Annotated in this window: 103 protein-coding genes, 1 tRNA gene and 1 pseudogene (2 of these 105 only partly in view); 52 read left to right on the forward strand and 53 right to left on the reverse strand. The window is 62.3% G+C overall.

The window, feature by feature from the left end; genetic code table 11:
• Together AC1VVK_RS15945 and AC1VVK_RS15950 are read left to right on the forward strand one after the other, a co-directional pair.
• On the forward strand, positions 1–1122 hold the 3' portion of the coding sequence (locus AC1VVK_RS15945; RefSeq protein ID WP_132384953.1) for a potassium transporter Kup. It extends 834 nt beyond the left edge of the window; only the last 1122 of its 1956 coding nucleotides appear in the window; its start codon lies beyond the left edge, outside the window; the stop codon is at positions 1120–1122.
• A gap of 83 nt (positions 1123–1205) precedes the next feature.
• Positions 1206–2330, forward strand: coding sequence for a TonB family protein (locus AC1VVK_RS15950; RefSeq protein ID WP_482903728.1), 1125 nt, complete (start codon positions 1206–1208; stop codon positions 2328–2330).
• 66 nt (positions 2331–2396) lie between these two features.
• Here AC1VVK_RS15950 and AC1VVK_RS15955 read toward each other — a convergent pair whose 3' ends face one another.
• From AC1VVK_RS15955 to AC1VVK_RS15980, 6 genes are all read right to left on the reverse strand, one after another.
• Positions 2397–3050 carry an inner membrane-spanning protein YciB gene (locus tag AC1VVK_RS15955; protein WP_132384955.1) on the reverse strand — a complete coding sequence of 218 codons (654 nt, stop codon included), beginning with the start codon at positions 3048–3050 and terminating at the stop codon, positions 2397–2399.
• Positions 3050–3991, reverse strand: coding sequence for a signal recognition particle-docking protein FtsY (gene ftsY / locus AC1VVK_RS15960; protein ID WP_482903729.1), 942 nt, complete (start codon positions 3989–3991; stop codon positions 3050–3052). Before ftsY ends, AC1VVK_RS15955 begins: the two co-directional genes overlap by 1 nt.
• The gene (locus AC1VVK_RS15965) at positions 3988–5166 is read right to left on the reverse strand and encodes a MiaB/RimO family radical SAM methylthiotransferase (RefSeq protein WP_482903730.1); all 1179 of its coding nucleotides are present in this window, start codon (positions 5164–5166) and stop codon (positions 3988–3990) included. Before AC1VVK_RS15965 ends, ftsY begins: the two co-directional genes overlap by 4 nt.
• Positions 5163–5996, reverse strand: coding sequence for a diaminopimelate epimerase (gene dapF / locus AC1VVK_RS15970; RefSeq protein WP_482903731.1), 834 nt, complete (start codon positions 5994–5996; stop codon positions 5163–5165). The genes AC1VVK_RS15965 and dapF overlap by 4 nt, the downstream gene beginning before the upstream one ends.
• Positions 5997–6221: 225 nt before the next feature.
• Positions 6222–7919, reverse strand: a complete 1698-nt coding sequence (locus AC1VVK_RS15975; RefSeq protein WP_482903732.1) for a putative bifunctional diguanylate cyclase/phosphodiesterase — start codon at positions 7917–7919, stop codon at positions 6222–6224.
• A gap of 149 nt (positions 7920–8068) precedes the next feature.
• Positions 8069–9004, reverse strand: coding sequence for an isopenicillin N synthase family dioxygenase (locus AC1VVK_RS15980; protein ID WP_482903733.1), 936 nt, complete (start codon positions 9002–9004; stop codon positions 8069–8071).
• Between the two features lie 157 nt (positions 9005–9161).
• Here AC1VVK_RS15980 and AC1VVK_RS15985 point away from each other — a divergent pair, with 157 nt between their 5' ends.
• The 3 genes from AC1VVK_RS15985 to AC1VVK_RS15995 all read left to right on the forward strand — a co-directional run bounded on the left by AC1VVK_RS15985 (position 9162) and on the right by AC1VVK_RS15995 (position 10310).
• The gene (locus AC1VVK_RS15985; RefSeq protein WP_482903734.1) at positions 9162–9575 is read left to right on the forward strand and encodes an EVE domain-containing protein; all 414 of its coding nucleotides are present in this window, start codon (positions 9162–9164) and stop codon (positions 9573–9575) included.
• A 122-nt stretch (positions 9576–9697) separates the two neighbouring features.
• The gene (locus tag AC1VVK_RS15990; RefSeq protein WP_132384961.1) at positions 9698–9880 is read left to right on the forward strand and encodes a CsbD family protein; all 183 of its coding nucleotides are present in this window, start codon (positions 9698–9700) and stop codon (positions 9878–9880) included.
• Between the two features lie 211 nt (positions 9881–10091).
• Positions 10092–10310 (forward strand): hypothetical protein, encoded by a 219-nt coding sequence (locus AC1VVK_RS15995; protein WP_243652323.1) that lies wholly within the window; start codon positions 10092–10094, stop codon positions 10308–10310.
• 43 nt (positions 10311–10353) lie between these two features.
• Here AC1VVK_RS15995 and AC1VVK_RS16000 read toward each other — a convergent pair whose 3' ends face one another.
• Entirely contained in the window at positions 10354–11667 is a 1314-nt protein-coding gene (locus AC1VVK_RS16000) for an MFS transporter (protein ID WP_132384963.1), read from the reverse strand.
• 201 nt (positions 11668–11868) lie between these two features.
• On the opposite strand from AC1VVK_RS16000, the gene pgsA reads away from it, so the two are divergent.
• Both pgsA and AC1VVK_RS16010 read left to right on the forward strand, forming a co-directional pair.
• Positions 11869–12462 (forward strand): CDP-diacylglycerol--glycerol-3-phosphate 3-phosphatidyltransferase, encoded by a 594-nt coding sequence (gene pgsA / locus AC1VVK_RS16005; RefSeq protein WP_132385728.1) that lies wholly within the window; start codon positions 11869–11871, stop codon positions 12460–12462.
• Between the two features lie 221 nt (positions 12463–12683).
• Positions 12684–13814 carry an MFS transporter gene (locus AC1VVK_RS16010; RefSeq protein ID WP_482903735.1) on the forward strand — a complete coding sequence of 377 codons (1131 nt, stop codon included), beginning with the start codon at positions 12684–12686 and terminating at the stop codon, positions 13812–13814.
• A 171-nt stretch (positions 13815–13985) separates the two neighbouring features.
• Here AC1VVK_RS16010 and AC1VVK_RS16015 read toward each other — a convergent pair whose 3' ends face one another.
• The 3 genes from AC1VVK_RS16015 to AC1VVK_RS16025 all read right to left on the reverse strand — a co-directional run bounded on the left by AC1VVK_RS16015 (position 13986) and on the right by AC1VVK_RS16025 (position 17649).
• Positions 13986–14882 carry a hydrogen peroxide-inducible genes activator gene (locus AC1VVK_RS16015; RefSeq protein ID WP_132384965.1) on the reverse strand — a complete coding sequence of 299 codons (897 nt, stop codon included), beginning with the start codon at positions 14880–14882 and terminating at the stop codon, positions 13986–13988.
• 160 nt (positions 14883–15042) lie between these two features.
• A complete protein-coding gene (rnd, locus tag AC1VVK_RS16020) occupies positions 15043–16227 on the reverse strand; it encodes a ribonuclease D (RefSeq protein ID WP_132384966.1) in 1185 nt (394 codons plus the stop codon).
• A 93-nt stretch (positions 16228–16320) separates the two neighbouring features.
• Positions 16321–17649 carry a hypothetical protein gene (locus AC1VVK_RS16025; protein ID WP_482903736.1) on the reverse strand — a complete coding sequence of 443 codons (1329 nt, stop codon included), beginning with the start codon at positions 17647–17649 and terminating at the stop codon, positions 16321–16323.
• Between the two features lie 239 nt (positions 17650–17888).
• Between AC1VVK_RS16025 and aspS the strand changes: the two genes are divergently transcribed.
• From aspS to mltG, 4 genes are all read left to right on the forward strand, one after another.
• Positions 17889–19697, forward strand: a complete 1809-nt coding sequence (aspS, locus tag AC1VVK_RS16030) for an aspartate--tRNA ligase (protein WP_482905186.1) — start codon at positions 17889–17891, stop codon at positions 19695–19697.
• 240 nt (positions 19698–19937) lie between these two features.
• Positions 19938–20174 carry an acyl carrier protein gene (locus tag AC1VVK_RS16035; RefSeq protein WP_007013838.1) on the forward strand — a complete coding sequence of 79 codons (237 nt, stop codon included), beginning with the start codon at positions 19938–19940 and terminating at the stop codon, positions 20172–20174.
• 171 nt (positions 20175–20345) lie between these two features.
• Positions 20346–21605 carry a beta-ketoacyl-ACP synthase II gene (gene fabF / locus AC1VVK_RS16040; protein WP_482903737.1) on the forward strand — a complete coding sequence of 420 codons (1260 nt, stop codon included), beginning with the start codon at positions 20346–20348 and terminating at the stop codon, positions 21603–21605.
• Positions 21606–21631: 26 nt separating this feature from the next.
• Positions 21632–22606: an endolytic transglycosylase MltG gene (gene mltG, locus AC1VVK_RS16045; RefSeq protein WP_482903738.1), complete on the forward strand. Its 975-nt coding sequence runs from the start codon at positions 21632–21634 to the stop codon at positions 22604–22606.
• A gap of 34 nt (positions 22607–22640) precedes the next feature.
• Here mltG and AC1VVK_RS16050 read toward each other — a convergent pair whose 3' ends face one another.
• The gene (locus AC1VVK_RS16050) at positions 22641–23051 is read right to left on the reverse strand and encodes a sugar transporter (RefSeq protein WP_482903739.1); all 411 of its coding nucleotides are present in this window, start codon (positions 23049–23051) and stop codon (positions 22641–22643) included.
• A 132-nt stretch (positions 23052–23183) separates the two neighbouring features.
• On the opposite strand from AC1VVK_RS16050, the gene AC1VVK_RS16055 reads away from it, so the two are divergent.
• From AC1VVK_RS16055 to AC1VVK_RS16075, 5 genes are all read left to right on the forward strand, one after another.
• The gene (locus AC1VVK_RS16055; RefSeq protein ID WP_482903740.1) at positions 23184–23726 is read left to right on the forward strand and encodes a 2'-5' RNA ligase family protein; all 543 of its coding nucleotides are present in this window, start codon (positions 23184–23186) and stop codon (positions 23724–23726) included.
• A 108-nt stretch (positions 23727–23834) separates the two neighbouring features.
• Positions 23835–23911, forward strand: a tRNA-Met gene (locus AC1VVK_RS16060).
• Positions 23912–24112: 201 nt separating this feature from the next.
• Positions 24113–25447 (forward strand): tyrosine-type recombinase/integrase, encoded by a 1335-nt coding sequence (locus tag AC1VVK_RS16065; RefSeq protein ID WP_482903741.1) that lies wholly within the window; start codon positions 24113–24115, stop codon positions 25445–25447.
• 331 nt (positions 25448–25778) lie between these two features.
• Complete coding sequence (locus AC1VVK_RS16070) at positions 25779–26102, forward strand: type II toxin-antitoxin system TacA family antitoxin (protein ID WP_482903742.1); 324 nt, start codon at positions 25779–25781, stop codon at positions 26100–26102.
• On the forward strand, positions 26099–26650 hold the full coding sequence (locus tag AC1VVK_RS16075; protein WP_482903743.1) for a GNAT family N-acetyltransferase: 552 nt from the start codon (positions 26099–26101) through the stop codon (positions 26648–26650). Before AC1VVK_RS16070 ends, AC1VVK_RS16075 begins: the two co-directional genes overlap by 4 nt.
• Before the next feature lie 111 nt (positions 26651–26761).
• Here AC1VVK_RS16075 and AC1VVK_RS16080 read toward each other — a convergent pair whose 3' ends face one another.
• The 4 genes from AC1VVK_RS16080 to AC1VVK_RS16095 all read right to left on the reverse strand — a co-directional run bounded on the left by AC1VVK_RS16080 (position 26762) and on the right by AC1VVK_RS16095 (position 30050).
• Entirely contained in the window at positions 26762–27940 is a 1179-nt protein-coding gene (locus AC1VVK_RS16080) for a hypothetical protein (RefSeq protein ID WP_482903744.1), read from the reverse strand.
• A 376-nt stretch (positions 27941–28316) separates the two neighbouring features.
• Positions 28317–29315 carry a hypothetical protein gene (locus AC1VVK_RS16085; RefSeq protein WP_482903745.1) on the reverse strand — a complete coding sequence of 333 codons (999 nt, stop codon included), beginning with the start codon at positions 29313–29315 and terminating at the stop codon, positions 28317–28319.
• Between the two features lie 305 nt (positions 29316–29620).
• Complete coding sequence (locus AC1VVK_RS16090; RefSeq protein WP_482903746.1) at positions 29621–29872, reverse strand: hypothetical protein; 252 nt, start codon at positions 29870–29872, stop codon at positions 29621–29623.
• A gap of 4 nt (positions 29873–29876) precedes the next feature.
• Complete coding sequence (locus AC1VVK_RS16095) at positions 29877–30050, reverse strand: hypothetical protein (RefSeq protein ID WP_482903747.1); 174 nt, start codon at positions 30048–30050, stop codon at positions 29877–29879.
• Positions 30051–30174: 124 nt separating this feature from the next.
• Here AC1VVK_RS16095 and AC1VVK_RS16100 point away from each other — a divergent pair.
• From AC1VVK_RS16100 to AC1VVK_RS16130, 7 genes and pseudogenes are all read left to right on the forward strand, one after another.
• Positions 30175–30951 (forward strand): annotated as a pseudogene (locus tag AC1VVK_RS16100) (IS630 family transposase); the annotation flags it as partial.
• Between the two features lie 333 nt (positions 30952–31284).
• Positions 31285–31659, forward strand: a complete 375-nt coding sequence (locus AC1VVK_RS16105; RefSeq protein WP_482903748.1) for a hypothetical protein — start codon at positions 31285–31287, stop codon at positions 31657–31659.
• A gap of 101 nt (positions 31660–31760) precedes the next feature.
• The gene (gene istA / locus AC1VVK_RS16110) at positions 31761–33011 is read left to right on the forward strand and encodes an IS21 family transposase (RefSeq protein WP_482903749.1); all 1251 of its coding nucleotides are present in this window, start codon (positions 31761–31763) and stop codon (positions 33009–33011) included.
• Complete coding sequence (gene istB / locus AC1VVK_RS16115) at positions 33008–33880, forward strand: IS21-like element helper ATPase IstB (protein ID WP_482903750.1); 873 nt, start codon at positions 33008–33010, stop codon at positions 33878–33880. The genes istA and istB overlap by 4 nt, the downstream gene beginning before the upstream one ends.
• 54 nt (positions 33881–33934) lie before the next feature.
• Positions 33935–34732: a patatin-like phospholipase family protein gene (locus tag AC1VVK_RS16120; RefSeq protein ID WP_482903751.1), complete on the forward strand. Its 798-nt coding sequence runs from the start codon at positions 33935–33937 to the stop codon at positions 34730–34732.
• Between the two features lie 52 nt (positions 34733–34784).
• Positions 34785–35438 carry an N-acetylmuramidase domain-containing protein gene (locus AC1VVK_RS16125; protein ID WP_482903752.1) on the forward strand — a complete coding sequence of 218 codons (654 nt, stop codon included), beginning with the start codon at positions 34785–34787 and terminating at the stop codon, positions 35436–35438.
• A 103-nt stretch (positions 35439–35541) separates the two neighbouring features.
• On the forward strand, positions 35542–36438 hold the full coding sequence (locus AC1VVK_RS16130; protein WP_482903753.1) for a hypothetical protein: 897 nt from the start codon (positions 35542–35544) through the stop codon (positions 36436–36438).
• A 217-nt stretch (positions 36439–36655) separates the two neighbouring features.
• Here the strand turns inward: AC1VVK_RS16130 and AC1VVK_RS16135 are convergent, their stop codons facing one another.
• Positions 36656–37081: a hypothetical protein gene (locus tag AC1VVK_RS16135; RefSeq protein WP_482903754.1), complete on the reverse strand. Its 426-nt coding sequence runs from the start codon at positions 37079–37081 to the stop codon at positions 36656–36658.
• 144 nt (positions 37082–37225) lie between these two features.
• Between AC1VVK_RS16135 and AC1VVK_RS16140 the strand changes: the two genes are divergently transcribed.
• Together AC1VVK_RS16140 and AC1VVK_RS16145 are read left to right on the forward strand one after the other, a co-directional pair.
• Positions 37226–37546, forward strand: coding sequence for a hypothetical protein (locus AC1VVK_RS16140; protein WP_482903755.1), 321 nt, complete (start codon positions 37226–37228; stop codon positions 37544–37546).
• Positions 37547–37958: 412 nt separating this feature from the next.
• Positions 37959–38905, forward strand: a protein-coding gene (locus AC1VVK_RS16145) for an IS630 family transposase (protein WP_482903756.1) whose coding sequence is annotated in 2 segments (ribosomal slippage) — positions 37959–38295 and positions 38295–38905 — 948 coding nt in all. Because the reading frame shifts where the segments join, the coding sequence is not laid out codon by codon here.
• A gap of 12 nt (positions 38906–38917) precedes the next feature.
• Here the strand turns inward: AC1VVK_RS16145 and AC1VVK_RS16150 are convergent.
• The 8 genes from AC1VVK_RS16150 to AC1VVK_RS16185 all read right to left on the reverse strand — a co-directional run bounded on the left by AC1VVK_RS16150 (position 38918) and on the right by AC1VVK_RS16185 (position 50170).
• Complete coding sequence (locus tag AC1VVK_RS16150; protein ID WP_482903757.1) at positions 38918–41293, reverse strand: nSTAND1 domain-containing NTPase; 2376 nt, start codon at positions 41291–41293, stop codon at positions 38918–38920.
• On the reverse strand, positions 41290–42297 hold the full coding sequence (locus AC1VVK_RS16155; RefSeq protein WP_482903758.1) for a hypothetical protein: 1008 nt from the start codon (positions 42295–42297) through the stop codon (positions 41290–41292). The genes AC1VVK_RS16150 and AC1VVK_RS16155 overlap by 4 nt, the downstream gene beginning before the upstream one ends.
• Before the next feature lie 32 nt (positions 42298–42329).
• Positions 42330–43538 (reverse strand): trypsin-like peptidase domain-containing protein, encoded by a 1209-nt coding sequence (locus AC1VVK_RS16160; protein ID WP_482903759.1) that lies wholly within the window; start codon positions 43536–43538, stop codon positions 42330–42332.
• A gap of 8 nt (positions 43539–43546) precedes the next feature.
• Positions 43547–46240 carry a phospholipase D-like domain-containing protein gene (locus tag AC1VVK_RS16165; protein WP_482903760.1) on the reverse strand — a complete coding sequence of 898 codons (2694 nt, stop codon included), beginning with the start codon at positions 46238–46240 and terminating at the stop codon, positions 43547–43549.
• 43 nt (positions 46241–46283) lie between these two features.
• Positions 46284–47390, reverse strand: a complete 1107-nt coding sequence (locus AC1VVK_RS16170; protein ID WP_482903761.1) for a hypothetical protein — start codon at positions 47388–47390, stop codon at positions 46284–46286.
• Between the two features lie 548 nt (positions 47391–47938).
• Positions 47939–48571, reverse strand: coding sequence for an Eco29kI family restriction endonuclease (locus AC1VVK_RS16175; protein WP_482903762.1), 633 nt, complete (start codon positions 48569–48571; stop codon positions 47939–47941).
• Position 48572: 1 nt separating this feature from the next.
• Complete coding sequence (locus AC1VVK_RS16180) at positions 48573–49751, reverse strand: DNA cytosine methyltransferase (protein ID WP_482903763.1); 1179 nt, start codon at positions 49749–49751, stop codon at positions 48573–48575.
• Positions 49748–50170 (reverse strand): very short patch repair endonuclease, encoded by a 423-nt coding sequence (locus AC1VVK_RS16185; protein WP_482903764.1) that lies wholly within the window; start codon positions 50168–50170, stop codon positions 49748–49750. The genes AC1VVK_RS16180 and AC1VVK_RS16185 overlap by 4 nt, the downstream gene beginning before the upstream one ends.
• A gap of 138 nt (positions 50171–50308) precedes the next feature.
• Here AC1VVK_RS16185 and AC1VVK_RS16190 point away from each other — a divergent pair, with 138 nt between their 5' ends.
• Positions 50309–51148: a protein NO VEIN domain-containing protein gene (locus AC1VVK_RS16190; RefSeq protein ID WP_482903765.1), complete on the forward strand. Its 840-nt coding sequence runs from the start codon at positions 50309–50311 to the stop codon at positions 51146–51148.
• A gap of 71 nt (positions 51149–51219) precedes the next feature.
• On the opposite strand, the gene AC1VVK_RS16195 is transcribed toward AC1VVK_RS16190, so the two are convergent.
• Positions 51220–51897 (reverse strand): hypothetical protein, encoded by a 678-nt coding sequence (locus AC1VVK_RS16195; RefSeq protein WP_482903766.1) that lies wholly within the window; start codon positions 51895–51897, stop codon positions 51220–51222.
• A gap of 83 nt (positions 51898–51980) precedes the next feature.
• Entirely contained in the window at positions 51981–52481 is a 501-nt protein-coding gene (locus AC1VVK_RS16200) for a Panacea domain-containing protein (protein WP_482903767.1), read from the reverse strand.
• 533 nt (positions 52482–53014) lie between these two features.
• Here AC1VVK_RS16200 and AC1VVK_RS16205 point away from each other — a divergent pair.
• From AC1VVK_RS16205 to AC1VVK_RS16215, 3 genes are all read left to right on the forward strand, one after another.
• Positions 53015–54817 carry a ParB/RepB/Spo0J family partition protein gene (locus AC1VVK_RS16205; protein WP_482903768.1) on the forward strand — a complete coding sequence of 601 codons (1803 nt, stop codon included), beginning with the start codon at positions 53015–53017 and terminating at the stop codon, positions 54815–54817.
• Positions 54818–54875: 58 nt separating this feature from the next.
• Positions 54876–55103 (forward strand): RNA polymerase sigma factor, encoded by a 228-nt coding sequence (locus AC1VVK_RS16210; protein WP_482903769.1) that lies wholly within the window; start codon positions 54876–54878, stop codon positions 55101–55103.
• Positions 55104–55272: 169 nt separating this feature from the next.
• Positions 55273–56190, forward strand: a complete 918-nt coding sequence (locus AC1VVK_RS16215; protein WP_482903770.1) for a HEPN domain-containing protein — start codon at positions 55273–55275, stop codon at positions 56188–56190.
• Between the two features lie 24 nt (positions 56191–56214).
• On the opposite strand, the gene AC1VVK_RS16220 is transcribed toward AC1VVK_RS16215, so the two are convergent.
• Positions 56215–56577 carry a hypothetical protein gene (locus AC1VVK_RS16220; protein WP_482903771.1) on the reverse strand — a complete coding sequence of 121 codons (363 nt, stop codon included), beginning with the start codon at positions 56575–56577 and terminating at the stop codon, positions 56215–56217.
• Positions 56578–57001: 424 nt separating this feature from the next.
• Between AC1VVK_RS16220 and AC1VVK_RS16225 the strand changes: the two genes are divergently transcribed.
• From AC1VVK_RS16225 to AC1VVK_RS16255, 7 genes are all read left to right on the forward strand, one after another.
• Complete coding sequence (locus tag AC1VVK_RS16225) at positions 57002–59014, forward strand: DUF3363 domain-containing protein (protein ID WP_482903772.1); 2013 nt, start codon at positions 57002–57004, stop codon at positions 59012–59014.
• 259 nt (positions 59015–59273) lie between these two features.
• Positions 59274–59693 (forward strand): hypothetical protein, encoded by a 420-nt coding sequence (locus tag AC1VVK_RS16230; protein ID WP_482903773.1) that lies wholly within the window; start codon positions 59274–59276, stop codon positions 59691–59693.
• Entirely contained in the window at positions 59690–59893 is a 204-nt protein-coding gene (locus tag AC1VVK_RS16235) for a helix-turn-helix transcriptional regulator (protein ID WP_482903774.1), read from the forward strand. The genes AC1VVK_RS16230 and AC1VVK_RS16235 overlap by 4 nt, the downstream gene beginning before the upstream one ends.
• A gap of 197 nt (positions 59894–60090) precedes the next feature.
• Positions 60091–60327 (forward strand): site-specific integrase, encoded by a 237-nt coding sequence (locus tag AC1VVK_RS16240; protein WP_482903775.1) that lies wholly within the window; start codon positions 60091–60093, stop codon positions 60325–60327.
• Positions 60328–60478: 151 nt separating this feature from the next.
• On the forward strand, positions 60479–62761 hold the full coding sequence (locus tag AC1VVK_RS16245; protein ID WP_482903776.1) for an ATP-dependent nuclease: 2283 nt from the start codon (positions 60479–60481) through the stop codon (positions 62759–62761).
• Positions 62758–64635, forward strand: coding sequence for a UvrD-helicase domain-containing protein (locus AC1VVK_RS16250; RefSeq protein ID WP_482903777.1), 1878 nt, complete (start codon positions 62758–62760; stop codon positions 64633–64635). Before AC1VVK_RS16245 ends, AC1VVK_RS16250 begins: the two co-directional genes overlap by 4 nt.
• A gap of 99 nt (positions 64636–64734) precedes the next feature.
• The gene (locus tag AC1VVK_RS16255) at positions 64735–66324 is read left to right on the forward strand and encodes a hypothetical protein (RefSeq protein WP_482903778.1); all 1590 of its coding nucleotides are present in this window, start codon (positions 64735–64737) and stop codon (positions 66322–66324) included.
• Between the two features lie 275 nt (positions 66325–66599).
• Here AC1VVK_RS16255 and AC1VVK_RS16260 read toward each other — a convergent pair whose 3' ends face one another.
• From AC1VVK_RS16260 to AC1VVK_RS16280, 5 genes are all read right to left on the reverse strand, one after another.
• Complete coding sequence (locus AC1VVK_RS16260) at positions 66600–67319, reverse strand: DJ-1/PfpI family protein (RefSeq protein WP_482903779.1); 720 nt, start codon at positions 67317–67319, stop codon at positions 66600–66602.
• A gap of 107 nt (positions 67320–67426) precedes the next feature.
• Complete coding sequence (locus AC1VVK_RS16265) at positions 67427–68179, reverse strand: MBL fold metallo-hydrolase (protein WP_482903780.1); 753 nt, start codon at positions 68177–68179, stop codon at positions 67427–67429.
• Positions 68180–68205: 26 nt separating this feature from the next.
• Positions 68206–69003 carry an alpha/beta fold hydrolase gene (locus AC1VVK_RS16270; RefSeq protein ID WP_482903781.1) on the reverse strand — a complete coding sequence of 266 codons (798 nt, stop codon included), beginning with the start codon at positions 69001–69003 and terminating at the stop codon, positions 68206–68208.
• A 68-nt stretch (positions 69004–69071) separates the two neighbouring features.
• A complete protein-coding gene (locus AC1VVK_RS16275; RefSeq protein WP_482903782.1) occupies positions 69072–69749 on the reverse strand; it encodes an alpha/beta fold hydrolase in 678 nt (225 codons plus the stop codon).
• A 33-nt stretch (positions 69750–69782) separates the two neighbouring features.
• The gene (locus AC1VVK_RS16280) at positions 69783–70445 is read right to left on the reverse strand and encodes an HD domain-containing protein (protein WP_482903783.1); all 663 of its coding nucleotides are present in this window, start codon (positions 70443–70445) and stop codon (positions 69783–69785) included.
• A gap of 275 nt (positions 70446–70720) precedes the next feature.
• Here AC1VVK_RS16280 and AC1VVK_RS16285 point away from each other — a divergent pair, with 275 nt between their 5' ends.
• Positions 70721–71686, forward strand: coding sequence for a GlxA family transcriptional regulator (locus AC1VVK_RS16285; RefSeq protein WP_482903784.1), 966 nt, complete (start codon positions 70721–70723; stop codon positions 71684–71686).
• 280 nt (positions 71687–71966) lie between these two features.
• On the opposite strand, the gene rtcR is transcribed toward AC1VVK_RS16285, so the two are convergent.
• Positions 71967–73556 (reverse strand): RNA repair transcriptional activator RtcR, encoded by a 1590-nt coding sequence (gene rtcR / locus AC1VVK_RS16290; RefSeq protein WP_482903785.1) that lies wholly within the window; start codon positions 73554–73556, stop codon positions 71967–71969.
• Positions 73557–73822: 266 nt separating this feature from the next.
• Here rtcR and AC1VVK_RS16295 point away from each other — a divergent pair, with 266 nt between their 5' ends.
• From AC1VVK_RS16295 to rtcA, 5 genes are all read left to right on the forward strand, one after another.
• Positions 73823–75370 (forward strand): vWA domain-containing protein, encoded by a 1548-nt coding sequence (locus tag AC1VVK_RS16295; protein ID WP_482903786.1) that lies wholly within the window; start codon positions 73823–73825, stop codon positions 75368–75370.
• 618 nt (positions 75371–75988) lie between these two features.
• Complete coding sequence (locus tag AC1VVK_RS16300; RefSeq protein ID WP_482903787.1) at positions 75989–77215, forward strand: RtcB family protein; 1227 nt, start codon at positions 75989–75991, stop codon at positions 77213–77215.
• Between the two features lie 30 nt (positions 77216–77245).
• On the forward strand, positions 77246–77707 hold the full coding sequence (locus tag AC1VVK_RS16305; protein ID WP_482903788.1) for a hypothetical protein: 462 nt from the start codon (positions 77246–77248) through the stop codon (positions 77705–77707).
• 14 nt (positions 77708–77721) lie between these two features.
• Positions 77722–78507 (forward strand): nucleotidyltransferase domain-containing protein, encoded by a 786-nt coding sequence (locus AC1VVK_RS16310; RefSeq protein WP_482903789.1) that lies wholly within the window; start codon positions 77722–77724, stop codon positions 78505–78507.
• Positions 78504–79520 (forward strand): RNA 3'-terminal phosphate cyclase, encoded by a 1017-nt coding sequence (rtcA, locus tag AC1VVK_RS16315; protein ID WP_482903790.1) that lies wholly within the window; start codon positions 78504–78506, stop codon positions 79518–79520. The genes AC1VVK_RS16310 and rtcA overlap by 4 nt, the downstream gene beginning before the upstream one ends.
• Before the next feature lie 1176 nt (positions 79521–80696).
• Here rtcA and AC1VVK_RS16320 read toward each other — a convergent pair.
• Both AC1VVK_RS16320 and trhO read right to left on the reverse strand, forming a co-directional pair.
• Positions 80697–82316 carry an inorganic phosphate transporter gene (locus tag AC1VVK_RS16320; RefSeq protein ID WP_482903791.1) on the reverse strand — a complete coding sequence of 540 codons (1620 nt, stop codon included), beginning with the start codon at positions 82314–82316 and terminating at the stop codon, positions 80697–80699.
• Positions 82317–82491: 175 nt separating this feature from the next.
• On the reverse strand, positions 82492–83469 hold the full coding sequence (trhO, locus tag AC1VVK_RS16325) for an oxygen-dependent tRNA uridine(34) hydroxylase TrhO (RefSeq protein ID WP_482903792.1): 978 nt from the start codon (positions 83467–83469) through the stop codon (positions 82492–82494).
• 236 nt (positions 83470–83705) lie between these two features.
• Here trhO and AC1VVK_RS16330 point away from each other — a divergent pair, with 236 nt between their 5' ends.
• Complete coding sequence (locus AC1VVK_RS16330) at positions 83706–85337, forward strand: Na+/H+ antiporter (protein WP_132384973.1); 1632 nt, start codon at positions 83706–83708, stop codon at positions 85335–85337.
• 92 nt (positions 85338–85429) lie between these two features.
• On the opposite strand, the gene AC1VVK_RS16335 is transcribed toward AC1VVK_RS16330, so the two are convergent.
• Together AC1VVK_RS16335 and AC1VVK_RS16340 are read right to left on the reverse strand one after the other, a co-directional pair.
• Positions 85430–85972 (reverse strand): Ros/MucR family transcriptional regulator, encoded by a 543-nt coding sequence (locus AC1VVK_RS16335; protein ID WP_482903793.1) that lies wholly within the window; start codon positions 85970–85972, stop codon positions 85430–85432.
• A 39-nt stretch (positions 85973–86011) separates the two neighbouring features.
• Positions 86012–86425: a hypothetical protein gene (locus AC1VVK_RS16340; protein ID WP_482903794.1), complete on the reverse strand. Its 414-nt coding sequence runs from the start codon at positions 86423–86425 to the stop codon at positions 86012–86014.
• Between the two features lie 205 nt (positions 86426–86630).
• On the opposite strand from AC1VVK_RS16340, the gene AC1VVK_RS16345 reads away from it, so the two are divergent.
• From AC1VVK_RS16345 to AC1VVK_RS16360, 4 genes are all read left to right on the forward strand, one after another.
• Positions 86631–87728, forward strand: a complete 1098-nt coding sequence (locus AC1VVK_RS16345) for a DUF5694 domain-containing protein (RefSeq protein ID WP_482903795.1) — start codon at positions 86631–86633, stop codon at positions 87726–87728.
• Positions 87729–87975: 247 nt separating this feature from the next.
• A complete protein-coding gene (locus AC1VVK_RS16350; protein WP_482903796.1) occupies positions 87976–89613 on the forward strand; it encodes a sensor histidine kinase in 1638 nt (545 codons plus the stop codon).
• Positions 89610–90245: a response regulator gene (locus tag AC1VVK_RS16355; RefSeq protein WP_132384976.1), complete on the forward strand. Its 636-nt coding sequence runs from the start codon at positions 89610–89612 to the stop codon at positions 90243–90245. The genes AC1VVK_RS16350 and AC1VVK_RS16355 overlap by 4 nt, the downstream gene beginning before the upstream one ends.
• The gene (locus AC1VVK_RS16360; protein ID WP_482903797.1) at positions 90242–91276 is read left to right on the forward strand and encodes a lysylphosphatidylglycerol synthase transmembrane domain-containing protein; all 1035 of its coding nucleotides are present in this window, start codon (positions 90242–90244) and stop codon (positions 91274–91276) included. The genes AC1VVK_RS16355 and AC1VVK_RS16360 overlap by 4 nt, the downstream gene beginning before the upstream one ends.
• Positions 91277–91428: 152 nt before the next feature.
• Here the strand turns inward: AC1VVK_RS16360 and AC1VVK_RS16365 are convergent, their stop codons facing one another.
• The 6 genes from AC1VVK_RS16365 to AC1VVK_RS16390 all read right to left on the reverse strand — a co-directional run bounded on the left by AC1VVK_RS16365 (position 91429) and on the right by AC1VVK_RS16390 (position 96881).
• Entirely contained in the window at positions 91429–92136 is a 708-nt protein-coding gene (locus tag AC1VVK_RS16365; RefSeq protein ID WP_482903798.1) for an HAD family hydrolase, read from the reverse strand.
• Entirely contained in the window at positions 92133–93605 is a 1473-nt protein-coding gene (locus tag AC1VVK_RS16370) for an aspartate aminotransferase family protein (RefSeq protein ID WP_482903799.1), read from the reverse strand. The genes AC1VVK_RS16365 and AC1VVK_RS16370 overlap by 4 nt, the downstream gene beginning before the upstream one ends.
• A gap of 170 nt (positions 93606–93775) precedes the next feature.
• Entirely contained in the window at positions 93776–94759 is a 984-nt protein-coding gene (locus AC1VVK_RS16375; protein ID WP_482903800.1) for an FAD:protein FMN transferase, read from the reverse strand.
• Positions 94760–94769: 10 nt separating this feature from the next.
• Positions 94770–95732 (reverse strand): DUF4198 domain-containing protein, encoded by a 963-nt coding sequence (locus tag AC1VVK_RS16380; RefSeq protein WP_482903801.1) that lies wholly within the window; start codon positions 95730–95732, stop codon positions 94770–94772.
• A gap of 16 nt (positions 95733–95748) precedes the next feature.
• A complete protein-coding gene (locus tag AC1VVK_RS16385; RefSeq protein ID WP_482903802.1) occupies positions 95749–96225 on the reverse strand; it encodes a DUF2271 domain-containing protein in 477 nt (158 codons plus the stop codon).
• A gap of 11 nt (positions 96226–96236) precedes the next feature.
• Positions 96237–96881, reverse strand: coding sequence for a PepSY-associated TM helix domain-containing protein (locus tag AC1VVK_RS16390; RefSeq protein WP_482903803.1), 645 nt, complete (start codon positions 96879–96881; stop codon positions 96237–96239).
• 355 nt (positions 96882–97236) lie between these two features.
• Here AC1VVK_RS16390 and AC1VVK_RS16395 point away from each other — a divergent pair, with 355 nt between their 5' ends.
• Together AC1VVK_RS16395 and AC1VVK_RS16400 are read left to right on the forward strand one after the other, a co-directional pair.
• Positions 97237–98028, forward strand: coding sequence for an energy transducer TonB (locus tag AC1VVK_RS16395; RefSeq protein WP_482903804.1), 792 nt, complete (start codon positions 97237–97239; stop codon positions 98026–98028).
• A gap of 80 nt (positions 98029–98108) precedes the next feature.
• Positions 98109–99179 (forward strand): alpha-hydroxy acid oxidase, encoded by a 1071-nt coding sequence (locus tag AC1VVK_RS16400; RefSeq protein WP_482903805.1) that lies wholly within the window; start codon positions 98109–98111, stop codon positions 99177–99179.
• Between the two features lie 9 nt (positions 99180–99188).
• On the opposite strand, the gene AC1VVK_RS16405 is transcribed toward AC1VVK_RS16400, so the two are convergent.
• The 8 genes from AC1VVK_RS16405 to AC1VVK_RS16440 form a co-directional block, all read right to left on the reverse strand.
• Entirely contained in the window at positions 99189–99623 is a 435-nt protein-coding gene (locus AC1VVK_RS16405) for a GtrA family protein (RefSeq protein WP_482903806.1), read from the reverse strand.
• On the reverse strand, positions 99623–101254 hold the full coding sequence (locus AC1VVK_RS16410) for an NAD(P)/FAD-dependent oxidoreductase (protein WP_482903807.1): 1632 nt from the start codon (positions 101252–101254) through the stop codon (positions 99623–99625). Before AC1VVK_RS16410 ends, AC1VVK_RS16405 begins: the two co-directional genes overlap by 1 nt.
• 151 nt (positions 101255–101405) lie before the next feature.
• Entirely contained in the window at positions 101406–102794 is a 1389-nt protein-coding gene (locus AC1VVK_RS16415) for an amino acid permease (RefSeq protein WP_482903808.1), read from the reverse strand.
• A gap of 131 nt (positions 102795–102925) precedes the next feature.
• Entirely contained in the window at positions 102926–103711 is a 786-nt protein-coding gene (locus AC1VVK_RS16420) for an SDR family oxidoreductase (protein WP_482903809.1), read from the reverse strand.
• Positions 103712–103723: 12 nt separating this feature from the next.
• The gene (locus AC1VVK_RS16425) at positions 103724–104494 is read right to left on the reverse strand and encodes an SDR family NAD(P)-dependent oxidoreductase (RefSeq protein WP_132384986.1); all 771 of its coding nucleotides are present in this window, start codon (positions 104492–104494) and stop codon (positions 103724–103726) included.
• Positions 104491–105312 (reverse strand): NAD(P)-dependent oxidoreductase, encoded by an 822-nt coding sequence (locus AC1VVK_RS16430; protein WP_482903810.1) that lies wholly within the window; start codon positions 105310–105312, stop codon positions 104491–104493. Before AC1VVK_RS16430 ends, AC1VVK_RS16425 begins: the two co-directional genes overlap by 4 nt.
• Positions 105305–106087, reverse strand: a complete 783-nt coding sequence (locus AC1VVK_RS16435; RefSeq protein ID WP_482903811.1) for a carboxymuconolactone decarboxylase family protein — start codon at positions 106085–106087, stop codon at positions 105305–105307. Before AC1VVK_RS16435 ends, AC1VVK_RS16430 begins: the two co-directional genes overlap by 8 nt.
• 10 nt (positions 106088–106097) lie before the next feature.
• Positions 106098–107570 (reverse strand): aldehyde dehydrogenase family protein, encoded by a 1473-nt coding sequence (locus AC1VVK_RS16440; RefSeq protein WP_482903812.1) that lies wholly within the window; start codon positions 107568–107570, stop codon positions 106098–106100.
• Between the two features lie 159 nt (positions 107571–107729).
• On the opposite strand from AC1VVK_RS16440, the gene AC1VVK_RS16445 reads away from it, so the two are divergent.
• Positions 107730–108422, forward strand: a complete 693-nt coding sequence (locus AC1VVK_RS16445) for a FadR/GntR family transcriptional regulator (protein ID WP_482903813.1) — start codon at positions 107730–107732, stop codon at positions 108420–108422.
• A 259-nt stretch (positions 108423–108681) separates the two neighbouring features.
• Positions 108682–108924, forward strand: coding sequence for a hypothetical protein (locus AC1VVK_RS16450; protein ID WP_482903814.1), 243 nt, complete (start codon positions 108682–108684; stop codon positions 108922–108924).
• Positions 108925–109144: 220 nt separating this feature from the next.
• On the opposite strand, the gene ligD is transcribed toward AC1VVK_RS16450, so the two are convergent.
• Positions 109145–111682, reverse strand: coding sequence for a DNA ligase D (gene ligD / locus AC1VVK_RS16455; RefSeq protein ID WP_482903815.1), 2538 nt, complete (start codon positions 111680–111682; stop codon positions 109145–109147).
• 3 nt (positions 111683–111685) lie between these two features.
• Positions 111686–112543: a non-homologous end joining protein Ku gene (gene ku, locus AC1VVK_RS16460; protein ID WP_482903816.1), complete on the reverse strand. Its 858-nt coding sequence runs from the start codon at positions 112541–112543 to the stop codon at positions 111686–111688.
• 283 nt (positions 112544–112826) lie between these two features.
• On the opposite strand from ku, the gene AC1VVK_RS16465 reads away from it, so the two are divergent.
• Positions 112827–113374 carry the 5' portion of a hypothetical protein gene (locus AC1VVK_RS16465; RefSeq protein ID WP_482903817.1) on the forward strand. Its footprint extends 256 nt past the window's final position, so only the first 548 of its 804 coding nucleotides appear in the window; the start codon lies at positions 112827–112829; the stop codon falls past the right edge of the window.

Consider the following 113374-nt stretch of genomic DNA (forward strand, 5'->3'; position numbering starts at 1 on the left):
TGCCTGCTGATCAACTATTTCGGCCAGGCGGCGATGATCCTTGGCCTCAACGACGCGGCTGCGGCCGAGGCGATGGAGAATCCGTTCTTCCACCTCGCGCCTGAGAACCTGCGCCTGCCGTTGGTGATTCTGGCGACCTGCGCCACGTTCATTGCCAGCCAGGCCGTGATTTCCGGCGCGTTCTCGATCACCCATCAGGCGATGCAGCTGGGCTTCATCCCGCGCCTTTCGACCCGCCACACCAGCGAGCACGAAGTCGGCCAGATCTATATCCCCTTCGTCAACTGGGCGCTGATGACCGGCGTGATCGTGCTGGTTCTGGTATTCCAGAACTCGTCGAACCTCGCTTCGGCCTACGGTATCGCGGTGACCGGGGCGATGCTGATCGACACCTGCCTGATGACCGTGCTGCTGATCGTGATCTGGCGCTGGAAGCTGTGGCAGGCGATTCCGGTGATCGTCACCTTCTTCGTGGTCGACGGCGCCTATTTCGCGGCCAATGCCACCAAGATCAAGGACGGCGGCTGGTTCCCGCTGATGATCGGCGGCATCGCCTTCACCCTGCTGACGACGTGGAACAAGGGTCGCCGCCTCATGCGCGAGCGCATGACGGAAGCCGCTCTGCCGCTCAATGTCTTCGCCAAGAGCGCGCACGGCTCGGCCGCGCGCGTGCCAGGCACGGCGATCTTCATGGCCTCCACCAATGCGGGCGTGCCTTCCGCGCTGCTCCACAACATCAAGCACAACAAGGTGTTGCATGAACGCGTGGTTGTGCTGACCGTCGAAGTGCAGGACGTGCCCTACGTGGAGCCGGCCGAGCGCTATTCGATGACCGATCTGGGGCAGGGTTTCTACCGCATGACGCTGCGCTACGGCTTCATGGAGGAGACCGACGTGCCTGCCGCTCTGGCCCACTACGAGGTCTGCGGCGGCCCATTCGAGATGATGAAGACCAGCTTCTTCCTCTCCCGCCAGACGCTGGTTCCCTCGGCCAAGCCGGGCATGGCAATCTGGCGCGAGAAGCTGTTCGCGTGGATGATGCGCAATGCCGCCAGCGCCATGGAGTTCTTCCGCCTGCCAACCAACCGCGTGGTCGAACTGGGCAGCCAGCTCGAGATCTGAGTCGCCGCCAAAGCCGAACGGTTCGACATTGTCCTGTCTTTCTGGCGTGTTAGCTTGCCGCTGATACGATTGGAGAGGCAGGCATGGCGGTTCGGGGTTGGTTGTCGTCTGCGCTGGTGTTGAGCCTGGCCGGGGCCACCTCGTTGGCTCAGGCGACGCCTCTCGCGCCGGTAATCGACGCATCCTCCGGTTCCAGACGCATTTTGGTGACCTGGATGCCTGGTCCGGTCCGTTGCGAAGGCGGTGTGACAGTGACGGGCGGTGCCATGCGCAGGCCGCTGAACGATCTGGCCTGGGGAGAGCGTGTCACCCCGCCTTCCGCTCCGTCTCCAGTGACCCTGCAATTCGACATCGATTCGGCGGGACGCGCGGTTTCGATCAAGGACAAGCACGCGCTCGGAGATTTCGGCCCGGCGCTTGCCGCCAGCAAATTCCCGGCCACGGCGCGGCAGGGCTGCTCGATCACGTATATGGCCAGCGCGCAGCCCGTGGCTTCCGCGTCCGTCGCCGATCTCGTTTCCTACACGATCTCGCCGATCGTCGGAGCGCTACCGCCAGAGGGCTGGGCGCGTATCCGGCTGGAGGGAACCTGCGGGCAATTGCCGCGACCACAGCCGCTGCTTCGGGCATTTCCCGATTTCCGGCATATCGCCGGAGCACCGGGTGTGAAGGACTGGGCCGCTATCGCATATGACACCAATGCCGAGGGCAAGCCGATCCACGTCCGTCTGTTTCAGAGCAACGGGAATGCGGCGCTTGAGGATGCGGCGGTCAAGGCGATAAGCGATTCGCGCTTTTCGGGCGGGGCAAGGACGGGGTGCACGTATCCTTACTGGCGGATGCCGGAGCAGTTGGCTGCACCTGCCATGCCTGACAAGTCCGCTTCCCTCGTATCCGGGACGGCATGCCCGGCGGACCGGAAGTGGGCAACGCCGCCGGTCAAACGATATCCCGGAGCCTATAGCCGCCGCCGGATCGAGGGGTGGGCGATCGTTCGCTACGATATCGCGCCTTGGGGGGTGGTGGGCAACGTAACCGTGCTGGCCGCGCAACCATCGGAGCAGTTCGGCGATGAGGCCGCCCGGAACCTTGAGACAGCGAAATTCGAGCCTTCGCCGCAAGGTGCCAGCGGTTGTGTCGAGCGGATGAAATTCGTGATGCCGGTTGACGGCGGCGCCGACGACCTTGCCGATTTCTCCGCGGATTAGCGGGCCGCACAAGCATCGGCTGTCACGGAAAAATCCCGGCTGCCCCGCAGCCGGGTTCGATGCCGCTCAATCGTGCGGTGGGTTCTCGATCAGCTCTTCCTTCGCGTCCTGACCCATGCCGTGCTTCAGGACCATCGGAAGCTGCGAGAAGGTGAACACGAAGGACAGCACGGTGAAGCCCCAGATCTTGGCCTGAAGCCATGCATTGAAGCTCACGGTGTAGACCAGCAGGGTGTTGAGAGCGGCAAGGAACAGGAAGAACCATGCCCAGTTGCGCGAAAGCTTGAACCAACCTTCCTCGTCCAGCCCCTCGAAGGCGGACTGGAGCAGGTACTTGAGCATAGGTTTGCCCTGCCACAGGCCGTAGAACAGCATGCCCGCGAACATCAGGTAGACGGCGGTGGGCTTGATCTGGATCCAGAAGGCGTCGTGGAACACCACGGTCAGCGCGCCGAAGCCCAGAACCAGCACCGTCGTCAGCCAGAGCATCGGCGAGACGTGGCCAAGCCGCCACTTGGAGATCCCTAGCGCGAAGACGGTCGCCACCATGAAGGCGACGGTGCCCTTGATCACGGCCGTAACGGTTGCCAGCGGCCCGGCGTCCCCCGGCGGCGAGAAGTGCTCGTAGGCGAGGAAGAAGACGAGCAGCGGCCCGAAATCGACGACAAGGTTTACCCAGCTCGACTTCGGCTTTGCGGGAGCCTGTGTTTCAGTGTTCATCACGCGATCCCCGCAATGACGCGGGCCAGCAGGTCCGGGTTGAAGGGACGAAGGTCGTCGATCTTCTCGCCCACGCCGATGGCGTGGATGGGCAGCCTATACTGTTCGGCTGCAGCTACCAGCACGCCGCCGCGCGCGGTGCCGTCCAGCTTGGTCATGATGAGGCCGGAAACGCCCGCCACTTCCTTGAAGATCTCGATCTGCGAGAGCGCGTTCTGGCCGTTGGTGGCATCGAGCACCAGCACCACATCATGCGGCGCCTCGGGATTGAGGCGGCCGAGCACGCGGCGGATCTTGGCCAGTTCGTCCATCAGCTCGCGCTTGTTCTGAAGGCGGCCGGCGGTGTCGACGATCAGGGCGTCGATGCCCTGTTCGGTGGCGGCCTTGACCGCGTCAAACACGATCGAGGCCGGGTCGCCGCCTTCGGGGCCCTTGATGACGGGAATGCCCAAACGATCCGCCCAGACGCCGAGCTGGCCGATGGCAGCCGCACGGAACGTGTCACCAGCGGCAAGCATGACGGAATAGTCCTGCTCCTGGAACAGATGGGCCAGCTTGGCGATCGTGGTGGTCTTGCCCGACCCATTCACGCCGATCACGAGGATCACTTGCGGGCGCGGGAAGGCCACCACGTCCAGCGGCTTGGCGACCGGGCGCAGTATTTCCGCGATCTCGCGCGCTACCACTTCCATGATCGCGCGCTCGTCGGCATCGCGCTCGAAGCGTTCATCGGCAAGGCGCGCGCGAATGCGGGCCGCTGCACGCGGGCCGAGGTCCGACATGATGAGCGCGTCCTCAATGTCGTCGAGCTGCGCATCGTCCAGCGTGGTCTTGCCGACGATGCCGGACAGGTTCTCGGTCAGGCGCTCGGTGGTCTTGCGGAAGCCTCCGAAGAGGCGGTCGGACCAGTCGCGTTCAGCCTGCTGGCCGTCGGTACTCATGCTTCCAATATTCCTTCGACTACCCTTGCGGGCGTGACGCGGACCAGCGTGCCGGCCGGGGTAGACTCGGGCACGCGGACTTTCGCGTAGTTCTGCGCATGGCCGGTGCCGCCTCTTTCGGCAAGCACCGATAGCGGCTGGCCGACGAGCCCGGCAAGCCACCGGGCACGCGTGCCGGCAATTGTTTCGCGTAGCTGTGCGGCGCGGCGGCGGATCGTGTCGCCATCAATCTGGGGCATCCGCGCGGCGGGCGTACCCGGGCGCGGAGAGTAGGGGAAGACGTGGCCGTGGACCACGTCCAGTTCCTCGATGATCGAAAGGTTGGCCGCATGGGCGCCCTCGCTCTCGGTCGGGAAACCGGCGATGAGGTCGGCACCGATGGCGATGTCCGGGCGACGGCCCTTGAGGCCGGTCGCCAACCGCACGGCATCGGCGCGGCTGTGGCGACGCTTCATGCGCTTGAGGACCAGGTCGTCGCCATGCTGGAGCGAGAGGTGGACATGCGGCATGACACGCGCCTCGCCGCAGAGCAGCTCAAACAGTGCCTCGTCCACTTCCGCCCCGTCGATGGATGAGAGGCGCAGGCGGGGCAGGCCGGGGAAGCGGGCGAGGATCGCCTCGCACAACGTGCCGAGACGGGGTGAACCGTCCAGATCGCCGCCCCACGATGTGAGATCGACGCCGGTGAGAACGATTTCCTGCACGCCGCGCGCGGTGTGGACTACGATGTCCTCCAGCACTTCGGCAACCGTGCGCGAGCGGCTGGGGCCGCGTCCTTGCGGGATCACGCAGAACGTGCAGGCGTGGTCGCAGCCGTTCTGCACTTGCACGAAGCCGCGCGTATAGGCGCGCTCTTCGCGTGGTTTCGGCGCGGGTGGCACGTTCCAGGCGCGCGGGTCGAGCTTGGCGGTATTGGCGACGATCCCGTCGACCTCGGGCATCGCGGCGAGCATCGCGCGCTCGACTTCGGCGGCACAGCCGGTGACGATCAGGCGGGCCTCAGGCCGGGCCTTGCGAGCGCGCCGGATCGCCTGCCGGGTCTGGCGCACGGCTTCGGCCGTGACGGCACAGGAATTGACGACGACAAGGTCTTCTGCGCCGCCCAGCAGGCCGCGCAGTGTTTCGCTTTCGGAGATATTGAGGCGGCAGCCGAGTGAGTGGACTTCGAGGGTCAAGCTTCGACCTTGCCCGGGATGACGCCATAGTCGGCCAGATCGAACGAACCACGGAACGATTCGGTCGCCGGGCCGGTCATCACGATCTCGTCGTCCTCACGCCATTCGATCACCAGCGGGCCGCCGGGGAGGGTGACGGTGACCTTGCGGTCGACCAGCCCGCGCCGCATCGCGCCCACGGCGGTTGCACAGGCGCCGGTGCCGCAGGCACGGGTCAGACCGGCCCCGCGCTCCCAGACGCGCAGGGTGATCGCATCGCGCGCGGTGACGGCGGCGACGTTGACGTTGATGCGTTCGGGGAACAGCGGGTCGTTCTCGACCAGCGGGCCAAGGCGGGCCATGTCGATCTTGTAGGGATCCTCGACGAAGAAGATCGCGTGCGGATTGCCGACATTGACAGCGATGGGCGCGACCAGTTCCTCCCAGGCGACAGGCATCTTGTATGTGTCCATCGCGTAGCCGAGCGGGATCTCCTGCCAGCCGAAGCGCGGCTTGCCCATCTCGACCGAGATACCGTTGTCGGTGGGGGTGGTCGATACCATGCCGCCCAGCGTTTCGATGCGGGCAGGGCGGCCGTTGAGCAGGCCCACCGCCCGTGTGGCGTTGCCGCAGGCTTCGACCTCGCTGCCGTCGGCATTGAAGATGCGCATGCGGAAATCGCCCCTGTCGGAGGGGGCGAGCACGATCAACTGGTCGCAGCCGATGCCGGTGTGACGGTCAGCCAGCGCGGCCGCGAGCGTCGTGTCGACCGGCGGGAGCGCGCCCGTCCGGCCATCCAGCACGACGAAATCGTTGCCGAGTCCGTGCATCTTGGTGAATTCGATCCGCATGGGCGCGATGTATGCGCTCCGCGCGTCGAGGTCCAGTGGGATGCGGATGGGGGATAGCGCTCAGCAACCTGGAGCACCGTACGCCAGCTCGGACTTTAAGCCTCGTCGTCCCCGCGAAGGCGGGGCCCCCGCTTGTTCTTGCGAGGTCGGCAGAAGGAAGCGGGCCCCCCGCCTGCGCGGGGGCGACGGGACTTATAGAGTGTCGCGTTCGATGACGATTTGGTTTTACCCGAGGCCTGCCTTGTGCGCGCCGGGCTCCTGGCTTGCAGGCATGCCAAGCCCCTGCGTCACCGAAAGCATCTCCTGTGCCACTTCGCTGTTGGCGACAAGGCCGATCCTGCCCAGCCACTCGGCCAGTTCGCCAGCCGGGCGCGGGCGGCCGTAAAGATAGCCCTGACCTTTGATCTTGTCGTACTTGAGCAGCTGTTCCAGCACGTCGCCGGTCTCGATCCCCTCGGCGGTGATCGGCAGGTCCATGCCCTTGCCGAGCATGGCGATGGCGTGGACGATGGCGGCGCTGTCCTTGTTCTCGGCAATGCTGGAGACGAACGAGCGGTCGATCTTGATCCGGTCGAACGGCAGGCTGCGCAGCTGCGCAAGCGAGCTGTAGCCGGTGCCGAAATCGTCCAGGCTGATCGTGATGCCCTGGTTCTTGAGGCTGGTGATCAGCGAGCGAACTTGCGCCATGTTCTGGTGCAGGCACGATTCGGTGATCTCGATCTCCAGCCGGTGCGGCGGGAAATTGGCGGCCAGCAGGATCTTGAGCAGCTTCTGGGCGAACCACGGATCGCGCAGCTGGAGCGGTGAGATGTTCACCGCCAGCGTCAGCGCCGGATCCCAGGCCTTGGCATCTTCAAGGGCCTGGGTGATCACGCTTTCCGAAAGCTCGGCAATGACGCCGATTTCCTCTGCAATCGGGATGAAGATATCGGGTGAGACGATGCCGAATTGGGGCGAATCCCAGCGGGCGAGCATCTCGAAACCGGTCAGTCCGCCGGTCTGGAGGTCGATCTGCTGTTCGTAGAACGGCACGAATTCGCCGCGCGCAACGCCCTTGCGGATGCCGTATTCCAGCTCGTTGCGGAAGCGCATCTCGTCGGCCATCGGCGCTTCGAACCAGAAGTAGCTGTTCCGGCCCTGACGCTTGGAATGGTACATCGCGATGTCGGCCATTTCGAGCAGCGCGCGGGCATCGGGCGGCGTGCCGCCCTTGGCGTGGCTGTCGCTGCGGGCGAGGCCGATCGAGGCCGTGACCTCGATGCTGATGGTGTTGATCGTCGCGCTTTGGGCGATGGCTTCCACGAGTGAGGCGGCGATGCCGTCGATCCGGTCAGGACGGCCGCGATCGAATTCGACCGCAACCGCGAACTCGTCGCCGCCGATGCGGCTGACCAGCGATTGCGAGGGCAGGCAGGCGGTGATGCGCTTGGCGCATTCCTGAAGCAGCCGGTCGCCAGTGTTGTGGCCGTTGAAATCGTTGACCTGCTTGAAGTTGTCGAGGTCGATCATGATCAGCGTGACGGCGCGGTCGTTGCTCGCGGCGGCGTCGTGGATCATCATGTTGACCGCGTCGTTGAAGCTGCGGCGATTGAGGAAGCCCGTCAGCGGATCGGTCTCGGCAAGGCGGCGGGCCTGATGCTCGGCCTTCTTGCGCAGCTGGATTTCCTCGCAGAGCTGGCGATAGCGGCTCCAGCCGAAGATGATGATCGCGACGTTCAGCAGGAAGGCGTTGAGGATGAAGTTGTCCGGCCCGGGGCCGTGCCCGAGCAGAGACCGGACCACGTCCGGGCCGACTTCGCTGCCGGTGGCGATGAAAAGAAGAATCGCGGCGGTGACGATGCCAAGCGCAATGATGTCGATCTGGCGGTCGCCATCGAATTCATCGCCGGAATTCTCCGACTGTGCGACCAAAGCAATCTTCACGGGATAAGTCCCCCCAGAACGGCAACCCTTGAGTGGGAAATAGACGGGGGGGCTGAAATTTTGGTTAAGTTTTTCAACCCGGCGCGATCAGACTAAAGTCTTAAAGACTGTCGCGCCGGGTTCGGAATTTCGCAAAAACGTGCGTACAATCAGGCCTTGAGGCCGATTTCGCGCAGACGTTCCTGAAGATAGTCGTCGGCGGTGATGCTCTCCGGGTAGCGATCCGGGTTTTCCGCCGAGATGCACTGTTCCAGCGTCCTGAACGGGAAGTCGCTGCGAAGATGCAGGAAGAACGGCATCGAATAGCGGCTGTGGGCAGCGCGCTCGCCTTCCGGATTGCGCACGCGGTGCGTGGTCGAGGGCAGGACGTGGTTGGTCAGGCGTTGCAGCATGTCGCCGATGTTGACGACCACGGCGCCTTCCGGCGGGGCGACCGTCAGCCATTCACCGTTCTTGCCGAGCAGTTCGAGCCCGGCTTCCTGCGCGCCGAGCAGCAGGGTGATGAGGTTGATATCCTCATGAGCGCCGGCGCGGATGGCGCCGCCGGCACCTTCGCCGACGGGCGGGTAATGCAGCAGGCGCATGACCGAATTGCCGTCCTCGATGGCCGGATCGAACCAGCGCGCGTGGAGGCCGAGATCGACCGCGATGGCGGAAAGGATCTCGGCGCCCGCCTTGTCGAACTGGGCGTAGAGTTCGGTGAAGGTTTCCTTGAAGCCTTCGATCTCGCTGGGCCAGACATTGGGCGGCATCGAGGCGGCGAGCGGGGAACCGGCGGGCAGGTCGCGGCCGACGTGCCAGAATTCCTTGAGGTCTTTCTCGGTCGCGCCCTTGGCGACCTCGGTGCGGAACGGCGTGTAGCCGCGCGCGCCGCCCTGACCGGCGATGAAGTACTGGCGTTTTACCGCGTCGGGCAGGGCGAAGAATTGCGCGGTGAGTTCCCAGGCGTGGTCGATCAGGGCCTGATCGATGCCGTGGTCGCGGACCATGGCGAAGCCGAAGGTACGGAAGCTCTCGCCGATGCGTGCGGCGAACTCGGCGCGGTCGGATTCGAGGCTGAGGACGGGGATCTGGGCAAGGTTCATCGTGGTCTTCCAAACAAAATCGGGCAAACAGGATCGGGGGCGGTGGCCCGGCGGCCCTGGAATGGACGCCGAATCACCGATATTGTTTCCACCGATTGAATCGCTATGCCGCCCCCATAGAAGTTTCCGTCCCAAATCGAAATTCGAAAGGCGATTCATGGCAAAGCGCTACTGGCTGCTGAAGTCCGAACCGGATGCGTACAGCTGGGACGATCTCGTCGCGGAGGGCGAGGGCACCTGGGACGGTGTGCGTAACCACCGCGCGGCCAACAACTTACGTGCGATGCAGGTGGGGGACGAGGCGTTCTTCTACCATTCGAACATCGGCAAGGAGATCGTCGGCATCGCCACGATCAGCCAGTCGGGTCTCACCGATCCCAGCGATCTCGAGGGCAAGTGGGCGGCGGTAAAGGTGAAGGCGGTGCGCAAGCTTGCCCGTCCCGTCACGCTCAAGCAGATCAAGGCCGATCCCAAGCTGGCCGAGACGGAACTCGTCAAGTTCTCGCGCCTGTCGGTGGCGGTGGTGACGCCTGAGGAGTGGGATTACATCCTGTCGCTGGCGAAGGGCTGATCTTTCCCCGCGTCGTTTCCGGCGCACGGCTCGGCGCAGGGGCGGAACCTTGGGGCGGTACGGCCGGTTTGCTTGTCGTGAACGCAGCGCAATGGCGCGGCGAACCGCCAAGGAGAACGATCATGGGTCAGCTCAAGGACACCGCCAAAGGCCTCGGCAATGAGATTGCCGGTAACGCCAAGCAGGTTGCGGGCAAGGCACGCAACGACCCTGTGCAGCAGGCCGAAGGCAAGGCACAGGAAAAGAAGGGCGAACTCCAGCAGGGAATCGGCAAGGTCAAGGGCGCACTGGGCGACCGGATCTGAGGCTTACCCGAAAGAGACGTCAGGCCTGCGCCAGTTAGTGGCACAGGTATCGCGAAGGGCCGCCTCGGGGCGGCCCTTTTCGCAGGGTTTTCTCACGTTGTTAAAGGTTTGAAAGGCGAGGCGGTGGCGGACCCGTCCCGTTTTGGGATGTACCGATTCGGGCATCTGGCCGGAGAGTAAACAAAACCTTAACCTCGCGCTCATGAAGAACATGAAACGTCGAGCGCTCGTCCTTTCCAGCGAGGCCGCCGGACATCCGTTCCGGCGCTCGCTCCCACCCCATGTCCTCGCGGCGCCGTTCCCGGCCGACGTGGAGGCCGCCGAGAATGCCGAGGCACGCCGGACGTGGCGCCTCAGCGGCAACGACTGGCGCGGTTTCCTCTCGGCCTACTGCGCGTCGCTGGTGGCGATCACGGTGTTCATCACCTGATAGATGGAAACTGCACGCCGTATCCGCGGCGTGTTGGAAGGCTTCAGGCCGTGCGCGCCGCCACTTCGGCGCGGTACAGCAGATAGCCCAGCCAGGCCGAGGCGCCGCAGGCGATCGCCACGACCATCATTTGCTGGACCACGGGCAGGCCCAGCATGGTCATCATGCCGGTGACCAGAGCGCCCACCACCATTGCGCCCGAATTGACGATATTGTTCGCCGCGATCGTGCGCGCCGTCTGTGACTTGTCGACGAAAGTCGTCAGGAAGGCGTAGAGCGGCACCACGAACATGCCGCCGCATACGGCGATGCCCAGCAGCGAACCCAGCAGAGGCAGAGCGAGCGGCTGGACCACGAACGTACCCACGTTCATCAGGGTATTGGGGCCGGCATTCCGGGGCCAGATCGCGCAGACTTCCTGGAAAGCGATCAGGAAGACGCCCATGCCGATCACCGAAAGCGGCGACCAGCGCGCGGAAACGGTGCCCTTAAGCAGTGCATTGATCGCCATCGAACCGATCGCCACACCCACCGAGAAGATCACCAGGAACAGGCTGGCCACTTCCTTGCTGGCGGACAGGATGTTCTTGGTGAGCGGCGGGAACTGGATGAACAGCACGGTGCCGATCGCCCAGAAGAAGCTGATCGAGCAGACCGCCAGGAACACGCGCCGGTCGCTCAGCGTCGTGCGGACGAGCCGGATGGAGGCGCGTACGACGTGGTAATCGAGCGGCTCGGGCGCGCACATCGGCGGCGCCGGGGGCACCTTGCGGCCGGCGAGATAGCCGATGATCGCGACGATCACCACCATGACGGCGGCATGATTGACGCTGATCCAGCCCGCCACGATCGTACCCGCGAGCACGGCAATGTAAGTGCCTGCCTCGACAAGGCCAGTGCCCGAAAGCACCTCACCCTCGCGCAAGTGCTGCGGCAGGATCGCGTATTTGATGGGGCCGAAGAAAGTGGAATGGATGCCCATCGCGAACAGCGCGAGCAGCATCAGCGGGATCGCCAGCGTATCGAGCGCGACGTGTTGCCACGCCAGCGCCAGACCGGTTCCGCCCACGACCATGATCAGGATTTCGCAAAACTTGATCACGCGAATGATTTTCGCCTTGTCGCGCATGTCGGCAAGCTGCCCGGCCAGTGCCGAAAGCAGGAAGAAGGGAATCACGAAGATCCCCGATGCCATTGCGCTGAAACGTGCCTCTGCGGCCTCGGAGTTGTAGACGCCGTAAACGACGAACAGCACCATGGCGTTCTTGAACAGGTTGTCGTTGAACGCGCCAAGCAACTGGGTCACGAAAAGAGGCAGGAAGCGCCTCGCGCGGATGAGTTTGGACGTCGTTGTCATGTCGTGGGAAAAATCGGCGGCCTCGCTCTCTCTGGCGGGACACTTAATGGTGTAAGGCGGTGGCACAACCCCTGATCGGTATTTTGTTGGGTGTTGCAGGATACGCAAGAAGGCCGATGGAGGCCGCGAGGGCGTGTTTTAAGGGTTTGGATGCAGTCCTCCATTCTCAAACGCCTGCTTCGCCGCTATGGCCTTGTCTTGATGCTGACTCTGCCGAATATCCTCACGCTTTCCCGCATCCTGGCGCTGCCGCTGCTGGCCTTCCTGCTGTGGTGGCCAAGGTGGGAGTTTGGCTACGGCCTGGCCTTCGCGCTCTATGCGCTGATGGCCATTACCGACTATTTCGACGGCTATCTTGCCCGTTCGAGCGGGACGGTTTCGAAACTCGGCGTGTTTCTCGATCCCATTGCCGACAAGATCATGGTCGCCACCGTGATTCTGGTGCTGACCGCGCAGGGGATCCTGACCGGGCCTTACGTGGGTGACATGCACGTCATCGCCGGGCTGATCATTCTCGTGCGTGAGATCGCGGTCTCGGGCCTGCGGGAGTTTCTTGGCGGTCTTCAGGTCTCCGTGCCGGTGAGCCGCCTTGCCAAGTGGAAGACGACCTTCCAGCTGATCTCGCTCGGCGCGTTGATTCTGGGCGCGGCGATGCCGTGGTGGAACGTCGACCTGCTGGGGCTGTCCATCAATGTGCCCCACACTGTCGGGCTGACGACGCTGTGGGGGGCGGCGGTGCTGACGCTGATTACCGGGTGGGACTATCTGCGCGTCGGCCTCAAGCACATGGATTGAGCGGGGCGGGGGCGTATAAGCCCCCCATTCGCGCGGCATTGCAAAAACCTCCACTCGCCGTGTGATCGTTGCGATTGGCTCAAGCGTCTCCGCGCGTAAGGGCGGATCGCGGTCCGGGGGGACATCGTAATCCAAGGATAAGTCCCATTACCGCTTCTCGTCGATCGTTTGCCGCACGGATCCGTACCCGGGAGCCGAAGCCGCGCGTTTTCGGGCGAGGCATGGTCTTCGCGCTGGCGGCCTCGGCCGGCCTGACGGTTGCCAATATCTATTATGGCCAGCCGATGCTGGGCCTGATGGCGCGCGACGTTCCCGGCGCGGCGATCACCTATGTGCCCACCGCGACCCAGTTGGGCTACGCTGTAGGCCTGCTCTTGCTGGTGCCGCTGGGTGACCTTCTCGAACGCAAGCGGCTGATCGTGCTGCAATGCCTTGCGCTGGCGGTTGGGCTGGCGCTGGTGGCGCTGGCGCCGACCGGTGCGATCGTGCTCGCCGCATCGCTGGTGGTGGGCCTGCTGGCCTCGGTAGCGCAGCAGATCGTTCCGCTGGCTGCCAATCTCGCGCCCGAGGACAAGCGCGGGGTGGTGGTAGGGACCGTCATGGCGGGCCTGCTCTGCGGCATTCTGCTCAGCCGCACTTTGGCGGGCTTCGTCGGTGCCGAGTTCGGCTGGCGGGCGATGTTCTGGCTGGCGGTGCCGCTGGCGCTCGGCACGGCGGGGCTGATGGCCTGGCAGTTGCCGCGCAGCCGTCCGCATCCCGCAGGGATGGGCTATGGCGGCCTGATCGCTTCGCTCTTGGACCTGTGGCGCGAGTTTCCGGCGCTGCGCCTCGCGACGTTCACCCAGTGCACCCAGTTTGGCGTGTTCAGCGTGTTCTGGACGATACTGGCGCTGCATTTGCAAGAGCCGCGCTTTGGTCTCGGTTCGGAAGTGGCGGGTCTGTTCGGCGTTCTGGGGGCGGCAGGTGTGCTGGCGGCCCCGATTGCCGGGCGCATCGCCGATCGGCGCGGGCCGCACATGGTGATCGTTGCGGCGAGCGCGCTGACGTTGGTCTCGTGGCTGGTCTTCGCCTTCTGGACCTCTATCGTCGGGCTGGTCGTGGGCGTGTTGCTGCTCGATTTTGCGATTCAGGCGAGCCAGATTTCCAACCAGAGCATCATTTTCGCTCTGCGGCCTGAGGCACGCTCGCGCATCAACACGGTCTACATGTCGTCGATGTTCCTGGCCGGCGCGGCCAGTTCAGGTGCTGCGACGGTAGTATGGCACAACTGGGGCTGGAGCGGCGTGACGATGCTGGGTCTTGGCATCGCTTCTGTCGGTCTGGCGCTACAGACGTTGCGCCGCCGGGGCTGAGGGCCTCGGGCATGGCGATCTGACGCCGCAACTCATTCCCGTCGCCCCCGCGAAGGCGAGGGCCCCGCTTCCTTCACGCTACGTCTCAGGAACAAGCCTCGTCCCCGCCTTCGCGGGGACGACGGAGTTTAGGGATTTTTGTCGGATCGTTTCATTCCGATAGAGGCTGGCTCAGCCCGCGCGCAGTTCGTCCGCCAGTAGGCGGAACTCTTCCGAACGCGGTGAATTCTTCCGCCAGACCAGCGCAATCTCTCGGTTGGCATGGGGCGAGATCAGCGGCCGGGCGACGACATTGGTGCCGTTGAGAATCCCCGCATCGATTGCCATTTCCGGCAGCATGGTCAGCCCGAGTCCATTGTCGACCATCTGCACCAACGTGTGCAGGCTCGTGCCGATCATCGTGGCCGAGGCGCGCAGTTCGGGCCGGTTGCAGGCCGCCAGCGCGTGGTCCTTCAGGCAGTGCCCGTCCTCCAGCAGCAGCAGGCGATTCTCGTCGATGATGTCGGGCCCGACTTCCTCGGGCGGGTTGCGCGGATCGTCGGCCGGGAAGGCGACGAAGAAGGCGTCCAGTTCGATCGTCTCCTTTTCCACCTCGCCCGTGGCATAGGGCAGGGCGAGCAGCACGCAGTCCGCGCGGCCATGGTGAAGCGATTCGATGGCGGCCTGACTGGGTTCCTCACGCAGGAAAAGCTTGAGGTTCGGCCGCTCGCGCCGAAGACGGGGCAGCATGCGCGGCAGTAGGAACGGCGCGATCGTCGGGATCACGCTCATGCGCACTTCGCCCGAGAGCGGCTTGCCGCTCGACTGGACGAGGTCTGAGAGTTCCTCTGTCTCGCGCAGGACGCGGTGCGCCTTTTCAACAACCGCATTGCCCAGCGGCGTGAAGCGCACGGCGCGCTTGGTGCGTTCAACCAGCGTCACGCCCAGCAATACCTCAAGATCGCGCAGCCCCGCCGAAAGCGTCGATTGCGAGACGAAGCAGGCGTCTGCGGCACGGCCGAAGTGGCCATGCTCGTGAAGCGCGACGAGATACTGGAGCTGTTTGAGCGTGGGCTGATAGACGGTCACGCCCGGGCTATCGCACGAAGAGCCCTGTTTCGCCAACCGTTTGCTTGGTTACCGCCGGTGTGAACGAGATTCAGGTGGAGGCGTGGAGCCCCGGCGGGACACCTCTGCACCTCCGCGTCTCTGCGTGCACAAAAAAGCCCGGCTTTCGCCGGGCTTTCGTTCATTCGTCCGCCGGTACATCCTCGACGCGGGTCATCTTGAGCTTGCCGTCCACCACCGCGAAGGCGAGCTTGCCTTCCACGAGGTCGAGCGCGTCATGGCCGAACACCTCGTAACGCCAGCCTTCCAGAATTGGCAGGTTCTTGCGCACTCCGGCGGCCAGCAGTTCCAGTTCCTCGCTGCGGGCGAGCAGGCGTGCAGCCACGTCGATCTCGCGCGAGCGGATCTTGAGCAGCAGCTTGAGAAGGTCGGCAACGAGCGCGCCTTCCTTGCCGAGCGGCGCACCGCGCGGCGCGCGCGGGGGCAGTTCGTCCTCGGGCATGGGCTCGGCCTTGGCGATGGTCGTCATGAGGCGTCTGCCGATGTCATTGTCCTTCCAGCCCTGCGAGAGGCCGCGCACTTTGGCGAGGTCGGCCTGCTGCTTGGGCGGGTGGCTGGCGATATCGGCCAGCGTTTCGTCACGGGCGATACGGCCGCGCGGGATGTTCTTGCCTTGCGCTTCGATTTCGCGCCACTCGGCAATCGCCTTGAGGCGGCCGAGCATGGTGGGATTGCGGCCAGCGGCCTTGATCCGCTTCCACGCCTCGGTCGGGTCGTTGCGGTAGTTGTCCGGATCGGCGAGCTTTTCCATTTCCTGGTCGAGCCACGCACCGCGTCCTGTCTTCATCAGACGCTTGAGGATCTTGGGGAAGATCTTGGCGAGATGGGTCACGTCGCCAATCGCATATTCGATCTGACGCTCGGTCAAGGGACGGCGCGACCAGTCGGTGAAACGCGCGCCCTTGTCGATGGTGAGGCCCTGCCACGATTCGACGAGGTTGGAATAGCCGATCTGTTCAGACTGGCTGATCGCCATCATCGCGATCTGCGTATCGAAGATCGGGTGCGGGGTGCGGCCTGTGAAGTTGTAGATGATCTCCACGTCCTGGCCGCCCGCGTGGAAGACCTTCAGCACGTCCTCATTGTCGGTGAGAAGGTCCAGGAGCGGTGAAAGATCAAGGCCTTCGGCCTTGGGATCGACGGCGGCGGCTTCCTCCGTATTGGCGATCTGCACAAGGCACAGTTCGGGCCAATAGGTGTTCTCGCGCATGAACTCGGTGTCGACCGTCACGAAATCGGATTTCGCGAGGCGTTCGCACAGAGCCGTGAGCTCGTCCGTCTTTGTAATCAGAGGGTGAATGATCATTGCGTCAGCGGCGTTACGCCGAACCGAGCAGGGGATCAATCTCCCCCGCTGGCCCGGGCCCCAAGTTTTGTCGGAGAAGTTCGACAGGAATGACTATCGGCGGCGGAACAGGCGTTCCAGCAGACCCGGGCGGCGCTCTTCCTCGATGGCGATGGTCTCGCGATCTACGAAGCGGCGGCGGAGCTGGGTGCCGGTCACGTGAATGCCGGGCGGTGGCAGGTGGAGGGCTTCCTCGTCCTCGACTCCGTTCTCAAGTGGCGCGGTCTGGGCGGGGAAACGGACCATGTCGAGCGGAGCGTAGTCCTGCTCCTGCGCAGGGACAGCTTCGATGGAGGGTTCGAACTCCGAATGTTCGAATTCCGGCGTTTCCAATTCGTGCAGGCTGGCACCCGAGGTTTCGGCTTCAGGTTGCTCAACATCCCAGTCTGTATCGTCGACGTACGATGCGGCCGGGAATAGCGGTGCAGGGGCCTCCGGTTCGACGTCTTCCGACTCGTCCGAATCGGAATAGGCTGCGAAGGCGGCTGTCGGCGGAAACGGATTGGCCAAGGGCGGCGGCGGCGCGAAAGGCGCGGCCGGAGAGGAGGCTGCGGCGGGCGCGGCGAACGGCTCGTGCTCGGTATCGAACACCGGCCTTGGCATGGCGGCAAGCTGCGCGCTCAGATCGAGCGGGCGGCGTAGCGGCGCAGGCTCGCGCCCGAAGGCGGTGCGCGGTGCCGCGGCGGCGACGTGTCCCTCGCGAGCCGTCACGGCTGGAGCTTCGAACCACGGATACGACTCGTTGCTTCCCACCAGCACGGCCATCGCGCGCGGCAGTCCCGCGGTGAGGGCCTTGTCGCGCATGGCCTGATGGATCAGCACGGCCAGATGGCAGGCGCCCACAACATAGGCGCGGCGCTCGTCGGGCGTGGAGGCGCCGCTGAGGCAGTGGTGCTCCAGCGCGGCGATCACCGCATTGAGATCGTCGAGCCCTTCCACGCGCAGGGCATCGTCGATGTCCTCGAATGCGCCCTGCCAGGCAATGGTGTTGCCTTGGTAGCCCGCGGAAATGCCGTCGCGATCGGCATGGGAGAAGCCCCAGGCCTGATCGGTGTAATAGGTCGTTTCGAAAGCGAGCATCGGCGCGGCGCCAAGGCCTGCCTGCATGCCGCATATGTCGATACCGATGGCGGTGATGGGATCGCCCGGGCTGTCCAGCTCGCCGATCCGCTCGACAAGACGGTCCCAGCCGTCGACATTGAGATCGCTGGATGCGATCGAGCGGAAGTGCGCGGGCAGGGGTTGGCCATCGCCGCAGAGCCAGGCGAGTTCGGCCTTGAGGATGCGTGCGGCCTCATCGGCGCCGCCTTCGCGCACCATGGCCTCGATCGCGAGGCGGAATTGGGCTTCCGTCCTGCCGTCGATCGTGACGTCCGCCAGCATTCTCGTTCTCCGTGTGACCCTTTGGGCCCGGCATAGGCTGCAATGGTTGATGTCGGGTTACCGCGCAGTCCTTAGGCTCGATTAATCCCGCGCTCCGGCTGGCTGTCGGCCGCGCGAAAGCGTGACAGAAGTGACCGCGCGACGCGCCGCGGCAATTCCATGTCTGGAAATAATGCAGCCACTCGACTAGGGGGCACGGCTTGCAACCTGTTTCAGACGAAGAGAAGCGCGAGCCCGCCATGACTCATCCCTATCGCTCCCACACCTGCGGCGCCCTTGCCGCTGCCGAGGTCGGCCAGACCGTCCGCCTCTCGGGCTGGGTGCATCGCAAGCGCGATCACGGCGGGGTGCTCTTCGTCGATCTGCGCGATCACTACGGCATCACCCAGATCGTGACCGACAGCGACAGCCCGGCGCTGGCCGTGCTCGATTCGCTGCGCGTCGAATCGGTGGTCACCATCGAAGGCGAAGTGAAGGCTCGCAGCGCATCGACCGTGAACCCGAACCTGCCGACCGGCGAAATCGAGGTCTATGCCCGCGCCGTGACGGTTCAGGCGAAGGCGGAAGAGCTGCCGATGCCGGTCGCCGGTGAGCAGGAATATCCCGAGGATATCCGCCTGCGCTACCGCTTCCTCGACCTGCGCCGTGAGACGCTGCACGCCAACATCGTGAAGCGCACCAAGATCATCTCGGACATGCGCCGCAAGATGGAAGGCATCGGCTTCACCGAATACGCGACGCCGATCCTGACCGCCTCTTCGCCCGAAGGCGCGCGCGACTTCCTGGTGCCTAGCCGCATTCACGCCGGCAAGTTCTACGCGCTGCCGCAGGCCCCGCAGCAGTACAAGCAGCTACTGATGGTCGCCGGTTTCGACCGTTACTTCCAGATCGCGCCCTGCTTCCGTGACGAGGACCCGCGCGCAGACCGTCTGCCGGGCGAGTTCTATCAGCTCGACCTCGAAATGAGCTTCGTCACGCAGGAAGAGATCTGGGAAACCATGGAGCCGGTGCTCCAGAGCGTGTTCGCCGATTTCGCCGAAGGCAAGCCGGTCACGCCGGCAGGTAGCTTCCGCCGTATTCCGCACGCCCAGTCCATGCTGGATTACGGTTCGGACAAGCCCGATCTGCGTAACCCGCTGATCATCAAGGACGTGACCGAGCACTTCGTCGAATCGGGCTTCGGTATCTTCGCCGGTATCGTCGCCAATGGCGGCGTGATCCGCGCGATCCCGGCTCCGGGTGCAGGCGCTGGCAGCCGCAAGTTCTTCGACGACATGAACGTCTGGGCGCGCGGCGAAGGCTACTCCGGCCTTGGCTACATCAACATCAAGGACGGCGTCCCCGGCGGCCCGATCGCCAAGAACCACGGCGAGGAAAAGACCGCCGCGCTGATCGCCGCGCTGGGCCTTGGCCCGAACGACGGCGTGTTCTTCGCTGCCGGCAAGGAAGAGCAGGCTGCCAAGCTGGCCGGTCTTGCCCGCATCCGCACCGGCGAGCAGCTTGACCTGATCGACAAAGACCGCTTCGAGCTGTGCTGGATCGTCGACTTCCCGTTCTACGAATGGGACGAAGACAACAAGAAGGTGGACTTCGCGCACAACCCGTTCTCGATGCCGCAGGGCGGCATGGAAGCGCTGGAAGGTCAGGATCCGCTGACGATCAAGGCGTATCAGTACGACCTCGTCTGCAACGGCTTCGAAATCGCCTCCGGCTCGATCCGTAACCAGTCGCCCGAACTGATGGTCAAGGCGTTCGAGATGGTCGGCCTGAGCAAGGCCGACGTCGAGGAGCGCTTCGGCGGCCTCTACCGCGCGTTCCAGTACGGTGCCCCGCCGCACGGCGGCATGGCGGCCGGCGTGGACCGCATCGTCATGCTGCTCTGCGGCGCGCAGAACCTGCGCGAAGTGGCGCTGTTCCCGATGAACCAGCGCGCCGAAGACCTGCTGATGGGCGCGCCGACCCCGGCCGAGCCCAGGCAGCTTCGCGAACTGCACATGCGCGTGGTTGAGCCCCAGAAGCCGGCTGCACAGGCGCCTGCACAGGGTTGATGAGAATACAGGGCAAGGCATGGGCATGGGGCCCTCTCGCCTTGCTTCCGCTTCGGCGGCCACAATTTGCGGTGATTTCCCGGAAAACTCTGGGAATTGCGGCTGAATCGTGGATAAATCGGGCCATGGCGCTTCCGCGTCGTGATCGTATCTTACGTGCGAGGCTTGCCAGCGCCCGCCCCAGACATTAGGGCGACTGGCGAGATTACATCCTCTGGATTTTTGAAGGGGTCTATTCAAATGAGCGATACCGCCGATCGGGTTAAGAAGATCGTCGTCGAACACCTGGGCGTCGAAGCCGACAAGGTGACCGAAGAAGCAAGCTTCATCGACGATCTGGGCGCTGACTCGCTCGACATCGTCGAGCTGGTCATGGCCTTCGAGGAAGAGTTCGGCGTCGAGATTCCGGACGATGCGGCCGAAAAGATCAGCACTGTCTCCGATGCGATCAAGTACATCGAAGAGAACAAGGGCTGATCCGGCCTACGGTCGATTTGGTGTTCCCGGTTACGGCCGGGATACCTTTCGGCCACTCGCGGATTGAAATCGACAGGCTCGACCTCTAAGGGGGCGGGCCTGTTGCCGTTTCTGCCGGCTGGCTTTTCGCCAGTCGTATTTTTCGGCCAATTGCTTTTTCGGAGAGCATGAATGCGTCGTGTTGTCGTCACCGGACTTGGTCTTGTCACTCCGCTGGGAGCTGACGTCGAGACTGCCTGGGCCAACATCCTTGCCAGCAAGTCCGGCGCTGGCCCGATCACCCGCTTCGATGCGAGCGATCAGAAGTGCCAGATCGCCTGCGAGGTGAAGCCGGCCGACCACGAGTATGGCTTCGATGCCAACAAGCGTGTCGACCACAAGATTCAGCGCCAGGTCGATCCCTTCATCGTCTTCGGCATCGATGCCGCCGGTCAGGCGCTCGAAGATGCCGGCCTCACCGACATGAGCGAGGAAGACAAGCTCATGGCCGGCTGCTCGATCGGTTCGGGCATCGGCGGTCTGCCGGGGATCGAGAGCGAATCGCTGGTGCTCGACCAGAAGGGGCCGGGCCGCGTTTCGCCGCACTTCGTGCACGGTCGCCTAATCAACCTGATCTCGGGTCAGGTCTCGATCAAGTACGGCCTCAAGGGTCCGAACCACGCGGTCGTCACCGCTTGCTCGACCGGTGCCCACTCGATCGGCGACGCCGCGCGCATGATCAAGGACGGCGATGCCGACATCATGCTGGCGGGCGGTGCCGAATCGACCATCTGCCCGATCGGCATTGCCGGCTTCGCACAGGCCCGCGCGCTCAACAGCAGCTACAACGACCGCCCCGAACAGGCGAGCCGCCCTTACGACAAGGATCGTGACGGCTTCATCATGGGCGAAGGCGCGGGCGTTCTCGTTCTCGAAGAGTACGAACACGCCAAGGCGCGCGGCGCGAAGATCTACTGCGAAGTGATCGGCTACGGCCTTTCGGGCGATGCCTTCCACGTCACCGCTCCAGAGCCCACTGGCGACGGCGCTTACCGTTCGATGCAGATGGCGCTGAAGAAGGCGGGGATGACCCCGGCCGACATCGACTACATCAACGCCCACGGCACTTCGACCATGGCCGACACCATCGAACTCGGCGCCGTGCGTCGCCTGTTCGGCGATGCCATCGGCAGCGTCTCGATGAGTTCGACCAAGTCGGCCATCGGTCACCTGCTCGGCGGTGCCGGTGCGGTCGAATCGATCTTCTGCATCCTTGCGCTGCGCGACCAGATCGTTCCGCCCACGCTCAACCTCGACAACCCGGACGAGGGTTGCGAGGGCGTGGACCTGGTCCCGCACGTCGCGAAAAAGCGTGAGGTGCGTGCCGTGCTGAACAACTCGTTCGGCTTCGGCGGCACCAACGCAAGCCTGGTGATGCGCAAGATCGACTGATCGACCGTCAAGAAAGTTCGCAGGCCATGATGTCGCGGCGCAATTGGTTTCTCGTCGCGGCTCTTGGCCTGGCGGCGGTGATCGTCCTGTGGTCCTTCCTGGGCGGGTGGTATGGTTCCGGCCCGCTCAAGAAGGATACTCACTTCATCGTCCCCAACGGGGCAAGCCTTGCCGTTGTTGCGGATCGGCTGGAGAAGCAGGGCGTGATCGGCTCGGCCAACGGCTTTACGCTGCGCGCCCGGGTGTTCGGCGCGGGCAGTGCGATCAAGGCGGGCGAATTCGCGATTCCCGCCCACGCCAGCGCTTCGCGCGTGATGGCGATCATCTCCAGCGACGAGGTTATCCGCCGCTTCGTAACCGTGCCGGAGGGGATGCCCTCGATCATGGTGCATGAGCGCCTGATGGCGCAGCAGCAGCTCACCGGCGATATTGCGGTGCCCGATGAGGGCTCCGTGCTGCCGGACAGCTACGCGTTCGGCGACGGTGAGAGCCGCGAGGCCGTCCTGCGCCGCATGCAGGCGGCGATGAGCCGCACTTTGGCCGAACTGTGGGACAAGCGCGCCGACGGCCTTGTGGTCAAGACGCCCGAACAGGCGATCATCCTTGCCTCGATCGTCGAGAAGGAAACCGGCAAGCCTTCCGAGCGCCGCATGGTCGCCGGTCTCTATTCCAATCGTCTGCGCATCGGCATGCCGCTTCAGGCGGATCCGACGATCATCTACCCGATCACCAAGGGCAAGGCGCTTGGCCGCCGCATCCTCGAATCCGAGATTCGTGCGGTGAACGATTACAATACCTACTCGATGGCCGGGCTGCCCAAGTACCCGATCACCAATCCGGGCCGCGCCTCGATCGAGGCGGTGCTGCATCCGGCGGAGACCGGTGCGCTCTACATGGTGGCGGACGGCACCGGAGGCCATGCTTTCGCCTCGACGCTGGCAGAGCATAACCAGAACGTGAAGAAGTGGTTCGCGATCCGCCGTGCGCGGGGCGAAATCTGACGAAGGGGCGCACTGACGAGGAGAGTGCCTCCCGTCAGTGCAGCGTGCCGTCGGCCTTCTTGCGCCGGGCGTAGATGAGCGAAGCAAGGGCGATCCCGACGATCACCAGCGGGAAGATCGCGGAACTGGGCCCCTTCGCGCCCAGCATATCGAAATCGAGGAAGCTCCAGGCGAACTGGACGATCACCGCCGTCAGCGAGAGCGCGAAGAAGGCCCAGGCCCAGCCGCGCCGCATGAGCAGCAGCATCGCGCCGAACGTCCCGCTCCAGACCGCCACGGCATAGGCACCCCAGGCCCAGGCGGGCATCTGCATGAAGGCACGAGCGGTTACCGGGTCGGTCTTCGCCAATTCGTCGAGATCGGCGCTGGCCTGCATGAGATAGGCGGCATCGCCCAGCAGGTTCCACAAGAGGATGGCCGTGGCGATGATCCAGAACGTGCGCATGTCCGTCTCCCTAGGCGCACCACCCGTGGATATGGGTGTCGTGGCTAAGGACTTTGCCGTAGGGCCGAAGATCTTGCAATTGGGCGAGGGCAGGGATGTGAGCGAGTGTCCCGCTACGATCCAGGGGCTGAAATGAACCGTGAAGGCGAAGTACTGGCGGGTAAGCGCAAGGCCGGCGCGCCGCTGCTGGTGACGGCAGAATTGCCGGCCGATGTGCTCGGCTGGGCTGACGCGCTGCGCCGTGCGCATTATCCGCCCGAACGCAACCGCCTGCGTGCCCACGTCACGCTGTTCCACGCGCTGCCGCCTTCGGTGGAGGCGGAACTGGTCGACGTGCTGGCCGATCTGGCCCGGACGGCGCCTCCGGCGGCGCGAATCACCGGCCTGATGAAGCTGGATCAAGGCACGGCGCTCGCCGTGGAGAGCCCGGCAATGACGAAACTACACGCGCGAATCGCCGAACGCATGCACGGCTTGCTGACTGATCAGGATACGCGCCCGTTGCGGCTCCACGTGACTATCCAGAACAAGGTGCCATCGACGGAGGCGCGCGCCCTTCAGGCCGAGCTGGACCCGCGCTTTGCGCCCGTAAACTTCCGTTTTCGCGGCTTCGGCCTTTATGCTTGGGAGGATGGGCTCTGGCGCGACATCCGGCTCGTAAAATTTCGCGGCTGAATGCAGTTTTGGGTGTTGACCGCACGAAAGCTTCCCCCTAGAGGCAGCCACCTGCCCGGGGCGCTCCCCCGGCACCATGCAGAGCCACCCAAGCGGTGGACTTGGTATGGCGGAGTAGCTCAGCTGGTTAGAGCAGCGGAATCATAATCCGCGTGTCGGGGGTTCGAGTCCCTCCTCCGCTACCATTGCCCATTTTCCGAGACAGTCCAGCTTTGTCCGTTGACGTCTCGGAGCATCTTTTTTCAAAATAAATTCAAGCGTTTACGGCGTTCGCGGTCATCCGCTGGCGTCCACTCTCGTCCATGCGAGACCGCCCACGTCGATTTGAATTGGGGGTGGAATTGGGGGTATTTTTGGCCTGCACCCCAAACAGGCGATACCCCCAGATGGCTCTCAAGGAACTTGAAGTGAAATACGCGGCTATCCGGAGCCGCGCATACAAGCTGACGGACGGCGGCGGATTGCACCTGTTTGTCCAGCCGAACGGCTCGAAGCTGTGGCGTATGAAATACCGATTCGGCGGCAAGGAAAAGCTGCTGAGCTTCGGTCGCTATCCCGAGGTCTCTCTCGCCGTCGCGCGTGTGAAGCGAGAGGAGGCGAGGACGCTGCTCGTCGAAGGGAAGGATCCCGGAGTCGTGCAGATTGAGATCCGACAGGCGGACGAGAACACGTTCGAGCACGTAGCCCGCATGTGGCACGCAAACCGTGAGTCCGGTCTCGATGATGCTCACGCCCGCCGGGTGCTGAGCCGGATGGAGCGGGACGTGTTCCCTGAGATCGGCGAACTGTCGATCTGCAAGGTGACAGTCCCTCAGATCCTTGAGATGATCCGCAAGATCGAGGCTCGCGGCGCGCTCGACATCTCGCGCCGTGCCAAGCAGTCAGTGAGCCAGGTTTATAGGTTCGCCATTGCCAATGGTTGGGCGAAGGAAGACCCCACAGTTCACTTGCTGGGGGCGCTGAAGCCGCGCCCGCGAGTGAAGCACATGAGCCGGGTTCCCTTGAAGGAATTGCCTGTACTTGTGCGCTCAATCGCCTCGTATGACGGCGAGGACAACCCTAGGTGCCGGGAACGGACTCGCGAGGCGCTCATGTTCACTTTCCTGACGTGGGCGCGCACAAGCGAGGTGCGCTTCGCTGCCTGGGAGGAGTTCGAGGATCTGGATGGCAAGGAGCCAATCTGGCGCGTGCCAGCCCATCGTATGAAGATGGAGCGCGATCATCTCGTACCGCTATCGAAGCAGGCTGCGGAGATCTTGCGCCGTCGACGCAGCGCTGCGCTCGAAGAGGATGGCGATTTCGTGTTTCCGGGAGACAAGCCCGGCAAGGCCATGTCGGAGAACACGATGCTTTATGCCTGCTACAGGATGGGCTTCCGGAGGCGTCAGACCGTGCATGGTTTTCGCGGCCTCGCTTCTACCTGGGCCAACGAGTCGGAACGATATCAATCCGATTGGATCGAGATGGCCTTGGCCCATTCCGACGATGATACGACCCGAGGTGCGTACAATAGCGCACTTTATCTCTCGCCACGCCGTTCAATGCTTCAGGATTGGGCGAACTATTCCGACCGCTGCGTGGCTGGAAAATCCGGATCGAGCGCTAAGGCGAAGACTATTGTTCGAAAGGATCGTCGGGTTGAGGAGCGTGTCGTCGTGCCGCTGCAGGCGCCCGCTCGAACAGGTCTGAGGCTGATCGCTAAAGACGGCGAGCGTTGCTAAGGGTCGGACTCCAATAATTTAATGAATATTCGAGCATAGGCTTGGTTATTATTCATTGAGGTGGCGGTCCCAATCTCGGGGGACATCGTTCATGGAGCGCGACCAACTGCGTCTGGAACCGTCATCGTGGAGCCACGCCATGAGGTTTAGCGCTGCTGCAACGTCAGGCCGTTTCAGGCGAATTATGACGGGAGTCGGCGGCTTTCTTGGCTTGAGGGACACGAGCGCAATCGGAAATAGTGTTCGAGGATATCAGCGGAGTGCTTTGCAACGTACGCCGGCGCGGTGCACAATATTGACCTGTGCGCCACAGCGGCGTACATTATCCTTCTTGAAGGAGGTTGCCATGTTGGCTCACAGCGACATCACCAGTTCGATCGACGAACGCAGCACCGAGCGTATGTCGTTTCGCACCAAGCCGCGCATCAAGGAAGCGATCCAGAAGGCTGCAGCGCTTTCAGGGGTCGACGATTCCGTTTTCACGATGAACGCTGCGTATCGCGCCGCCATGGAGACCATTTCGACGCACGAGCACACCACGCTTGGCGCTGTCGATCACGAGGCCTTCTTTGCGGCGCTGGATCGTCCGGCTGCGCCGACCGACAAGCTTCGCGCGGCTTTTGCTCGTCACCAGGGGACGATCGAAAGCAAGTGACGAGCAGCAAGGCGGATGCGAAATGCATCATTGAGCCGCTCGATCCGTCAAAGCACGATCGGGCGGCCTTTTCATGTGGCATCGATCAGGTCGACAACTTCTTCAAGCGCACGGCGAACAAACTCGAGCGGGCAGGCAACCTCCGGGTCCATGTCCTGACTGATCCGGATGGGGAAATCATCGGTTTCTACGCCCTCAACGCGCACTCGATCCACTACGCTGACCTCCCCGAGAAGTTCAGACGTGACCGGCCGGGGCACGGAACGATCCCTGCAGCCTACATTTCCATGATTGGCGTGGACAGCCGTTACCAGGGGCGAGGCTACGGCGGGGACCTACTTGTCGACTGCCTATGCCGCATTGCCGGTGCTGCCCGGGCCATCGGCATTCGCGTCGTCCTCCTGGACGTGCTAGATTGCGGCGCGGAAGATCAGGTGGAGCGTAGAGCGCAGCTATATGGCTCCTACGGCTTCATGCCGCTGCCCGGCCAGCGTCTGCGGATGTTCCTTCCGCTATCGGATGTGGAAGCCCTGATTGCTGGCGTGTAGTCGGGCGGCTTCCGAAGGAGGAGAGCGGTGCATGGCAAGTCTGGTGCGATAATCTCCTCCCTGACCTGCCTCGGTGCTGTTCGGCGCAGATCGATTCTGCAGACCCGGTGGTCAGTCGCTCTGATCGAGGGTGGGAGCGCGGAGGTGTTTGCAGACCTGTCCCGATAGAATGGGGTCCAGTTTGTCCGCTTCGGCGAGCGCCCAGCGGCGCCAGGCGTCCAACTCGGCTGGGTCCATCTCCGGCGATGCTTCCATGGCGCGGCTGACATCGGCGACCAGTTCCCGGATTTCGCGGGCACGGCGGAGCAGTTCGCCGCTCTGGAGAAGGTCATCGAGGCGTCTGGCGTTGAGCTCTTCCAGCTTCTTGCGGCGGCGCTCTTCTGCGGCGATCCGATCTTTTTCCAATCGGATTTCGGTTTGACGTAGGCCCTCCCTGAACGCGGCTTCACCTGCGACGATGAGGTCGGCCACGATGGCTGCGATCTTCGTTTTGAGCTTTCCGTCCTTGTCGTCGTTCCATGACCTCTCTCTGGGATGACCCCGGTAGCGAAGCTGCAAGGGTGTTCCCGCCGGCAGGTCCGGATCCGGGCGCTTGTAGCCTCTGAGCACCGCGACTTTGTGCTTGCCGGCCGGTTCCAGCGTCAGGCTGATGTATTGCTGCCCGATGTGTACGGAGCCATTGAGGTTCTCGTGATCCTCCTGGACGCTCCCGCTACATCCGCGCTTGGCGAGAGCCAGGCAGATGGCGGTGAAGATTCGCAGCCTTCGCTGGTCGAGGGCATTGTCGAATTTCGGTTCGTCCCAGTGCCATTTGCTTTCTGCGCTCTTGGCGCGGCGCTTCGCTTCCTTGGCCAGGACATCATGCAGTCCGGGGTGGGCGCCCTCCAGCGATCGCGGTGTTATGGCCTTGCCGATAGCCTTGAGTTCCAGGCGGCGAAGCTCTTCCAGATCTTCGGGAACAAGCGCGCTGGCGAATGGGCCTGCGGACGAAAGCGGATGGGCCTGGGGCACGAAGGGTTCGAACCTGCAGTCAATGACAAGCCGGCCTGTGGTGCCCGGTTGGCGCGGCTGCGCCCTGGGCATCTTTGGTACCGGCTTACCGGCACGCAGCTTGTTCCAGTAGCCCTGGGGCGGGGGGACGATGTCCATCGAGACGAACAGTTTTCTGAGACCCACGTCGGACATGCCGATCTTGGCCGCAAGGTCGCGCATCGGTTCGGACCAGGCAAACTTGATGAGGTCTTCGGGAAGAACCTGGATGCCGTTCCCTGCAGGATAGTAGCGCGACATGGTCGTCCTTCGTAGGCAGGGGTCTGAACATCTATCCACTCGATAATGCAGATTGAAGTCCGGCTGTCCCGTGCATCCGCATGGCCGGGCTCTATTTCGCTGCGCTCAACCGAGCCGCCTTACGGCGTCTCGTCGGCATAGCCGTAACGATCCCTGACAGGGGCGGCCCATGGGGCCGGATGCAGGCATCACGCTGGCGCGCGCTGGCGCGGATTGATTGGCCGGCCGGCCTGGCGGGCCAATGTGCGGATAGAGAAGGAGTGAAGGTGAAGACGGCGGCATAAACGCGCAGACGCGAAAGGAAAGGGCGGCTCAATTGACCGCCTTTTTTCGTTGATCCGTTAGGTTCTACGCTCGATAAACCGCGATATTGATTTCATTGGGTCTGGCCGACGATCCGGCCGGCGACCCCCCGCCCATCAGCCTGAGCTGAAAATACGATTGCGACGATCTTCGCCTCAGCGCCATAGAAGTTGCCGGCAAACGTGCCGTTGTAGCGCCCGTCCAATGATCGCACTGTTCCTGTCAGATGGGTGTGGTGATCAGGCCGGTACTGGCCTTGCAGGATGAATTCTTGCCCATCGATCTCCCACTGCGCGATTGCTGTGCGTGCGGCAAAGTCGATCGACAGTTGCGCCGAGGCGTTCGAATAGACTGTGTAAGGGCTTTCCGGTCGGGCGAGCGTGAAGGTGGTGGTTACTGCCACCGATCGCGACCCGGTCTGCGGAAGTTCCCCCGGAAGGGTCTTCGCACCGATTGTCGCGTAGCGAGTGGTGGTCAAACAGGTTTTGGGTTCGCCCGGCGGAAAGGTACAGGGTGGCCGCATTTCAAGGTCAACGACGGCGAAAGGGGTATCCTTTACGCGACTCCAGCGTAGCGTGTGCTGGTCGCCTTCCACGTTGTAATTCGCTTCCAGGAAGGAACCCGAGGGAGCGCGCTCGGAGATAGAGACAGAGTCGAACGAATGGAAATAGTCGCCGATCCGCGCCGTGGCGATCTTCTTCTCTGGGTCCCAGGCGAATACGCCCGCCCCCGGCGAGTCGAGCAATTGCGACGATGCCGCCTTATATTTGTAGTAAGGCGCGGGTAGCACCGCCGCTGGGTCATAAACTTCGGTGTAGGTTACTTCGGCGATCGGGGACTGCCCGAATGCCGCTTTGCTGAAATCGCTGGCCGACGGATAATAGGTCGGAGAGGGCGTTGGAGTTGGAGTTGGAGTTGGAGTTGGAGTGACGACTGGCGTTGGCGTTGGCGTTGGCGTTGGACTGGAGGCCGAATCTCCCCCGCCGCATCCCGCGACGAATAGCAGCGTCAGCGCGGCAGATAGATTGCAGGACGCACGCACATTCCCGCCAATAATTGTCCCGAATTTCAAAATTACCCCCAATTTTTCTTACAGTCGCAACGGGCGTCATACGGGGGGGATTGGCGAGCGCAAGGACCCGGACACTGCGAACTGGAGATCGAGCCGCTCCAGTCGGTCTTCTTCGAACTGAACGATGCAGTTGGCACGGAGGTTGTGTTGTTCAGGCAGCGGGAGAAGGCGGCAGCATGAGCCAGCGCAGATGTAACAGCAGCAGGGCGGCTCGAGAGGGTCGCCCTTTTTCGTGCCTAGCCTCGGTATCGATTGATCGCGCGCTTCCACTCACGCTCGTCTGGCATCGGCAGGCTGATCGTCGGCTAATCACGGCACACCTCGAACTTGGTGGGGCGCAGCTTGCGATACGTGGTGCGCCAGCATTCCCGGCAGTAAAAGCGGTCCCGTGCCTTGGTGAAGTCGTCATTCCACCCTGCGCGCTGGAAGCGCCACCACAGGGCGTGCGGATGAAAGACGCCGGACCTGCCACACGTACAGGTCACCTTGATGGTGTATTGCGAGGCGGCAGCTTCGAACAGCCGCGTCGGCGCCTTCAGTCCATCCGAACGCTCCACGGCATCAGTGATGCGCGGCCGGCTGTGCCAGCATCTCGGAGCACGCGATCGCCCCGGTCATGTACGGTCCATCGTCCTGCTCTCCCGACCTGATCTGCCGGAGGAACTCTCGGTTATCGAGGCCCCGGCGTTCCAGCGCCTTCGCGACCGCGTCGCGGATCTCGGTGATCTGTTCCATTTCGTTTCTCTAGAATGGAACATATGCAAAACATGAATCGAGTCGGTCAACAGTCGGCGAGTGAGGTGCGGGACGGGCCGAGGTGAAGGCGGGGCGGCGGCCCTGCGAAGGCCGATCCGGAGGCGAGCCACCAGCGCACGAGGCCACGCACTGGACGGTGCGCGCGATGGCCAAGGCGGTGGGCATTGCGGCCTCCTCGGTGGTGAAGATCTGGCACGAACACGGCCTGGCCCCGCACCGATGGCGCAGTTTCAAGCTGTCCAATGGCAAGGCCTTTGCCGAGAAGCTGCATGATGTCGTTGGGCTTTATGTCTCGCCGCCCGCCCATGCCATCGTGCTGTCGGTCGACGAGAAGAGCCAGATCCAGGCACTTGACCGCACCCAACCGGGCTTGCCGCTCAAGCGCGGGCGCGGCGCCACCATGACGCACGACTATAAACGTAATGGCACAACCACACTGTTCGCCGCGCTCAATGTGTTGGATGGATCGGTGATAGGGCGCAACATGCAGCGCCACCGGCATCAGGAATTCATCCGTTTCCTCAACACCATTGAGGCCCAGATGCCCGCCGACAAGGCAATTCATGTCATCCTCGACAATTACGCCACCCACAAGCAGCCCAAGGTCTGCGCCTGGCTGGCCAGGCGCCCGCGCTGGACCTTCCATTTCGTGCCCACGTCCTGCTCATCGCTCAATGCCGTCGAAGGTTTCTTTGCAAAACTCACCCGGCGGCGCCTGCAAAACGGCGTGTTTCACTCCGTCGTCGATCTGCAGGCTGCCATCAACCGTTTCATCAAAGAGCATAATCAGGAACCGCGTCCCTTCATCTGGAGGGCAGATCCCGACGAAATTATCGCCGCCGTCAGGCGCGGGCACCAAACGTTGGAATCAATCCACTAGTATGAAAAATGGGAGTTTTTTAAATATTGAAACAACCAGAAATGAAAAGTATAAAATTGATTATATTGATGCGCGGCTTCTGAGCAGAAATTTGATACACGTGCGTCGTGCCATGTAATACATGGCGGCGGTTTCCTGTTTTGCGGAATTTCTCGAGTTATATATTTTCTCTCCAGGAGGTGGTTGATGCTGCTTGGAGGATCTTAAGTGGGTATTAATATTGATTTTTCCTAAATTTCATAATTATAGGTAATTGGTGAGCCAGATCTTGGGGCTGCTGATTGGTGGCATTTGAACAAAAGATTGCCAGCAATTGAGCCACGGGAGGTGCAGATGAGCGACCCGATCATGCAAATTTCCGAGGGATCCGAGGATTTACTTGAGGATGGGGTTGGTGTCGCCTTTTCGGGCGGCGGGTATCGGGCCATGTTGTTCCACGTCGGAGCCATTATTCGGCTGTTTGAAGCAGGGGTGCTCCAGCAGGCAAAACGCATTTCCAGCGTGTCGGGCGGATCCATCGCGTCGGCCAAATTGGGGCTGGAGTGGCCGCGCTTAGTGGACCGCGCTGCGTTATTCGAAAGGGTGGTCCATCCGATCCGCAAGCTGGCCAGCATGAGCGTGGACGTCCCATCCATTCTTGGCGGTTTACTTCTGCCAGGCGGCGCTTCTGTCGATGGCAGAGTAAAATGCCCCACAACGAACATTTGAAAATTCCCCACTTCTTCTGATTGGCCCTTGTCCGGGGCGAGCCCCGGACGAGGGCCAAAACAAAATATCGGGCATACTCCTCTTGAGGAGGCGCTGCCGCGATGAAGAAGCTTGGAGATCTGATGATGATCCTGGATTTGCATCGCCAAGGTCTGAAGGTGGCGGTGATCGCCCGCCAGACCGGCATCGACCGCAAGACCGTGCGCAAATACATTGCACGTGGGCTCGAGATACCGACCTACGGCCCCCGGCAGCCACGTGACTGCTTGCTGGATCCGTGGCTCGATTACCTGAAGGCAAGGCTCGAGGCGTATCCCGGCCTGAGTGCGCAGCGGCTTTTGCGTGAGATTAGCGAGCGTGGCTACGCTGGCAGTTACAGCACCGTGCGCGATGCGGTGCGTGCGCTACGGCCGGCCGGTGGTGGCAGCGCCTTCGCCGTGCGCTTCGAGACGCCGCCAGGGCAACAGGCTCAGGTCGACTTCGCACAGTTCCGAGTGCGCTTCACCAGCGCGCCGGACAGCGTCCAGATTGTCTGGTTGTTCTCGATGGTGTTGGGCTTCTCACGGCTGATCTGGGGGCGCTTTGCACAGCGCCAGACGATGCAGACCGTGCTTGCGTGCCACAGAGCTGCGTTCGAGGCGATCGGCGGCGTGCCGCGCGAAATCCTCTACGACCGGATGAAGACGGCCGTTCTCGGTGAGGATGAAGATGGCCGCGTCGTTTACAACCGGACGCTCGGCGAGTTCGCGCGCCACTATGGCTTCTTGCCGAAGGCTTGCCGCGCTTACCGACCAGAGACGAAAGGCAAGGTCGAGCGGCCATTCCGCTATATCCGTGAAGACTTTTTCCTGGGCGGCACGTTCCGCGATCTCGACGATCTCAACCTTCAGTTCGGAAAGTGGCTCAGCGGCGTCGCCAACCCGCGTGTACATGCAACGACCGGACGTATCGTCAATGAGGCGTTTGCGCAGGAAAAACCGACACTCCAGCTCCTGCCGCTGATCCCGTTCGGCGCGGTTCTCAAGCTCGAGCGCAGGATTAGCCACGAAGGTATGGTGAGCGTCGGCGGCAACTATTACTCGGTACCCGATGCGACCCGCAAACGGGTGGTAGAGGTCCACAGCCTGGCGGACGAGATCTGCATCTTCGAAGATGATCGGCTGATTGCTCGTCACCCCCTTCTGGAAGGGCGCCGGCAGCGCTCGCTATTGGAAGGTCACCGGCGTCAATATCGGGCCAAAGACGAAAATCCGATCCCGCACGGCTTCAGCGGTGAAGTGGTGACGCGCCGTTCGCTCGACTTCTACGCCGCGGTCGCTCACCAGATGGCAACGACGGGAGCTGGCGCATGAACTCGCTGCTTCCCGATCCGACGGCATCGCTGCTCGATCGCATCAAGATCAGCATGGTCGGCCTCAAAATGCCGCGCGCCATTGAAGTGGTCGATACCTGCGTGTCTCGTCTCGACCGTGGCGAAATCACCGCACTCGAAATGATCGAACAGCTTCTCCTCGAAGAACTTACGTTCCGCGAGGAACGACGCATCCGGACCGCCTTGCGGATGGGCCGGCTGAATACCGTCAAGACACTCACCGGCTACGACTTCTCGTTCCAGCCTTCGCTCGACAAGGCCCGCATCCTGGCGCTTGCCGAACTGAACTTCGTCGCGCGATGCGAGGTGGTCCATCTGCTTGGCCCCCCGGGCACCGGAAAGAGCCATCTTGCCAGCGCGCTCGGCCTCGAGGCCGTCAAAGCTGGAAAGAGCGTCTCGTTCATCACGCTCGCGGATCTGATCAGCGCGCTTGCAAAGGCTGAACGGGAGGGCTCCCTGCAGGAGCGGATCCGCTTCTACTGCAGGCCTTCCCTGCTGATCGTTGACGAGATTGGCTACCTTCCGGTGGTACCCGGGGGCGGCAATCTGTTCTTCCAGCTCGTCAATGCGCGGTACGAAAAAGGGGCGATGATCCTCACCTCGAACCGGGGCTTCGCGGAATGGGGCGAAATCTTCGGCAGTCCTGTGGTCGCTACAGCGCTGCTCGACCGCTTGCTTCACCACGCCATCGTCATCCAGATCGACGGTTCAAGCTATCGCCTCAGGCGCCACGCAGACCTGCTGCCCGAGCATGTCCGCTCCACTGCACGAATTACCCCGCCAGCACCCACGGAACCTCGGCGTCGAGGCCGTCCTCCCAGAACAGGAGGCGCCTCCATGCCGACGTGAACGTTACGCCGCAAAGTGGGGAATTTTACTTTGCCCGTTCCGGGGAAAATTACAGTGTCGTTGACAGCTTCCGACCGTGTCTCCGGTATCTACAGCAGATTGCTATTCAGCGAAGCGACGCTGCAGGATTTGCCCGAAACGCCTGTATTCGTGATCAACGCCACAAATGTTGAGACGGGCAAGCTCTGGCGCTTCAGCCGTAAGAGCGCACGCGATTGGACCGTGGGAGAGATTACTCAGCCCCGATTCTCCCTCGCTGACGTTGTGACCGCGTCTTCCGCCTTCCCTCCAGTTCTTTCACCTTTTGTGTTGGAAACGCGTCCGTCAGACTTCGCGCATGTGGAGGAAGGCGTAGACTTGGCTCTGCTTCATGATGTCTCCCTTACCGACGGCGGCGTCTACGACAACCTTGGATTGGAAACCGTATTTAAGCGCTATCGCACTCTGTTCGTATCGAATGGGGGGGGAGCCCTGGCGATCGATCCTTCGCCGCCGGTCGACTGGGCTCGGCATGCGCGCCGAGTACTGGAAATAATTCACGATCAGGTTTCTACCTTGAGAGTACGGCAACTGATCGCTACTTACATCGCGCAAGAGAGGTTCGGTGCCTATTGGGGAATTGGTTCCGATTTAGCGAAGTTTGAGCTGCCAGATGCTCTCACGGCACCATTCTCACGCACCCTTGAGCTAGCGCATATTCCGACCCGGCTGAGTCGCCTGGATGACGGTTTGCAAGAAAGGCTTATTAACTGGGGCTACGCTGTAAGCGACGCGGGCTTGCGGAAGCACGGAGGGGTACATGTGCCCCCAGTGCCTGCGCCAGCCTTTCCCTATCCCGCAAGCGGAGTCTGATCGAGCGACGAATGCGCCGCTCGCTGCCGCTTAAATGTGAAGGAGGCCACTCATGAATATCGTTGATCTTCAAAGCGCCGTGGGAGCGAAGCCGGACGGCATTTGGGGGCAAAAATCACGCGACGCCTTGTTACTGACCTTTACGAACGCAGCAGCTCCTAAGCTCACATCGGAAGAGATAACGAGTTTCGCTGATCGGCTTGGTATAAGTACGAAACAATTACAGGCTGTCGCTAAAGTGGAGGCCTCCGGAAGTGGGTTTGATAGCAAGGCGCGACCCAAAATACTGTATGAACGGCATAAGTTCCACAAATATACCGGTGGAGCCTACTCGATCGCTTCATTCAGCAATCCCGTGAGCGGTGGCTACAACGAAAGCAGTTGGGACAAACTGCTAGGTGCAATCATTACCGGCGCCGTCGATGCTCCCTTCATGGCATGCTCTTGGGGCAAGTTTCAGGTACTGGGTGAGTGGTGGGACGAGTTCGGATTCTCCAGCCCTTTCGCGTTCGCGCACAGCACTGTGGCGTCTGAATCCAAGCATTACGAACTCTTGGTCGATTATGTGGAGTACACAGGTTTAAAAGATGAAATGGCGATGATTTCCACCGACCCGCAGAGCTGTCGCGCCTTCGCGAAAGGATATAATGGAGGAGGATACGAAAAATTATCGTATCATACTAAATTGGCTCACGCGATGCAGTAGTGATATTATAAAGCGCGACGTATAAAAATATATGTTACTTGTGATTTCACGATTAAGTAATAATTATTTCTCAAATGTTCAATATTTTTTGATGGGGTGAAGGATGGACAGCAAGGTGCTTGCTACATTGGGGGTGGCGTTGGCCGCGGTTTCATTGGCCGCAGTGATCGACATTCCGAATGCTTGGTCTCAAGCTGTCCCGCAAAATGAAGCAACACAAGGGGCGGAAGTCTCGAGCCGCTCTCCGAGTTCGGCTGGAAATTATAACCAGAGCAGTTCTAGAAATAACAATACGTCTGATGTGGCAGCACACGCGAATGCAGGCAATGCCGATACTGGAAAGCTCGTAAATATATTGTTCTCCGTATTGGTGATTGCTGTATTGATCGAGCAGGCGTTGGCGGTGCTTTTTGAGTCAAATTTTTTCCTCTCGCATTTTAAAAGGAGGGTTTTGAAAACGCCTATCACCGTGGCAGTGTGCTGGTTTGTCGCCTATAAACTAGGACTCGACCTTGTTCGCGACCTTTATGAAGCAGTTGGCGGCCGTGCGACGGCGTTGGGTTCATTTGGGTATTTCCTTTCAGGACTAATTCTTGCGGGCGGAAAGCTCGGTGTTTCAAATATTCTCGAGTCTTTCGGTTGGCGCAATCCCGTTCCACAAGAGTCTGATCAGACTAAGCCAGCGAAATCAGAAGCTTGGATTTCTGTGCGTTTTGCGGCGCCCCCCCAGGCGGAGCCGATCAACGTCATGATTCAAAAGGGGGGCGAGTCTCCTGAACTGATAGGAACAATAGCCACCGCTAAGCGGCGTCCGAAAATCCTCACGGCAATCATGCCCGACCCGACATGTTTCCCCCAGGTAGCGGGCTACGCCGTGCCCGGCGGAACTGAATGCGCTGTCTGGTTGGAGGATCCAAAAAATGCCGAACGAAAATCGGCGACATGGGGGCCGACGGTGCTCGCCGTAGGTGCAATCGTCGATATTGAATTGAGCGCGTGACGAGTCTCGAAGCGCGTTTGCGACCCAGCACGCGTCTGTATAGATTAGAATTGTCATTGAGCTCGACGGCAGATCCTGCCGTATGCTCTCGAAGATTGATGCATGGAGGGCTCAGATAAACGTCGAAACGAGTGGAAGTGGTGTTTATCTAGAGAATGTCCGACTTGTCGCTTTTGGTATGTGTTTGGCAGATTATAAAGATCTGATATCCGCGAAATTAACTTCTCGAGTTAAGCGATCCAAGCTTCACATTCCAACTTTGCAGTATTAATGCTCTTGCGGCGTGGGCAAGGCGCAGTGAGTGAGCTTGAAGGTCGAGGATGGGTAAAGATCCTTCTGGTGGATTTGCAGGCAATGCCTGGTTGAATTCGTACATCCGAGCTTCCACGTTTCTGTCTTCAACTAGCGCAAGCCGTCCCCAATATAGAAAATAGAACGCGTCGCGCTGGCGTTTCCATTCAATTGGGTCAGTTTCCGTTGTTAGACGAGCAGCTATTTCAGTTATCTCGAGGCAAGTTGCAAGCTGATGTTCCAGAAAAGGCCTCTTGTTGGCTAGTTGTTGCTCTTTTGAAAACTTCCAAATACCGAAGATTGCCACGACGGCGCTAATTATGATCGGTGGAATTTCAAATAAGTGTAGCATTTGATATCTCCAATTGCTAATAGTAAATAATAATACCGCAATTTATGAGATTTAGTTAATTAAGGTAGAATTTAGTCAATCGTATTGAGCCGAATGCATTTTCTGAAACTACGGTTTCATGGGGTGGGGTAGTGGAGATACGATATGAGGAAAATCGCTTCAATGTTGGCGGCCATAATATCCGCCTCGTCGCTCTCTGCCCAGTCCGTACCCGACTGGACGTACTTGGACGAGCGGCCGATTGGCTGCGAATTTGCGGGTATTGAGCAGGTCGAAGATGACTTGGTAACCGTTAAATTGAGAGTTTTGTTTATTGGTGGCGCTAAAACATCTCTAAATGTTGGTCCATTTTATTTGAAGTATGGTCTTCGTAGCAATGATATGTTGAAGCGCGATGCTGTTTCGAAGGCGCAGGCGATTCTTTACGAAGTATCACAAGTCCGGATACGTATACCTCGAAGCTGAGAAGAGTCGTGCTCCACTATCAGTGCGCCGAAGCGACCTGATACTATCTGAAAACTATTTTACGGGCATTAGTTTTCCGAGTTATGCAAGAGAATCTCGAGAAGAGCGCCGACTCCCAATTGCTTGCCAAAGTGCCCTCGCTTGGCAACCATATTTGGGGCATTGGTGCAGATGCTTCGGAGGTAAAACGCTTGTTCAAATACCCTATTGAGAGCAGCAACGGGGCCGGTGGGGCTCGCGGCTCTTCGATGCCGCCCACTTCCCGTCGGGCCTGCCAGACCCAATCGGTAAAAAGCCGGCAATTATTGTAGTTCGATCCTAGAGCGGATTTCGACCGGTATGAATCGGCAGGGATTCCCTACGATAGCGTTTTGTGATTCATAATCCGTGCTGGTGAAGGAGGCTGGCATGGATGGGTCACCCGCTTTCGATGGATTTGCGCTCGCGGCTTTTGGCAGCGATCGATAACGGATTGAGCTGCCGGGCGGCGGCGGCGCGATTTGGCGTTGCCCCCTCGACGGCGATCCGTTGGCATGCGCTTCGGCGCGACACGGGCGCCTTTGCCGCCAAACCGCAAGGCGGTGACGTGCGTTCGCGCCGGATCGAGGAGCGAGCGGCGGAAGTCCTCTCTGTCTGGGAGGCGCGGAAGGACATTTCGCTGGAAGAACTACGGGTGGAGCTGGCCGCAGCCGGACTGATCGTCTCGGTAGCGGGACTTCATCGGTTTTTCGTGCGTCGGGGCATGACGCGCAAAAAAAGACTGGCCATGCAATCGAGCAGGACCGTCCCGACGTCCTGAAGCAGCGGCATGATTGGTTCGAGGGGCAGGTCGATCTCGAACCAGGACGCCTGGTCTTCATCGATGAAACTTGGACCGCCACCAACATGACCCGCAGCCACGGCCGCTGTGCCAAAGGCAAGCGACTGCGGATGGGTTTCCCTCACGGGCACCGCAAGACCACCACGCTGGTCGCGGCTCTGCGCATGACGGGCATGGTCGCGCCGATGGTACTGGACGGTCCCATCAACGGCGATTGGTTCGAGGCCTACGTGGCCCAGGTTCTCGTGCCTGAACTGCGGCCCGGTGACGTCGTCATCATGGACAATCTATCGAGCCATAAGCGTCCGGCTGTCCGGGATCGGATCGAAGCAGCAGGTGCGACACTGCGCTTCCTTCCGCCCTACAGCCCGGACTTCAATCCGATCGAGAAGGCCTTCTCCCGCCTCAAGGCCTTGCTCCGGAAAATCGGCGAGCGAACGGTTAGCGGTCTGTGGAGCCTCATCGGCAAGCTCGTCGACATCTTCCAACCCGCCGAATGCGCCAATTATTTCAGCTCTTGCGGATATGATCCAGACTGATCGAAATCCGCTCTAATTGTTCGACGGGCGACGGCCAACGGCCTTGCGCTCGAGGTGAGTGTCCTCTGAGGCCTTCAGCAATTTGCTGTCAATCCAGACTTCGAGAATTCCTGGCGAAGCATTAGTGCAGCCTGAATAGCGACTAAAATCATATGCTGCGAACGTGTGCTGTGGGATCTGCTGAGTTAAATAATTGGCAATTGACTGCGCCACTTCCTTATCTCCGGGCACACAATAGCGGACCTCAAATATGTTGGCAGGGACTTCGAATACTTGGGTCGGTGGTAGATAGTAGTGCTGTGCGCTTAGATTTTTGCGGACTTGCAGCAGTTTAGGGGTGGTTCCGTCGCTTGCCTGGATATAGATCGTCACCGTTGCCACATGCAGCCACCATTGCTCGCGAGAGGCGGATTGCTGGGGCGAGTCGATCGCGCAGACACGTTGTCCTATGCTCACTGTGCCAATGCGGGGGGCGGAACGGTTGAGCGGGTCAGGCGGCCCGCTGCGTAAAGCAAGTAAATAGCGGGGATTGTAGCATTCGCCCGGCTTGATGTCCTTAGAGGTGACGGGCGCCGTGCCCTGTCGTTTCCGCAAGGTCGTGACAGTCCCGCTTTTGTCGCCGATCCAAATGTACCCCGACCGGTCAAAATTTGTGTCGGCGACAGCATCGAGGATCTGCGCGTCTATCGGGCTAACCTGTTCACTCTCCAGTGACGCGCTGTTCGATGCCGCCAGCAATGTGTCGAGAGTGGTCTGCTGCCCCACCTGCCGCGCTTCCTTCTGGGCAACTTTGTTCTGGATTGCTGACTCGCGGTACTGCTTTACCGCCAGCGCCCCCGCCGCCGTTAAAAAGGAAACGAGTATGGAGCCTACGGTAAGGCGTATCCATAGAATTCTCGCTCGGCTCTTATGGATCAGTCCAGAGATTCGGCGCCATTCCGTGGACTGCGTGACATCCTTGATATCAATTTCTTCGCTCAGATAGCGACGCGCTCGTTCGGGCGCAGCCTCCATGCGGCAAAAAAATTTCTGTGCCATAGCGAGGCTGCTGGGGCGAAGCGGATCACCGCCGCGATAGGCCGAGGAAAAGCTCCGCCACAAAAGCCCGTCTCGGATCTCCTGCCGTTGCCAGCTGATCGTTACATCGTCGCCGCCAACGATGCGCGTCCACTGTCGTAACAGCGCCTCATGGCTGATATCGATACGCTCGGGGGTGGATCTGGAGAGGACGAGAAGATCGGCACCTTCCCGGGAAAAGGCGTCAACGATCCTGCGAGTCATGGCAGTGGCTGCCTCGGGATCGGTAATGCCGGTGACGGCGGCCAGCTGGTCGAAATCCCGCGGGCGCCGTGATGTCTCGCCGCTCTTCTCGACGTCAAACAGCGCACGGAATATCCATTGCAAGGCCATAGCGCACACAGGATCGCCCGTTTCTATGGTGCCGGCAATTTCATCAGCATGGCTGGAAAGGGGATTGGATTTTCCGCTCACCGCATCAAGGTCGTCGACGCCGATTACCCACGACACGGCAAAGTCTCGCGATCGTCGGTCGACCATGCGTTTTAGGGCATGCTGGATCACAGGTAATGGGTCTGCACCGGTCGCGGAGATAAGTAGCAGACGCTCGAGGAGTTCGGGCTGGATACTTCCATTGAACAGGCGCGCCGGCTCAACAATGGCCCGTGCTACATCCTTCATCTCCAGCGCAGGTAGCAGATATTGGCACTGATTGATGACGGCGGTCAGGGCGGGGAATTGCGCGCAGGCGCCGATTGAATCCGACCTCATGGTAAGCAACACGAAGACGCGGTTCGACTGCGCCTTCCGGACGGCGCCGAGAAAGGCGATGAGCCGTTCGACGTCGGAGCATCGTCGGTCGCGTTGCCAACTGAAAATCTCTTCGAATTGGTCGACTATTATGCACAGGTCGATCGATCCTGGCTCGTCTTGGTCGACGCTTTTAAGCTCATCCAGCCGCGCTTCGAGGCGGGCGACGATTGTCGCGTCGTCGAGCAGGCATTCTCCCCAGTAGCCATAGGGGTCTTTATTGGGGAACGGCGCGCCAAGCTTTTCCTCAAGTGCACGCGCCAGTCCCTCATATGGTCCCGAGGAGGGGCGGAAAGCCGCATGAATGAGCTTCTGGTTGGCCCTGCGATAGTCGCGCTGGAGGAGAGGGATCAGTCCCGCTGCCACAAGCGAGGATTTACCGCAGCCCGAGGGGCCGTGAATCAGCAAAAGCCTCTCTGTTTCAAGCAGTTCTGCTAGTGATTCGCACTGTCTTTCCCGCCCGAAAAAAATGCTGGTCTCGCCTTCCCGAAACGGTCGCAGACCGGGGTATGGAGCGATGGGCATAGCCATTCCGGTGGCGAGAGTTGACTCTGCATTCATCGCGATTTCCCCTCATCCGCGATGAGGGCCTGTACCCTAGCCACCCACGGCTCGCATGCGAACAAGGCGATTGAGCTGTCCTCGTTGACTGATCGCGCATCAACGGTTTCTGGCCGGAAATACGGGGGCCATTGCGGCGGCGGATTGCCGACCCAATCGATGCAGATCGTTCGCACTGCCTCGCCCACTTCTCTGAGGTCAGCGAGCGCATCGCAAATCATGATTTCTAGATTATCGTTTTCGGTAGTGCGGAGCAGCAATAGGCCTTGGCAATTTTCAAGCATGCGCCGGCGCAGCTCTCTTATTTGTCTACGTTGCGTTGCATTTGATTGGTCGGTCCGTAATTGCATCGGATGAATGACCAGATCTAAACTTCGGAGCAGACTAGTTCGGGTCTGAGACCAGATAGCGATGTCGGCATGCTCCATTAGGTATGCTTGTTTGACAGGCCTCCGCTTGGGCGCGGGCGTTAGGGCAGCGATTATCGCCTCTTGTCTTTCCCTCAGGCGGCCAATACGCTGGGCGATATCGTTGCTCAACCGCCAGCAATGCTTTTGCACCGCGTCTCCTTCGGAAAAGGCGACCTGGGTCAGGCTATTAAATAGCCGAATCGATGTTACCGCTTTTGTGCCCGGAGCGTTGGTCCATGGCAGTTCGCCTCGACGTTCGTCGGGAAAGCGTCGCAACTCACACACGACCAGTTGTTCGGGCGAACGCGCGCCCTCGACGATCTCGGCATGGAATGACTGAGTCTCGCTCCAAGAGAGGGTACCAGGCCTGAAGGCTGGAGTCAGAAACAGGAGCATGATCGCTGCGTCGCCAGATGCACCACGGTGAGGCGCAAATTTCTGGCCCCGGTCGGTAATAGACGGCCCGATCTCAGGAGATGCGTGTTCCAGAAGCGTGCCGAGATTACGGATGACGGTATCGATCCACTCCTCGTCCTCCGCCGTGCGGGCCTCGGGGAAGTTCACGTAGATGTCATGCTTGTACCAGTTCGCCATGGATTAGTATCCTGTGGTTCCCCCTTAAATCGCTATTCCACCGCCATACTTACTCCGATGTTTGTCCAAAGCTGCTTTATCTCCGTATGTTCATGGTTTTTCATGTGCTCGACGATCTTCACGATGGGTGTGCCGATGTTTACCCATGCGGTCGTCTTGCCCTGGTAGTCATATTCGCCCTGCGTACGGGTGGCGGCCTTATGGAGCGCAACCACTCGCCAGCGATCGTCGCAGACGGGTGAGCCGGAGGATCCTTTGTCGGTATCCGTGAAATAGGCGAAATTCTTGCCCTCGACGCCGCTCGCCAGATTATTGCGCATGGCGATCTGCTTGGAGGCGCCATTAGGATGCTGGATGATGTTGACCGCGAAACGGTCCGCTTCCGCAAAGCGGCCGGTGTCATCAATGACAAGTGAGGCAAAATCCTTCTTGCACAGCGGCAGAGGATCGAAACCGGGTTCCTTCTCCAGTTCCAATATAGCGAAATCCAAATCTTTATCGCTATAAGCGAGCCGGTTGATGGCGATGGTCATTCCTTGGGCGTTGTCCGCGTCATAGCCGAATTTTGCCAGGGCGGTTTCGCATTGGAGCTTGAGATCTTCGGGAGACACTGGCGGTTCGAGCGGATCTCGGCCCGCGATGACGTGATGGTTGGTGATGATATAGCGCCTGCCGAGAAGCCAGCCGCTTCCGAGACTGAGGACCGGAGTGTCTGCACCGAACATGTCCTGCTGGCCATCGCGATAGACTTTCACCTCCAGCCGGCACACTGACTTAGACGCTGTGGCCGCGCCGACCAAGAAGCCGATGGGAAGCAGTTCGTTCTTAAACAGTACCCGCTCGAGTGTAATTGTTGGATCTGCGTCCGCGGTGGCCGAAATCGGCGTGGGGGTCGCCACTTCATCGGGCTGCGGCCCGGCCGCCGCTATCTGGCCCCAGGCAATCGCTTGCTCATATCGCTGTCCAAAAAACTTTTGGTCGTTGAGGCGGCCGGCAAGCTGAAATTTGACGTTGCCTAACCAGATGGCGAGCGGTGGCGGCCCATCGCCTAGCCAGCCATCCTCATTCATCCGGGCTACGTCAATCTGCATCTGTTCCGCTGGGCCTCGATTTGTTTCCAGCCCGGCAGTGTAACTGCGGTTGATACCGCTCAGCAGCAGTTCGCGGGGTTTAGCGAACACGTTTGCGGACATGGCCCGACTGATGATTTCCTGCGTCTGGTCGAGTGAGAAGATCGGCATCGCGAACCTCAGCCATTTAGATATTCGGATAGGGTCATGCGAGTATAGCCGGACGGCGGCGTATCACCCCTCGCGGGCAGGATAGGGCGTCTTGGAACCTCTGCGCCCGAAGCAATGGCGGCGCGCGCGCGTGCCCAATCTATCTCGAATACCGATAGGAAATGGCCCGCGATGCCACTGTGGTCGAACAACAGGCTAGCATCGCGGTTTATTCCGACCGCGTCAGCGCTCCAGTTCTGGCTGCCGATCAGCACGCGTTCACCATCCGCCACGATGCCTTTGGTATGTGTGTTTGCGAGTACGCGCACGCAGCGCATCACGTCCATCCCGCGCCGCCTCAGTTCCGCAATGTCGTCGTCCACATCGCCTGCTCGCAGGATCACCCGCACATCTCTAATGGCATGAGAGCGCTCGATGAGCGCCTCGACCAGTTCAACCAGATTTCCCGCACTGCTCTGCCGGATCTTGATATACTGGTTTTGGAAGACCAGTTGGTCCCGTGCTGACCGGATGAGGTTTAGTACAGCATCGGTATACACTCGCCCTCGCCGGTCAGGTGTCAGGATCGGCGTCACTGTGACCGGCTCTGACAATACGAGTGGCGGCGGCACGGGGACCGGCGCCTCGACCAGCGGCTCTATGGGCACGTCCACCATCTGCTCTTGCGGCGCTAACGCTTCAGCAGTGGCACCAAGATCGGCACATTGCTGAAAGTCCGCGAGGATATGCGAGCGATACAGTGTGGCGAGCCGCTCGCTTTTCGCGACGATATGCCATTCGCGATTGCCGGCGGCGCGATGGGTTTTGGGATCTGGAAAGGGCTGGCTACTGCGCGTCCAATTTCCGCTCGACAGCCAGATTCCATCCCTGTCCCGCACCGTCACCTTGATGTGATATGCGGTGCCGACTAGCCCGCCATTGCCCTTGCGGACATAGATGTTCTCGAATTCATAATTGTCTCGCCATAGCTTGAACGTTTCGCTCCGTTCAAACTCGCCGTCCTTGGTTTGTCCTGGATGCGGGTCGCGGCTCGCGGGATCAAGCACCAGCTTCATCGCTACTTTGGCCTGTAGCCGGTCTTCGACTGTTTGGGCGACGTAAGTAGAGAAAAACTGGTACATTGAGCTGATCAAGCTCTCGTTGGTCGCGGCGATGAAGCTCTTCAGCTGATCGAAACTTTGTTCCGGGCCGACATGGGCGATCACATCCATGGTTTCGGTAAAGCTCGTGAAGCTGAAATCCGGACCGGTGCGTCGCGCGTCGTCATAGACGATGGCGCTGGGCCCCTCCGAAACTCGTGCGACGATACCGAGCTGTTCTTCGATGGTCGCGTAGCGGACCGCGACCGGATGTCCACAATAGCTGGCAGGCGCGGAGGCTCGTATCAAGTCATAGCTGTCCGGTTCCGCAGCGATTATGATGCAATCGGTGCGTCCGTCGAAACCCGTCTTGACCGTCAGTATTCCCTGCCGATTTTCCGCCAAGAGTCGTGCGGTCGCATCGACGAGGGAAAGGGCTGTGGTGGATGGCGCGGCTGCCAAAGGGGCCCCGAGCGATAGGCTGATCGTCAGCGGCAGGGTTACGGTCACGGCCGGAGAAACGGACAAGCTAGGGTCGACGGGCGTGATGGGCTGCTGTGGCGGTGGAGCGGTCGGCGTGCTGCCTGTCCCGCTGTCTTGGACCGCAAGCGTCTCCGTTACAGTCGGGACACCCACTGTATATTTGCGCAGGATGCTGGCCGGCACTCCATAGTTCTCGATCTTGTAAAGGCCCGCGTAATGCAAGGCTACGACCTTGCCGCTGTTCAGGGAGAAGACCGGCGATCCCGACGCGCCGCCCAACGTCGTGCAGTCGTAGGTGCTGCTCCCTTCGCTGGGCTCGTCGAGCTGACCGGGCGCAATACGCTTGACGTCGTAAATCCCCTCATAAATCTCGTCCATCCATAGTTGATCCGGGATGGTGTCCTCATAGGCGCGGGCGGGATAGCCGACTGTGGCGACGTAATCGCCAGATGAACCGTCGCTCTCGTCGATCTCAAGATAACGGGGTTTGGTGCCGTCGTCGGGCATGGTCACGCGCAGCAGCGCGATGTCCGGGCCGCCGCTTGGCTCGATCCAGGCAATGCTAGCTATCTCAAAGGCGTCTGCCGCTGATGTCGTCGCCGGGTCTTTCTCTCGCCTGCGGTTGAAGAACACCTCCAGGGGTCGGTTGAACCGGCCTCGGGAAAAAACAAAGGTTCGCCCGTCCTGCTGGCCTATCATTTCCGCGACATGCCTGTTGGTGCAGACAAGGCCCGGCTGGATCAGCCACCCCGTACCGACATAAGGAAAGCCGGCAGGATGGTTTTTTACGTCAATCCGCCCGATGAGCGGCATCTGCGGGTTGAGCTTGCCAGCCGCTGACGTCACCCGACCGACCATTATGGCCGAGACGGAATCCTTTAATGGAGTTTCAGCGTTGATCTGGTCTTCCAGAACGAACAGCGCCGGTCGACCTTTCTGGACGATCGTTTCGATGGAGACGTCCGCAACATCGACATGCGGTCGCGGCGCACCCTCAAACTTTAGGTCGCCTGATCGGCCAAGAGCAGCCTCATTGTCGCTCAGTTGCTTCTCAATCTCTTGATGGAGTTCGCTGTCACGCGCATCTAGGCGATTATACCACCGTCTGATCGCTTCATTTCCACGCTTGTCGTCCTCCATCACGCCTCTCCCGTTTCGATGGCCGATGCGTCTCCGGGTTGGGTCACAGCTCCTCGGGGTCGGGCATATCCTTTGCCACGTCGAGAGTTAGGGCAAAAACAGCCTTCTCAAATGTCAAGGCCGCGCGTTGTTCTGTCGTCAGCGCGCGCGCTTCCTGAATGGTCTGCTTCTGCACCGGGCTCTCATTGATAGCTGCGCCCCAACCTTCGTCTGCAAAAGCCTTGTCGATGGCAAGACGTACACGTTTGCGGTCGACTCCGGTAAAATCGAGGCTGGCCTGCACCGCCTTTTTGGCTTGCCCGATCAGAAGTGTGGCCTTGGCGTCGTCGCCCTCGGCCTTGGCTTGCAGCGCGTCGTTGAAGGGCCCTGCAATGTAGGAGAAAGACTGATAATCGTCTCGTTCCTCAGTGCATTCGATTTGAAATAGCAGATAGTCCTGCGGGTCGAGCGTGGTCAGGCCGCTTTTGTCGCGGCCGGCACGAAGACCGTTGTCAGTTACCCATAAAGTCTTCTCGTCAATCTGGCCCTCCGGTTTTTCAGACAGGAAGAGGTAGCCGGAGACCAGCGCGCTCCCTCCAGTGGCCGCAAAGACATTGTGATAATAAAGTTTGGAAACCGCATCTCCGGCGCCGAGCAGCGATTGGACGCTGGCCGCGATTGAACCGGCAAGATCAGCTGCGACGGAGACCTGGGTTCCACCCAGCTTGCCAGCAAATTCGCTTACGACCGAAGCAAAGCTAGTGACCAGATTACTGGCCTGCATTGACACCAGGCCGCAGTCGAGTGAGATCGTCCCCCCTCTGAATGGCAGTAGAGGTGTGAGCGGATAATTAAAAAGTACCGACTTTCCTAGATCCGTCTGCTTGATTTCAAGATTGTTTTTACCTGATATATTGGCAAAATCGGTGCTCTTTTGGTCGCCATAGTCGAGGGATACAAGAGAGTAGGTAAGCGGATAACGTTTGGTGAACCATTTTCCGCCATCGCGCAGGAACATCTCGCTCAACCAGATACGCACATAATTCTGCTCGGCCACTGGGGTTAAAGCAGGGCGATTGGGAACGAGTACATTCTCTGCCGGAATCCGGAGCTGGGTGCGATGCACGCCGTCTTCGTGAGCAAGCTTGCCAAGCCAGTCGAATAACCCCATCGTCTATCTCCGATAGTCGTATGGATTAGTAATAAGCCATTATGATTATTCTTAGCCGAAATCGTCTTTCTGCCCGATACACCTCAATGGTGAGGCACTGGAGATGATTCTTGCAAAGTCTTATTGCTTGAACGGTAGAATGGCAACTGTCATCCCGAATTTATTAGATCGTTCGATAATCAGGGGGTGAGATGTTATCTATGGAATCATGGTTTATTGAACGCGTTGAATGCGGTGTATTAATTGAAATGACCAAATTTCAATGGATTACGCAATCGCAACTAAATTCGGACATTTGTGCAAGGATAAATAGGATCTTCATAAACCCTGCTACGGTTCAGGAGCTGTTGATCCGCCCGCTTTTGCGAGGGCTGACGGGAACAGCTGCGGGAACGGTTGAAAGCCTATGACGAAGATTGGCTCAGTCGGTAAGCACAGCCATTGGCGGTATGCCCATTACCTGTACCCCGCTGGGTTGTGAGCATAGTGACGGCGGTAAAAGGCCAAGTCGGCCGAATTCAGCCCGACTTACAAGCTAAAGCTTTTTGTTAATCGTGCTGCGATCCCGGAGGATGGACTTCCAGAAACGACCGAATGCGGTGTTCCAACTCAAGGATAGACTCAGGTCTTTCGGCGCAGCGCTCTGCCCAAGGTCGGCCAGGGTGAAGGTGGTCCCAAAGCGGACGTAGACCGCTGTACCTACCCTTTCCTGGATCATGATTGCCAAACCCGTCGAGCGCTATGTTCCAGACGGGACGAAAATTGGCGATTAGCAAGCTTTCGCCGAGCGGAATCCAAATGTCGTCGACGGTTAGATAGCGAACATCAAAGTCGGCGATCGCGAGAGTGCCGGAGCCTTGTTCGACTTCGAGGATGCTATCTCGGTGGTCGGTCAGGCGTTTGTAGAGAGCCGTTCCGCGCTTGCTCGCTGACATGCTGGCGCCTTTGCGCCCGCCAGAGGGAATGGCTTTACCAATGTAGATTGGCCAATTCGACGCAGTCCTGTTTTGCTCGGCGATAGGCGCATAACATTCATGAGCGCCCCGGTAGTAGAGGACGTAGATGCCTGCCCCTTCGAAGGGCGTGATGCTGGCCAACGGCTCGGCGGGGCGCGAAAGAAGCGCGTCGGCGACGGACTTGCCAAGATTTATCTTGTCGAGGGGATTGTAGACATCTGTCACGTTACGAATTGCCCTTCTTGCTCGCCGCCGCCTTCAGATGCGCGCCGACCGAATTCGCCACGACATGGGCAAGATCTACTGGAACCGCATTTCCGAGCTGGCGCATGGTCTCGCTCCATGATCCGTGGAACACGATGTCGTCGGGGAATGTTTGCAAGCGCGCACTCTCCCGGATTGTGAAATAGCGCACCGAGCCATCGGGACGGCGTAGCATGTTCTCGCCGCCAGGCACTCCATGCACACCTGCCTTCAACGTCTTCGCTGGCTCGTCGAGGGGGCTGCCCGTATGTCCAGGATAGCTTCGCGCGCCGGGTTGGTAGCGATGGTCGGCAAATTCGGACTTGGCACGCGGTGCAAGCTCCGGGTCGGGTAACCCGACCAGGGCGTCGCGCGCCGTTTGCCAAGGCTTTAGGCTTGGCTCGGAACGGAGGCGCGCCGCGCCCTTGCCGATGTCTAACGGCCGATCTCGTTTGGCGACCATATGGCGTTCCCAATAATCGCCGTGCATTTGATCCCACAGCAGCGCCTCTCGCGAATGCGTCTCGCGCGGGAACGACCATTTGATGCCTGTGTCGGATCTAAAGCCGACAAAGAACACGCGTTCGCGCTTTTGCGGGACGCCGAAATTCGCCGCGTTGAGAACTTCAGGCGGCAACACTTGATAGGACAGCGCGGAGCTACCGTTGGATGTGTGATGTTGTTCCAATCGGGCGCGATGATCCAGCCAAGCCTCGCCGTCTCTCATGTCGATTTCGGGATATGTGAGCTGAAGGTAAATGTAGTTGAAGTACGTGGCGAAAGTCGCGCGGGTCAGCCCCTTCACATTCTCGAATATGAATGCGCTCGGCTTGGTTTCGCGCACGACGCGCACGGCTTCAGACCACATGTCGCGATCGTCCTGATGCGCGCGGTGGCGTCCGCCGAGAGAAAACGGCTGGCAAGGGGGGCCGCCGGTGACGAGATCGAGTTTTCCCTCGAATTGGGTGAACGAAAAATCGCGAATGTCGCCCTCGCGCGGCGAGGGCCAATGGCCCATCCCAGCGCTCTTGCGCTTACGGTTTTCCCTGATGGTGTCGCAGCACCAGCGATCCCATTCCACGACGTCTAGCGTCTTGAAGCCCGCTCGCGTGACGCCGAGCCCAAGCCCGCCCGCTCCCGCGAAGAGTTCGATCGCCTTCATGATTTCTCCGTAATGAATCTCTCCAGCCTGTTGCCTAATTGTTCTCGGTCACGCAACTCGCATTCCCATACGATCGCGACTTTCCAACCCATCTTTTCGAGCTTTTCAACATTCGCGAGATCCCGCGCGCGATTACCCTTTAACTTCCCGATCCAGAAGTCCAGACGGCTCTTGGGGAGGCGGGCTAGCTTGCATGCTGGATCATCGTGCCGATGCCAAAAGCACCCGTGAACGAAAATCACCTTGCGGCGAGATCTGAAAACCACATCCGGTTTGCCGGGAAGGTCCTTGGCGTGAAGGCGATATCGGAACCCAAGGGAATGAAGCAGCCGACGCACGATCATTTCGGGTTTCGTGTCACGGCTTCGAATAAGCGCCATTCTGGTGGCGCGTTCAGGCGCGGTCAGAGTGTCGGCCATCACGGAGCGCCTTCCTTGGTTCTGGTTCCGGCATCCTCTGTTGTTCGCCAAGGAAGTGCGCGCTGTCACAAGGCGCGTCCTGGATAATGCCGATAGCACGTGGTGACACGGCGAACAGACCCATGATAAGCGCCTGGGATGGCTGGGGCAAATAGCAGCGGAGCACATTGGACCGATCAGGAAATTGATCTGATCGTCACGGATTATTTCGCGATGCTTTCGATGGAATTGGCCGGTCAACGGTTCGTCAAATCCCACCGCAATGAAGCTCTGCGGCGGCTCGTTGATCGATCACATGCCTCGATAGAGTTCAAGCATTGCAACATCAGTGCCGTCTTGGAGCGGCTCGGGTTGCCGACGATCCAAGGCTACCGGCCCCGCGCGAACTTCCAGCATGCCTTGATTGAGGGGGTGGAGCGGTACCTTGGGGCCGCCGAGCGTCCGGAGTCTCTCATCGAGTTTGATGCCGCGCCGAGTGTTCAGTTCGCCGATCTGCCAATAATGGATGCACCTCCGCCGCGTGAGGATCCGAACGTGTCGCCGCCTGCCGCGTTGAGGCGGTTATTGCATCGATTTGATCCCGCCGCGCGCGATGCTCGAAATCGTAAGTTGGGTTTGGAGGGAGAGGAGCGGGCATTTCACGCCGAGCGATCGCGGCTAGCTCTGATGGGACGGGACGATTTGGCGCGAAAGGTACGCTGGGTCGCGCGGGAAGATGGCGACGGCGCGGGTTATGACATCCATTCCTATGCGCCTGACGGAAGCGAGCGCCTTTTAGAGGTCAAAACGACGCTGGGTCATGCCCGAACACCGTTTTTCCTATCAAGTAACGAGTTGGCGTTTTCGCAAGAGCGACCCAACGAATTTAGGCTGCTCCGGATCCATGACTTCGCGCGCTCGCCGAAGGCATTTGAGCTGAGGTCGCCGCTAGCAGCGCACGTTCGCCTTCGGCCCAGCGTCTATCAGGCCAGCTTCTAACGCTATCTTGGTCTCCGCTCGTCACAACCGGACGCGAGGCTCAAAACGAAGCACGGCCTGTGCGATGACGTTCAACTCGCTGGTGGGGAACCAAAGAGGTCGTCGCCCAAATCGCGTGGGAGAGGCTTACGCCGTTCCGGCCGGACCACGCCCTCCTTGCTAACGATGTCGTAAGCGTCGGTGAACCTTTGGAAATATGCTTCCATCCGCGACGTTTCGAGCAAGGGAAGATCTGAAATCGTGTAGCTTGAGGCGACACGCTCTTTCCCTCCCTGTGGAACACTCAAATCGATCAATAAGACGTCAGCATCCGCGTGCTCATCGACGGCAAAGAGCGAGTGGATCGCACTCACGATCAGACGTAGTCCGTGGATGCCAGGCACATGAGTGGCCCTTGGCTGCAAATAGAAGAAGATCGATTTTCCACCTTCTCGGAAGAAGAACAGCGGGTCGACCTTGATCGAAAAGTCTTGGCGAAGGTGGAGGCGCTGTGTTTGGAGGCCGTGGCACATAAACCTACCACGCTCCTGAGCCGCATCCCAGATCATGCCTCCGACTTCCGCGTTATATGGACGCCCCAGCAGAGGGCCGGTGGCTCCGCACGCCTTGGCGGCCGCCTCTCTGGACATCTCGGCGCTAAAGACCGCCTTCGCCAACTTTTTGGCCGGAGAATAACCCCACACCGGACCGGGCCGCTCGTAATGCCGCCGCAAGTTGGTAATCGTCGTCGGGAGATCCTGGCCAGTCAACCTGACCACGTCTTGGAGAGGAGGAATCGGAAGTGCCATAAAGTATTAAATAACATGGCTAGAATGGCTAGCGCAACGTGAGGCTACTGGAGAGAGGCGTTTTTCCCCTGCTCCACAAAATGCTTGCGAATGCTCTCGTTCGAGATTGCCATGTTGAGGCGGACCTTGCCGTCGAGCGCATTCCAAACTTTGTCCCATGGGCCGCCGCGTGCGTGCGTAAGGTCGGAGAGCTCGAATGCCCCGAAGCCAGAATAGTAGGTCAGGACGGATCTCAGAAAGTTACTGATTTCGGACGTAAAGTTGCCTTGAGCTACCAGAACTTCCCCGGTCTCCCAATCAGTCATCTCTGCTCGGCTCGAAATTGGGCCCGAGCCGTGAGTCTTGAAGGCATCGTAAACGGCCCTCACGACTGGACCATATTCCCACGCCTCTATGCGATTGCTGATCAAGGGCTGGCCATACGATGCTAGGTGCCATCCGTGCGCGAAATAGATGTGCTTTAGAACACTCATATTCGTCAGCTTCACGCCGCGCTCTTCGGCGCAGTCGAGAAGAAAATTCGCAACTTGTCTGGCGTCGTGCATGGTATTCCCGGCGGCTCTCAGGGGAGGCCCGTTCGCGCTGGCCGTTACAGATGGAATATGGCAAGCGCAATGGAAGCTAACACGCATCTAGCCATGTTTCGAGCATCTTAAGAGCGCGGAAATCAGCCATTTTCAAAGTGCGGCGCTTCTTTTCTTAACCAATTGGCTCCGTCGAAGCGTGCTGTCCCGCGCGGCCGCGCGGCCGGGCTCTATTTCGCTGCGCTCAACCGAGCCGCCTACGGCGTCTCGTCGGCATAGCCGTCACGATCCCTGACAGAGGCGGCCCGATGGGCCGGATGCGGTCATCGCGCTGGCGCGCGCTGGCGCCGGTTGATTGGCTGGCCGGCCTGGCGGGGTGGGCGTCGCTCACTCGATAGGCGCGCCGCGGCGCGGTGCAAGGCGAGCAGGCTCGCCTCCTTCATCATATTTCGGCCCAAGGGTGCACCGCGCCGCGGCGCGCCTGTCGGCTCGCTCCTGCCGCCCACCCCGCCATCCGGCGGGCCAATGTGCGGATAGAGAAGGAGTGAAGGACAATGGAACTGAAGCACATCGAGCTTGCCCGTCTGTCGGTCTCCGGCCTCAACATGCGCGGCACCCGCAAGGCCTGCGACATCACCAATATCCTGCCCTCGGTTCGGGCACGCGGTGTACTGGTGCCGCTTATCGTTCGCGAACTGGTGGGGGTTGCTGATGGCGTAAGCAGCGAAGGCGAGGGCGGTGATCATTCTCCCGCTTATGAAATCCTTGCCGGCAAGCGCCGCTATCATGCTGCTCTGACGGTGGCCGAGGAGGGCGGCGGCATCGAGGATTTGCCTTGCGCGGTGCTGGAGCCGGGGGACGACGCGGCGGCGCTCGAGGCCTCGCTGATCGAGAACATCGCGCGCCTTGATCCCGATGAAATGACCCGCTGTGAAACCTTTGTCCGGCTCATGCGGGAAGGGCGCTCGGTTGAGGATGTCGCCTATACGTTCGGGCTTACCGCCCTGCAGGTGAAGCGCACATTGGCGCTGGGCAATCTCGTTTCTCGCCTTCGCAATCTCTATCGCGCCGAGAAGATCGATCCTGTCTCGCTGCGTCATCTCACCATGGCCTCGAAATCCCGGCAGCGCGAATGGCTGATGCTGTTCGATGATTCTAGTGCTTATGCTCCTACCGGTTCGGCATTGAAGGCATGGCTCTTCGGCGGTGCGTCGATCCCGACCTCTTCGGCGTTGTTCGACCTTGAAACCTACAAGGGCGAGATCGTCGCGGACCTGTTCGGCATCGAGCGCTATTTCGTCTGCGCGGACGATTTCTGGGCGGCGCAGATGGAAGCGGTCGAAGCCAAGGCCGAGGACCTGCGCGAGCAGGGCTGGAGTGAAGTCGTGGTAATGGGGCGGGGCCAAGCCTTCCATTCCTGGGAGCACGAGCGCGTTTCCAAATCCAAGGGCGGCAGGGTCTATATCGCCATCGGGCATCGCGGGGATGTGACGATCCACGAGGGCTTCCTTACGACCAAGGAAGCCCGGCGTCTGGAGCGCGGGGAAGCTATCGAGCGTGCCGTCCGGCCGGAGGTGTCGAGCACGGTCAATGCCTATATCGACCTGCACCGGCATGCAGCAGTGCGTGCAAGGCTGGCCGATGATCCCGGTCTGTCGCTGCGGGTCATGGTTGCGCATGTCATTGCCGGTTCGCCGCTCTGGCATGTGCGGATCGAGGACCAACGAGCGCCCAACGATGTGGTGGCGGATAGCGTCGAAGGCTGCGTTTCCGAGGCGGCTTTTGATGCAAAGCGGCGGCTGGTGCTGGCCATGCTGGGTCTCGATGCGGAGACGCCGACCGTGGTGAGTAGCGATCCCGATGGCAGTGGCATCTGCGGTTTGCTGATGCGGCTGATTGCCCTCAGTGACGAGCAGGTCATGGCGGTGTTGGCTATCGTCATGGCCGAAACGCTGACGGTAGGGACCTCATTGGTTGACCTGTTGGGGCAGAACATGGGCGTCGACATGGCGGCAGTCTGGCAGGCGGACGATGCCTTGCTCGATGGTGTTCGGGACCGCGAAGTCATGGGGCATATCCTTGCCGAAGTGGCGGGCGAAGCGGTGGCCGCCGAGAACGCCAAAGCCACGACCAAGGTCCAACGCACGATCATTAGGGACTGCATTGCGGGCAGGCATGGACGGGCGAAAGTCGAGGGCTGGGTGCCGCGCTGGATGGCGTTTCCGGCCTCCTCTTACACCGCGCGCGACGGCGTCGGCAGTGCCCAGCGATCGGAGCAGATCAGGCCGTTCTTGGCTCCGGCAACGGAAACCGACGGCGCCGCCGATCAACCTCAAGCGCTGCCGCACGCGGCCTGATCCGGAAGCCCGACGGAGCGTTTGCACTGGCGGGCTTCTCTTTCCGTGGAGACCGGAAATGGACAATGATCATGACGAAAAGCGGCGCGCGCGCATGGAAGCCGCATTGGCAAAACTGCCTGAAATGGAGCGTCAAATTTTCCTCGCGATGCGCGTCTATCATATGGAAATCAGAGAGATTGCGCGCCAGACGGGGCTTTCCAAGCGACAGGTTTGGAAACGAATGGGGAAGGCGATCAGCAATCTGGCGCAGAGTTTGAGGGACAATGAAGTGGGCGGCGATTGAGCTCTCGCTGAAGTGCGTTGCCGGTCCTGGCGGGACCGGCAACGTTGTTCCTAGCTTCTGCGCGGTCTTTCTGGGCGGTTTTGAGCAATCCTAAACGGAAATCAGCTCAAGGACGTGGTGCCCGAATTGTTTGCTTGCCCTTCGAGCAAGACATGGCGAGAATCCGTTTATGCGTATGGACATAGACCATCTGCCCTCGATCCAGCAGCAGGAACTGGCGCGAGCGACGCAAATTCTGATGGAGCAATTCTCCGTCGCGACCTCGCGCGCCACGCAGCCGTGGAAGCGGAACGGCAAGGTTCAGAAGGTCATTCTGTTCGGCAGCTATGCGCGCGGTGATTGGGTAGATGAGCCCGAAAACGGCTACCAGTCTGACTACGATCTGCTGATCATTGTCAGCCACGAGCGGCTCACAGACATTGCCGAATTCTGGTACGTGGCCGAGGACAAGATCCTGCGCGATCAAGCTATCGGACGCCAAGTTAACATCATCGTTCACACCCTGGATGACGTGAACCGGGGGCTGACGCGCGGCGAGTATTTCTGGGTCGATATCGCGCGGGACGGCATCCCTCTTTACGAACTATCGGGCTTCACGCTGGCGCAGCCGAAGCCGCTTACGAAGTCTGACGCCTATGATATGGCGACAGCCTACCTTGCGGATTGGCTCAGTAAGGTAAATTCAGCTCTCGAAGGCGCTGAATTCTATGTGACGAAGGGCCGTTGGAATGACGCCGCCTTCACTCTCCATCAGGCTGCTGAGCGGGCTTACATCTGCTACCTGCTGGTCCGTAGCCAGTATGTCCCGCGCTCCCACAACCTGAAATTCTTGCGGTCGCTGGCCGAAGACAAACAGCCCGCTCTGATCGAGGCATGGCCGCGCGCCACCAAGCTGGATCGCCGCCGGTTCGAGCTGGCCAAGCGAGCCTATGTTGAGGCCCGCTACTCCACTGCTTACGAAATCAGCATCGAAGACTTGCAGGCGATCCGCGAGGCCGTCTGCAAGCTGCGCGACACGGTGGAAGCCGTGTCGCTGAAATGGATCGACAGCCTGCGGCCCGCTGCCGAGTTGCGATCACAGTCATAACTCTGCGACCCGATCGGGGCCGCTTCAAGCGGCCTCCGTCACCTCGATATCCAGCGTCAATTGCAGCACGTCATCGCCATCGATGACGGTTTCTGGCCGCAGGGTTTCCGCGCCGCAGGCGAGCGTGATCCAGTCGAATTTCCAGTCTAGTTCGATCGCTTCACCGAGCCCATGGCGCACGAATTTGACCATCGCAGCGCCTTCGCTTGCGATGGCAAATCGGCAGGCTGGTCCTCCCGGAATCCAGCGTCCACGCACCAGTGTGCCGTCTGAAAACGCGAGCGAGAAACCCTCGGCTTGTCCGCGCGCCGGGACATCGAGAACGGTCTCGATATCGCCTGTCAGCACCAGCCGGTGACCCGCTTTCGCTTCAATTCGCACGCCCATGATCTGCTCCCTTTCGCGACTCACCGGAAAACACTGAAAAGAACATATAGCGAACAAATGGGGCGTCGTCATTGGGATGATGGGCAGCGGGAATGGCGGATTTGCGGAGGTGCCGGAAAAGCGGAAAACAGCAAGATAAAGCGAAGCTGCGCTTCTTGGGCCTTTAAGGCCAAGGCATTGTCTGCACATCGTTTTTAAGAGAGTTGGATTATCTCGGGCCGGACGGGCCAGGGAGACAATCTCGGTGCCGGCAAGCGTGTGACCCGCAGGAAACCTCGACTTTACCGCGAGATACTTGAGGGGAGGAGAGGGGCCTCGCCATATTCTGGGCATGCCACACGATGACGATCGCTTCGAACCTCGCCTCAGCCGCTCACGTCCCGATAGCGGCGGTGTTGGCAGCGGCAGGAGCCCAGGCCGCAACTTGCGCGGCAAGGTGCTCGAACAGGTCGCCCGACGCGGTGGCAATCCGCGCGGCACAGGGGGGGCGTTTGCTCCCGTAAAAGCGAAGCAGTCCGGTCGTTTCAATGCGCGCGGTCGCGGCGCCAAAATTGCGGCGAGTTTGCCGCGCGGTTCCGGCTGGTCTTTCGATCACGCCAGCGGCATTCGCGTGCGGCCGCGCCGGGTGACGGTGAAGGCGAGGGTTGTGAAGCTCGCGGGCAAGGTGGCGGCGGTGCAGAAGCACGTGGGCTATCTGGAGCGGGACGGTGTCACCCGCGACGGTGAGCCGGCCCGTTTTTATTCGACATTTGCCGACGAGGTTGACGGCCAGGCTTTCGCCGAGCGCGGGCAGGAGGATCGCCACCACTTCCGCTTCATCGTCTCACCCGAGGATGGGCCTGAGTTCGAGAACCTCAAGTCCTTCACCCGCGACCTCATGGCGAAGATGGAACAGGACCTGGAGACGACGCTCGACTGGGTGGCGGTCGACCACTTCGATACCGGCCATCCGCACACGCATATCCTCGTGCGCGGCAAGACAGAGGACGGCAAGAACCTCAACATCGCCGGCGACTATATTGCCCACGGCATTCGTGCCCGTGCTTCCGAGATTATGACGCGTGATCTCGGGCCGCAAAGCGAGATGGAAGTGCGCCAGCAATTGAGCCTGGAAGTCGATGCGGAACGCATGACCCGGCTTGATCGGACGATCATTGCGCAGGCCAGGGACAACCTCGTGGATCTCAAGCAAATCGAGGGTCCGATGGCAGGCGATTCCTCCTACCAGCAACTGCTCATCGGGCGTGCCCGCGTGCTGGAGCGGATGGAGCTTGCCGAGAAGGCCGGACCGCTGACCTGGAAACTCGATCCCGACATCGAGCATACCCTCGGCAACATGGGCCGGCGCGGGGATATCATTCGCACCCTGCACCGCGACATGACCGCTTCGAAATGGCGCGAGCTTCCGAGCCTCAAACTGGCGCCCGAAATCGAGCCTCGGCCAATGGTCATCCACGGCGTACCCGGTCACCGGAAAGGCGAGCCCGAGCAGAGCCGAGGGACGATCGTCGGCAAGGTGATGAAACGCGGTGCCGCGGACGAGGATCATGAGCGGCGCTATCTGATCGTGGACGGAGTCGATGGGCACAGCCACTATGTCGATATCGGCAGTAACGCGGAGGCGGCTTCCGTTGGTTCTTTGGTCAGGCTCGAACCCAAGCAGGCCAGCATTCGTGTCTCGGACACCAACGTGGTGGAGGTCGCGGCTGCCAATGGCGGGCGGTACACGATCGATCTTCACCTCAGGCACGATCCCAACGCCATGCAGACATACGCTGAAGCACATGTCCGGCGGCTTGAAGCGATCCGCCGTGCAACCGGCCAACTCGACCGCGAACCGAGCGGCGTCTGGAACATCAGGCCTGATCATCTCGAAACTGTTATGGCTTACGAGCGCGGGCGACAAAGGGCCGAGCCGTTTCGGATCGAGGTGTTGTCGGCCAAACCCATCGAGCAACTGGTTGGAACGCATGCCGAGACTTGGCTCGACCGAGAACTGGTGGGGGAAGGCAAGACCGAGCTTGCAAGCGGCGGCTATGGCAATGACGTGAGGAAGGCGCTCGATCTGCGCCGCCAGTGGCTGATCGAACAGCAATTGGCGACGGCGGAAGGTACGGAGGTCATCTACAACCGAAACCTGCTGCGTGTTCTGCGCGAGCGAGAGGTGAGGGCGGTCGGTGCCCAGATGGCGAAGGATTTGGGAATTCCGTTTGTCGAAGCGCAGGCTGGCAAACGGATCGAAGGCACTTACCAGCGCAGCGTCAATCTGGTCTCGGGCAAGTTTGGCATCGTCGAGCGCAGCCGCGACTTCACGCTGGTCCCCTGGCGTGCCGAACTGGAGAAGCAGGTCGGCAAGAATGTCTCCGGCCTCATGCGCGAGACGGGGGCGGTCAATTGGACGATCGGTCGCCAGCGGGGCGGGCCGGGCATTACCTGATTGATGCCGATCTCGGGTGCGGACAGTTTCGAAGACCGTTTACGCTAAGGCGAATCAGTTTGGCCTTTTGAGGTCGTGCGCCGCTGCTCAGAGCGCTTCCTGAAGTGCTCGCTCGGTTCGGCAATATCCGCAAATATCCAATAAACGCCAACTGGCGCCCTTTTTGTGTGCGGCCGACGCGGCGAAAATCACACAAGGCACAGCCGCCCGTTCGGTCTCCCGGAAATGCGGCCTTATCGACCCGTCAGCGAGGACCTTGATGAAGACATACAAGACCCGCCATCAGCTATTTCTCCCAGAGGACATGAGCCGCCGGCTAGCGCAAGTCGCCGGCGTATCGGGCAAGGCGCGGTCCGAAATCCTCGTTGAGGCGCTCGACGCCTGGTTCAATCGTCGCGAAGCACCGAAGGGCGATGAGGCCATTGGCGCGCGCCTGGCGCGGATCGAGAGGCACCTCGACTGGCTGCGCCGAAATGAAGGCTTGGTCTGGGAGATCACGGCGCGGATGGTTCGCCATCAACTGATCGTGGGTACAGTGCTGCCGATCACTGCCGAGGCGGAGGCCAAAGGAGCAAAACACTTCGCGGCGCTAATCGATGAGATTGCTGATCGGTTGGCTGGTAACGCGGCCGAGGAGAGCGCCGATCCGGCAATCCGCAAGCTGCGGTCGTTCCAGTGAGCGGACCGAACGAGACCGCCGGGTTGCCGCGCTATCACGAGCCGCTGGCTGTGCGCATTCCGGAGGCTTGTCGGATGTTAGGTATTGGGAGGTCAAAGCTCTATGAACTGATCGCCGACGGCACCATCCAGATCGTTAAGATCGGCAGCATCACCGTCATTCCGGTGGGCCAGCTTCGTGCACTCGTTGAGATAAAATGAGAAGCGGGGTTCCGCCCGGGTGCTGGTTGCTTACGTGCACAGCCGCCGACTGTAACGACGACTGATGGGACCTTTGCGACAGTCGGCTTAGCGGCGACCGCCCAAGGAAAGCCGCCATTCAAAGCCTATAGAAAATCTGTAGTCAGAGCGCGGCCACGCGCCCACTATTGCCGTTCAATTGGAAAAGTTGTGGGTCCATGACCCATCTTTCAGTTGCCCGCTTCATCCAGCGCTATACGGAACTGGCCGGTCTCGACCCGGCAACCGTCGCCGGTCACTTGTTGCGCGCCGGCTTCCAGACCGAGGCGGCGCGCACCCGCGCGTCGATCAAGAAGATGCAGGAGGTCTCGCGCCACAAGTCGGTGAAAGTGCTCCTCGGCTATGTGCGCTCTGCGGAGATGTTTGACGATCATCCCGGGGCCGGATTTCTTTAGTTGAGGACGAGGGATTAAAAAAAGCCATCCACAGTCAGGCGCAATGTCGTTGGTCGCGATGCTCGCCCGATAGTGAGAACATAGCTAAGGTGAGGATCTGACTGTCGGTTTGCGTGAAGCATCGGCACCACACGAGACCGGAGAGATCAGGATGCATTTGAAGAAGCTGGCTGTCCGCAACTTCCGCAGGTTGCAGGATGTCGTCATCGATCTCGCATCCGACATCTCTATCTTCGTAGGCGCGAACAACAGCGGAAAGACCTCGGTCGGGCACGCGCTTCAACTGTTCACCGGGCATGGCCGCTTCAGTATCCATGATTTCAGCGCGGAACTGTGGCCGGGCATCATAGCGTTCGGTGCCGGTGAGGAAGCCGGTGTCTTGCCGGCTGCGGAAGTCGATATTTGGCTGGAGATTGGCGCCGAGGACGTCCATCGCGCAATTGATCTGCTGCCGAGCCTCGCATGGGACAGCACACTCGTCGGCATGCGCGTCGCCTATGCCCCGATCGACCCCGAAGCGACGCGCGCTCGCTATACCGAAGCTCGTGATCGTGCCCTCGCTGCCGTCGACAAGGACGAGAATGGCGTGCCGGTGTTCGACCCGGTGCCGCGCCACCTTCGCGATTACCTCCGCGATCGTCTGAACGACGAATATGAGCTGCGCTACTTTGTGCTCGATCCGGCGAAATTCGACGCCGGAATGATCGCCGAGCCCGGCTATGTCCCCGCGTCGCTCGCGGGACGCGATCGCAGCGGACGCGAAATTCTGAACAGCATCCTCCGGATCGATTTCCTCAATGCCCAGCGCCATTTGTCGGATAGTCCAGGCGGCGCCCGAGCAGAGGACCTGTCGCGCGTGCTCAGCCGTTTCTACGGTCGAAACCTCGAGCAGAAGGGTGAGGATCTCGAGGCCCTCCGGGCACTCGCCGCATCTGAAGTCTCGCTCAACGAGCATCTCGAACGTGTGTTCGAGCCGACGCTCAGGAGCCTTGCGAAGCTCGGCTATCCCGGGCTGTCGAATCCACGGATGATGATCCGCTCGGCTCTCGATCCCGCGCAGATTCTGAGCAGTCGCGATGGTGCTCTGGTCCACTACGTCCTTGGTCCGGATGATGGCGCGGCTGATCCGCCGACGCTGCCCGACCGCTACAATGGCCTGGGATTCAAGAACCTCATCTTCATGGTGGTCGAGCTTCTCGATCTCCACGCCCAGTGGTTGGCGATCGAGGAGAACAGGCCGCCCGTCCATCTGATCTTCATCGAAGAGCCGGAGGCACACCTCCACGCGCAGTTGCAGCAGGCCTTTATCCGCAAGGTCATGGACCTCCTCGCGCTCAAGGGCGTGGAGCGGACCGCCTATACCAGCCAGGTGGTCGTCACCACACACTCCACCCACATCCTCTATGAGCGCGGCTTTCGGCCGATCCGCTATTTCCGGCGCAACCGGACAGAGGCGACATCGACGTCGGACGTCCTCAATCTGTCCGCTTTCTACGACAGCACCGATCCCGAGGTTCGCACTTTCCTGGAGCGCTACCTCAAGCTTGCGCATTGTGATCTCTTTTTCGCCGATGCCGCAGTGCTCGTTGAAGGCAATGTCGAGCGACTGCTCTTGCCTCAGATGATCGAAACGGCCGCACCGCGCCTCCAATCGACCTACCTGACGATCCTCGAGATCGGGGGCGCGTTCGGCTATCGCTTCAAGGCGTTAATCGAGTTCCTTGGCCTTACCACGCTCATCATCACCGATCTCGACAGTGTCTTCGGTCCGCCAGCTCAGGCGGAGGCAGGTGCTGAGGCGCCTGCGATCGCGGCGGTAGAGGAGGACGGGGACGAGGACGATGGGGAAGCTGCTGGTCAGCCGCCGGGCAAGACCTGCATCGCCGGCCATCCGGGGGCGGCGACCTCCAATCAGACGCTTCTGCAATGGCTCCCGAAATGCAACACTGTCGATGCGCTGTGGGCAGCGTCCGCCGACGACAAAACGCAGGCGCGCGCCAACGACAACGACGCTCTGGTGCGCGTTGCCTATCAATGCCGTACTGACGTGACCTGGCGTGGCGTCACCCTCTCATTGGCAGGCCGCACGCTGGAGGAAGCGTTCGCGCTCGAGAATCTCGCATGGTGCCAACATCTGGATCGTAAGCCGCTCCAGCTTCGCATCGCCAAGAACGACGAGAAGGATCTCGTCGAGCTGGTTCGCCGCATTCATAGGCGCGTCCAAGCACAGAGCTTCAGCAAAACCGATTTCGCTCTCGCGCTGCTCGCACAAGATCCCGCCACATGGTCCGTACCTGAATATATCGCCGATGGCCTTCGCTGGCTCGAAACCGAAATCGCGCCGCCAGAATCCGAGCCGGAGCCCGACGAGGCGGCAGGAGCGGACGAGGGGCCAGGTGACGCGGCCGGTCCGGATGATGAGGCCGCCGCGTGACTAGTCGGATCGGCAGCCCCGACACGCAGGCAGACATTGAGGTCCGCGCCTGCCTCGACAGCGTTGTCCCGCGCTCGTTCATAATGGTTGCGGGCGCTGGCTCGGGCAAGACGACATCGCTGATCAAGGCGCTCGATCACCTCGCCCGGACTCGTGGTCCCGCACTGCGCCGAGCGGGGCAGCAAATTGCCTGCATCACTTACACCGAAGTCGCGGTCGGTGAGATTTCCGATGATGTCGGTGTTTCGCCCCTGTTCCAAATCTCGACGATCCACAGCTTTCTGTGGTCCGTGATCCGGCCGTTCCAGAGCGATATCGCGACCTGGGTGGGTATTCGCATCGAGCAGAAGATCGCGGAGCGCCGCGAACATTACGACAAGCCGCGCACGCAGGCCCGAACCAAGGCCCGGTTGGAGATCGAGATCGCCGAGCTCGAAGCCCAACTCGCCGCGATCGGCGCCGTTGAGAGATTCATCTACGGCACCGGCAGCAGCTATGCCGAAGGCATCCTCGGCCATGACGATGTGTTGAAGCTGACGCCCTACTGCGTTGACGCACATCCACTGCTGCGCCGGGTCGTCGCCGGTCGTTTCCCGTTCATTTTCGTCGACGAGAGCCAGGACACCGATCCCGAAGTCGTCGAAGCGCTGCGCTCGATCGCTGCAGAGCAGCCTCGCTTGTGCGTCGGCTTCTTCGGCGACCCAATGCAGAAAATCTACATGAGCGGCACTGGCGCCGTTCCTCTCAGCCCTGGCTGGGCCGAGATCAACAAGCCGGAGAATTTTCGGTGCCCGACCTCGGTGCTCGGTGTGGTCAATGCGATCAGAGCAGCCGGTGACGGCTTGGTCCAGACCCGTGGACGCCGGATCAAGGTTGGCGACGTCGAGCAGCCTGTGGTCGGCACAGCCAATCTTTTTGTCCTGCCGGCCGACGATCAGCGGAGTGCTCGCCTCGCTGCGGTCCGTGCCTGGCTCGCCGGAGAGACTGACGATGAGCTCTGGTTGAGTGACGTGCCCGAAGGCGATGTTCGGCTGCTGGTGCTTGTGCATCGCATGGCAGCAACGCGGCTTGGGTTTCCTAACCTCTATTCCGCACTCAATGACCGTGCGCCGATGAGTCTTAGCGAAGGGATCGCCGACGGCTCGGCCTGGCCGCTTAGACCGATTGCGCAGCATGTTCTGCCTCTGGTCATGGCCGCGCGTGAGGGTGACCGCTTCACGGCAATGTCGATCCTGCGCAGCGAAAGCCCGAGGCTCGAACCGGAGCGTTTGCGCGGGCTACCGGCCGCTCCGATCCTGACGGGTCTTCAGCAGGCGCTCGACGCGTTGGTGGCGATGCTCGCGGATGGATCACAGGCAACGGTGCGGCAACTCATGCGGCATGTCCGCGACACTGAATTGCTACGCCTCGATGACCGCTTTGGGCCTCATTTGGTAGACGATCCGATTGATGATGGCAGCAGCGGCTTCTCCAATGTCCAGGCTTTCCTCGCCTGCCAGATTGGGGAGCTCTGGGCCTATCGGCGCTATTTCACCGAGGAATCGCCGTTTGCGACCCATCATGGTGTTAAGGGCGCACAGTTCGAGCGCGTTCTGGTCGTGATCGACGACGAGGAAGCGGCGTTTCACCAATACTCGTATGGCAAATATTTCGGCTATGCGCCGCTGTCGGACAATGACCAGGCGAAGATCGATGCAGGAGAGGAGACGGTGCTGGATCGCACCCGGCGTCTCTTTTACGTCTGCTGCTCGCGGGCAGTGAAGGATCTGGCGGTCGTCATCTTCGCCCCCGACGTGGCGGCGGCGAATGCGGCGATCGCAGCGAAGAACCTTTTCCCGGAAGCCTCAATTCGAAGCCTTGACGTACTGGCATGATCGGCGTTGTCTCACGCTACAGGTTGGTAAAAGTGCTGCTCGGGCCTTTGTCCTCTGCCGGGATGTTCAACGACAATGCCCGCGCAGGATACCGCTGACATGGCCCGGGGGACGCCGATTACGGAGTGGACGTCCGGCGATCGTCTCGTCGGAGACGACGCACGCGCGCTGCTCCGGGAACAGATCGAGGAGCACAGCGCCGGCTTGCACGCTGCGCTGGCGAAATTCGATCCGCAGTCGGCCTTCTCGAGCTTGTTCGAGACGATACGCGCGGTCGAGGAGTTCATCAACCTGCCATGCTTCGGCCTGAAGGAGCCTTGGCTATGGGAAGCGCTGCTGGACCTGCCTCTGGACGTGACCCGGGCCCCGCGCCGGTTCCGGGTCGTCCATCACCACATCGTCTATCAGTTCGGCGCAGCCTTCGCTCAGCGTTTCACGACGCTGATGGCGCAGACGATGGCGATCGGCGTCTCCTTCGCTATGCTCCGGATCGAGACGACCCGCGGGGCGTTCGGCACGGTCAACTCGGCGATCGACTATTTCCAGTCCCGACGCCGGCACCTGGTGTCGCTGCTGTATACCTTACCGGATGCGGCGAAGGGGCGGGAGCCGGTCCCTGTCATCGACACCCTCAACCAGTTCCTGCCGCTGGTGGAGCTCAATGGGGCCACCCTGACCGGGCTGTATCAGAAGGCAATGCTGGCCGAGGTCTTCCCGGATTTCGCCCTGCACGTCATGGGCGACGGCTTCTATGGCTCCCACGATTATGCCGTGCTCGACGGGCTGCACCTCGAGCCCGAGCGGACGACGATCGTCGACATGCAGGCGCTCGATCCGGAAATCCTGGAAGGGGCAGGCCTCGAGCCGGTATCGCCATCGCGCCTTTTCTCGGCTGCGGAGCTTCGCAATGACATCCGCCTGATGGAGGCGGCCTATGCCGAGTTCGATCTGGCCGGGTCCGATTTCAGGTTCGCGGCCGCCTTCGTCCGCCACATCGCCGATCTCGCCGAGGACGATTATTGGGTCCGCCTCTCACGCCGGAAGTTCGATCGTGTGGCGGATGCGCTTCGTCTGCCGCAGGCGCTTCGCCAGGCGCTGGTCCATCGGCCCGGGACCTATACGGAGAACACCAATAGCTATGCGCCGCTCATAGAGCTGGACGGCCAGTTGACTGGCTCGGTCGCGTTGCTCAGCCGGTTTCTCTATAACTGGCGCAACGTCTGCCTCTACAAGATCAGGCGCTATCAGATCCGGTCCGGCTTCATCTTCGAGCAGGCCGTTTCCGCAGAGCTGGAGGAGCAGGGCTTCACGCTCACCGGTATCAAGCGCATCAACCACAAGGAGTTCGATGTCGTCACCACGCGCGGCGGCATCATCTTTAACGTCCAGTGCAAGAACAACCTGGTCGACATCACCAAGATCGAGGCCAATGTCCGGCTCTTCGCCCGATATAATCGTGCGCGATCGGCAAGCTACGAGCGCGCGCTTCGGAAAGAGGAAAAGCGCGAGGATCTGCTGCGAACGGAGCTGGGGCTCGATCGGGTCGAACATCTCGTGGTGAGCCGCTTCCCGATCGCCTCGGAGAATCCGCGGATTATTCCCTACAGCCGTATCGGCGACGTCCGCAGGATCGCGTCGGCAATCACAAAATCTCATTATGGCATGGGAAACGAAGCCTGCGCCCTTTAGGAAGAATGGGTCTCCTAACGGGGAAGCCGTTCATTCGGGCAGCGACCCAAGGATGGCCGAATCTGGTCACCAGTCGCTTCTATTCCCCGTCCGAAAGAATGGCAGCTATGCCACGTCGGCTTCCCGAAGCCCGCCATTCCACAATCGGCCCGGCGTACGCGCTCCGACAGGACAACCGGAACGTCCGCACCTGGGAACGCGAAATCGGCGGCTGAGCGTCTGAGTAGGGTCGGCAGCTGCGGTTACCAGCATGTTTTCATCGCGGGCTGCAACGATCAAGGAAACAGTTTTTGGAAGCTGTCCATCGATCCCTTTCGGTAATCGACGACGAGGGGTTCCATGATCGCCTCGAACTGGGCGACCAGGGCAGGATTGGCATTGGCGGGAACGCCCATGCCATAGAGGGGATGCGGATCATATTCGATGATCACCTCGGCCAGCTCGGCGGCGGTTCGGCCATAGGCGGCTTCAACGACGAGCAAGGCGGCTTCGAAGCTGCCGACGCCCGGCCCGGCGGTGTAGAGGTTGCCATCGATGGTCACGCCCTGGCCGGCCGGAACGATTTCCCTCGCGCCGAGCCCATCAAGAATAGGTAAGGCGTTGTGGCTGGCGGTGACTTTCCGCCCCTGGAGGATGCCAGCTGCACCGAGCACCAGAACCCCATTGCAAATGCCGATGACATGGCCTGCGGTCTTTGCCTTTTCTGCGACGAAGGCGATGACCTCGGGATCGTTCTGCACTTCGGGCGCCAGCATGGGGATCGCGATCACGTCGAGCTTTTCCGGGCAATCCTCGAAGGTTGTGCTCGGCCGCGTCCACCAGTTGGGAAAGCCCTCGACCAGATCGCGGGTCTTCCACAGCAGATAGATCTCGGCGCCCGGCATCAAGCCGAAGACGGTCTGCACACCTACCATGTCCATCGGCACGAAGCCCGGGCCGATGACGATGCCGACATGGAAGGGCCTGACACCTTCAGGAGTGGCGACGGCGCGCAAATGATTGAGCGAGGGAAGATCGGTCGATTTCATGCGTTCAATTCCTGGTTCGGTCGGGTTGTCACGGCGCGTGCCGGTCGGTCTGGCCGAGGGCGTCGTTCAGCGATTCAGTGATTGCAGCCGCCGTGAGCGGCTTGTTTCCGGGCCAGCTTCGCAAGGTTGCGGGCGTGGCGCATTACTTCGGGTACTTCCAGCGGACCCCCGTGGCCCATGTGGAAGCGCTTGCCGCCGCTCTCCACCATGCGGATCAGCGCGCGCGAAACGGTGGCAGGATCGTCCTCGAAGGGAGGGCGGATCGCATGGCCCTTGAACAGCATGCCGCCGATCAGGATGCCCGAGGCGATCAGATCGCCGACCATCATGTCCTGCGATGCCAGTTCGACCGCGATGGAGCCCGGCGTATGGCCGCCGGTATGGCGTATCACGCCATCGATACCGAAGTTCAGCAAGCTGAAGGTGTCGCCGTCTTTCATCAGGATATCGGGCTCGAAGCCCTCGTAGGGTTCGTGCGGCACGGGCGTCGTGAGGAAGATTTTGCCGACCCAGCTTGTCGTGCAATAGGTCATCGGCTTCGTACGGTTATAGTAGTCCGCATCGTCCTCGTGCGCCAGAATCGGGGCGCCTGATAGAGTGCGCACACGCGCGGCACTGCCGGCATGATCGGTGTGGGCATGGGTGACGACGATGAGCTTGATGTCGCGAAATGTTAGGCCGTGTTTCGTCAGAACCTTCTCGATCTTGCGCTCCGATCCCGGGATGCCGGTGTCGACGAGGATGCAGCCGGCCTCGCTGCGGATCAGATGGGCATGGACCATGCCGAACGGCAGGATCGGAATGGATATGATCTCGATCGTGTTCATGGCAAATTCCTTTGAGAATGGGCCAGTCAGGCAACCGGCAGGCCTTGCGCGAAGGCGCGGATCAGGGCCGCGAGTTCGCGCGGCGCCTCGAGTGGGGAAAGATGGCCGATGCCCGGCAGGACATGCAGGCGGGCCTGGGGGATGCGGGACAGCAGTTCGGCGCGCAGCACGGCGGGGGGATCGACCCGGTCCAGGTCTCCGGAGAGGACGAGCGTGGGTACGGACACTTCGCCCACCGCACTGGTGATGTCTTCCTGGCTTGCTCCAAGCGGCCATGCGGATCGGGCAGCCGGCGCCCCGGCCATGCTGTCGACCACGACCTGTTCGAGATGCTCGGAGTTCAATGGGCTGCCGGCCAGCACGCCTTCCACCGTGGCGATGATGCTGGCGCGATTGTCATAGGCGGCGATCATGCCATGGCGCACCTCGAGCGGCAGCGCCATGGGCGAGGGAGGCGAAGGCGCGACCAGCACCATGCCTTCCAGCCCGGGCGGTTTGCGCGAGGCCACAAGCTGCGCGACCTTGCCGCCCATCGAGTGCCCGACCAGAATGTAGCGCTTCAGATCCAGCGTTTCGATCACCGCCTGGGCATCATCGGCAAGATCGGCCAGCGCATAGCCGCTGGCGGGCGCATCGGACTGGCCCCAACCGCGCTGGTCTATGGCGATCGTGCGCTGGTCAGGCCCAAGCGCAGCGATGACATCGCTCCAGGTGCGGGATGACCCACCCCAGTAATGCAGGAAGACGAGCGCGGCCGAGCTGATCCCGTTATCCTCGATGTGAAGGCGGACATCCTGCGATGCGCCCGGCAATGTCCGTTTCATGGCAATCTTCCTGTGCGGGTACGGGGCGCGCAGGCGAGCATCGCGCCCGCGCCAGTTCGAAGAGCTTTTCAGGCAGCGGCCTGAACGATGAAGTCGCTCACGGCCTCGGGCTGCGAGAGCATGGGCACGTGGCTGGCATCGACGTGGCCGATGGTGGCGTTCATGCGTGTGGCCATCCGTTCCTGATCGCCAGGCGAGATCGCCTGATCCCGATCGCCGATCAGATAGAAGACCGGACGGGTCTGCCATGCGGCCTCGCTCAGCGTGCCGCCCAATGCCTCTCCGTTGATCGGACCTTGCGTGGCATGGATCACGGCTTGTTCGGTCTCGGGCAGGTCCTGCGCGAAGAGATGAGCCACACCTTCGGGTGTCAACCTGAGGAAGCCTTGCGCATCGGGCCGGATTTCCGCGCCGAGCGGGGCCTCCTCGAAGCCAGCGAACAGCGATCCTGCCGATTCTCCGGCACCGGGCGCGAAGGCATCGATGTAGACTAGCCGCGCGACCTTGGGGTCGTTGCCGGCCTGGCCGATGACGGCCCCGGCATAGCTGTGCCCGACCAGCACCACATCGCCTTCGGCGAGCGCAATGGCGCGCGAGACGGCCGCCACATCGGCCTCGAAGCTGGTGAGCGGAAGCTGGACCGCCGTGACGGCGAGGCCCTTCGCGGTGAGCAGCGGAATGACGCGAGCCCAGCTGGAGCCATCGGCCCATGCGCCGTGCACGAGGATGATATTGCCGATCGACATTGATTTTCTCCATTAATGAGTGGGAGGCGAGGTTCAGCCGTGCCAGTGCGAGCAGCGGATGACGGAGCAGAAGTTGCCGCGATGGAAATGCGGCTCCTTGTCGGCGATCACGTCGGCCTTGACGTTGCCGAACGTAGTGTCGGGCTTGTGCTTTATGCCGTCGTAGAAGGCCTGGATGATGTCTTCCTTGAAGGCCGGTGTGCGCGGGTAGGCTGCCACCACGTCCTCGCGGACAGCATCGGGGTACTGGTCGTAGGCAACGCCCAGAACGTCCATTTCGACGCCTGCAGTGGTCAGCGCGATGACCGGATGCATGAACTCGGGGATGCCGGGCGTGGTGTGCAGCGCGATGCCAGTCCAAACCTTGTCGATATCGTCTGGATCGACGTTGTGGCTGGTCAGGAAATCGCGTGCCGCATTGGCGCCATCCACCTCGAAGCGCAGATCGTCGCTGCTGTGCGAGGGCATCAATCCCACGTCGTGGAACATCGTCGCCGCGTAGAGCAGTTCGGGATTGAAGTTGAGGCCGCGCCGTTGCCCGGCGATCGCCGCAAAGAAGAATACGCGGCTCGAATGATTGAAGAGCAGGTCGTTTTCCGTGTCACGCACGAACTGGGTGATCGAGCGGCACAGGTTGCTGTCGGGAATGGTCACGCCGCCGATCGAGGCTGCCTTGAGGATTGTGTTGTTGGTCACTGCTCGGGTCCTTGGCATGCAGGCACAGTCCGGCGGCCCCGCAAGCGGGCTGCGCCGGCGCTTTGCGCCGCTGGTTTCGGGAGAACGGGGTGCGGGGTTGGGGTTCGAATGGCCTTCGCGGCCTGCCCCTTTCAGATCGCAACATTTCGCACTGGCCGCAACGATCGCGAACTGCCAGAAACTGCCAACCTTGCGTGATTAGCTGCCTCGTATCGCCAGGCCTATGCGCGTAGCCCAGAATTCCGGGACGGGCCCGGTCCAAAGGATTGAGGCAAATGGCAAGGAAGACGGTTGCCCTCGTTGTTTACGAGGGCGCGCAGGCGCTGGATATTGCCGGACCGCTCGACGTGTTTTCCGCTGCCAACGGATTCCTGCCCGAAGGTGAGCAATATGACCTGCTGCTGGTTGCCGGCAGCACACGGCCTCTGAAGACCTCGAACGGGACGCGCGTGGTGGCCGATCTCAGCTTCGAGGAGGCCATAGAGCCCTTTCACACGGTGCTCGTAGCAGGGGGACCGGCTTTGCCTGAAAGCGCGCCTGATCAGGAAATGTCGACCTGGTTGAGCGAGCGGGGCGTGAAAGCGCAGCGTTATGGCTCGATCTGCACCGGGGCCTTTGCGCTCGGCCATGCGGGGCTTCTCGATGGCCGCACGGTCACGACGCACTGGCAATGCTCGCCGATGCTGGCGACGAAGTTCCCGGCGGCGCGGGTCGAGCACAACCGGATCTATGTGCGCGACGAAAGGCTGGTGACGTCGGCCGGGGTCACCGCCGGTATCGATCTCAGCCTCGCTCTGGTCGGTGAGGATCATGGCGCGGCGATTTCGCTCGCCTGCGCCAAGGCGCTCGTCGTCGTGGCGCAGCGGCAAGGCGGGCAGTCGCAGTTCAGCCCGTTGCTACTGCCATTGAGCGATGCGTCCACGCCGATCGGCAAGGTCCAGAGCTATGTCATGGACCATGTTCGCGAACCTTTTCCCGTCGAGCGTCTGGCCGAAATCGCGGGCGTAAGTGCGCGCAGCATAGCCCGGCTGTTCGTTCGCGAACTGGGAACCACCCCGCATGAATTCGTAGAGGGCGTGCGTCTCGATCAGGCCCGCGCTTTGCTGGAATCCTCGGATGCCCCGCTCAAGACAGTGGCCTTCGACAGCGGATTCGCCAGCCCGGACCATATGCGAGGCGCCTTCCAGCGCCGCCTCGATGTCACCCCGGTTCAGTATCGGGCGAGCTTCAGGGCGTCGTGAGACTGTCGGCCGCCATCTGGAGGAGGTCGCCCGGAAACCGCCTCTCTCTTCGCGGTCAGGCTTGAGTGTCCGAACTGTGAAAGCGGACGGGCCGCACCTGGGAACGAAGAATCATCGGCTGAGTGACCGACAAGGGTCGTGAGCTGATGGGGTGTCGGCAGGCGACAATCCGTGGTCGCATTGGAATGACCTGAAAATGGGTGAATAATTACGACGTCATATTTGAGATCAAGATTTTTTTGAGTTTTCGTCTGCTGCGAACAGGCATCACTAGCGTGCGTTATTGGATTGTCGCGAAATCCAGCCCGAAGCGAGCTAGATACTTCTTGAGTCGGTCGGCATCATTGGTGCTGCTGCGGCGCACGCGCGAGGCAGAGAAAAGGCGTCGTCCCGCTTCGGATAGAGATGTGCTTTCGCGGCAAGTCTCCACGACGTAAGCCAGTTGGACGCGGTCAAAGGGATCGATCTCGTCCAATCTTTCCGCGTCGAGAATCCTTGCAAGTCCGTCCTCCCTGTTGGCGGTGTTGCCTGACCAGATGCGTCCAAGTCTGGCGATTTCGTTGTCGACCGTCGCCAGATCGATGCGGCCCTTCGGCGCGAAGGTCGCCATGCGCGTGACGCTGGCGGCGAGGTCGCGGAAGTTGCCGTTCCAATGTGCCTCCCAGGACATCGCAAAGGCCAGATAACGGCCGCGCGCTTCCTTGTTGAACGAAATCCTTTCGCCTTCGCGTTCGGCGTGGCGATCCAGTTCGTAGTCTAGATTGGGGGCAATATCCTCGCGCCGGTCGGCGAGGCTGGGCAGCGAGAACGTCCAGAGGTTGAGGCGCGCGAAGAGGTCTTCGCGAAAAGTTCCATCGGCCACGCAGCGTGCCAGATCGCGGTTGGTGCCGGCGATAAGCTGGAAGTCGCTGGACGCCTCGCTGTCGGCGCCCACGGGCAGAAAGCGCTTGTCCTCGATCGCGCGCAGGATCATCGCCTGTTCGTCCAGTCCGAGTTCGCCGATCTCATCAAGGAACAGCATCCCGCCATCGGCGCTGCGGAGCAGGCCAGCGCGGTCGGCTGCGGCGCCGGTAAAGGCACCCTTCTTGTGCCCGAACAGGGCTGACATTGCACTGTCGCCGCGCAAGGTGGCGCAGTTGACCTCTACGAACGGGCCGGAGACTTGCCGCTTCACTTTCTTGAGATCATGGATGCGGCGGGCGAGCTGGCTCTTGCCGGCGCCGGTCGGCCCCATCAGCAGGATCGGCGCGCGAGTACGCGATGCGACCTGTTCGATCTCCTCGATCATCGCGTTGAAGGCGGCGTTGCGGGTTTCGATCCCCGACTTCAGAAATGATGCGCTTTCCCGGCTGTCTTCGGCGAAGCGGGTTGCGATGGAATCGTAGCGCGACAGGTCGAGGTCGATCACGCTCCAGGAGCCCGGAGCGGTTCCTCCTTCACGGCGGCTGGGCTGCGTCTGGAGTAGGCGACCGGGCAGGTAATGCGCCTCTGTCAGCAGGAACAGGCAGATCTGCGCAACGTGGGTGCCGGTGGTGATATGGACCAGCAGGTCTTCCGCTTCGGGGTCGATCTTCAGGGTGCGGGTGAAATCCAGAAGCTTCCCGTAGACTTCCTCGAAATCCCAGGGGTCCTGAAAATCGACGACGTGGCGCTCGACCGTGGTTTCGGGCGAGACGGAAGAGATGTCCTCGCTGACGAAATCGGCAAGGCGGCTGTGCCCCGTGCCATGCATCATCACGAAGCGGTCGACGCGCAAGTCTTCATGCATGGCCAGCGCCACTGAGGGGCGCCACTTCATCCAACGCGAGGGGCCGAACTTGGACGCATCAAGCGTGGAGCCGAGGAAGCCGATGACGGTGGTTGATCGCATATATGACTGGATATCAGTTTATATGAATAGATACAAATCTGAGATCGTCGTCTTTAGCAATATCAGGCAGAAGTGGCGGCGGATTCTGGAAATTTGGCAGATTTCCGGGATTTTCAAATTTTTCTTCGGCACAAAATCGAATTTGGCACGGTGCCTGCAATTACTATTCCGTCGGAGCGGTCGAACACTCCGGCACGATGAAGCGGGAAAGCGGGGCGGCCGGAATGGGCCGGCTGCCTCCACTCCCGGAACAAGGAATTGCAACCATGGCTCTCAAGCGCCTCTTTGCCGGCACTGCTTCGCGGCTTCTGCCGCGCGCCGATGTGGTGAACCATGCAGGCGGCGTGGCCTATGCCTATGGGCCCGAAGCGAAACTTGCCCAGCTGGCCGCCACCGGTTCGCTGTCCGACGGGTTCTACTCCGGCGCAGAGGCGCAGCTTGCCGATGTGCTGGCTGCCGCTGCGGACGTCTCGCCCGAATTCGTGGCCAAGGCTGCGGTCTATGCACGCAAGTCCGGCGCGATGAAGGATATGCCGGCTTTGCTGACGGCCTACCTGACCACGGCAGATCCCGATCTTGCGCCCCGCGTTTTCGGGCGCGTGATCGACAACGGCCGTATGCTTCGCACTTTCGTGCAGATCATGCGCTCCGGGCAGGTCGGGCGGCGTTCGCTGGGTTCGCGTCCCAAGCGGCTCGTGTGCGAGTGGCTGGAGGCAGCCTCGATGCAGCACCTGATGGCGGCGGCGACCGGCAACGATCCCTCTCTGGCGGATATCGTCAGGATGGTTCACCCGGCGCCGGCGTCGGCACATCGGCGCGCGTTCTACGGCTGGCTGATCGGCAAGCCCTATGACACCGCCGCACTGCCGGCCGAAATCGCCGCATTCGAGGCGTGGAAGCGGGATACCTCGCTGCCGCTGCCGCCGGTGCCGTTCGAATGGCTGACCGCGCACTCGCTCTCTGCGGAGCAGTGGGGCGAATTGGCTGGACGGATGGGCTGGCAGGCGCTGCGGATGAACCTGAACACGCTTGCCCGCAACGGCGCCTTCACGGTGCCGGGGGTGAGCGGGGCGGTTGCCAGCCGGCTCGGCGATGCCGAGGCGCTCTCCCGTGCGCGGGTCATGCCTTACCAACTCATGGTCGCCATGGGGCAGGTCGGGGATGGTGTGCCGCTGGACGTGCAGGCGGCGCTGGAAAAGGCGCTGGAATCCTCGCTTGCGAAGGTTCCGGTCCTTGCCGGCAATGTCGTGGTCTGTCCGGACGTCTCGGGCTCGATGTCGTCGCCGGTAACCGGCTATCGCAAGGGCGCGAGTTCGAAAGTGCGGTGCATCGATGTTGCGGCGCTGGTCGCGGCGGCGATGCTGCGCGGCAACCGTAAGGCCCGCGTGCTGCCCTTCGAGTGCAACGTGGTTTCGCTGAAGCTCGATCCCAAGGCTCGCGTCGCGGTGAATGCCGCGAAGCTGGCCGGGGTTTGCGGAGGCGGCACCAATGTCTCGGCACCGCTGGCTCTGCTCAATCGCGAGCGGGCAAAGGTCGATACCGTGGTGATCGTTTCGGACAACGAGTCCTGGGTCGATCCCTCACGGCACGGCGCCACGGCGACGATGGATGAGTGGAACCGGCTGAAGGCCCGCAACCCGGGCGCGAAGCTGATCTGCGTCGACATCGCACCTTACGGCACCACGCAGGCAAAAAGCCGGGCGGACATCCTGAATGTCGGCGGCTTCACCGATGCGGTCTTCGACGCAATGGCGCGTTTCGCCTCAGGGCAGACGCGCGACTGGGTCGAAATCGTGAACGAAACGGAGGTTTGAAGAACGAAGGCGATTGCATCCTCGGCGAATGAGGCAAGGACTACACGTGTCGCAGGTTCGACTCCTGCCCGTTCGGAAACGGACGGTAGCTCAGCTGGTAGAGCGGTCTTTGCCATACCTCGTCGCCGGGATGCATCACTTCAGGCCGTGGCGAATGCCGGTGGGACTACATTGGCACCATGCAAAGGTCCGACGAGTAAAGCGCCCCTACTCGTCTCGTCCTCGCGATGGGACGGATGGGGGAGATGCGGGTTCGAATCCCGCCTTGCCCTGTAGCTTAAGGACCGCGTCTCGCCATCTCTCGTCGCCACGGCCGACATTTTTTTCACGGCGAATGCCGGAAGGTCTACACGACTGTTAATCGCCAGGTCGCGGGTTCGAGCCCCGCTTCGGCCACCATTGGGGCCGGATAGCTCAGTAGGTAGAGCAGGAACGACTTTCCAATCCTCGTCGCCGTGACCCAATCCAAAGCTGGCGAATGCCGGCGGGACTACATCGGTAAAGGCCGAAAGGCCGAGCGGTTCGATTCCGCCCCGGATGAAGCCGAAAGGATTTCACCGGGATGTCTCGCCAAACCTCGTCGCCGGCACCTATGACGTATTTTCAAGGAGATCGGCCATGACCGACACCAGTTTCGAATTCCGGCAGGTCGAAGGCGGCGTGCCCATCAAGATGTGGACCCGCGGCGTGCCCGTGGACGAAAAGGCGAAGGACCAGCTTGCCGCCGCCTCGAAGATGCCGTTCATCTTCCGCCATGTGGCGGCCATGCCCGACGTGCATGTCGGCATTGGCGCCACCGTGGGCTCGGTTATCCCGACCAAGGGCGCGGTGATCCCGGCGGCTGTCGGCGTTGACATCGGCTGCGGCATGATGGCCGCGCGCACTTCGCTGATGGCGCATGACCTGCCTGATAGTCTGGACGGCATCCGTTCGGCCATCGAACAGGCAGTGCCGCACGGGCGCGTCGTTGGGCGTGGAAAGCGCGACCACGGTTCGTGGGGCGCGCCGCCGCCTGCCATTGTCGAGGCCTGGGCAACGCTCGCCGTGCGTTTCGAACGGCTGTGCGACAAGCACCCGCGTCTGAAGAACACCAACAACCTCACGCATCTCGGCACGCTGGGTACGGGCAACCACTTCATCGAGCTTTGCCTCGACGAGGAGGCGCGGGTCTGGATCATGCTGCACTCGGGCTCACGCGGGGTCGGCAACGCTATCGGCACGTTCTTCATCGAACTGGCCAAGCAGGACATGCGCAAGTGGCATATCAACCTGCCGGACGAGGATCTTGCCTACTTCCCGGAAGGGACCGATCACTTCGACGACTATGTCGAGGCGGTGGAGTGGGCGCAGGACTTCGCGGCGCTCAACCGGCGCATGATGATGGCGCACGTCATCGCCGCGTTGCGCCTGAAGATCGCCAAGCCCTTCGATGCCGAACTGGAGGCGGTGAACTGCCATCACAACTATGTGACGCGGGAGAACCACTTCGGTGAAAACGTGCTGGTTACCCGCAAGGGTGCGGTGCGGGCCGCCAAGGGCATCTTGGGGATCATCCCGGGTTCGATGGGCGCGAAGAGCTTCATCGTCCGCGGGCTCGGTAACCCGGAGAGCTTCCACAGCTGCTCGCACGGGGCCGGCCGGGTGATGAGCCGCAACGAGGCCAAGCGGCAAGTGTCGCTGGCCGAGCATGTGGCTGACACCGTCGGCGTCGAATGCCGCAAGGATGCGGGCGTCATCGATGAGACGCCGCGCGCCTACAAGCCGATCGAGGCGGTGATGGCGGCCCAGGCCGACCTCGTCGAGATCGTCCATACCTTGAAGCAGGTGGTTTGCGTGAAGGGGTGATCCCCTCACGCAGATTACCGGAGGGGTGAGATGCGCGACTGGGTCGCCGAATGGCAACAGGAAGGACGCTTGTTCGTGTGGCGTTATGCCAAGCCGCGCGCAGCCTGGAGGGGATGGCATTTCACGGCCGACCCGGCGAGCTGCCGATCGGTTCGCAATCTCCTCGACCGAATGAAAGGGGGAGGAGATTGCCATCGTACTTTGGATATCGAACCCGTCACCGATGCAATTTTGCAGGTGCCGAATTTCGGATCGAAATGCGACGGTCGCTTCACGCGGCTGAGACTTGAGTATCGGTCCGATGCAACTGACCTGTCTATCACGCCAGATGGCGAGCGGCTGGTCATGACCGTCGGGGGCAATCGACTGCGTTTCCTGTCTGCCGCCTTTGCATCTGTGGAGGTTGGGCAGGGCGACTTCGGCATTGCCACTTCTGACAATCGCAAAGCGGACCACTGGATGTTCTGGTGGATGCCGCGCAGCACGACTTGATGGAGATGAATACCGTGACCGGGGCAATCGACCCGACCGTAAAGGCTGAAATCGACCGGCGCCTTGCCGCAATCGAGGCGGAAGATGGCGCGCGCCTGTTGCTGGCCGTGGAATCGGGCTCGCGGGCCTGGGGCTTTCCCTCGCCCGACAGCGACTACGATGTACGCTTTGTCTATGTGCGGGCCCGCGATGCCTATCTGGCGCTGCGTCCGCCGCGCGACGTGATCGAGCGGCCCATCGTCGACGAGATCGACCTTAACGGCTGGGACTTGCGCAAGCTGCTGGGGCTGATGCTGAAGTCGAACGCGACCGGCAGCGAATGGCTGCAATCGCCAATCCGCTATCGGGCAGACCATCCGGTAATGGCGCGAGCGGCGGCCTTGGCGGACATAGTTTTCGACCCGCACGGCGTTGCCCGGCACTATGCCAGCCTTGGGCGCAATGCGATGGATCTTTGGCCGGAAGACGAGGCGCCGGTACCCGTGAAGCGCTACTTTTACGCGCTTCGCCCCGCGCTTGCGATCCGTGCCCTTCGGTTCGATCCGACGCGGCGGCCGCCGATGAATCTCCAGCAGCTCATGGCAGTGACCGATCTTTCATTGGCCACGATGGCGATGATCGAGGATCTCGTCGCCGCCAAGCGCGAAACGCGGGAGCAGGGCAATGCCCGGCGCTATCCCGAACTCGATGCCCTGATCCGCGATGAATTGGGGCGCATGGGCGAAGTGCCCGAGCGACCCATGCCGTCTGATGCATTCCGGACGGCGGAAGACATTTTTCTGGACTTAGTAAACTCATGATCGAAATCGATGGATCTGAAGGCGAGGGCGGCGGGCAGGTCGTGCGCAACTCCTGCGCGCTCTCGCTCGTCACCGGCAAGCCGTTCCGTATAACCAAAGTGCGCGGCAATCGCTCGAAGCCCGGACTGATGCGCCAGCACGTGACCGCGATCGACGCTGCGGCGCGGATCGGCAATGCCGATGTGCAGGGCCTTGAGGTCGGCTCGCAAGAAATCGCGTTCCGGCCGGGCCAAGTCGAGCCGGGCGAATACCATTTCTCGGTGGGCACGGCGGGCAGCACCGGTCTGGTCCTCCAGACTGTGCTGATGCCTCTGGTTATGGCCGACCGGCCTTCGCGGCTGGTGCTGGAAGGCGGCACCCACAACATGCTCGCACCGCCGTTCGATTTCATCGAGCGGACCTACCTGCCGGTCATCAACCGGATGGGCCCCATGGTGGAGGCGCGGCTGGTGCGTCATGGTTTCTACCCGCGCGGCGGCGGCCGTATCGAAGTGGATATCACGCCTGGCCCGCTTGGCCCGATCGAGTGCCTTGAATCCGGTGATTTGAGCAATGCCTCGGCTCAAGTGGTGTTCGCGGGTCTGCCCGGCGAAATCGCCCTGCGAATGATGGCGCGGCTCCGCAAGGATTTTCCGGATTGGCCGGAGGAAGCCTTCTCACTGCGCGAGCTGCCGGCCGACCAGGGGCCGGGGATCATTCTGATGATCGAGGCGCGCAAGGATGCGGTGACCGAAATTGCCAGCGGATTCGGACAACTCGGCGTTCCCGCCGAGCGTCTGGCAAAGACGGCGGCGGGGCGGCTCAAAGGCTACGTCGCGTCGGGCGCATTCGCAGGGCCATACCTTGCGGATCAGTTGCTCCTGCCGTTTGCCCTTGCGGGCGGGGGAACGTTCACGACCGTGAAGCCAAGCGGCCATCTGTTGACGGCAATGGAAATAGCCCAGCGTTTTCTGGACACCCGAATTTCACTGAAGCTGGGTGACTGTGGACGCCATCAGCTCACATTCGGATAGGCGAGGCTGGATGGTCGGAGTTGGCGAAAGGTTGGCTCTGAAGGGTGATGTGCGCGATCTGCGGGCGTCTGAGTTGTGCTGTTCGCGATTTGCAGGTCACGGGTGGCCACCTTAGGACAGGACTGCCTGTCCAGTTCAATCTGGACGGGCATGTAACAAAACCTCTGATATTTTGATTTTCAATCCGAGGATTTGTTACATGCCCGTCCCGTCTGAAGTGCAAAACACCAGACTAATTCGCCTCCTTGAGGCCGGCACGATGCTGCGCGCATCTGAGCTAAGTGCGGCCGGCATCAACCGACAGACGATTTTCAGGGCGGTTGAAGCGGGAGAGATCGAACGGATCGGGTAGGGCATTTATCAAAAGCCTGGTACCGGGGTTGAAGAGGGTCAGATTCTTGCTGAAGCCGCGCTCAGGGTTCCCAAAGAAGCCGTCGCGCTCGTCTTTGACCTCGCATTCCACGATCTGACTGACCAGGTGCTCTGCCGAGTCTGGGGCAATCGGAGCCAGAGATTGGTCGCCGGTGCAATCCTACCCGTCGATACGGCTGGTCCGTTTTGCCGATGCCTATTTCCGACATGACATCGAGCGCCACGCGATCGCGGGCGTACAAGTGCCGATTTACTCGATCTCGAAAACGCTGGCGGACGCTTTTCGCAACCCAAAGCTGGTGGACCGATCGACCGCCTGCGCGCCGCACTCCGGCTGCGTAAGGCGACACCGGCCATGGTCGTGGTTGCGAATAGTCTGGAAAATGCGAAATCTGGGTGATGGGCTCGATGAATCGTGTCAGGCCAACACGAAAGCGCGGACGCTTCAAGGAGGGTAATGATTTCCGAGTTTGGCTACCACAACTCTTCGGCTTGGCGCAGTTATAACACGGTTCGGCGATTCACTTATTGGTTGGGGGTGGAATTGGGGGTGGCGCTTTTCTTGATTTCTAGAAATTGACAATAACTTCAGTCTGATAAGGGTAATCGGTCGATCCCTCCTCCGCTACCACCTTTCCAAGCATTTTCCCGATTTTACGCGCAAACGCGGAGATTGCCTCTCCGCCTCGTGTGTTGGATCGCTGCGGCGTACCCCGTCTCCGGCGGTTGCCTGAGGCTTGCGCAAGGCGCGCGCCCGACAGCTGTCAAGCGCTCTCCCGCCTGGCAGGGGCGCTACTATCCCGCTCAGAAGATCAGTCGGAACAGCCAGTAAAGCGTGCCGGCGAGGACGATCGAGACGGGGAGTGTCAGCACCCACGCCACGGCGAGATTGCGGATGGTTTCCATCTGGAGGCCGGAGCGGTTCGCGGCCATCGTGCCCGCCACGCCCGAAGAGAGAATGTGCGTCGTCGAGACCGGCAGGCCCATTGTGTCGGCTGCTAGGATCGTGCCCATCGTCACCAGTTCCGCCGATGCGCCCTGGGCATATGTCATGTGCGATTTGCCGATTTTCTCGCCAACGGTGATGACGATACGTCGCCAACCTACCATCGTCCCTAATCCGAGCGCAAAGGCGACTGCCACCTTTACCCAGGTCGGTACGAAGCGCGTACCTTTGTCGAGCGACTGTTTGTACTGGTTCAGCGCCGCGATGTCCTTTTCGGACAAACCTGCCGCGTGTTCGCTGCCGAGCCGTTTGATCGCCTCGGACGCGAGATACATGTCGTTGCGGACATTCGCGACTGCCGCGGCAGGGACTTTGGCCAGCGAGCCATAACTGCTTACCTGACGGTCGATGTCGGCGATCAGGGCGACGAGTGCAGGCTTCGTGTCCGGTGCAAAGTGCCGGTCGGCGATAAAGCGGGTGACCGAGGTTCGCGCCTGATCCGGCGACATCGGCACCGGATCCGTGCGAAGCGCGGATGTTGCGAGCGCGGCATTGGCGTGGAACGTCGCGGTGTATTGTGCGGGCACGGCGCGGTTCAAGGCATAGGCCGTGGGAACGGTGCCGATCAAGATCAGCATGATCAGGCCCATGCCCTTCTGACCGTCGTTGGAACCGTGCGTGAAGCTCACGCCGGTGCAGGTGAAGATCAAGAGCGCGCGGATCCATCCGGGAGGCGGCACGCCGGGCTCAGGCTCGCGGTACAGGGCCGGATGACGGATGAGTGTTTTTGCCGCGAGGTACAGCAACGCGGCCAGACAGAAGCCAATGAGCGGTGAGAACAGCAGGGCCTGGCCGATCTCGGTCGCCTTGGACCAGTCGACGCCGGCCGTGCCGGACTTTCCGACCATCAGGGCATTGGCCACGCCCACCCCGATGATCGAGCCGATCAGCGTATGGGAGCTGGACGAAGGAATGCCGAACCACCAGGTTGCCAGATTCCACAGGATCGCCGCGATCAGGAGGGCGAAGACCATGGCGAAGCCCGCCTGCGACCCGACTTTCAGGATCAGCTCGACCGGCAGCAGCGAGACGATGCCGAATGCCACGGTCCCGGTCGACAGCAGCACACCGAGAAAATTGAAGAACCCGGACCAGACGACGGCGACATGCGCGGGCAGAGCATTGGTGTAGATCACGGTCGCAACGGCGTTGGCGGTATCGTGGAACCCGTTCACGAATTCGAAGCCGAGGGCGATCAGCAGCGCGATGAACAGCAGCACGAAGGGCATCAGCGCAACGGCATGCACTCCCGCCGCCTGTGCGTCCGAATAGACGCTGAATGCGACATAGAGGATCGCCGCTATCACAGCGGCGCCGAACCCGATGAGGCCCACTTTTCCGAGGCCCTGGTTCAGATCCGGCCGAGAACTCGTTGACCGGGGTTGGCCGAGTTCCTGAATACCTAGCGCGCGTTCCATAGCCGGTCCCGTTCTGACAGGCCTAGGGTATGGTCCCCATTTGTGACAGCTTTCTTGCGTAATCCAAATGGTCATCACGCCCCTGGATCGCCGTCATTCGGACATGTCGTTGTCACGACAAATTGATTTCGTGCTGCCTGAGGATTTCAGGAGCGCGCGACGATTCCAGCCGCGCTCAGTCGGCGCTGTCTTCGGTCCGTTCGATCCGCACCGCGCCGACATGAGCATGGCCCTTGGCGGCGGCGAGTTTTTCCTGGCGGTGGCGCTCGCGGTAGGATGCGCGCTGTTCATCCGTCCGCTCGGAATGGCACGCCGGGCAGCTTACGCCCTCTTCGTAGAGCGGTGAGGCGGCATCTTCCGCATTCACCGGGCGGCGGCAGGCGTGGCACAGCGTGTGGCTGCCCTCGACCAGACCGTGGCCGATCGTCACCCGCTGGTCGAATACGAAGCATTCGCCGCGCCAGAGGCTGTTTTCCTCGGGCACTGTTTCCAGATACTTCAGGATGCCGCCCTTGAGGTGGAAGACGTCCTCGATCCCTTCCTGCTTCAGGAACGCGGTGGACTTTTCGCAGCGGATCCCGCCGGTGCAGAACATGGCGACTTTCGGCGGCTTGCCCGCGCCGAGCAGCTTCTCGCGCTCACGCCGGAACCATTCGGGGAAATCGCGGAAGCTGGCGGTCTTCGGGTCGATCGCGCCTTCGAAGGTGCCCACCGCCACTTCGTAGTCGTTGCGGGTGTCGATCACGATGGTGTCGGGATCGGAGATCAGCGCATTCCACTCCTGCGCCTCGACATATGTGCCGACGCTGGCGCGCGGGTCGATGTCGGGTTCGCCCATGGTGACGATCTCGCGCTTGAGGCGGACCTTCAGGCGGTGGAATGGCATGGTAGAGGCGCTCGACAGCTTGACGTCGAGATCGGCGCAGTCGGGCAGGGCGCGGATATGTTCCAGTACTTTGGAGATCCCGCCAGCCGGGCCGGCGATCGTGCCGTTGATGCCTTCGGCCGCGAGCAACAGCGTGCCGCGAATGCCGTTTTCGCGGCACAGGGCCTCAAGCGGTGCGCGCAAGTCGGCGCAATTCTCGAAGCGAGCGAAACGGTACAGGGCAGCCACGTGCACGGGCTCAAGGGATTCGCGATGGGGCGTGTGCATGGCCGGCCCCATAGCGCTTAGCGGCGCGCGCGTCAGCAAGCGCGGTGCGTTGGCGGCCATGCGGGCGCAATATTGTCCTGCCAGAACGGGTGGCGGTGTCGTTCTGGCCGCCCGCATCTTCCAATGTTTCAAAGTATTTCCGGGCAGCCAAAGGCGATGTGAACAGGGGCTACCGGTTTGCAATCCGGAACCCGGGCCGCCATGGTCCCCCCGGAGGAAATGGAAGGAGTTCAGGTTTGGAGTCAGTTTCGGTCGTACTTTTCCTGCTGCTGGCGGTGGTCGTCAGCGGCGCGATATCGAGGATGCTGCCATGGTCGGTGCCGACGCCGCTGGTGCAGATCCTGCTGGGCGCGGTGGTCGGTCTTTCGACCTCCTATAGCGTATCGCTGAACCCCGAACTGTTCCTGCTGCTGTTCCTGCCGCCGTTGCTGTTCCTTGACGGCTGGCGCATTCCCAAGGACGAATTGTTCAAGGACGTCTCGACCGTTGTCGAACTGGCGCTGGGGCTGGTGCTGACGACGGTGATCGGCATGGGCCTGTTCATCAACTGGATGATCCCGGCGATGCCGCTGGCCGTGGCCTTCGCATTGGCCGCCGTGGTTTCGCCCACCGATCCGATCGCGGTTTCCGCGATTGCCGCGCGCGTGCCGATCCCCAAGCGCATGATGCACATCCTTGAAGGGGAATCGCTGCTGAATGACGCTTCGGGCCTTGTCTGCCTGCGCTTTGCGGTGGCGGCGGCGCTGACCGGAACCTTCTCTGCCGGGCAAGCGGCTCTCAACTTCCTGTGGGTGGCGGGCGCCGGGCTTGCCATCGGCGTGGCCGTTACCATCGTCGTCTCGCGCGCCAAGGCCTGGGTCACGCGCCACTGGGGCGAGGATACCGGCTCGCAGATCCTTGTCAGCCTGCTGATCCCGTTCGGCTCCTACATGCTGGCGGAACACTTCCACGCCTCCGGCATCCTTGCCGCGGTGGGGGCAGGCGTGACGATGACGTTCGCCGAGATCTCGCGAGAGGCGATGGCCGTCACCCGGATGCGTCGCAATTCGGTGTGGGATACAATCCAGTTCACCCTGAACGGCATCATCTTCGTGCTGTTGGGCGAGCAACTTCCCGCCATCCTTGCCGAGGCGAAGCGGACCGTCGCCGTGACCGGGCATACCGAGACCGGCTGGCTGGCGCTCTATGTCGTGGCGATCGTGCTCGGCCTTGCGGCGCTGCGCTTCGTGTGGGTCTGGGTCTCGTTCAAGTTCACCATCCTGCGCCAGCGACAGTCGGGCGTCAGTGCACGCAGTCCGAACTGGCGGCTGGTCGCGGCGATGTCCTTTGCGGGCGTTCGCGGTGCGATCACGCTGGCCGGTGTGTTGACGCTGCCGCTGGTGCTCAATGATGGCGCTCCGTTCCCGGCGCGCGATCTGGCGATCTTCCTTGCGGCGGGGGTCATCATTGTCTCGCTGGTGCTGGCCAGCATTGCCCTGCCGGTGCTGCTCAAGGGGCTGACCATGCCGAGCGAGCCGTCGAAACAGGCCGAGGAGGATGCCGCCCGCGTGGCCACGGCCGAAGCGGCAATCCGGGCGATCGAGCGCCACCAGCACCGGCTGGCCGAAGACCATGGCGATGCCGACCGCTATGCGGCGGCGGGCGGACGCGTGATGGACCTCTACCGCGACCGCCTCGATGGGCTCAGCGAGGATGAGCAGGATGCGGTGCGCGCGCAGGAGCGGCTGTTCCGCGATTTCCGCCTTGTCGGCGTGAAGGCCGAGCGCGCGGCCTTGGCGGAACTGATCCGCCAGCGCAGTGTCGGCAGCCAGACTATTCGCAAGCTGACGCGCGAGCTTGACCTGTCGGAAGCCCGTTTGCGCGGGTGAGCATGGCCTGAAACGAATGCAGCGCGGCACCGGGCCGCGCTGCGTTATTCGTCTTGTACGGGGCGGTTCTGCCGCCCCGTAAGAGTGTCCGGTCAGTCGAACTTGACGCCGAGCGTGTTACGGCCCCGGCGCTTGCTTTCCAGCGTGGGGGCGGCCTTCTCCGGGGTCGCCCCGGCCGTTACCGGGCTTTTCGGCGGGCTCTTGGGTGCGGACTTTGCCGGTGCCTTTGCGGGTGCCTTCTTGCGCCCGCCCTTGCGCCCAAGGCCGATCTCGATGGCGAGCGCCTTGCGCCGTGCCGCATAGTCGGGCGCGATCAGCGGGTAGTCGGCCGCAAGGTTCCAGCGGGCGCGATATTCATCCGCCGTCAGGCCATGCTCGGTGCCGAGGTGGCGCTTCAGCGTCTTCAGCTTGGCGCCGCATTCAAGGCAGGCGATCGCATCGGATTTCACCGAAGCGCGGATCGAGACGGCGGGGGTCCGTTTCTCCTCCACGGCTTCTACCGGCTGGCCCAGCTTCGCGAGCGAGCCGTAGACCGACTGGATCAGTAGCGGAAGATCGGCCGTCGAAACGGGATTATTGCTGACATGTGCGGTGACGATGTCGGCCGCGAGTTCGAGAAGTATGTCGTCTGCCATCTTTTTTGCCTGTTGCCCGAATTTTTTTGTTGAGTGCGATTACACAGAACAAACATTACGGGCAGGATTGCGCAAGTCTTCCGGCAGGTTTTCGACCATATTTCTTGCCGATCGTTCTTTTTTGAAACAGGCTACACCCCTTTTGTGTGCATGAAATACCGCGCTATTTGGCGGTTTTTGCAATGTTACGACAGCGTTGAAGAAAGAACTTGGATGTTCGATCATCCGAAAGTCGTAAACGGCCCATGGCCAGATTCTATCGCGGCTCCAAATCTCACTATTTGATGCATTGAAGTACCTTGTGGAACGCTTTTTCTCCCAGACACAAAAAACTGCGGGAGAAACGGACATGGCGCGGGGCGCAGCGTTGTTGGTTGGGGGGCTTTTGCCGTCGGTGCTGCGAATTTCGCCTTCGGAGATTTTCCAGACAGTCTTCGACTGGTGGCGAAGCATCTGGTCGAGGTTTCACGGTTGTCAGCAGGGCATTGCTGCTTCGGCAACGACAGGCCTGACAGTACACACTCATCCTCGATGAATTCGTTGTGTCGTTGACCGTTCAAGGCTTTCTTGCGGCGTGGTGGGCCCAATAGAGCGCAGATATTGTCGCGATGAGAGCCCGTTGCTAGCACCGCAGCCGTCATATCTTCGGGGGTGTTGGATGGTCCGCTTGCACAATCTGTTTCTTGCCTGCGGTTTCTGTCTGGCGGCCGGACAATTCGGCAATGTGGCGGACGCGCAGGACTATCATCCGGTATTTCATCCCGGCGCACTCAAGGGGCCTCCAGCGGGCCGGCCGAACGAGGTCATGGTATTGGGCACGCCGCATCTGTCCGACATGCCCGGCACTTTCCGGCTGGAATTGGTGGATCCGGTGGTCGCCCGGTTGGCGGCATGGCGGCCTACCGCCATTGCCACCGAGGACATGTCCGGCCTCCAGTGCGATAGCCTGCGCCGCTATCCATCGCGCTATGCGGAGACAGTCGAGGCATATTGCCCGGATCCGACCCTTGCGGGCAAAGCGACCGGGCTCGATGTGCCCGCCGCCAATGCCGAGGCCGAGCGCCTGCTGGCGGCGTGGCCCACGTTACCCTCGTCGGCGCAGCGTCGGCATCTGGCGGCAGTGTTCCTCGCCGCAGGAGAGCCGGGATCGGCGCTGGTACAGTGGTTGCGCCTGCCGGAGGCCGAACGCCGCGAGGGTGACGGGCTGACCGCCGAACTCGCCGCCAAGCTGGACAAGCGCAAGGACCAGCACAATGAGACCAACCTGATCGCCGCGCGGCTGGCGGCAAAGCTGGGGCTGGAGCGGCTGTGGAGCGTTGATGACCATTCCGCCGACATGCCCGAAGCCGCCGATCCGGAGGCATACGATGCGGCGATCTCTCACGCTTGGGACAATCCCGCCACGCACCAGCGGGAGGCTGACGGCAAGAGGCTGAACGCCGGGTTGGACAAGCCTGACGGCCTGCTCGCGCTGTACCGCGCCTACAACGATCCCTCGCAGGCGCAGCTGGTCTATCGGTCGGACTTCGGCGCTGCACTGGTCGAGCCCTCGCCGCAGGGGTTCGGCCGCAATTACGTGGGGTACTGGGAGACGCGGAACTTGCGCATGGTGGCGAATATCCGCGACGTTCTGGGGCGCTATCCCGGTACGCGCCTGCTCGCGATCGTCGGCGCTTCGCACAAGGCGTATTACGAGGCCTATCTCGATCAGATGCACGACGTGAAGCTGGTCGATGCAGAGGCCGTGCTGCGATAGATCCCATCTCGAAATAACCGGAGCGATCCCCCCAAAGGCGAGGGAGGTCCCCCAATGAAGCCCGAACAATCGGCGGCGCCGTGTTATCGTGCCGAGGTCAGGCGAAAGGCTCCGGGGGCGGGCCGCGCTGGCGGAGGCCGGGGCATTGGACAGTCGGGCGGTGAGCAGTCGGGAAGACGTCAGAGGATTAAAGAGCAGGCCGGGCAGCAGGCGGGCGGGCGGCTTTTCGTACTGGACATTCCCCAGCTTGGCTGCTGCGCGCAACACGCTGCTGATTACCGATCCCAATCGTCTGATCGCCCTTGGCCGTCTGGTCACCGCGTGTTTCGCGATTCTGGCGATCTACCTCGATCCCACCCGCCCGGGCCGCTTCCTGCCCGAGGCGCGGCATGTGCTTGCCTTTTATCTCGCCTATGCGCTGGTTCTGGTGGTCGCGCCGGTCCGCCGCCCGGTCGACAGCCCGGTGCACTTCCTGTTCCATGTCGCGGATACTGCGATCCTGGGCTGGCTGGCGTTCCTGACCGATGAACTGACGAGCCCGTTCTTCTCCTTCCTCCCGTTCACACTCATGGCGATGACGGTGCGCTGGGGGTTCATCGGCGCGATCATGGGCGCGTTCCTGCTGGAAATCGCACTCTTCGCGATCGGCATTCCCGATACGCTCGACGGCGAATCCGAACTCAACGTGCTGATCGCGCGATCGGTCTATTTCCTGCTCTCGGCCCTGATGCTCGGCTATTTCGGGGCCTACCGCGAAAGCAGCCGCGAGCGTCTGGCCCGGCTGGCGAAATGGCCGATGGAGCGCGCTTTGGGCAGCCGCCGCGCCTGGCTGGGCGAACTGTGCAGCCATGCGGGAGACGTTACCGGGAGCCGCCACATGATGGTGGTCTGGCGCGAGCATGACCGGCCCGACGGTGTCGTCGCGGTGTGGAATGGAGACGGCGTGGAGCTTGCCGACCTTGAAAACTCGGTGCTCTGGGACCGTGTCGAGGTGGACCGCGCCGGCATCTTCGACCGGGGCGAGGGCAGGGTGCTGACGCGCGGCGAGGCCGATGCTTTCGCCGTTCTGCTCGATCATCTGCGCCTGCCGCTGGTGCCGGTGCGCGATTTCGCGGTGATGGCGGGGTTTTCCGGCCTGCGATTTCGCGGCTCGATCCTGATCGCCGATCCCGATTGCCGCCCCGAGGATGCCGCCTTGCTGTGCGACATCATCGCCACGCGCGCGGGCTCGGAACTTGAGCGGATCGACCTCGTCGCCCGCCACTCAGACAACGTGCGCGCGGAGGAGCGCAACCGGCTGGCGCAGGACCTGCACGACAGCGTGTTGCAGGACCTGACCGCCACAAGCCTGAAGCTGCGGGCGCTCGCCGCGCGTGCGGGCTCGCTGACGCCGGAGGAGGCAGGCGGACAGACGCGCGAGATCGAGGACCTCGTTACCGAACAGCAGCGCCGCATCCGCCGGTTTGTCGAAGACCACCGCGAGGCGCGCGCCGAACGCGCGGTAGACGTTGCGGATGAGCTGCGCCGCCAGGCCGAACTGCTTCAGCGCAAGTGGGGCGTCGCCATGCCGTTCGATTGGGAGGGGGCGCCGATTCATTTGCGGCGGCGCACCGTCGAGGACATCGTCCAGCTTGTGTCGGAAGCGACTTCGAATGCGGTGCGCCACGGGTCCGCCTCCAGCGTGCGCTTGCGGGCTGGGCATACGGGCGGGGCGATGCATCTGACGCTTGTCGACAACGGCACAGGGCTTTGCGCGTCGGGTGGGCAGGGGTCGATCTCGCTCCGTGCGCGGGTGCTGCAACTTGGCGGCTCGATGTTCCTTGCCGGAGGCACGCCGGGGCTGGAAGTGACGATGGTGATCCCGGTCGGGGAGCTGGCGGCGTGACCCGGCGCGTTGTCGTTGCCGACGATCACCCGCTGCTGCTGCGCGGCCTTGCCGACCTGCTGCGCGCGACCGAGGGCATCGAACTGGTGGAGGCGGCGGGCAGCGGCATTCGCGCGCTCAGCGTGATCCGCGATCAGCGGCCGGACATCGCGATCCTCGACGTGACGATGCCGGATGTTGGCGGCATGGCGATCCTCAAGGTCATCCATGAGCAGGACTGGCCGGTGCGGGTGATCTTCCTGTCGGCGACGATGAGCGGCAACCAGATTGCCGAGGCTCTTTCGCTTGGCGTCTGGGGGTTGTTGCTGAAGGACTATGCCGCCCATTCGCTGGTCGCCTGCCTTGGCGAGGTGATCGCCGGGCGCAAGTGGCTGCCCGAGGATCTCGTCGCCCGGGCGCGCGAGGAAAGCGGCATCGATGTCGCCAAGGCCATCGCCAGTCTCACCCCGCGTGAGCGTGAGATCAGCGAACTCGTGTGTCGAGGCTTCTCGAACAAGGCGATCGCCGCCACTGTCGGCTCGACCGAGGGCACGGTCAGCATCCATTTGCACAACATCTATCGCAAGCTCGGCATCTCCAGCCGCACCACACTGGCGACGCTTTTCGTGCGGCATGTGGAGGAGCGTTTGTGAGCGTGGCCGGGCTGGAGACGTCGCCGCGTCGGGACTGGCTGCGGGATTCATTACGGATTCTGCCCGGACTGGTGCTCGGCGGAGCGTTTCTTGCGCTCTTGTGGAACACGGTGGACATGGCGCGGGTGGCGGCGCTGATGGCGCAGGCCGCTTGGCCGCCGCTGCTGATGGCGCTTGTTGCCTATGCGCTCGATTTCGTGCTGCGGGCGGCGCGTTTTCGGTTTCTGCTCGATCCGGATGGTGCGCGCGGGCTGACCCTTCGGGCGACGGTGGCGCCTTTCATCGCCAGTTTCGGCATCAGCGACGTGCTGCCGTTGCGGCTTGGCGACGTGTTTCGCATCTGGTGGTTCCACCGCCGCTTCGGGCTTCCGGCAGGGCGGGTGGTGGCGGGGATGATCGTCGAGCGCGTGCTGGACCTCGTAGCCATTCTGGCCATTGCCGCAGTGGGACTATGGCTGGTCGATGCGCCGCTTCCGCATGAGGCGATGATGCACCTGCGACTGGCGGCGGGCGCGGCGATGGTGCTTAGTATCGGTGTGCTCGCCATGCCCGCCATACTGGCGCGGATCGCCGCCGCCGTGGCGCGGCGCTATCCGCGCGGGCCGGTGCAGCGCCTTGCCGCAGCGGCGCGTTCGGTGGCCGATGCCGTGCGGGCGATCGGACAGGGACGGCGAATGGCGCGGATGCTGCTGCTTTCGGTCGGGCTCTGGTTGTTGGAGAGCCTCGTCATGTTGGGAGCATGGGTCAGCCTGGGCGGCGATCCTGCCGCCTGGCTCAAACCGCTTACGGCTTTTGCAGTGGCGACGCTGGGGACATTAGTACCTGCTTTACCCGGCCATTTCGGATCGTTCGAGGTGTTTGGCGTGCTGGTCTTCGTGGCGCTGGGGGTTCCGGCCGAACCGGCCACGGCGATCATCCTTGTCGCCCATCTTCTGCTCTGGCTGCCGACTGCGCTGTTCGGGATCGGATGGCTCATGGTGACACGTGTGCGGGGCGATGTGCGGCTGGAAGCGGCGGGCGTTTCGGCCTGAAGTTTTTAAATGGGTTCGCGCGGAGGCGCGGAGGCGCAAAGAGGGCGCGCCGTGAGGTGGGCGAAGTCTCTCAATCGCACGTTTTTCGAAGAGGGGCGGCGTTGCCGCCGGGATTCTCCGCGTCTCCGCGCCTCCGCGCGAACCTCATCAAACTAGGCGGACCCGCGCAAGAGCGGTGCGAACACCGGCTCTTCGTAATGCCGAAAACTGGGCGCACGTCCATGCGGGCGTTGCGCGCGGAGCAGGGCGCGGGTGCCGGCGGCGGTGGCGGCGCGAATGTCGCGATCAATCCGGTCGCCGATCAGCAGCGTCTCGCGCGGAGTGGCGCCGGCGCGCGCCATCAACGCGTTCAGTCCGGACGGGTCGGGCTTGAGCCGTCCGACGCCTTCGTCTCCCGCCCAGATTTGGTGATCGGCAACAAGGCCGAGCGCGGCGAGCTTGGCGGTCACGGGAAAGTCGGACCAGACCGCGATGGTCCGCCCGCTCGCCCGGATCGCGGCAAACAGGCGGTCGATCCCGCGTGCCTTGTAACGCGGCAGATGCTGGAGCGGACGGCGCTCCATCCATTCCTCCACCAGCGCACGCACCTCGCGTTCGGGGCGGCGGCTCAGCTCTGCGGTCAGGCGGTATTGCTCGGCGGCGAAATCGCCATGGTCCTTCAACGCCGGGCCGTCGCCCAAGAGTTCGCGCACCTGCCGAAAGTGGCGCAGCGTGCGCAAGGTCCGCGTGCTGCGGCGGCTGAGGCAATCGAGCCCCAGTTCCCGCGCCATCGCAAGGCGTAGCGGCGGCTGATCGTAAAGCGTCCCATCAAGGTCGAACACCACCAGCCGCACGTCGCCCCAGGCGATGGCAACCGTCATCGGCGCAGCACGCGCCTGACGTTCTTGTACACGAAGCGCACCGTGGCCTCGGCAATGCCGCGCCCCAGCACGTCATCGAGAGCGACGAGCAGCCGGTCGATCTGCCCTTCGGTCACCACATAGGGCGGCATGAAGTGGATGAGGTCGCGCGCGCCGGGCTGGAAATGGGCGAGAATGCCGTGCCGCTCGAACAAGTCGCGGGTGAGCGAACCGACCAGCACCGTCTCCCAGGTGACGAAGAGCTGGTTCTTGCGGATATCGAGGAATTTTTCCGCCATGAACTGGCCGAAATTGAGTTCGATAGCCTGAAAGCAGCCCTTGCCGCGCAGCGAGGCGATGCAGCGCGGATACTTGGCCTGAAGCCGTTCCAGCCCCGCGCGCAAGTAGGCGCCCATGGCTCCGGCGCGCTCGATCAGGCGCTCCTCGTCGAGCACATTGAGCGTTTCGATGGCGACCGCGCAGCTCTCACCCATGCCGGAGAAGCTCGAACTGTGCAGGTTGCAGTCCTGCGTGTTGCCATAGGCCTTGTCGAACAGCGCCTGCGAGGTGACCATCGCGCCCATCTCGCGCTTGCCGCCGCCCAGCGTCTTGGCCAGCGTGACCACGTCGGGCACCGCGTCCTCGTGCTGGAAGGCGCAGAACAGGCCGGTGCGGCCCATGCCGACTTTGACCTCGTCGAAGATCGTCAGGATGTCCGCCGCACGGCAGGCTTCGACCAGTTCGGTGAAGTATCCGGGTGGCGGGGATTCGCAGGAGGTGCCGCGCAGGGTTTCGATCATCACCGCGATGATGCGGTTCTCGGCGCCGCCCTCGCGGGCAATCGCTTCGCGAACTGAGGCAATGTCGCCGTAGCGACAGAAAATCACGTTCTCCTTAGGCACGCCCATCAGGAAGCCGGTCTGTACGTCAGTGGCGGTGGTGACCGAGAGCGGCCCGTGGGTCTTGCCGTGGAAGGCGCCCTGCATGCAGAGGAACTTGGTCTTGCCTTTGGGCGTCTGTACGCGCTCGCAAAGCTTCATCGCCGCTTCGTTGGCCTCGGCGCCCGAGACCGCGAGGAACGAGACGTCGAGCGGCTCGGGCAGGAACCGCGCGATGTTGTAGGCCAGCGCGCCTTGCAATTTGTGCGGAGCTATCTTGATGCAGTCGAGCACCAGTTCGTCATGGCAGCGCCGCTCCGCGGCGATGATCCGGGGGTGGTTGTGGCCCAGCCCCAGCACGCCGAATCCGCCCGAGTAGTCGAGGATCCGCCGCCCGTCGCGCAGCACGATCTCGCAGCCCTGCGCGCTGACGATGTCCATGTTCCGCAGGCCGAGGATATCGTAGACCTGCAACATGTAGCGGTTGAGGTGCGTAGCGTAGAGTTCCATGGCCCGCGCGTTGTCGAGCGCAAGACTCTCATCGAGCGTCAGCAGTCGGCGGTCCAGTTCACGGTCGCGCCGCGGAGCCTCGATCTTCGAATAAGCCGTCACCCGCCGCGTCTCCCAGTTTCTGCACCGACCAGGAGACTAGCCGGAACGGCGCTTCGGCAGAATCTACAGGACCTTATAATCCTGAATCGTCCACGCCGGGAGGGATGTTCTCCATTGGGCTGAATCCCAAGGGGAAAGGGGTAGCACGCGGATGGTATGCGCCGAGCGGTTCAGTCCGCCAGCATGGCCCCCAGCGCGGGGGTGAGGATTTCCTGCACGGCATTCTCGCGGATCGTCACGAAGCGCGCGGCAAGGCCGTGTTTGGCGGCAAGGGCCGGCCCGTGCTTCGGTCCCGCCACGGTGAGTGCCGAGGCCCAGCCATCCGCCAACATCGCGCTCGGCGCGATGACGCTGACCGAGGCTAGGCCGTTTTCCGTCGGCCGTCCCGTGCGCGGATCGATGGTATGTTCGCCGCGCTGGTAATTGCCCGAAGTGGCGACGGCGATGTCGTGCAGCGCCAGACGCAGCGACAGGTCGGCGCCGGAGGCGATATCCGGCGGCGTTTCGAGGTCCACCCACCACGGCTCGCCATCGGGACGCACGCCGCGCCCCACCAGTTCGCCGCCGATTTCCACCAGCATATGACGCATGCCCATGCTCGCCAGCAGGTCCGCGACGGCATCGACCGCATACCCCTTGGCGATACCGGAAAAATCGAGCGCGAGCCCGCCTGGCTGGCGCAAGCGGCGGGTCGGGGCGTCCCATGCCAGGCGAGTCCAGCCGGAAGCTTCGCGTGCGGCGGTAACGGCAAGCGCATCCGGCACTGGCTTCGGCCCCGGCGGCCCGAAGCCCCAGAGATCGACGAGACGCCCGATGGCGGGATCGAAAGCACCCTCACTGGCCTCGGCGATGGTGAGCCCGGCGGAGATCACCGCTGCGAAATCGTTCGGCAACGCCGCCCAGCTTCCCGCAGGCGCCCGATTGAACTGGCAGAGGAGCGATTCCGGCTCCCAGTGACTCATCTCGGCAATGATGGTGGCAAGGCGGGCCTCCACGGCCGCGCGGATCGCGCGCGCATCGGTGCCTTCTGGCGCGGCGAAGCGAAGGCTCCAGGTCGTGCCCATGGTCTCCCCATGCAGTTCGCCGACTGCGATCCGGGGATCGCAGTCGGCGAAGGCATGGGCATCGATATGCGCGGGAAGCGCAATGCGCATCGGATATCCCTTAGGGTGCGGGAACTTCGAGCGTGGTAGTGTAGCTCATCCGCCGCTCGGCCGCGCGCGAATCCGAGGCGTGGTTGTCGGTCGCGGTGACGTTGAGCCAGTAGACTCCGGCGAAGGGCCATTTGACCTCGACCGTGCCGTCGGCGCCGGTGGTCAGGCTCAAGGCATGCTCGCCGTCGCGGAAGCGCTTGCTGCCCGGAATGACGGTGACGGTGAGGCCAGCGGCGGGCTTGCCGTCGATCAGGAAGCGGAAGCGCGCGGGCTCGTTGGAAACGAGATCGTCGGGATGGTTGACCGGATCGAACTCAAGGCCCTTGCCGGTGGGCGCGAGAACGGTCTTGGTCGGTTCGCCCGCAGTGACGAAGAACTCGTTGCGGCTGATCGATTCGGTGAGCTTGATGTCGGTGGCGCCGGCCGGAATCTCGGCCACGCTGGCAACCGACTTGGCGGGCGCGAAACCGCCTTCACCGCCGGGGCGCGGGCCACCTTCGCCGCCGGCAGGACGTGGAGCGCCCTCGGGACGTGCACCTTCCGGACGGCCAGCACCGGGACCGCCGGGGCCCATGCCGGCCGCACCGGGCGGCGGACCGCGACGGGCGCCCACGCGCCAGGTCTCGCCATTCAGGGAGAACGTGCCGCCAAGATTGCTGGAGAAAGTGCCGATCTTCCACGTTCCGGCCTTGTCGACCTGAACGTCGAACATCGAGCGGTAGCGCCCGGTTGCCGCGTTCTGGATCCGGCCCTTGCTGCCATCGGGCTGGGTGACTTGGATCTGGTCGGTCTGCATCGGGAAGTGGTCGGGATCGAACAAGTCGTTCGAGACTGCCGCGTCCACCGTCACCCAGCCGTCGGTCCCGGCCAGCGTCGTTACCGAGGGTAGCAGCCACTGGCGGTGCGCCGAAGCGGCGGTGGGAAGCGCAAGAAGCGCGGCTGCGGCGAGCAGCCCGGTTGCATAAGCCTTCATGTCTGGAAAACCCCCGTTATCGAGAAAGCGTGATGGTGCCGAGTTCGGTCTTGCCGCTCGACTTGGCATTGGCGGCGGGCACGGTGATCGGCACGGTGACAAGTTCGCGGCCACCGGTTTCGCGCGCGGCCTCCACATTGAGCACGTAGCTGCCCGGCTTGAGGTCGGCAGGCAGCGGGATCGTCTGCGCACCGGGGCCGCGCGTGGGGCCGCTCACGCCATCGGCGGGAAGCGCCATGCTGCGCCCGCCCTTGCGCCACCAGGAGCGCAAGTCCGCCAGCCACTTGGTGCCGGGTTCGTTGCCCTTCTTCTTGACGTCGTACCACACCGCGATGGTGCGGGCCGGTCCACCGGCCGCCGGCTCCAGCCAGACTGCAACGTAGGGCTTGTGATATTCGGCAACCTTGAGCTGCGGGATCGTCACGGTGACCGTGGCGGCAGAGGCGGGCACGGCAACCGCGCCGCCCAGCAGGATCATGGAAGTCAGACGCATCGGTGGATCCTTCAATGGATGAAAACGAGGGCGAGCACGACCGGAAGGGCCACGCCGGCAAGCACGATGGGCCAGGTCGAGGGCCGGTGGCGCGCATGGACCTGGAGCAGGAAAAGGCCGGTCACCGTGAAGAGAATGCAGGCAACCGCGAAGACATCGATGAACCAGAACCACGTGGAGCCCGAATTGCGGCCCTTGTGGAGGTCATTGAGGTAAGAAATCCAGCCGCGATCGGTGACTTCGGCGCTGATCTTGCCGCTGGCGCGGTCGATGCTCACCCATGCGTCGCCGCCGGGGCGGGGCAGGGCGACGTAGACCTCGCTGTCCGACCATTCGCCCGCCTTGCCGGAGGCATCGAGGCCGACTGCCGCACGCACTGCCGCCGCTACGGGAGCGGGCAGGGGGGCATCGTTGCTCTTCGCCTTCAGCGTTGCCAGCAGAGTGGGCGCAAGCTGTCCGCTACTGTCGGTAACGACGGGCTCGGCGGGAATCGAGGCGGCGTGGTTGAGTGTGATTCCTGTGACCGCAAAGAACAGCATCGCCGCAAGCGAGATCGCGGCACTGATCCAGTGCCAGGTATGAAGCTGCTTGACCCACCAGTTCCGCCACTTGCGGGACTTCTTGCGGGGGAAGGTGCGGATCTCGGGAGCGTTCACGGGGAAGGGCCTGGTCAGGAAGGAACTATTCGAAATGGGTGCGAAATGCCGGTTGTTGCGAGGCATTAGCAAGAAGGCCCTTAACACATCGGACCGATTGCGCCAGAGCCTTCTTGCGCGCTGAGCCATAAGCCTTTCGTTCGGCCTAACCATTGGCTTTGCCGCGGACACGAAGCATCGCCTTGAACTGACGATGCCTTCGTCGGATTGCTGCGTCTCCCGTCCGGCTTGCCGAATGCCTTTCTCATCGTCCGGGCGCCTGTTGCGAAAGGATCTCGACGGGCCGAACTGTTACAGCTATGAGAATGACTCGCAATAGCTGGGACGGGCGGTCCGTCCCCAGGGGGATTCCACGTTGACTGGACTAGCTTCGATCCCGCAATCGGCTCCGATTTCGCGACCGGAATCCGCTCCCCAACGCGCCGTCGCGGGGGGTGAAGTCGTCGCGATGCCGCAGTTCGGCACTGCGCCATGGCAGGCTTCGGGCCGCTACGGCGAGGAGCGGCGCGCGAATCTGCCCGCCGTCGCGGCGTCCCTGGCGATCGTGGCAGGCATGCTGGCAACGATTCTGGCCATGAACGTTGTCAGTGCAGAGAAGGTGAAGCGTCAGCACGTGTCGGTCATCGATCTCGACGTGACGCCGCCGCCTCCGCCGCCCGAGCAGGCGAAGCCGAAGCCCGTGATCCCGCCCCCGGCCTCGCCCATCGTCGCGCCGCCGCCACCCATCGTGCTGACCAATACGCCGCCGCCCATCGCCACCTCGCCGGTGCCGGTGCCCGTTCCGGCGGTGGCTACGGTGGCTGCCGCGCCTGTGGTGTCGCAAAGCGCCGCTCCGGCCGCGCCTGCACCGGCGCCGCGCGTGGAGAACGCGGGCGATCTCTCCTCGAAGATGATCTTGGCCACGCCGCCGCGCTATCCGATCGATTCGCGCCGCAAGCACGAGCAGGGCACCGTGGTACTGACTCTCCTGCTCGATCTCGACGGCAAGGTGGCGGACATTTCGATCTCGAAGAGCAGCGGGTTCGATTCGCTCGACCGCGCCGCGCTCTCCGCCGTGCGCCGCTGGCGCTGGCAGCCCACGCGCCGCGATGGCGCGGCAGTTATGGTGCGCGGGCTTGTCGAGATCCCGTTCGTCCTCCAGACCTGATCGGGTGCGCCGCATCGGCGCCCCGTCCTGAGGAATTCATTCTGTCCCGCCTGCCGCCGCTAGCCGCGATTCCTGCCGACGTGCGCTCGCTTGCCGACTACGAGCGACGCGCGCGAGACCATTTCGCGGCCGATGCCTGGGAGCATGTGCAGTCAGGCAGCGATGCCGAACTGACGCTCGCCGATAATCGTGCCCAGTTCGACGGCCTTCGCTTCGTGCCGCGCATGCTGCGGGACTTGTCCGGGGGCTCCACCGCGCTCGATTTGTTCGGCCGCCGCCATGCGGCGCCGATCCTGCTGGCCCCGCTCGCCTACCACGGGCTGGCCCATCCGGCGGGCGAACGGGCCAGCATGCAGGCGGCGACCGCGCTCGATACGACCATGGTGGTGAGCACGCTTTCCGGTGTGCCGCTGGAGGAGATCGCGGCCACCGCGCGCGCGGCCGCCAGCGAACTGGCCCGCCCGTTGCCGCCCTTGTGGTTCCAGCTCTATTTCCAGCCCGACCGCGCACATAGCCTCGAACTCGTGCGCCGCGCAGAAGCGGCGGGTTACGAAGTGCTGGTGGTGACGGTCGACGCCGCGATCAAGCGATCCGAATTCGCGCTGCCGGAAGGCGTTTTCGCAGCGAACCTCACGGCCTTTCCGCGCACCACGCAGCGCGCCGAGCCGGGGGGCGGCCAGATTGTCTTCGGCACACCGCTGGCCGATGCGGCGCCGACATGGGCGGACATCGCATGGCTGCGCGGCGAGACGCGCTTGCCCATCGTCATCAAGGGCCTGCTGTCACCCGAGGATGCGCGGCTCGCTCTGGAGCATGGCGCGGATGGCATCGTCGTCTCCAACCACGGCGGCCGGGTGCTGGACGGCCTCACGACGCCGATGGCGGCGCTGCCGGGCATGGTCCACGCTGTAGAGGGGCGGGTTCCGCTGCTGCTCGACGGCGGGGTGCGGCACGGGACCGATGTGCTCAAGGCGCTGGCGCTGGGGGCCAGCGCGGTCATGGTCGGGCGCCCGCAACTTCATGCGCTGGCGGTCGCGGGCATGACCGGCGTCGCGCACATGCTGCATATCTTGCGCGCGGAATTCGAACTGGCCATGGCGCAAGTCGGCTGCAAGCAGCTTGCCGATATCGACTGCCGCTTGCTGGCCTGAGTTACGCCGTCAGGCGAAGGCTGCGGGGCGGCGGAAGACGATCCGGCGGCGGATCAGCCAGCTCGTGAAGAAGCTCAGGGCAATTGCCAGAGCCTTGGTAATCGCGAGGTGCATTCCGAGCATGGCCCCCGCGCTGACGACGCCAGTGGTGATCGCAAGGCCGGCCAGGGCGGACAACACGAACAGGGCTTTCTGCCGTGCGCGCGCCATGCCGCCTTCAGCGACCTCGCCCGTGAAAACCACGCGGCTGGCGACCAGCCAGTGGGCAACGATCCCTGCAGAATAACCCGCCGCCGAAGCCGGGCCCGCGGACACCGCAAGCTGCACCAGTAGCCAGAAACAGGCGATGTCGACGCCGAGCGCCAATGCGCTTGCGGCTAGATAGCGCAGGAACGTGTCGCGCATGAGGCGGACGACGAGAGGGTGTTCGGCAAGCATGCGCATCAGGCAGCCTCGCGCTTGCTGCCACCTTCGCTGGATCCGGCGATGCGCGCGGGCACCTCGCGGACCGAGGCGAGCGCGGCGGCCTGATCCGGCGTTGGCGCGCGCGATCCGGGGGCGGCGGGCAGGGCCTTGGTTTCGCCTTCGTCGCCGGCCTCGTGGTATTCGGCGTCCTCGTTGACGCACCAGGTGTCGTAGACGCGCTCGCCGGCGAGGATGTTCTCGACCGTGAGCATCGCGGTCATCATCGCGTGGTCCTGGTTGTTATAGCGATGCATGCCGTTGCGGCCGACCAGGTGGAGCGAGGGATGGCGCGCTTCGAGTTCCTCGCGCATCGCGGCGACATTGGCGGCATAGTCCTCGTCATAGACCGGGTAGGCCTTTTCCTGACGGACCACGAAGCCGCCGGTCACCTCGTCGGCACGGCACAGGCCCAGCGTGACCATCTCGCGCGTGGCAAGGGCGACGAGATCGTCGTCCGCCATCGACCACAGGCCGTCGCCTTCGAAGCAGAAGTATTCGAGGCCGACGCAAGCCATCTCGTCGTCGGGCACCATTTCCGGCGACCACGAGCGGAAGTTCTGGATGCGGCCGACTTTCACCTTGCTGTCATGGATGTAGATCCAGTTGTCCGGGAACAGGTCGTCGGCGCGGATCTTGAGAGCGACAGTCAGGAAGTCCCGGTATTTCAGCTCGCTGGCTTGCAGAGTGGTCTGCGGAAGCGGATGCAGGCGTGCGGCCAGTTCACGCATCGGCGCGGAGCTGATCGCATGCGCGGCGCGAATGGTCACGTCGCCCTCGCCGGAATCGGCGGTGAGGCGCCAGCCGCCCTGACCGTCGCTGGCGAGCTGGCGCAGGGCGTGACCCATCAGGACTTCGCCCTTGCCGCTCTCGACGATCCGGTCGCGCGCGGCTTCCCACATCATGCCGGGGCCGAGGCGCGGATAACGGAAGGTTTCGAGCAGGGTCTTCACCGCCTGACCGTCGTTCGGGCGCTTATTGAGGCCAAGGCTGCGCCGGAGGCCGTCCGTCACCGCGCTCCAGAGCGAGAGGCCCTTGATGCGCTGGGCGGCCCAGTCGGCGCTCATCTCGTCGCAGGGCATGCCCCAGACCTTCTCGGTATAGGTCTTGAAGAAGATGGAATAGAGCTTCCAGCCGAACTGGTTGGTGGTCCAGTCTTCGAAGCTTTTCACCGTGCGGCGGGGGAACAGCTGGGCCTTGGCGAAACTGGCCATGCACAGCGTGGAGCGCCAGATGCCAAGGTTCCACAGCGCCTCGAAGGCGCGCAGCGGGTAGGAGTAGAACTTGCCCTCGTAATAGATGCGGCTCATCCGCGGACGCTGGATGAAATCGTCGGGCAGGATCTCGTTCCACAGGTCGACGACCTGCTGGCTTTTCGAAAAGAAGCGGTGGCCGCCGATGTCGAAGCGATAGCCTTCATGCTCCACGGTACGGCTAATGCCGCCGACGTAATGGGGGTCTTTCTCGACAATGGCGACAGTGAGGCCGGCTTTGGTGAGCAGATAGGCAGCGGTCAGGCCCGCCGGTCCGGCACCGATGATGGCAACATCGACGGCGATCTCGCCATCTTTCGCTTCGCCCGTGAAGTCGGCTGCCGCGCTTGAAAATGACATCTCATGCCCCCCGTAGTAACACGCAGAGGAATGGAAGAAATTGGTTTATGGGCGGTTAAGGCGCTCTTCGTGCTCGATTGTGTGTCTGTAAGAACAACAACAGGCGGCTCCCGCCCCGCGTACCGAAATCGATACGCGGGGCGCTGAAACCTCAGGCGTGGGCAGACTTTTCGCGCAGCAGGCCGCTGACCGTGTAGAGCGCGAAGCCGATCACGTTCCAGACGACGAAGAATTCGATCGTGCGCAGTTGCAGGCTGGTGAAGAGGTAGGCGCAGCCGAGAATCGTGGCGGGCCCAACGAACCAGACCAGCGGCGTCACGAACGGACGCTCGATTTCGGGCGAACGGCGGCGCAGCACCATTACCGCGAGGGCCGTGGCGATGAAGGCGGCAAGAGTACCGGCATTGGCGAGCGAGGCGATCTCGTCCAGCGGCATGAGGCCAGAGATCACGGCGGCGACAAGCCCGGTCAGTATGGTGACCGCCACCGGCACGCCGCGCTTGTTGACGGTCGAAAGACGCTTGGGGAGCAGGCCGTCGCGCGCCATGGCGAAGAACACGCGGCTCTGGCCGAACATGAAAACCATGATGACCGTGGGCATGGCGATCACGGCAGCCATGCCGATCAGGGCGGCGGCGGCGGGGTGGTTGAGGCTCTTGAGCACGAAAGCCAGCGGTTCGGGGCTCGGCGCGAAGAGCTGGAAGGGCACCGCACCCAGCGCGGCGGCAGCGACGCCGACATAGACCAGCGTGCAGATTATCATCGAGCCGACAATGCCGATGGTCAGGTCCCGTTTCGGATTCTTGGCTTCCTCGGCAGCGGTCGAGATCGCGTCGAAACCGTAGAAGGCGAAGAAGATGATGGCCGCGGCGCCCATCACGCCGAACTTCTTGCCGTCGATATCGGTGGCGCCGAAGCCGAAGGGCGCGAAGGGATGGAAGTGCGCAAGGTCGAAAGAGGGCAGCGCCAGCGCCACGAAAGCGGCCAGCGCGATCATCTTGATGATGACGAGGATGAAGTTCAGCGTCGCGCTTTCACGCGTGCCGGCCAGCAGCACGCCGGTAACGGCAAGCGCAATGAAGATCGCGGGTACGTCGATCACGCCGCCTGCCAGGAGCGAGTCCGGTACGCCCCAGCCAGCCTGCCGGATAAGACCCGAGGCGTAGCCGGACCAGCCCACGGAAACCGCCGAACAGACCAGCGTATATTCGAGGATCAGGCTCCAGCCGATTACCCACGCGAGCGCTTCGCCCACCGCGACGTAAGAATAGGTATAGGCACTGCCGGCCTGCGGCGTCAGGCTCGCCATTTCGGCATAGCACAGCGCTGCGCAGGCGCAGACCGCGCCGGCAATCGCGAAAGAGAGCACGACGGCGGGCCCGGCAAGGCCGGCGGCGACGCCGGTCAGCGTGTAGATACCGGTGCCGATGATGGCGCCGACACCCAGCGCCATGAGGTGCGGCCAGCCGAGCGACTTCTTCAGCCCGCTCCCGGTGTGCCCTTGCGGCACCAGCGGCTTGCGCCGGGTCATGAAGTTCATCGCTACAGCCTCTCAACCATGATTTTGATCGGCGGCAGGCAGCAGGATTCGTGGCGGAAGGCAAGGCGTGATTGCGCTCCCGCCACAATTTGTTGCGTCAAGTTTGTTTTTTGTTGCGCATCTGGAATATCTTAAGGGCGCATCACCCAGCCGCCGTCGACATGGATGGTCTGTCCGGAAATCCATGCTCCAGCCTGCGAACAGAGCAGCAGCGCGGTGCCGACCAGTTCGTCAGGTTCGCCGCGCGCGCGCAGGGCGCAAGTCATGTTGAGGAACTGGATGAAGGGCGAATCGTCCGGAACCAGCATCTTGCCCGCGTCCGAGGTGACATTGCCCGGGGCGATGGCGTTGCAGGTGATGCCGTCCTTGCCGAACTGCTTGGCCAGCGTTGTGGTCAGGCCGACCAATGCCAGTTTGGTGATGCCGTAGAGCCCGGTTGCCGGGAAGGCACCGCCGGAAGTCTGGTTGATGATCCGACCGCCGCCGCGTTCGCGCATCGATGGGACAACCGCGCGGGCGCAGAGCAGGGCGCCGTTGAGATTCACCGCGAACGCCTTGTTCCAGGCGTCGAGGTTGACCGTCTCGCAATTGTCGTAGCTGACGTCCACCATCAGCGCGGCATTGTTGATGAGGATGTCGACGCCGCCGAAAGCCTCCTTCGCGGCGGCGCCCATCGCGAGCGTCGATGCCTCGTCGGAAACGTCGACCTGCACGCCCACGGCCTTGCCGCCCGCCGCCACGATCTCTGCGGCGACGGCCTTGGCGCCTTCGCCGTTAAGATCGGCCACGACTACCGAGGCGCCCGCATTGGCAAGGCCCAGCGCATAAGCGCGGCCGATGGAATTACCGCGTCCGCCGGCGCCGGTGACCACCGCGACTTTGCCGTCGAGGCGGAATTGATCGAGAGTAAATGCCATTGTCCTGTCTCCTCAGCCTGCCGTGATGCCCGCGTCGAGCGAGAGGCAGGCGCCATGAAAGCCCCGTCCGGCCGGAGAGGCGAGCAGCACCACAAGGTCTGCCACGTCCTCCACCTCGACTTGCCCGCGAAGCCCCGAGAAGCGCTTGAGCAGTTCGAAGTCACAGCCTTCGGGCGGCGTGAAGTTGGTCGCGATATTGGTAATCATGCCGCCCGGGGCGACGGCGTTGATGCGGATGGGTTTCTTCTGGAATTCCATCGCCATGGCCTTGGTCATGCCGACAAGGCCCCACTTGCTGGCGCAATAGGCGGCGGCATAGGCCTCACCGATGTAGGACGCGCAAGAGGCGACATTGACCACGGCGCCGTTCACTTCCAGCAAGTGCGGGATCGCGGCTTGCGAGAGGAAGAACGGGGCGTTGAGATTGACGTCGATGGTCCGTTCGTACTGCGCCTGCGGCATCTGCGGCGTATTGGCGAGGTAGATCAGCCCGGCGACATTGCAGAGCGCGTCGAGCCGGCCGAATTTCTCCACGGCATGGACGATGACGGCCTGACAAGCGGCGGGATCGGACAAGTCGGCAGTCTCGCTGCCTACCTGGCGGCCGTGCGGGGCGAGCAGGTCAGCCGTTTCGGCAAGTCCCGCTGCGTTCACATCCACCAGCCAGAGATCACAGCCCGCTTCGGCCAGCTTGAGCGCGGTCATGCGGCCAAGGCCGGAAGCCGCGCCCGTGACGACGGCGGCCTTGCCCGTCATGTCGAGGCTTTTGAAGATCACGCTCATTTCGTCGGTTGCTCCGTTGCAGTCAGGGCCGCGTCGAGAAAGGGATCGGCGGCCAGCGCCAGTGCATTGTCAGGCCCGGCAATCGCGCCGAGCAGGTCGACGTCCTTGCGCAGCAGCTTGCTGCCGTGGGCGAAAGCACCGGGCGAGGGCAGGCGGGCGTAGACCTCGAAACCGAAGCTGCGGCCGCTGGAATGCTTGATGAGATCGGCAAGGGCGGCCCGGTCGATGCCAAGTTCTTCGCCCAGCGACAGCGCGGCATGGGCAAGGCCCATATTGGCGGCCATCAGCGCATTGTTGACGATCTTTGCACGCTGGCCGGAGCCGACCGACCCGAGCAGCACGGTCTTCCCCGCGAAGCTTTCCATGACCGGCAGTGCCTGGGCGAAGGCCGCCTCGCTGCCACCGCACATTACGGTGAGCGTGCCGGCTGCCGCGCCCGCGCCGCCGCCGCTGACGGGGGCATCGAGTAAGGAAATGCCGCGTGCTTCCGCTTCCTGCGCCAGCCGTTCGCAGGTCTGCGGCAGGATCGTGGAGTGGATGACCAGCACGCTCCCCGGCTTCATCGCCGGTAGAAGCTGCGCGCAGATATCCTCCACGCCCGCATCGTCGACCACGCAGACGCCCACGTGGTCGCAGGCAGCGCCAAGCTCAGCGACTGAGTTGGCACGCGTAGCACCCTTGGCGACGAGATCGTCCGCCGCCTCCGGTCGGCGAGCCCATACGGTGAGGGGATAACCCGCCGCCAGCATCCGCTCCGCCATCGGCCCGCCTTGCGAGCCGAGGCCGATGAAGCCCGTTCGGGCCTTGTCTTCAGCCATGCCAGGGAAGCCCCTTCGCCACCTTGTCGGTCATTTCCAGCACCACGGACTGAATGCGCGAGGCCTTGGGCCATCCGGCATGCGTACCGTATTGCAGGCAGAATTCGCGCATTTCCTCGGGCGAGCAATTGCCGCTGGCCATGGCGGCATGGATGTGGCTGCGGATCGGGATCTCGGCCCCGGATTCGCAGACGCCGACCAGCGTGATCCAGCGGCGCGAAGGCTCGTCCAGACCGCGACGGCACCACATCTCCCCGAAGACGAAGTTGTTGATCCCTTCGAGATAGGGCGTCGACGGAGGCCCGGGCGGGAAAGTCATGACTTGCGCGAATTCGTCATGTCCACGCTGGCTGCGCACGGCAGGGTCCCATGGTTCGGGGCAGACCGGCGGGACAGTGGCGGGCGGCAAGCCCAGTTCGTCCGCCACGCGCGTCACCGCGCGGTCGAGCTTTCCGCCGTTGCCCCAGCCGGCATAGACGGCAAGGTGCAGCGCGGCCTCACGCAGTTCGGCCAGAGAGAGCGCCTGCGTGGTCAGCGCGCCGCGCACGAAGTCGTCGATCTGGCTGTTTTCAAGACCGCAAGTGACGGCGCTGGCGATGGCGACAAGGAAGCGTGGGCGGCGCGGCAGGCCGGGCCGGGTCCAGACTTCGGCGAAGACGAAATCGCGCCACGATTCTTCCAGCAGCGTCGCCGGCGTGTTGGACGTGCGCGCCGTGACTTCGGCCTCGGTGGCGAGGCCCCGCGCGGCGCGGTCGGCGGGGTCAAGCAGTGCCATCGGTATCTCCTCAGTCCTGCAGGTTGACCCAGACATTGCGGACCTGCTGGAACTCGCGCAGGCCCTCGATGCCGCCTAGACGGCCGTGTCCGGAATGCTTCATGCCGCCGAACGGCACGCAGGGGGTCATGGCCTCGCCCGATCCGTTGACCTGCACTTGCCCGGCCATCATCTGCCCTGCGACGCGGTGCGCGCGGGTCAGATTGGTGGTGTGGACATAGGCGCCGAGGCCGTAATCACTGTCGTTGGCTAGCGCGATCGCCTCTTCCTCGCTGTCGAAGGGCGTGACGACCAGAACCGGGCCGAAGACCTCGTTCTTCGCAATCTCGCTTTCGGGAGCGACGCCGGCCAGCACGGTCACCGGGTAGAAGTAGCCTTCGCCATGATCGCCATCCATGCGCGCGCCGCCGCAGAGGACTTCGCCGCCTTGCGCCACGCCACGCTGGACCATGCCGTCGATCCGGTCGAGCGCGCCTTGCGAGATCACCGGGCCCATGAACGTGTCCATCGCGAAGGGATCGCCCACCTTCACATATCCGGCCATGGCCTTGAGCATTTCGAGATAGGGCTCATAGACCGTCCGCTCGACCAGCAGGCGGGTGCCGTTGACGCAGCCCTGTCCATTGGCGCTGACCGCGCCGGAAAGGCCGCGTTTGGCAGCAGCCTGAAGATCGGCGTCAGCGAAGACCACGACCGCCGATTTTCCGCCCAGTTCAAGGCCTACCGGCTTGAGCGTCTCGGCTGCGCTGGCGAGGATCTTCTTCGCGGTCGCGCCGCTGCCGATGAACTCGATCTTGTCGATGCCCGGATGGACGACCATCGCCGCGCCGACATCCGGCCCGCCAGTGACGAGGTTGACCACGCCCGCCGGGAAGCCCGCTTCGTGTATCGCTTCCATCAGCTTCATCAGCGACCATGGCGCCAGTTCGGGCGCTTTCAGCACCACGCAGTTTCCTGCCGCGAGGGCAGGGGCCATCACCATCGTCGCGGCGAAGAGCGGCCCGTTCCACGGCACGATGATGCCGAGCGTGCCGTAGGGTTCGTACATCACGTAGTCGTGCGCGGGGCCGCCCCAGGTGGAGACGGTGCGCCCGTCGATCTTGTCAGCCCAGCCGCCGAAATAGCGGAACTTCTGCGCGGCATCGAGGCTCATGTGGCCGCCGGCGATCAGGATCGAGCCGTTCTCGGCCGTGAGCAGCGGCGACATTTCGGCCGCCTTGGCCTCGATCACCGACGCAAGGCGGAACATCAGGTCGCGGCGCTTGTCGCCCGGCAGCGCGCGCCACGCAGGCTGCGCGGCCTTGGCGGCGGCGACGGCGCGATCGACGTCGGCCGGACTGGCCAGCCGGACCTCGCGCGTGACGCGGCCGGTGCCGGGGTAGACGTGGTCCCACGCGGCGCCACTGCCGCCGCTGGCGCGTTCCTCGCCGATGACCAGCGAGATCTCGGGAAATGCCGAAATATCCGGATGTTGGAAGCCCATCCTCGTACCATTCCTCTCCAATGGCGGCGCTTGCGACCGCTTCAGTTCGAGGCGAAGGGTATTGAGGCAAATATGAGCGGTCAATTGACTTGATTTCACCGAATTTTGGGTGAAAATAGCCCGAAATCGATAATAATGTGCTTATTAATGGAGAGTGCGATGGCCGGAACGGCGGGACGGCGCAAGGGCACCAATCTGGTGGCGCGCACGGCGGGAACCCTGCGTGAGCGGATCTTCGCGCAGGCGCCGGGCACGCTGCTCGGCTCGCTGCACGAATTGGCGCGCGAACTGGAAGTGGGCATCGTGACGCTTCAGCAGGCCGCGCGCGTGCTGGAACACGAGGGCCTACTGGAAGTGCGGCGCGGGCCCGGCGGCGGTTACTACGGCGCTCGGCCGGACGATGCCGCGCTCGAACGCGCGCTCTCTTCCTACATGCGCATGAATCCGGCGGGCTATGAGGAAGCGCTCGACATGACCTCGCTGCTGTTCACCGAACTGGCGACGGCGGCGGCGGGCTGCACCAGCGCATCGTTGCGGGCGCGGCTGAAGGCGCTGGGGGAGGAGGCCGGGCAGTGCCGCGACATGGCGGAGTTCGGGCGCTTCGAGGAAGCGTTTCAGGAACTGCTGTTCCAGATGGTGCGCCGCCCGTTGTTCGAGATGTTAACGCGGGTAACGCTCCACCATGCCGCTCTGGAAGGCGGTACGGTGACCGATGTCGCGGGGATCGGGGTGGAGAACTGGCGCGATGGGCGCAGGCGGATCATCGCCGCGATTCTGTCTGGCGATCCCGATCTCGCCCGGTTCGAAGCGAACCGTCAGAACCGCGCCGTCGTGATGGCGCAGCGGGCCTGAGTTTTCCATTTTGGGACAGGGAACCGTTCCGAGTCGCGGATTGTTACGTAGGAGATGGCCAAATCCTCCAACCCCGCCAGCCGCTTGCGAGTTTGGGAAAAAATCTTTGGTCTTAGCCAAAATATAGCGTTCTCCCTTAAGGGAAATCAGTTAAAGTGGTTTGTGCAGCAGAACAGGGGTCCTTTGGCTTATGTCAAAAGATGCACGTATATATTCGATCGACGGCGGCGCACTTCCTGCACAGTCCGACGCAAAAAGCTTGACCAGTCAACTCGATGAAATCCTTGGCCTGCTTCATGCCGAATTTCCGGAAGCGGCGGCCATTACCCTCGATTTCAACGGCAAGCTTCACGTCCATATGGATGTCCGCAAGGGTGAGGATGTACCCCTGCTTGAGGAGCGACTTTCGCTGCTTGAAGAGGGGATGTTCACGCAAGTTGGGCGTGGGGCGACCCCGGGTCATCCGTTCTCGCACCGCATCTCCGCGCTGATCGCCAGGTAAGCTTCGGGATAACGCTTAAGCGACTGACGGGCGCCGCAATCAACGACGGCGTCTGAACGAGACAGGGAGATGCGAGCGAGACGCGCCCTTCCAGACAGTGGAAGGGAGGATGCCTGCAAGGCAACATCGCCGTTCCGCCAGAACCAGATCACATCATCGGCTGAAGCTGATCGGAAGCCATGGTGCGGGCTTTCGGTGCGCGCGAAGGTGCGATTTCGCGTCAGAATTCCGGCAGCTTCTGCGCCGCGAAACCCCAGCCGCGCAGGGTTTTCGCGCGCTCCAGAAGCTTTTGCGCGTCGTCTATCGAGAAGGGGTGGGCGTCCTTCATGTCGCCAAGCTCGTCCCAGTCGATCGGCACGGCTATGGGCGCTCCGGCACGGGCGCGGGCAGAATAGGGCAGCACGGCTGTACTGCCGCGCTGATTGCGCAGCCAGTCGATGAAGATCCGCCCCTTGCGCTTTGCCTTGCTCATGGTGGCGACGTAGCGATCCGGATGCGCCTGGCTCATGGCCTGTGCGAAGCGCTGGGAAAAGTCCTTGTGGGCGTCCCAGTCATGGTCGGGATCCAGCGGGACGACCACGTGCACGCCCTTGCCGCCCGAGAGCATCGCGAAGCTAACCAGCCCCAAATCGGCAAGCTGGCGGCGAATTTCCTGCGCGGCCTTGCGGCAATCGGCGAAATCGAGACCCTCGTCGGGGTCGAGGTCGAAGACCATCCGGTCGGGCTTCTCCACGGCATCGGCGCGGGCGCCCCAGCCGTGGAACTCGATCGTGCCCATCTGCACGCATGTCAGAAGGCCGTCGGCATCGTCGATGTAGAGGTAGTCCTCGGAGCCTCCGTCCTTTTCGCGGATCGGCACGTGGTGCACGTGCGGGCCAAAAGCGCCGCTGTCGTGCTTCTGGAAGAAGCAGGCCTTGGCGCGCCCTTGCGGACAGCGCACGAGACTGACCGGACGGCTGGCGGCAAACGGCAGCATGAAAGGGGCGATGTCGACATAGTAGTCGGCCAGCTGGCCCTTGGTGCGGCCGCTTTCGGGAAAGATCACGCGGTCGCGGTTGGTGATTGCGATTGCCGGTTTCGCCTTGGGCATGGGCCGTGCCTTTTCCTCCGTGACCTCTGGTGCCGTCTTATCGCTCCGCAGGCCGACGAAGCTGGCGTGGCGCACGCGGCCTTCGGCGGTCAGCTCCGCAAAGGCTACTTCGGCCACGAGCTTCGGCGTCACCCAGCTGGCGCCGCGCGCGTCCGCCTTGTCCACTTCCAGCGCGGCAGACTTGCGCTCCAGTCTGGCCAGCCGGGCGGCGATGTCGTCCAGCAGCGCCCCGTCGAACCCGGTGCCGACCTTGCCGCGATAGACCAGATGCTTGCCTTCATATTCCCCCAGCAGGAGCGAGGAAAACGGGCGCCCCTTGGCGCGTGAGCGCGACCAGCCGACCACCACGAATTCCTGCCGGCGCGAGCACTTCACTTTGACCCAGCCGCGCGTTCTGCGCCCGAGGTATGGCGCGTCGATGCGCTTGGCGATCACGCCTTCCTGTCCGGTCTCGCACATCGCCTGGTAGAGCTTTTCGCCTCCACCGATCAGGTGATCGGCCACGAAGATCGGTGACTGCGCGTCGGCAAGCAGGGCTTCGAGCCGTTCCTTGCGTTCGATTTGCGTGCGAGGCGCCAGATCTTCGCCATCCAGTTCGAGGAGGTCGAAGGCGTGGAATTCCAGCGCGTCGCTTTCCCCTTGCGCACCGTGGCCGCGCTTGAGAACCGCCTGTAGCGCCGAAAAGTCCGGATTGCCGTGCTGGCCGCGCGCGATGATCTCGCCGTCGATCAGGCACGGTGGCAGGTCCAGCGCACCCATGGCCTTGGCGAGCGGCCCGAACTTGTCCGTCCAGTCGAGTCCGCTGCGCGTGTAGACCGCAACGCTCCCGCCCGAGACGGCGAAGAGCGCGCGATAGCCGTCGAACTTGATCTCATGCATCCAGAGATTGCCTGCGGGAACCGCATCTACGAGCGTTGCGAGTTGGAGCTTGCGGAATTTCGGAAGCGGGGCGGCGCGGGCGGACTTGGTATTCGGCTGGGCACGCGATCTGGCCTTGTTGTCGGTATGCCTTGCCGCCTCTGCCATTGTCTTGGCAAAGTCCGCGCCGTGCTTGCCCGCGAGCGATTGCGTGCCTGCCTTGTCAGCCTCGATCTCGGCCATGGTGCGGCCCGTGAGCACGCTGGTCAGCCCTTTCTCGACCAGTTCGTCGCCAGCAACGTCGTGGCCGTCCGCCACTTTGCGCAGCAGCCAGTTCTCGCGCTTTTCGCCGGGCTTGCCTTTCATGCGCACCAGCAGCCATTCGCCCTGCATGCGCTGGCCATGGAGCCGGAAATGGAGATGTCCCTCGTCCAGATCCTTGGCGCTCTTGCCTTCAATCGGCTCCCAGATCCCCCGGTCCCAGAGCATCACCGTACCGCCGCCATATTCGCCTTTGGGAATACGCCCTTCGAACCCGCCATAGGCCAGCGGATGATCCTCGGTGCGCACGGCAAGCCGCTTGTCATCGGGATCGGCGCTCGGGCCCCGCGTCACCGCCCAGGACTTGAGCACGCCGTCCACTTCCAGCCGAAAGTCCCAGTGCAGCCGCCGCGCCGCGTGCTTCTGGACGATGAAGAGATTGCCTTTGTCACTAGCCCCGCGCTTGCCCGCAGGCTCGGCCGTTTTCGCGAAATCGCGTTTGGCGTTGTAGCTGGCGAGGGGATCTGAAGGGGCCTTGCGCGCCGCCATGGCTCAGGCTCGCTTGCGGCTGCGCGGGGAGGCGGTCTTCTTGGCGGGCGCCTTCTTCGCGGTGCTGCCACTATCGCCCACCGATTTGCGCAGCGCCGCCATCAGGTCGATCACGTTGCCCTTGCCGCCACTGGCGGGCTCCTCGACATCCTCGAGCACGCGCTTGTTCGATTTCGCCTTGGCCTTCTTGTCGATCAACCGGTGCAGCGCATCGACATAGCGGTCGTGGAATTCGCTCGCATCGAATGGCGCGGTCTTCTTGTCGATCAGGGTGGTGGCCAGCTCCAGCAGGTCCTTGTCGGGCTTGGCATCGCCCACGTCGCGGAAATAGTTCTGCGCCTTGAGCACTTCATCGGCATAGCGCAGCACTTCGAGCACCATGCCGCGCCCGCAGGGCTTGAGCGAGACCAGTTGCTCGCGCCCGCGCACCGCAAGCTGGCCGATCCCGACCTTGCGGCTGGTGCGCAGCGCCTCGCGGAGAACCGCATAGGCTTCCTCGGCCAGATCGTCGGCGGGGACCACGAAGTAGGGCTTTTCGTAATAGAGCACGTCGATCTCGTCGGCCGCCACGAACTGGACGAGTTCCAGCGTGCGACGGCTCTCGATCCTGACCGCTTCGATCTCCTGTTCGTCCAGCAGCACGTAGCTGCCTTTCGAGATTTCGTAGCCCTTGAGGATCTCGTCGCGGTCGACCGGGCCGATGCCGGGGGCGACTTTCTCGTAGCGGATACGCTTGCCGCTGGGCTCGTGGATCTGGTGGAACTGGATCGCGGCGCCCGACCGCGTTGCCGGATAGACCTCGACGGCGATCGAGACGAGCGCGAGCCTGATCTGTCCCTGCCAATATGCGCGTGCGGCCATTGCCCAGTCCTTTCGGCGAGATCAGTCCTTTCGCCGGGATAAGCCGTCAGAAGGGGCGGGGTTCCCATGCGCTCCGGCGAAGGACTGTCGTTGAACCATCATCAAACGGTGATCGATCCGTCATCTGACTGAATTATCGGAAGGTGGCGGGCGGCCTGTTCCTGCCGGGACGCAACTTGACCGACGAACCTGTCCGCCTTTACCCCGGTGCCATGCGCGACTGGACTATTCCCAACGACCGCTATGGCCGAACGGTCTATGCTGGCATGCAGGCGAAATTCTGATGAGCATGTTTCTTCTTCTCGCTGCCGCGCTGACTTCGGCTCCCCAAGTTCCTAAACCGCCGCTCGCCGCCACGGAGCTGCGCCGTATACCCGCCGAGGAAGCGCGGCAGGGCGCGACGGCCGGGCACGGTTCGGTCTATGCGATCGATAATCACGCGATCGGTCGATACGACGCGAACACGGGCAAGCGCGTGGCCCACTGGGAGGGCGATCCGGCCCGGTTTCCGCATATCAATTCCTGCGAACTCAATGGCCGCGATCTGGTCTGCGCAGCGTCGAACTATCCGCATGTGCCGATGAGCAGCGAAGTGCTCTGGTTCGATGCGACAACGCTGGAACTGCGCCGCACGGAGTCGCTTGGCCACGGGCACGGTTCGCTGACATGGGTGAGCCGTCATGGCGGCGCATGGTACGCCTGCTATGCCAATTACGACGGCAATGGCGGCGAGCCGGGCCGCGATCATCGTTACACCACGCTGGTCCGCCTTGACGACAAGCTGCGTGAGACCGGGGTCTGGACGTTCCCCGACAGCGTGCTGGAGCGGTT

It is taken from the genome of Novosphingobium sp. BL-S-32, assembly GCF_056857055.1.

What these genes read in the sequence shown, in the direction of transcription:
- AC1VVK_RS15950 (WP_482903728.1), top strand. Translation starts at nt 1,206, where the DNA reads ATGGCGGTTCGGGGTTGGTTGTCGTCTGCGCTGGTGTTGAGCCTGGCC.
- AC1VVK_RS15955 (WP_132384955.1), bottom strand. Translation starts at nt 3,050, where the DNA reads ATGAACACTGAAACACAGGCTCCCGCAAAGCCGAAGTCGAGCTGGGTA.
- ftsY (WP_482903729.1), bottom strand. Translation starts at nt 3,991, where the DNA reads ATGAGTACCGACGGCCAGCAGGCTGAACGCGACTGGTCCGACCGCCTC.
- dapF (WP_482903731.1), bottom strand. Translation starts at nt 5,996, where the DNA reads ATGCGGATCGAATTCACCAAGATGCACGGACTCGGCAACGATTTCGTC.
- AC1VVK_RS15980 (WP_482903733.1), bottom strand. Translation starts at nt 9,004, where the DNA reads ATGAACCTTGCCCAGATCCCCGTCCTCAGCCTCGAATCCGACCGCGCC.
- AC1VVK_RS15985 (WP_482903734.1), top strand. Translation starts at nt 9,162, where the DNA reads ATGGCAAAGCGCTACTGGCTGCTGAAGTCCGAACCGGATGCGTACAGC.
- AC1VVK_RS15990 (WP_132384961.1), top strand. Translation starts at nt 9,698, where the DNA reads ATGGGTCAGCTCAAGGACACCGCCAAAGGCCTCGGCAATGAGATTGCC.
- AC1VVK_RS15995 (WP_243652323.1), top strand. Translation starts at nt 10,092, where the DNA reads ATGAAACGTCGAGCGCTCGTCCTTTCCAGCGAGGCCGCCGGACATCCG.
- AC1VVK_RS16000 (WP_132384963.1), bottom strand. Translation starts at nt 11,667, where the DNA reads ATGACAACGACGTCCAAACTCATCCGCGCGAGGCGCTTCCTGCCTCTT.
- pgsA (WP_132385728.1), top strand. Translation starts at nt 11,869, where the DNA reads ATGCTGACTCTGCCGAATATCCTCACGCTTTCCCGCATCCTGGCGCTG.
- AC1VVK_RS16010 (WP_482903735.1), top strand. Translation starts at nt 12,684, where the DNA reads ATGGTCTTCGCGCTGGCGGCCTCGGCCGGCCTGACGGTTGCCAATATC.
- rnd (WP_132384966.1), bottom strand. Translation starts at nt 16,227, where the DNA reads ATGATCATTCACCCTCTGATTACAAAGACGGACGAGCTCACGGCTCTG.
- AC1VVK_RS16025 (WP_482903736.1), bottom strand. Translation starts at nt 17,649, where the DNA reads ATGCTGGCGGACGTCACGATCGACGGCAGGACGGAAGCCCAATTCCGC.
- aspS (WP_482905186.1), top strand. Translation starts at nt 17,889, where the DNA reads ATGACTCATCCCTATCGCTCCCACACCTGCGGCGCCCTTGCCGCTGCC.
- AC1VVK_RS16035 (WP_007013838.1), top strand. Translation starts at nt 19,938, where the DNA reads ATGAGCGATACCGCCGATCGGGTTAAGAAGATCGTCGTCGAACACCTG.
- fabF (WP_482903737.1), top strand. Translation starts at nt 20,346, where the DNA reads ATGCGTCGTGTTGTCGTCACCGGACTTGGTCTTGTCACTCCGCTGGGA.
- mltG (WP_482903738.1), top strand. Translation starts at nt 21,632, where the DNA reads ATGATGTCGCGGCGCAATTGGTTTCTCGTCGCGGCTCTTGGCCTGGCG.
- AC1VVK_RS16050 (WP_482903739.1), bottom strand. Translation starts at nt 23,051, where the DNA reads ATGCGCACGTTCTGGATCATCGCCACGGCCATCCTCTTGTGGAACCTG.
- AC1VVK_RS16055 (WP_482903740.1), top strand. Translation starts at nt 23,184, where the DNA reads ATGAACCGTGAAGGCGAAGTACTGGCGGGTAAGCGCAAGGCCGGCGCG.
- AC1VVK_RS16065 (WP_482903741.1), top strand. Translation starts at nt 24,113, where the DNA reads ATGGCTCTCAAGGAACTTGAAGTGAAATACGCGGCTATCCGGAGCCGC.
- AC1VVK_RS16080 (WP_482903744.1), bottom strand. Translation starts at nt 27,940, where the DNA reads ATGTCGCGCTACTATCCTGCAGGGAACGGCATCCAGGTTCTTCCCGAA.
- AC1VVK_RS16095 (WP_482903747.1), bottom strand. Translation starts at nt 30,050, where the DNA reads ATGGAACAGATCACCGAGATCCGCGACGCGGTCGCGAAGGCGCTGGAA.
- AC1VVK_RS16105 (WP_482903748.1), top strand. Translation starts at nt 31,285, where the DNA reads ATGAGCGACCCGATCATGCAAATTTCCGAGGGATCCGAGGATTTACTT.
- istA (WP_482903749.1), top strand. Translation starts at nt 31,761, where the DNA reads ATGAAGAAGCTTGGAGATCTGATGATGATCCTGGATTTGCATCGCCAA.
- istB (WP_482903750.1), top strand. Translation starts at nt 33,008, where the DNA reads ATGAACTCGCTGCTTCCCGATCCGACGGCATCGCTGCTCGATCGCATC.
- AC1VVK_RS16125 (WP_482903752.1), top strand. Translation starts at nt 34,785, where the DNA reads ATGAATATCGTTGATCTTCAAAGCGCCGTGGGAGCGAAGCCGGACGGC.
- AC1VVK_RS16130 (WP_482903753.1), top strand. Translation starts at nt 35,542, where the DNA reads ATGGACAGCAAGGTGCTTGCTACATTGGGGGTGGCGTTGGCCGCGGTT.
- AC1VVK_RS16135 (WP_482903754.1), bottom strand. Translation starts at nt 37,081, where the DNA reads ATGCTACACTTATTTGAAATTCCACCGATCATAATTAGCGCCGTCGTG.
- AC1VVK_RS16140 (WP_482903755.1), top strand. Translation starts at nt 37,226, where the DNA reads ATGAGGAAAATCGCTTCAATGTTGGCGGCCATAATATCCGCCTCGTCG.
- AC1VVK_RS16150 (WP_482903757.1), bottom strand. Translation starts at nt 41,293, where the DNA reads ATGAATGCAGAGTCAACTCTCGCCACCGGAATGGCTATGCCCATCGCT.
- AC1VVK_RS16155 (WP_482903758.1), bottom strand. Translation starts at nt 42,297, where the DNA reads ATGGCGAACTGGTACAAGCATGACATCTACGTGAACTTCCCCGAGGCC.
- AC1VVK_RS16160 (WP_482903759.1), bottom strand. Translation starts at nt 43,538, where the DNA reads ATGCCGATCTTCTCACTCGACCAGACGCAGGAAATCATCAGTCGGGCC.
- AC1VVK_RS16165 (WP_482903760.1), bottom strand. Translation starts at nt 46,240, where the DNA reads ATGGAGGACGACAAGCGTGGAAATGAAGCGATCAGACGGTGGTATAAT.
- AC1VVK_RS16170 (WP_482903761.1), bottom strand. Translation starts at nt 47,390, where the DNA reads ATGGGGTTATTCGACTGGCTTGGCAAGCTTGCTCACGAAGACGGCGTG.
- AC1VVK_RS16180 (WP_482903763.1), bottom strand. Translation starts at nt 49,751, where the DNA reads ATGAAGGCGATCGAACTCTTCGCGGGAGCGGGCGGGCTTGGGCTCGGC.
- AC1VVK_RS16185 (WP_482903764.1), bottom strand. Translation starts at nt 50,170, where the DNA reads ATGGCCGACACTCTGACCGCGCCTGAACGCGCCACCAGAATGGCGCTT.
- AC1VVK_RS16190 (WP_482903765.1), top strand. Translation starts at nt 50,309, where the DNA reads ATGGCTGGGGCAAATAGCAGCGGAGCACATTGGACCGATCAGGAAATT.
- AC1VVK_RS16200 (WP_482903767.1), bottom strand. Translation starts at nt 52,481, where the DNA reads ATGCACGACGCCAGACAAGTTGCGAATTTTCTTCTCGACTGCGCCGAA.
- AC1VVK_RS16205 (WP_482903768.1), top strand. Translation starts at nt 53,015, where the DNA reads ATGGAACTGAAGCACATCGAGCTTGCCCGTCTGTCGGTCTCCGGCCTC.
- AC1VVK_RS16210 (WP_482903769.1), top strand. Translation starts at nt 54,876, where the DNA reads ATGGACAATGATCATGACGAAAAGCGGCGCGCGCGCATGGAAGCCGCA.
- AC1VVK_RS16215 (WP_482903770.1), top strand. Translation starts at nt 55,273, where the DNA reads ATGCGTATGGACATAGACCATCTGCCCTCGATCCAGCAGCAGGAACTG.
- AC1VVK_RS16220 (WP_482903771.1), bottom strand. Translation starts at nt 56,577, where the DNA reads ATGGGCGTGCGAATTGAAGCGAAAGCGGGTCACCGGCTGGTGCTGACA.
- AC1VVK_RS16230 (WP_482903773.1), top strand. Translation starts at nt 59,274, where the DNA reads ATGAAGACATACAAGACCCGCCATCAGCTATTTCTCCCAGAGGACATG.
- AC1VVK_RS16240 (WP_482903775.1), top strand. Translation starts at nt 60,091, where the DNA reads ATGACCCATCTTTCAGTTGCCCGCTTCATCCAGCGCTATACGGAACTG.
- AC1VVK_RS16245 (WP_482903776.1), top strand. Translation starts at nt 60,479, where the DNA reads ATGCATTTGAAGAAGCTGGCTGTCCGCAACTTCCGCAGGTTGCAGGAT.
- AC1VVK_RS16255 (WP_482903778.1), top strand. Translation starts at nt 64,735, where the DNA reads ATGGCCCGGGGGACGCCGATTACGGAGTGGACGTCCGGCGATCGTCTC.
- AC1VVK_RS16265 (WP_482903780.1), bottom strand. Translation starts at nt 68,179, where the DNA reads ATGAACACGATCGAGATCATATCCATTCCGATCCTGCCGTTCGGCATG.
- AC1VVK_RS16270 (WP_482903781.1), bottom strand. Translation starts at nt 69,003, where the DNA reads ATGAAACGGACATTGCCGGGCGCATCGCAGGATGTCCGCCTTCACATC.
- AC1VVK_RS16275 (WP_482903782.1), bottom strand. Translation starts at nt 69,749, where the DNA reads ATGTCGATCGGCAATATCATCCTCGTGCACGGCGCATGGGCCGATGGC.
- AC1VVK_RS16285 (WP_482903784.1), top strand. Translation starts at nt 70,721, where the DNA reads ATGGCAAGGAAGACGGTTGCCCTCGTTGTTTACGAGGGCGCGCAGGCG.
- rtcR (WP_482903785.1), bottom strand. Translation starts at nt 73,556, where the DNA reads ATGCGATCAACCACCGTCATCGGCTTCCTCGGCTCCACGCTTGATGCG.
- AC1VVK_RS16295 (WP_482903786.1), top strand. Translation starts at nt 73,823, where the DNA reads ATGGCTCTCAAGCGCCTCTTTGCCGGCACTGCTTCGCGGCTTCTGCCG.
- AC1VVK_RS16300 (WP_482903787.1), top strand. Translation starts at nt 75,989, where the DNA reads ATGACCGACACCAGTTTCGAATTCCGGCAGGTCGAAGGCGGCGTGCCC.
- AC1VVK_RS16305 (WP_482903788.1), top strand. Translation starts at nt 77,246, where the DNA reads ATGCGCGACTGGGTCGCCGAATGGCAACAGGAAGGACGCTTGTTCGTG.
- rtcA (WP_482903790.1), top strand. Translation starts at nt 78,504, where the DNA reads ATGATCGAAATCGATGGATCTGAAGGCGAGGGCGGCGGGCAGGTCGTG.
- AC1VVK_RS16320 (WP_482903791.1), bottom strand. Translation starts at nt 82,316, where the DNA reads ATGGAACGCGCGCTAGGTATTCAGGAACTCGGCCAACCCCGGTCAACG.
- trhO (WP_482903792.1), bottom strand. Translation starts at nt 83,469, where the DNA reads ATGCACACGCCCCATCGCGAATCCCTTGAGCCCGTGCACGTGGCTGCC.
- AC1VVK_RS16335 (WP_482903793.1), bottom strand. Translation starts at nt 85,972, where the DNA reads ATGGCAGACGACATACTTCTCGAACTCGCGGCCGACATCGTCACCGCA.
- AC1VVK_RS16340 (WP_482903794.1), bottom strand. Translation starts at nt 86,425, where the DNA reads ATGCTTCGCCACCAGTCGAAGACTGTCTGGAAAATCTCCGAAGGCGAA.
- AC1VVK_RS16345 (WP_482903795.1), top strand. Translation starts at nt 86,631, where the DNA reads ATGGTCCGCTTGCACAATCTGTTTCTTGCCTGCGGTTTCTGTCTGGCG.
- AC1VVK_RS16365 (WP_482903798.1), bottom strand. Translation starts at nt 92,136, where the DNA reads ATGACGGTTGCCATCGCCTGGGGCGACGTGCGGCTGGTGGTGTTCGAC.
- AC1VVK_RS16375 (WP_482903800.1), bottom strand. Translation starts at nt 94,759, where the DNA reads ATGCGCATTGCGCTTCCCGCGCATATCGATGCCCATGCCTTCGCCGAC.
- AC1VVK_RS16380 (WP_482903801.1), bottom strand. Translation starts at nt 95,732, where the DNA reads ATGAAGGCTTATGCAACCGGGCTGCTCGCCGCAGCCGCGCTTCTTGCG.
- AC1VVK_RS16385 (WP_482903802.1), bottom strand. Translation starts at nt 96,225, where the DNA reads ATGCGTCTGACTTCCATGATCCTGCTGGGCGGCGCGGTTGCCGTGCCC.
- AC1VVK_RS16405 (WP_482903806.1), bottom strand. Translation starts at nt 99,623, where the DNA reads ATGCGCATGCTTGCCGAACACCCTCTCGTCGTCCGCCTCATGCGCGAC.
- AC1VVK_RS16410 (WP_482903807.1), bottom strand. Translation starts at nt 101,254, where the DNA reads ATGTCATTTTCAAGCGCGGCAGCCGACTTCACGGGCGAAGCGAAAGAT.
- AC1VVK_RS16415 (WP_482903808.1), bottom strand. Translation starts at nt 102,794, where the DNA reads ATGAACTTCATGACCCGGCGCAAGCCGCTGGTGCCGCAAGGGCACACC.
- AC1VVK_RS16420 (WP_482903809.1), bottom strand. Translation starts at nt 103,711, where the DNA reads ATGGCATTTACTCTCGATCAATTCCGCCTCGACGGCAAAGTCGCGGTG.
- AC1VVK_RS16425 (WP_132384986.1), bottom strand. Translation starts at nt 104,494, where the DNA reads ATGAGCGTGATCTTCAAAAGCCTCGACATGACGGGCAAGGCCGCCGTC.
- AC1VVK_RS16430 (WP_482903810.1), bottom strand. Translation starts at nt 105,312, where the DNA reads ATGGCTGAAGACAAGGCCCGAACGGGCTTCATCGGCCTCGGCTCGCAA.
- AC1VVK_RS16435 (WP_482903811.1), bottom strand. Translation starts at nt 106,087, where the DNA reads ATGGCACTGCTTGACCCCGCCGACCGCGCCGCGCGGGGCCTCGCCACC.
- AC1VVK_RS16440 (WP_482903812.1), bottom strand. Translation starts at nt 107,570, where the DNA reads ATGGGCTTCCAACATCCGGATATTTCGGCATTTCCCGAGATCTCGCTG.
- AC1VVK_RS16445 (WP_482903813.1), top strand. Translation starts at nt 107,730, where the DNA reads ATGGCCGGAACGGCGGGACGGCGCAAGGGCACCAATCTGGTGGCGCGC.
- ligD (WP_482903815.1), bottom strand. Translation starts at nt 111,682, where the DNA reads ATGGCGGCGCGCAAGGCCCCTTCAGATCCCCTCGCCAGCTACAACGCC.
- ku (WP_482903816.1), bottom strand. Translation starts at nt 112,543, where the DNA reads ATGGCCGCACGCGCATATTGGCAGGGACAGATCAGGCTCGCGCTCGTC.